Below are 112,798 nucleotides of genomic sequence, written 5' to 3'. Positions count from 1 at the left end.
TCGGCCCACACGGACCCGGCGCCCGTGACGGTGCGCGTCCCCGCGAAGGTCAACCTCGAGCTCCTCGTCGGCCCCCTGCGCGACGACGGCTTCCACACGCTGTCGACGGTCTACCAGGCCGTCAACCTCCACGACGACGTCACGGTCGCCCTCGACGACGAGTGGGGGTGCAGCGTGAGCGGCCAGTACGCCGACGTCGTGCCGACCGGCTCCTCGAACCTCGCCCTGCGCGCCGCCCGGCTCCTCGCCGAGGAGACCGCGGTCGACACACCCGTCCACGTGACGATCGCCAAGACGATCCCCGTCGCCGGCGGCATGGCCGGCGGCTCCGCCGACGCCGCCGCGACCCTCGTCGCGTGCGACCGGCTCTGGGGCCTCGGGCTGTCGACCGAGGAGCTGGAGGAGTATGCCGCGGAGCTCGGTTCCGACGTCCCCTTCCTCATCCGGGGTGGCACGGCGATGGGCAGCGGTCGCGGCGAGCGGTTGGCGCCGGTCCTCGCTCGCGGCAGCTACCACTGGGTCTTCGCGATCAGCGACATCGGCCTGTCGACCCCCGAGGTCTATGCCGAGTGCGACCGGCTGCGCGGCGACACCTCGCCCCGGGCGGCCACACCCGAGCCCAACTCCCAGCTCATGAGCGCCCTGCGCACCGGTGACCCGCACGCCCTCGCGCCACAGCTCACCAACGACCTCCAGGAGGCCGCCGTCTCGCTGCGCCCCGAGCTCGGGGAGCTGCTGTCGAGCGGCATGGAGTTCGGCGCCCTCGGCGGCATCGTGTCCGGGTCCGGCCCGACCGTGGCCTTCCTCGTCGAGGACGTCGAGGCCGCGATCGACCTCACCGTCGCCCTCACCGCCACCGGCGCGGCTCGCGAGGTCCGCAAGGCCATCGGGCCCGTGCACGGCGCCCACGTCATCCCTGCCCGGGTCGACTAGTGGCCGTCCTCATCTCGGTCGAGCGCGCTGCCCTCGCGCTCGGCACCGCCCAGGTGCTCGACGGCGTCTCGCTCGGCGTCTCCGGCGGCGACCGGATCGGCATCGTCGGCCGCAACGGTGGTGGCAAGACCACCCTGCTCCGCGTCCTCGCCGGTGAGCGCGAGGTCGACAGCGGCCGGGTGGCCCGCCTCGGCGGCGCGACCGTCGGCGTCCTCACGCAGGACGACTCGCTCGACCCGTCGGCGACGATCCGTGAGGTCGTCCTCGGCGACCGGGCCGAGCACGTCTGGGCCGGTGACCCGCGGATCCGTGACGTCCTCACCGGTCTGCTCGGCGGCATCGAGGCGCCGGCCGTCGGCGGACTGGACTCGACCGTCGCCGGCAAGTCCGGTGGCGAGCGTCGCCGACTCGGCCTCGCCACGCTCCTCGTCGACGACCCCGACGTCCTCCTGCTCGACGAGCCCACGAACCACCTCGACGTCGAGGGCGTGGCCTGGCTCGCCGAGCACCTCGTGCAGCACCGCTCACGACCCGACAATGCGCTCGTCGCCATCACCCACGACCGCTGGTTCCTCGACGCCGTCGCCACCCGCACGTGGGAGGTCGTCGACGGCCAGGTGGGCGGGTTCGACGGGGGCTACGCGGCATACGTCCTCGCCAAGGCCGAGCGCGAGCGGATGGCGCGCGTCACCGCCGAACGCCGCAACAACCTGCTCCGCAAGGAGCTCGCCTGGCTGCGTCGCGGCGCGCCTGCCCGCACCTCGAAGCCGAAGTTCCGGATCGACGCCGCCAACGCCCTCATCGAGGACGTGCCACCGCTGCGCGACGACGTCGAGCTCATGGCGTTCGCGACGACGCGGCTCGGCAAGGACGTCATCGACCTGCTCGACGCGTCGGTGTCGGCGGGCGACCGGGTGCTCCTCGACCACATCACGTGGCACCTCGCACCCGGCGCGCGCATCGGCATCGTCGGTGTCAACGGCTCCGGCAAGTCCACGCTCCTGCGCGCGCTCGCGGGCGAGGTCCCGCTCTCCGCGGGCAAGCGCAAGCAGGGCGTCACCGTCCGCATCGGCCACCTCACCCAGGAGGTCCGCGAGCTCGACCGGCTCGCCGACGCCCGCGTCATCGAGGCCGTCGAGGAGGTCCGCAAGGTCACGGTCCTCGCCGGCAAGGAGGTCACCGCCTCGTCGCTGGCCAAGCGGCTCGGCTTCCCCGGCCCACGCCAGCAGACCCGCGTCCGCGACCTCTCGGGTGGTGAGCGGCGCCGGCTCCAGGTGCTGCGGATCCTCATGGACGAGCCCAACGTCCTCCTCCTCGACGAGCCCACCAACGACCTCGACATCGAGACCCTCACCTCGCTCGAGGACGTCCTCGACGGCTGGGCCGGCACGCTGCTCGTCGTCTCGCACGACCGCTACCTGCTCGAGCGCATCGCCGACCAGCAGGTCGCGCTCCTCGGCGACGGGCGGGTGCGCCAGCTGCCCGGCGGTGTCGAGGAGTACCTCCGCCTGCGCGCCACCGTCACCCCGTCGTATGCCGTGTCCGCACCTCCCGCGTCCGGGTCGGGTTCCGGCTCGGGTGCGACGGAGCCGTCATCGGCGTCGGCGCCGAAGGCGGAGCCGGCGGCGAGCCCGGCCGAGCAGCGCGAGGCCCGCAAGGTCATGGCCCGCGTCGAGAAGCAGCTCACCCGGCTCGCGCAGCGCGAGGACCGGATCCACGCGGCGATGGCCGAGCACGTGGCCGACCACGCCAAGGTGCTCGAGCTCAACCAGGAGCTGCGCGAGGTCGTCGACGAGCGTGAGGTCCTCGAGCTCGAGTGGCTCGAGGCCGGCGACGTCCTCGAGCCCTGAGAGGCGACTCCCCGGCATACCGGTCTCAACATTCCCGCCCGGAGTGGGTTGTGGTCACTGGGCACGGCCGCGGACGCCGGGCGCAGTGCACGCAACCCACTTCAGGCGGGAAAGGTGAGGCGCGCGGGTCGAGTCAGGCGGTGGGGCGCTCGAACGGCGTGAGCAGGACGCGCAGCTGGTCGGCGAGCGCGGTGCGCTGGCCGTTCGGCAGGTCCGCGAGCAGCTCGCGCTCGTGGGTGAGGAGGTCATCGAGGGCGGCGTCGACGGTCCGCATGCCGTCGGGGGTGAGGCGCACGATGACGCCACGGCGGTCGCGCGGGTCGGGCCGGCGCTCGACGAAGCCCCGCGCGAGCAGCCGGTCGACCCGGTTCGTCATGGTCCCGCTCGTCACCAGCGTCTGCGCGACGAGCTGCCCGGGGGAGAGCTCGTAGGGCTTGCCGGCCCGGCGCAGCGCCGACAGGACGTCGAACTCCCAGCCGTCGAGGCCGTGCTCGCTGAACGCGGCGCCGCGGGCGAGGTCGAGCCGTCGCGCCAGCCGGGAGACGCGGCTGAGGATCTCCAGTGGCGTGACGTCGAGCTCGGGACGCTCACGACGCCAGGCCGAGACGATACGGTCGACGTCATCCTCGGGCATGAGGGCGACTGTACTCCCGTCAAGTATCTTGACATCAAGATATGAGCGGGGAAGAGTTGGGGACGAGGGCCGGACCGGTCGCTCGGGACAGCAGGAGGAGCAACGATGCGCACACAACCGAGCTGGGACCCCACGGCATACGCCCGCTTCGGGAAGCAGCGCAGCCGTCCGTTCGCCGACCTCGTCGCCCAGGTCCAGGTGGACGCGCCGTCGCTCGTCGTCGACCTCGGCTGCGGCAACGGACCGGCGACGCTCACGCTCGCCGAGCTGTGGCCGGACGCGCGCATCGTCGGTGTCGACGCCGCCGAGTCGATGCTCGAGGCGGCCCGCGCACTCGACACGGACAACCGCGTCGAGTGGGTCCAGTCCGACCTCAAGGACTGGGACCCTGCCTCGCTCGGCGAGACCCCCGACGTCATCATCACGAACTCGACGCTGCAGTGGGTGCCGGGTCACCTCGACCTGCTGCCGACCTGGGTCGACGCGCTCGCCCCCGGTGGCTGGCTCGCCCTCCAGGTCCCCAACAACTTCGACGCCCCGAGCCACGCCCTGATGCGCGAGACCGCGGCCACGCACCCTCGCGCCAACGAGCTGCTCGCCGCGCTCGACCTGCCGGCCGTGGGCGAGCCCAAGACCTACCTCACGTTCCTCAGCCGCCACGGCACGACGGTCGACGCGTGGGAGACGGTGTACTCGCACGTCCTCGACCCCGATCAGGAGTCCGACAACCCCGTCCTCGACTGGGTGAGCAGCACGGGCCTGCGCCCGGTCCTCGACATCCTCCCGGAGGGCGAGGAGCGTGAGGCGTTCCTCGAGCCGTATGCCGCGGCGCTGCGCGAGGCCTATCCGCGCAGCGAGGTCGGCGTCGTCTTCCCGTTCCGACGCGTCTTCGCGGTCGCCCGGAAGAACGACTGATGGCCGTCGTCGGCCTGCACCACGTCCAGCTCGCCTGCCCGGCCGGCACCGAGGACCTGCTGCGCCACTTCTACGGCGTCGTCTGCGGCCTGCCCGAGCTCCCGAAGCCGCCGGTGCTCGCCGCGCGTGGTGGGGTGTGGTTCGCCGCCGGTGAGCAGGAGCTGCACTGCGGCGTCGAGGAGGGATTCGTCCCGGCCCGCAAGGCCCACCCGTGCTTCGGCGTCGACGACGTCGCGTCGCTGGCCGCGGCGATCGCGGGTGCCGGAGGAGAGGTGCGCTGGAACAACGAGGTGCCCGGCGTCCAGCGGTTCCACACGGACGACCCCGTCGGCAACCGTGTCGAGTTCCAGCAGGTCGCACCGCCCAAGCTCGACTTCACCGTCTGACCCGACGGGGCAAGCAGTCGCGGTCGGGCGCGGGTCAGGTGTGGGTGATCGTCGGCTTCGACTCGAGCCCGGTGAGCCCGTTCCACGCGAGGTTGACCAGCGCCGCGGCGACGTCGCGCTTCTTGGCCTTGGGGTTCTCGAGCCACCACTGGCCGGTGAGGGCCACCATGCCGACGAGCATCTGCGCGTACATCGGTGCCTGCTTGGGGTCGAGCCCACGGTTGGTGAACTGCGCCGCGAGCAGGTGCTCGACCTGCGAAGCGACGTCGGACATGAGCGAGGCGAAGTTGCCGGTCTGCTGCCCGGGCGGCGAGTCACGCACGAGGATCCGGAAGCCGTCGGTCGAGGTCTCGATGTAGTCCAGCAGCGCCGTCGCGGCCCGCTCGAGCAGGGCCCGCGAACCACCCTCGGACGTCAGCGCCCCGGCGATCGCCCCGAGCAGCGCCTGGATCTCGCGGTCGACGACGACGGCGTACAGGCCCTCCTTGCCGCCGAAGTGCTCGTAGACGACGGGCTTCGAGACACCCGCGACACTCGCGATCTCCTCGACGGTCGTCGCCTCGTAGCCGCGGTGGGCGAAGAGCTGCCGGCCGATGCCGATGAGCTGCTCACGCCGCTGGGCCCCGGTCATCCGCCCCCGCGGAGTGCGTACCTTGGTCGCTGCCTGGTCTCGACTCACTCGCCCCATTGTGCCCTGCGTGGCAAGCGGCCGCTGGCGCGACGTGGGTGAGGTCCCCCACGGGGTCAACTACCCTGTGCGTCGTATGCCGCGGCTCGCCCCGCGCGCATCGTTCCCCGGTTGGTCTGCCGGCAGGGCCCGCCTGACTTTGAATCAGGACTAGCGACGTAGGTTCGACTCCTACCCGGGGAGCAGCGGTGAGCTGCTCAGGCGTCGCGCACCACGGAGTAGCGGCCGCACATGAAGTCGCGGTTGCGGGCCACCTCCTCGAGCCGGAGCTCGACGTGGCGCGGCAGGACCGGGGCGCCGGCGCCGAGGGTCACCGGGGCGTACTGCACCCACACCTCGTCGAGCAGCCCGGCGTCGTGGAACTGGCCGGCGAGGTCGCCACCGCCGACGACCCACACGTCCTTGCCGGCGGCCTTGTCGACCATCTCGGCATGCACCTGGGCCACGTCGGCCGTCGTGTAGGTCACCTGCTCGGAGGGGGCGAAGTCGCGGTGGGTGAACACCCACGTCGGCTTGGGTGTCCAGCCCTCGGGGTCGTGGTCGAGCAGCCACTGCCAGGTGCTCGCCCCCATCGCGCAGGCGCCGACGCGGGGCGCGAACGTGTCGTAGCCCATGTCGGCGTCACCCGCGACGTCCCGCGAGAGCAGCCACTCGAGCGAGTGGTCGGTCGTCGCGATGAAGCCGTCGAGGGTCGATGCCGTGTAGTAGATCGTCGCCATCGCCCCACCATGGCACCACCCGCCGACAGCCCGCGCCGCGCGGATGGCCGGGCCCGCGGAGCGAGGATCGCGGCTCAGGACCTCAGCGCCACCGACGCGTCGACGAAGTCGAGGAAACGGGCCGCCGGCGGCGCCAGCAGCCGGTCGGTCCGCCACGTGAGCCCGATGGTGCGACGGGCCGCGGCGGTGGCCAGCGGGATGCCGACCGTGCCCGTCTGTCCGGCGAACTGCTCGGGCAGCACGGCGACACCGAGCCCGGCGGACACCAGTCCCTCGATGGTCGCCAGGTCCGCGCTCTCGAAGGACACCGTCGGGGTGACACCCGCCTCGGCCAGCAGGTCGTCGACGAGCGCGCGGTAGCCGAAGCCCTGCGGGGTCGTCACGAGCTCCTCGCCCCGCAAGGACGCGAGCGAGATCCGTCGTCGGGACCGCCACCGGTGGCCCGGCCCGACGACGAGGACGAGCCGCTCCCGCTGCAGCGGCAGCCACCCGAACGGGCCCTCGGGCAGCCACGACGTGATCGCCAGCTCGACGGCGCCGGAGTCGAGGTCGCGAGTGATGTGGTGGTGCGGCTCCTGCGTGAGCAGGACGCGGACGGCCGGTGCCGACGCGTGGAACTCGCGCAGCACCCGCGGCACGAGCGAGGTCGACATCGAGTCGAGGAAGGCGAGACGCACCGTGCCGCTCTCGGGGTCGAGCCGCCCGGCGAGGTCGGCGAGCACCTGCGCGTGCCGGGCGCCGATGTCGCGCGCCGCGTCGAGGACGAGCTCGCCGTCGGGGGTCGGCACGACACCGCTCGGCAGCCGCTCGAACAGCCGTGTCCCCATTGCGCCCTCCACCCGGGCGAGCGCCCGCGACAGCGTCGGCTGGCTCACCCCCAGCGCCGACGCCGCCTCGGTCACGTGCCCGTGCTCGGCGAGGGTGACGAGCCAGTCGAGGTCACGCAGGTCCATGGCCCCATCATGCGCCTGACGTATGGGATTCGGCCATGGACGACATTGGACGTATGCAGCGCGCAGGCGCACCCTCGAGGAGTGACGTCCCCGACCCCCCTCGCCGCCGCGCGGCAGACGGCCTCGACCGCCGAGTCGGGCCACCGCCCCGGCACCCCCGGCTACCGCCGGGTCGTCCTGTCGCTCTTCGCCGCCGGCGTCGCCACGTTCACGCTCATCTACGGGTCGCAGTCGCTCTTCCCCGCACTCGCCGCCGACTTCGAGGTCTCCGCCGCCGACAGCACGCTGTCGTTGTCGCTCACCACCGGCGCGCTCGCGCTCACCCTCCTGCTCGCCGGGCCGCTGTCGGACCGCATCGGCCGTACCCGGCTCATCCACGCGAGCCTCGTCACCTCCGTCGTCGTCGCGGCGGCCTCGGCCGTCGCACCGACCTGGCCCACGTTCCTCGGTCTGCGACTCGTCCTCGGCGTGACGATCGCCGGGCTGCCCGCGGTGGCCACGGCATACCTGCGTGAGGAGCTGCACCGGGGGCGCAGGCCCGGGCCGCCGGCCTCTACATCGGCGGCAACGCGATCGGCGGCATGACCGGGCGGCTCGCGACCGGCCCCGTGGCGGACCTGTGGGGGTGGCGGTGGGCCCTCGGCGCCGTGGCCGCGCTCGCGCTCGTGTGTGCCATCGTCGTGTGGTTCGCCCTGCCTGCCTCGCGCCACTTCGTGCCCCGTCCGGCCGGGCGACGCACTGCCCTCGCGATGACCCGACGGGCCCTGTCCGACCCCGTCCTGCTCGCGCTCTACGGCATCGGGATGCTCGGTTGCGGCGGCTTCGTCGCGGTCTTCAACGCCCTCGGCTTCCGGCTCACGAGCCCGCAGTTCGGGCTGAGCCTGGGCGCCGCGAGCCTCGTCTTCCTCGTCTACGCGTGCGGGTCGTTCGGGTCCGCCGTCGCCGGGCGGCTCGCGGACCGCTTCGGGCGCCGGGCCGTCGCACCGGCCGGTGCCGTCCTCGCCCTCGCCGGACTCACCGTCACCCTCTCGGGCGCCCTCGTCGCGGTCGTCGCCGGCATCGCGCTCATGACGGCCGGCTTCTTCGTCGTCCACGGCGTCGCCAGCGGCTGGGTGCCGGTGCGGGCCCACGCCGGGGGAGTGGCCGCCGGGCAGGCCGCCTCGCTCTACCTCTTCGCCTACTACCTCGGCTCCTCCCTCTTCGGCACCGCCGGCGGACATGCCTGGTCGTATGCCGGGTGGCCCGGTGTCGTGACCCTGTCCGCCGTGCTCTTCGGCGGGGCCGGGGTGCTCAGCCTGCTCGTGCGACGCACCCCCGTGCTGCCCACCTGAGCGGCCCGGGAAAGGGCGTGGACGGCATACGGCCAACTCGTCGGTACAGTGGCGCGGTACGCCGCCACGAACCTCGGGAGCACCGCTCGTGACCAATGCCCGGCCCGCCGCAGTCATCATCCTCGCCGCAGGCGAGGGAACCCGGATGAAGTCAGCCACCCCCAAGGTGCTGCACCGGATCGGGGGCCGCAGCCTCGTCGGGCACGCCATCGCGGCCGCCCGCGTCACCGGTCCGCAGCACCTCGCCGTCGTCGTCCGGCACGAGCGCGACCTCGTCGCCGCGCACATCGCCGAGGTCGATGCCGAGGCCACGATCGCCGACCAGGACGAGGTCAAGGGCACCGGTCGCGCGACCGAGTGCGCCCTCGACGCCCTGCCGGCCGACCTCAGCGGCACCGTGCTCGTGACCTACGGCGACGTCCCCCTGCTCACCGGCGAGACGCTCGTCGAGCTCGTGGCCCGCCACGACGCGTCCGGCAGCGCCGCGACCGTCATCACGGCGCACCTCGACAACCCGCAGGGCTACGGCCGGATCGTGCGCGACGCCGACGGCCACGTCGCCGGCATCGTCGAGCAGAAGGACGCCACCGACGATCAGCGCGCGATCACCGAGATCAACTCGGGCATCTACGCGTTCGACGTCGAGGTGCTGCGCGAGGCCCTGGCGCAGGTCGGCACCGACAACGCCCAGGGCGAGAAGTACCTCACCGACGTGCTGAGGATCGCCCGTGACGGCGGCCGGACCGTCGACGCCCACGTCATCGACGACCTCTGGCAGACCGAGGGCGTCAACGACCGCGTCCAGCTCGCGGCGCTCGGCAAGGAGCTCAACCGGCGCAACAACGAGCGCTGGATGCGCGAGGGCGTCACCATCGTCGACCCCGCCACCACGTGGATCGACAGCGACGTGAGCATCGGCCGCGACGCGACGATCCTGCCCGGCACCCAGCTGCTCGGCGCGACGTCGATCGGGTCCGGGGCGCGGATTGGCCCGGACACGACCCTCACCGACACCGAGGTCCACGACGGCGCCGAGGTCAAGCGCACCGAGGCCGTCCTCGCCGTCATCGGCGAGCGCGCCACCGTCGGGCCGTTCTCCTACCTGCGCCCCGGCACCGTCCTCGGGGTCAAGGGCAAGATCGGCGGCTTCGTGGAGACCAAGAACGCCCGCATCGGCGACGGCGCCAAGGTGCCGCACCTCACCTACTGCGGCGACGCGACGATCGGCGAGGGCGCCAACGTCGGCGCCGGCACGATCTTCGCCAACTACGACGGCGTGGCCAAGCACCACACGACGATCGGTGCGCACTCGTTCATCGGCTCCGACACCGTCATCGTCGCGCCGGTCGACATCGCCGACGGCGCCTACGTCGCGGCCGGCAGCGCCATCACGGCGGACATCGAGCCCGGACAGATCGCCGTGGCCCGTGGACGTCAGAAGAACGTCGACGGCTGGGTCGCCCGGGCCCGTGCAGGCAGCAAGACCGAGGCGGCGGCCGTCGCGGCCACGGAGGCGGGCACCCGGCATACCGGGAAGAGCGCGGAACCTGCGTCACGAGAAGGAAAGGCCTGAGCATGACGAAGGAAGACCGCCCCAAGTCCGCCAACATCCGCAAGAAGCCCAAGAAGAAGCTCATGGTCTTCTCGGGGCGCTCGCACCCCGGGCTCGCCCAGGAGATCGCCGCGCTGCTCGGCACCGAGCTCGTGCCGACCAGCGCCTACAACTTCGCCAACGGTGAGATCTACGTCCGCTACGAGGAGTCCGTGCGCGGCTCCGACGCGTTCGTCATCCAGAGCCACGCCGCCCCGCTCAACGAGGCGATCATGGAGCACCTGCTCATGATCGACGCGCTCAAGCGGGCCAGCGCCAAGCGGATCACCGTCGTCATGCCGTTCTACGGCTACGCCCGCCAGGACAAGAAGCACCGCGGTCGCGAGCCGATCTCGGCCCGCCTCATCGCCGACCTCTTCCGCACCGCCGGCGCCGACCGCCTCATCGCCGTCGACCTGCACACCGACCAGATCCAGGGCTTCTTCGACGGCCCCGTCGACCACCTCATGGCCCAGCCGGTGCTGTCGGACTACGTGTCGGCCAAGTACGGCCACGAGGACCTCGCCGTCGTCTCGCCCGACGCCGGCCGCATCAAGGTCGCCGAGCAGTGGTCCAAGCGTCTCGGTGGTGCGCCGCTGGCCTTCATCCACAAGACGCGCGACATCAACCAGCCCAACCAGGCCGTCGCCAACCGCGTCGTCGGTGAGGTCAAGGGCCGCGTGTGCGTGCTCGTCGACGACATGATCGACACCGGCGGCACGATCACCAAGGCCGCCGACGCGCTCATGGCCGACGGTGCCAAGGACGTCATCATCGCGGCGACGCACGCGATCCTCTCGGCGCCGGCCACCGACCGGCTGCGCGACTGCGCCGCCCGCGAGGTCATCGTCACCAACACCCTCCCGATCGCGCCCGAGCTCGAGTTCGAGGGGCTCACCGTGCTGTCGATCGCGCCGCTCATCAGCGCCGCGATCAAGGAGGTCTTCGAGGACGGCTCGGTGACGAGCCTCTTCGGCGGCCGCGCCTAGGTCCGCCTCGGGCCCCCAGCATGATCGGGTCACCTGATCATGCTGCGCTCGACCCGAGTTGGCATGTCGGGTCGAGCGGGCCTTGATCGGGTCACCCGAGAATGCTGCGTGGCGAAACGCGTCAGGACTGCTGACGAGCGCGGTATGCCGCGACGTGCGCCTTGTTGGCGCACGTCCCGTCGCAGTAGCGCCGGCTCCGGTTCTTGCTGAGGTCGATGACGACGTCGCCGCAGTCGTCGGCGGCGCAGATGCGCAGGCGCTCGGTCTCGCCGGCGCGGATGAGGTCGATGATCGCCATCGCGGCCTCGACGGCCATCCGCTTGGCGATCGGGTCGTCGTCCTGCGTGGCGTGGATGTGCCAGTCGAGGTCGTCGTGGCGCACGAGCCGGGGAAGGGCCCGGTGCTCGGCGAGCAGCTCGTTGACACCCTCGACGAGCCCCTCGACGTCGCGGCCCCAGAGCTCACGCAGGCGGGGGCGCAGGGCGTGCACGTCGTCGAGCTCGGCGCGCGTGCGGGGACGCCCGCCGCTCCAGTCCCAGGCGTCGAGGTGGGCCACGAGGGCGGCGACCGTCGGCAGCTCCTCGTCGGTGTCGTCGCCGAAGCCGGGCGCGGAGTTCATCAGCACGACCGCGTGCTGGAGCGTCAGCTCCGTGTCATATGCAAAGACCATCTTGACTCCTGACATCCGGGAGGTCTAGCGTCGCCCACGTAAGGACCAACATCACACATTACTCCTGACGAGGCGGCATCGTGAACGCTGGCATCCAGACCCGTACGCCACGCGCGATGCTCATCGGCTTCCTGCTCGTGCTCCTCGCCTCGGCGACCTTCGGCTCGTCCGGCGCGTTCGCCAAGTCCCTCCTCCAGGCAGGGTGGACGCCGGGCGGGGTCGTCACCTGGCGGGTTGGGTTCGCCGCGCTCCTCATGGCGCCCGTCGCGCTCTGGGAGGTCCGCGGCCGGTGGCACCTCCTGCGCCGCAACGCCGCCCAGGTCCTCGCCTTCGGTGCGGTGGCCGTGGCGGGCTGCCAGTTCGCCTACTTCAACGCCGTCGAGTCGCTGTCGGTCGCGGTCGCCCTGCTCCTCGAGTACCTCGGCGTCGTCTTCGTCGTCGGCTGGATGTGGGCTGCGCACGGCCGCCGTCCCTCGCGGCTCACCCTCGCCGGCGTCGTCCTGTCGATCGCCGGGCTCGTCCTCGTGCTCGACGTCTTCTCCGGCGTCGAGATCTCGTGGAGCGGTGTCGTCTGGGGCCTGCTCGCCGCCGTGGGCCTCGCGACCTTCTACGTGACCTCGGGCCACGAGCACGAGGAGTCGCTGCCGCCGCTGGCCCTCGCCGGCTTCGGTCTCGGTGTCGGCGCCGTGCTCCTCGTCGCCGCCAGTGCGACGGGGCTCATCGACTACGGGACGTCGCGCGAGAGCGTCGAGATCGCCGGGGCGACCGTCGCGTGGTGGGTGCCCGTCGCCGAGCTCGCGGTCGTCGCCGCCGCCATCGCCTACGGCGTCGGCGTCATCGGCACGCGCCTCGTCGGCGCGACCATCGCGAGCTTCGTCGGGCTGTCCGAGGTCCTCTTCGCGGTGCTCATCGCGTGGGCCCTGCTCGGGGAGCTGCCCGGGCTCATCCAGCTCGCGGGCGGCGCGCTCATCCTCGCCGGTGTCGTGGCCGTGAGGCTGGGTGAGGGCTCGGACGAGCAGCCCGACCTGCCCGCCGACGACGCGCTCGCCGTCCCCACCAGCGAGTCCGTCCTCACCCCCACCGCCGCGAAGCCCCGCTGACCCGGGACGTGGGCGGACGGCATACGCCGATTGGCCTGCCACGCACCGCTGGCCTAGACTCTCGGGGTTGCCTCGGCGAGGGACGCTGCACCGGCCAGAGCTGTTCGGGCCATGCGCGTCCGTGATCGACGCGGTGGCCGCAGATCCTGAGGTCGCAGAGACCGGATGATCCGCGGGCCAGCGCGCCTGTCCGTGCCGTGTCCCGCGTCGAGGCCGCCGCAGACGTCGACCCCCCCACCGCCGTCACCCGACCGATTCGCCTCAAGTCACCAGGAGACACCGTGTCCAACGACACCATCAAGCTGCAGGCCGAGACCCGCACCCAGTTCGGCAAGGGCGCCGCCCGCCAGATCCGCCGCGACCACAAGATCCCCGCGGTCATGTACGGCCACGGCGCGGCCCCCGTCCACATCACGCTCGTCGGCCACGACGCGATGATGGCGCTGAAGAACCCGAACGCGCTCCTCACGATCGTCCTCGACGGTGACGAGCAGATGGCTCTCGCCAAGGACGTCCAGCGCGACCCGATCAAGCCGGTCATCGAGCACATCGACCTCGTCATCGTCCGCAAGGGCGAGAAGGTCACCGTCGACGTCCCCGTGCACCTCGAGGGCGAGGCCGCCCCCGAGACGGTCGTCAGCCTGGACCACTCGAGCCTGCAGGTCGAGGCCGAGGCAACCAACATCCCCGAGTCGGTCACCGTCTCCGTCGAGGGCCTCGAGGCCGGCACCCAGATCCTCGCCGGCGCCGTCGAGCTGCCCGCCGGTGCGACGCTCGTCACCGACGCCGAGGCGCTCGTCGTCAACGTCACCCAGCAGATCTCCGCCGAGGCCCTCGAGGCCGAGCTCGCCGAGGCCGAGGCCGAGGCCGGCATCGAGCACGAAGAGTCCGACGAGGACGCCGAGGCGACCGAGGGCGAGGCTGCCGAGGGCGAGGCGACCGAGGGCGACGAGGCGAAGTCCGAGGACGCCTGAGTCCCCACGCCGTTGCGTGACTGACGCGCATCCCGAACGGGCCCGGTCCACTGCGGACCGGGCCCGTTCGCGTGCCACGACACCTCTCGCGTCCGCAGGAGTGGTCGCGAAGGTGACCACCACTGCGGACGCAACCAGTGCGGCACCCTGCGTCTGCAGCAGTGCTGGGGAAGGCGACCGCCGCTGCGGACGCGGGCACCCGGCATACTCGTGCGGTGTGAGTGAGACGTGGATGGTCATCGGTCTGGGCAACCCGGGACCGACGTATGCCGGCAACCGCCACAACGTCGGAGCGATGGTGGTCGACGAGCTGGCCTCGCGGACGAGGAGCGCGCTGCGCGCGCACAAGGCGCGGGCGTCGGCTGCCCAGGTGCGGATCGGCACCGGGCCCGGGGGAGTGCCCGGCCCGAGCGCGGTCATCGCCGTGCCCCACAGCTACATGAACGAGTCCGGTGGGCCGGTCAAGGCGCTCATGGGCTTCTTCTCGGTGGGCCCGGAGCGGCTCGTCGTCGTCCACGACGAGCTCGACATCCCCGCCGGTGACGTCCGCCTCAAGCTCGGCGGCGGCGAGGGTGGCCACAACGGCCTGCGCTCGATCTCGAAGTCGCTCGGCACCCGCGACTATTTGCGGGTGCGGGTCGGCATCGGCCGCCCGCCCGGCCGCCAGGAGGCCGCGGACTACGTGCTCAAGGACTTCTCGCCGACCGAGCGCAAGGAGCTGCCCTTCCTCCTCGGGGACGCCGCCGACGCGGTCGAGATGCTCGTCACGCAGGGCCTGCTCGACACCCAGCAGCGGTTCCACGCCCCTGCCGCCGGGAGCTGACTGTCACCGCGCCCCGTTAGGCTGAGGGGCGATGCCCACGCTGCAACCCCTCGTCGACCAGCTCGGCGCGGCACCCCAGATCTCCTCCCTCCTCGACACCGCCACCGACCGTGGCACGGTGACGCTCGACGTCTCCGTGAGCGCCGGCGCGAGGCCCACCCTCATCGCCGCGGCGGTCGAGCGGCTGCGCGCCACCGCGCCCGACCGGCTGCCGCTGCTCGTCGTCACCGCGACGAGCCGCGAGGCCGAGGACCTCACGGCGGCGCTCGGCTGCGTCCTCGACCCCGACGTCGTCGCCGACTTCCCCTCGTGGGAGACGCTGCCGCACGAGCGCCTCAGCCCGCGCTCGGACACCGTCGGCCGCCGCCTCGCGGTCCTCCGGCGTCTCGCCCACCCGGCGACGGTCGCCGACGACGACGTCGCCCACGGCCCCCTCTCGGTGGTCGTCGCCCCCGTGCGCGCCGTCCTCCAGCCGATCTCCACGGGCCTGGGCGACCTCGAGCCGGTCGCCCTGCGCGCCGGTGAGGAGCACGACCCCGACTCCGTGGTCGAAGGGCTCGTCAACGCCGCCTACAGCCGCACCGACCTCGTCGAGCGCCGGGGCGAGTTCGCCGTCCGGGGTGGCATCCTCGACGTCTTCCCGCCGACCGAGGAGCACCCGCTCCGCGTCGAGTTCTGGGGCGACACCGTCGAGGAGATCCGCTGGTTCAAGGTCGCCGACCAGCGCTCCCTCGAGGTGGCCGAGCACGGCCTGTGGGCCCCGCCCTGCCGCGAGGTGCTGCTCACCGACACCGTGCGCGACCGTGCCGCCGCGCTCGCCGACCAGCTGCCCGGCGCCGCAGACCTCCTCCACAAGCTCGCCGCCGGCATCGCCGTCGAGGGCATGGAGTCGCTCGCCCCCGCGCTCGTCGACGGCATGGAGTCGATGCTCGACAGCTTCCCCGCCGGCTCCCCGGTCGTGACCTGCGACCCCGAGCGCGTCCGCACCCGCGCCCACGACCTCGTCGCGACGAGCCAGGAGTTCCTCGAGGCAGGCTGGGCCAACGCGGCCGCCGGCAACGCCGTCCCCATCGACCTCGAGAAGATCCTGGGGTCGGCGTCGTTCTGGACGGTCGCCGACCTGCGCGACCACGCCCGCGACACCGAGCACCCGTGGTGGGACCTCACGCCGTTCGCCCTCGACACCGAGACCGTCGACACGACCGACGGCGAGGTGGCCGAGACCGGAACCGAGGACGCCACGGCATACCGCGGTGACATCGAGTCGGCGGCGGCCGACCTCCGGCGCTGGACCGACGACGGCTGGCGCGTCCTCGTCGCCACCGACGGGCAGGGTTCGGCCAAGCGCATCGTCGAGGTCCTCGGCGAGGCCGAGGTGCCGGCGCGGCTCGACGCGACCCCCGAGGCGCTCGGCGACTTCGACCCGGGGGTCGTCCACGTGACGACCGCCCAGCTCGGTCGGGGGTTCGTCCACCCGGGCAGCCGCCTCGTCGTCCTCACCGAGACCGACCTCACCGGCACCCCGACGAGCGGCCCGTCCACCAAGGACATGCGACGGATGCCGTCGCGCCGCCGCAACCAGGTCGACCCGCTCCAGCTCAAGCCGGGTGACTTCGTCGTCCACGAGCAGCACGGCGTCGGCAGGTTCGTCGAGATGATGCAGCGCACCGTGCAGGGCGCGACCCGCGAGTACCTCGTCATCGAGTACGCCGCGTCCAAGCGCGGGCAGCCCGGCGACCGGCTCTTCGTCCCGACCGACCAGCTCGACCAGGTCACGCGCTACGTCGGCGGCGAGCAGCCCACCCTCAACAAGATGGGCGGGTCGGACTGGAAGCAGACCAAGACCAAGGCCCGTCGCTACGTCAAGCAGATCGCGGCCGAGCTCATCCAGCTCTACTCCGCGCGCATGGCGACCAAGGGTCACGCGTTCTCCCCGGACACCCCGTGGCAGCGCGAGCTCGAGGACGCCTTCGCCTACGTCGAGACGCCCGACCAGCTGAGCTCGATCGACGAGGTCAAGGCCGACATGGAGCGCGAGGTGCCGATGGACCGGCTGCTCGCGGGCGACGTCGGCTACGGCAAGACCGAGATCGCCGTCCGCGCCGCGTTCAAGGCCATCCAGGACGGCAAGCAGGTGGCCGTCCTCGTTCCGACGACGCTGCTCGTCCAGCAGCACCTCCAGACCTTCACCGAGCGCTACGCGCCCTACCCCGTGACGGTCAAGGCGCTGAGCCGGTTCGTGTCCAAGAAGGAGTCCGACGCCGTCATCGCGGGTCTGGCCGACGGCACGGTCGACCTCGTCATCGGCACCCACCGCCTGCTCTCGGACTCGGTCCGCTTCAAGGACCTCGGGCTCGTCGTCGTCGACGAGGAGCAGCGCTTCGGTGTCGAGCACAAGGAGCAGCTCAAGTCGCTGCGCACGGCGGTCGACGTGCTGGCGATGTCCGCGACACCGATCCCGCGCACGCTCGAGATGGCCGTGACCGGCATACGCGAGATGTCCACTCTCGCAACGCCTCCGGAGGAGCGGCACCCCGTCCTCACCTACGTGGGCGCCTACGAGGAGAAGCAGATCACCGCCGCGATCCGTCGCGAGCTGCTCCGCGAGGGCCAGGTCTTCTACATCCACAACAAGGTGTCGACGATCGAGCGCGCCGCCGCGCGCATCCGTGAGCTCGTGCCCGAGGCCCGGATCGCCGTCGCCCACGGCAAGATGGGCGAGCACCGGCTCGAGGAGGTCGTCGTCGACTTCTGGGAGAAGCGTTTCGACGTCCTCGTCTGCACGACGATCGTCGAGACCGGACTCGACATCTCCAACGCCAACACGCTCGTCGTCGAGCGGGCCGACCGTCTCGGCCTGAGCCAGCTGCACCAGCTGCGTGGCCGGGTCGGCCGTGGACGTGAGCGCGCCTACTCGTACTTCCTCTACCCGCCCGAGGCGCCGCTCACCGAGACCGCCCACGACCGGCTCCAGACCATCGCGAGCCACACCGATCTCGGCGCCGGCATGCAGGTCGCGATGAAGGACCTCGAGATCCGGGGCGCGGGCAACCTCCTTGGCGGCGAGCAGTCCGGGCACATCGCCGGTGTCGGCTTCGACCTCTACGTCCGGCTCGTCGGTGAGGCCGTCGCGAGCTTCCGCGGCGACGTCGACGAGGAGATCGGCGAGATCAAGATCGAGCTGCCGGTCGACGCACACCTGCCCCACGACTACGTGCCGGGGGAGCGGCTGCGGCTCGAGGCCTACAAGAAGCTCGCCACCGTCGCCGACGAGAGCGCCCTCGCCGAGATCGAGGCCGAGCTCGTCGACCGCTACGGCAAGCTGCCCGAGCCGGTGCTCAACCTCCTCGAGGTCGCGCGCCTGCGCACCGTGGCCCGGGCCGCCGGCATCCGCGACATCTCGGTGCAGGGCACCACGGTCCGGTTCGGTCCGGTCGAGCTGCGCGAGAGCCAGGAGCTGCGCCTGCAGCGCCTCTACCCGGGCTCGATCATCAAGTCCGCACTCGGCACGATCCTCGTGCCCAAGCCCATGACGGCGCGCATCGGTGGCCAGCCGCTGCGCAACCGCGACGTCCTCGAGTGGGCGGGTGCGGTGATCCGCAGCGTCGTCATGGACAATGTCGGGGTAGCAGCCGCGGTGGCCACCACCGGACCCAGCACCGGGTCCCGGGCCACCCGTTGACGAAGGGACACCTTGTGAAGGCCGTGAAGGCTCGCACCACTGCCATTGCCCTCGCGGGCGTTCTCGCCCTCTCCGCCTGCTCGGGCACGAGCTCGGCCGAGACCGCCGCGGTCGTCGACGGGCGCGTCATCACCGAGCAGCAGGTGCGCGAGGCGACCGCCCAGATCAACAAGGCGTTCAAGCCCGAGCAGCCGCTCACCGCCGCCCAGACGCTCACCCTGCTCATCCGGGCGCCCTACATCAACGAGGCCGCGGCCGCCGCGGGCCGGGCCCAGAGCCAGTCCGCCGCCAAGGCAGCGCTCAAGGACTTCCCCGAGACCCCGGCCGAGTCGACCGTCGAGATCCTCCAGGCCGAGGCCAGCCTCCAGCAGGTCGACGACGCCGGCCGCCAGGCGCTCACCCAGAAGTTCGCGAAGCTCGACATGAAGATCAACCCGCGCTACGGCACGTTCGACCCGCAGCAGGCCTCGCTCGTCGCCGCCCAGCCCAACTGGATGGTCCCGGTCGCTCCCACCGCTCCGGCGCAGTGACGTCGTGGGGCGGCTGAGCCTCCTCGTCACGAGCCCGCGCGTCGCGCCGGGCCTGATGTCCCGCAGTGCCTGGTACGCCGTGGAGTCGGCGTCCGCGCGCCTGTGCCGCGACCTGACCGAGCCGGTCGTCGACGCCGTCGTCGAGTCGGGGCTGTCGGTCGACGCCGTGGGTGAGGAGCTGTCGCCGCCCGAGCTGGCGCGCCTGCTCGTCGACCGGTCGCGCGAGTCCGACGTCGTCTGGCTCGGCTCGTCCGACGCCGACCCGGGGCTCACCGACGCCATCGCGTCCGAGGTGTCCCGGCTCGAGACCCCGCCCGAGGTCGAGATGGTCGTCGGCTCGTGGGACGTGCCCGGCTCGCGCCTGCTCGACGCTGTCGCCGTCATGGACCGGCTGCGGTCGCCCGGTGGCTGCCCCTGGGACGCGAAGCAGACCCACGAGTCGCTCGCGAAGTACCTCACCGAGGAGGCCGCGGAGACCGTCGAGGCGATCGAGTCGGGCGACCGCGAGCACCTCGCCGAGGAGCTCGGGGACGTGCTGCTCCAGGTGCTCTTCCACGCCCGTGTGGCCGAGGACGCGGGTGACGACGCCGACCGCTTCGACATCGACGACGTGGCCGGTGGTCTCGTCGCCAAGCTCGTCCGGCGGCACCCGCACGTCTTCGCCGACGGCGACGCCTCCTCACCCGAGGAGGTCGAGGAGGCCTGGGCGCGGATCAAGGCGGAGGAGAAGGCCGAGAGGTCGGCTCGCTGAACCGGCTCCGCCGGGCGCGACGCTGTGCGAACGTGGGGGTGCCCACAGGAGGTGCCCGATGACCGCGCAGCCGTCTCCGCCGCCACTCCAGCCCGTGCCGTCGCGCCCTGCCCCGTCCTCGGGGCTGCCCCTCGGGCTCGCGCTCGCCGCGCTGGCCGTGTCGCTGTGCGTGGGGGCGTTCGTGGCCGTCCAGGTGTTTTTCGGGTCGCCGATGGGTCGTGTCGGCTGGTTCGCCTACGCGCCGTCCTCGACCGAGCTCGAGATGGGGGAGCCGATGCCGATGCTCGCCGAGGAGAGGGTGGCCGTGGACCCGTCCGGAGGTGTGAGGGGGGAGGCGCTGGTTGCGGCGCTGTCCGGCTCGCTCGATCCTGACGGAGGTCGGCTTCGTTGTCAGGACGTCCGACAGGTGGTCGCCGACGCCACGTCCGTGTGCACCCACGAGGGCCTCCCGGCCGAGAAGGTCGTCGTCCTCTTCCTCGACGGGTCGGGCCGGTTCACGTGGACCCAGGTGCAGGTCGACGCCGGGAGCTAGGACGACCCGCCACCGAGCCACCGTCGGGTCACGAATCGGTCGTTCCACCGACCACGCCGCCGCCGGCGTGCGACCCTGTGCTCCCCGCACCCAGGAGCCCACGTTGTCGCAGCAGTACCCGCCGCCCACCGGACCGTTCCACGGGGCGTACCCGGGCACCCCCGGACCCGGGGCTCCCGTGCCGGGCCACCCGGGTCCACAGAGCCCGTATGCCGGTCCGCACGCCGCTGCGTATGCCGGCCCGCCGGCATACCTCGGAATGCCGGCACCGGCACCGCAGCCCAACGGGCTCAACCCGTGGGTCGCCGGGCTCATCGGGGCCGGGGTGGGGGCCGTGCTCACGGTGATCGCCATGACCGTGCTGCCGATGCTCCTGTTCGGGTTCGCCTTCGGGGCGATGGGTGGGGAGGACGGCTTCCTCGGCGGCCCGCCGTCGGGGCGCGTCGCCGTGCAGCCGGACGGCACCGTGTCGGGGGAGGCGCTCGCGGCCGCACTCGAGGACGGCGACGGGGACTTCCTCTACGAGGACGTCACCTGTCCTGCCACACCGAAGGTCGCCACCGACGAGACGACGATCTGCGAGGGCAACGACGGCTTCACCGACATGCGGATCGTCGTCGTGTTCGACGGCTCGAACGGGCGGTTCTCGACGGCCGACCTCTGGTGAGCCCCGGTGGGGGTGAGCCCACCTCGATCGGCGGGGCTTGCTTGTAGTTCCAAGTTCTGCTTAACTTCACAATGTGAAACTCACCCCCCAGGAGCAGGCGATCCTCGTCCAGCTCCGCGCCGACCCGCTGCTCGACGCGGCGGCTCTCGCCGACCGGCTCGGGACGACCCGGGCGTCCGTCTCGGTGGCGCTGTCCAACCTCACCCGCAAGGGCGCGATCCTCGGGCGCGGCTACCTCGTGCGGGGCGAGGCGGGTGTGGTCGTCGTCGGGGGAGCGATCATGGACGTCAAGGCCCGCTCGTCGGCGCGGCTCGACCCGGCGACGAGCAACCCGGGCGAGGTCACGACCAACCCCGGTGGAGTCGGCCGCAACATCGCCGAGAACCTCGCGCGACTCGGCACCCCCACCCACCTCGTCGCGGCCGTCGGGAGCGACTCGTTCGGCGAGGAGCTCCTCGGCCACACCCGCAGCGCCGGCGTGAGCCTCGACCACGTCGTCGTGGGCACGCGCCCGACCGGCACCTACCTCGCCGTGCTCGACCACGAGGGGGACCTCGCCGTCGCCGTGTCCGACATGAGCGCCACCGACAGCCTCACCGTCGCGGACGTCGAGCCGGCCAAGGCGCTCGTGCAGCACTGCGACCTCCTCGTCATCGACGGCAACGTCCCACTCGTCGTCGCGACCTGGCTGGCCGACATCGCGGGCTCGGCGGGCGTGCCGGTCGTCCTCGAGCCCGTGTCCGTCGTCAAGGCCGGCCGACTGCGCCCGCTGCTCGCCCCGACCCGGCCGGTCCTCGCCGTCACGCCCAACATCGCCGAGCTCGCCGCGCTCGTCGACCGCGAGGTGGCCGACACCGTGCCCGCGATCAGCCGGGCCGCCGCCGACCTGCACGCGCTCGGTGTCCGTCACGTCTGGGTGCGCCGGGGTGCCCGCGGCAGCCTGCTGTCGTCGGCCCCCGACGACGGTGCCGGCGCTCCCACCGTGAGCACCGACGGCACCATCAGCTCGCACGTCGTCGACGTCACCGGCGCCGGCGACTCGATGACCGCCGGGTTCGTCCACGCCCTGCTGCGTGACGACGACCCCGTTGCCGCCGCCGCCTTCGGCCAGGCCACTGCCGCCCTCACGACCGAGTCCGTCCACACCGTCCGTCCCGACCTCACCAGCGCGCTCGTCACCGGGCGCCTCACGTCACAAGGAACCCGATGAGCACCGCCACCCCTGTCACCCCTGTCACCCCTGTCACCCCTGCCACCCCGCACCCCGCTCTCGCCCTCGCACCCGAGGTCGCCGAGGCCCTCGCCGCCGGGCGCCCCGTCGTCGCGCTCGAGTCGACGATCATCAGCCACGGCATGCCCTACCCGCGCAACGTCGAGATGGCGCGTGAGGTCGAGCAGATCGTCCGCGACGGCGGCGCCACGCCCGCCACGATCGCCGTCCTCGACGGTGTCGCCCGGATCGGCCTGTCCGCCGACGAGCTCGAGCTCCTCGCCACCCACGAGGACGTCGCCAAGGTCAGCCTGCGCGACCTGCCCCACGTCATGGCGACAAAGCGCCACGGCGCCACGACCGTCGCCTCGACGATGCGCCTCGCCGCCCTCGCGGGCATCCGCGTCTTCGTCACCGGTGGCCTGGGAGGTGTGCACCGCGGCGCCGAGGACTCCATGGACGTCTCGGCCGACCTCACCGAGCTGAGCCAGACCGACGTCGCCGTCGTCTCGGCCGGCGTGAAGTCGATCCTCGACATCGGCCGCACCCTCGAGGTCCTCGAGACGCTGGGCGTGCCGGTCGTCACGGTGGGCTCGGACGAGTTCCCGTCCTTCTACTCGCGCTCGTCGGGCTTCACCTCCCCGATGCGCAGCGACACCGTCGAGGAGCTCGCCGAGATGATGCGGATCAAGTGGGACCTCGGCCTGCGTGGCGGCATCGCGGTGACCAACCCCGTGCCCGCCGAGGACGAGATGACGCCCGACGAGATCTCCGAGCTCATCGACCGGGCCGTCGCCGAGTGCGACGAGCGCGGCATCATCGGCAAGGACATCACGCCGTTCCTGCTCGGCCGCATCGTCGAGCTCTCCGACGGCCGCAGCCTCGACACCAACATCGCGCTCGTGCGCCACAACGCCCGCCTCGGCGCCGCCCTCGCCGTGGCCTTCGCCGCCCGCTGACCCCGGGCGTCGCCACCGCGCCCACGAAGCGACCAGTTCTTCGTGAGACGAGCACCGGTGAGTGGTCGTCTCGCGAAGAACTGCTCGTCTCACGGTCCTGACCCGAGCCGGTATGCCGGGGGCGCGGGTCGGTCGGTCGGCCTGCGGCGGGCACGGGCTAGGCTCGGGACGACACCCCTCCGTCCCACCTCAGGAGCACCAGTGGCCAGCATCGACGCCGTCGGCGCACGCGAGATCCTCGACTCGCGAGGCAACCCCACCGTCGAGGTCGAGGTCGCCCTCGATGACGGGACCATCACCCGCGCAGCCGTGCCCAGCGGCGCCTCCACCGGCGCCTTCGAGGCCGCAGAGCGCCGTGACGGTGACAAGAACCGCTACCTCGGCAAGGGCGTGGAGAAGGCCGTCGACGCGGTCATCGACGAGCTCGGCCCCAAGCTCCTCGGCTTCGAGGCTCACGACCAGCGCCTCATCGACGCCGAGATGATCGCCATCGACGGCTCCAAGAACAAGGAGAAGGTCGGCGCCAACGCGATCCTCGGCGTGAGCCTGGCCGTCGCCAAGGCCGCCGCCGAGTCCGCCGGTCTGCCGTTGTTCCGCTACCTCGGTGGACCGAACGCGCGCGTCCTGCCGGTGCCGATGCTCAACATCCTCAACGGTGGCTCCCACGCCGACTCCAACGTCGACATCCAGGAGTTCATGATCGCGCCGATCGGCGCCGAGACCTTCCGCGAGGCCCTGCGCTGGGGCGCCGAGGTCTACCACTCGCTCAAGGCCGTCCTCAAGGAGAAGGGCCTGTCGACCGGCCTCGGCGACGAGGGTGGCTTCGCGCCCAACCTCGAGAGCAACCGCGCCGCGCTCGACCTCATCCTCGAGGCCATCGAGAAGGCCGGCTACACCCCCGGCGAGCAGATCGCCCTCGCGCTCGACGTCGCCGCCAGCGAGTTCTACGACGACGCCGACGGCGGGTCCTACTCCTTCGAGGGTGGCAAGAAGTCCGCCGCCGAGATGGTCGACTACTACGCCGACCTCGTCGCGTCGTACCCGCTCGTGTCCATCGAGGACCCGCTCAACGAGGACGACTGGGACGGCTGGAAGGCCATGACCGACCGCCTCGGCACCCAGGTCCAGCTCGTCGGCGACGACCTCTTCGTCACCAACCCCGAGCGCCTCGCCCGCGGCATCGAGACCGGCACCGCCAACGCGCTGCTCGTCAAGGTCAACCAGATCGGCACGCTCACCGAGACCCTCGACGCGGTCGAGATGGCCCAGCGCGCCGGGTTCCGCTGCATGATGAGCCACCGCTCCGGCGAGACCGAGGACACGACGATCGCCGACCTCGCCGTCGCCACGAACTGCGGCCAGATCAAGACCGGTGCCCCGGCCCGCTCCGAGCGCGTCGCCAAGTACAACCAGCTGCTCCGCATCGAGGAGGAGCTCGACGACGCCGCCGAGTACGCCGGAGCCGCGGCCTTCCCGCGCTTCACCGCCGGCAAGGCCTGAGGCGGGAGCGCATGGCACGCGGGAGCAGTCGCGGACCCGGATCGTCACCTCGACGTCCGGCGTCCTCGCGACCCACCGCGCGTGCCCGCGCCACCCGGGCAGGCGGGCCGTCGAGCCCGAGCCGGGCCTCCGAGATCGCGGCGGCGAGCTGGCGGGGCCGGCTCACCGCCGCGCGGAGCAACCGTCGCACCCTGCGCCGGATCGCGCTCGGGGCCGTCCTGCTCTTCCTCGTCGTCCTCGTCGCGCCGACACTGCGCGCCTACGTGCAGCAGAAGTCCGACATCAGCGCGATGCGTGACCAGGTCACCCAGCAGAAGCTCACCGTCGAGGAGCTCCAGGCCGAGCAGGCCCGCTGGGAGGACCCCGCCTACGTCGAGCAGCAGGCACGCACCCGGCTCAAGTTCGTCAAGGTCGGCGAGAAGTCCTACACCGTGCTCGACCCCGAGGTGCGCCAGCCCAGCGGGACGATCGCCCACAGCACCAAGGTCGCCGGCCCCTGGTACGACACCGTCTGGTCCTCGATGAAGGCGGCCGACGTGCCCGCCAACCGTCGGTGAACGCCCCGGTGAGCGCGACCCCCGACCCCACGCCGGTCGCCCAGGAGGACCTCGACGCCGTCGAGCGCCAGCTCGGGCGCATCCCGCGCGGTGTCGTCGAGGTCTCGCACCGCTGCCCGTGCGGCGAGCCTGACGTCCTGCGCACCCTGCCGCGCCTGCCCGACGGCACGCCGTTCCCGACGTCCTTCTACGCCACCTGCCCCCGGCTCACCGGCGCGATCAGCACGCTCGAGTCGCAGGGCGTGATGCGTGACATGACCGAGCGTCTCTGCGAGGACGACGAGCTCGCCGAGCGCTACGCCGCTGCGCACGACGACTACCTCGCCCGCCGCTCCGAGCTCGGCCAGGTCGACGAGATCGACGGCATCAGTGCCGGCGGCATGCCCGACCGCGTCAAGTGCCTCCACGTCCTCGTCGCGCACTCGCTGTCGGTCGGTGAGGGCGTCAACCCCCTCGGCGACGAGGCCCTGGCCATGCTCCCCGACTGGTGGGTGACGCACCCGTGCACCGAGCTGAACGCTTCGACGCCGTCGTGACGAGGGTCGCCGCCGTCGACTGCGGCACGAACTCGATCCGCCTGCTCGTCGCCGACGTCGACCTCGCCCGTGGGGTGCACGACGTCGTCCGTCGCACCGAGGTCGTCCGGCTGGGCTACGGCGTCGACCGCACCGGTGTCATCGATCCGGTCGCCATGGAGCGCACGCTCGCCCAGACCCGCGAGTATGCCGTCCTGTGCCGCGAGCACGACGTCGAACGTATCCGTTTCGTCGCCACCTCGGCCTCGCGCGACGCCCGCAACGCCGACGAGTTCGTCACCGGCGTCGAGAAGGCCTTCGCCGCAGCGGGATTCGACGTCTCACCCGAGGTCGTGACTGGTGACGCGGAGGCCAACCTCTCCTTCACCGGCGCGACCGGCGACCTCGTCGCGCTCGACATCCCCGGTCCCTACCTCGTCGTCGATCTCGGGGGCGGCTCGACCGAGCTCGTGCGCGGCACGACCTCAGTCGAGGGCGCCCTCTCGGTCGACGTCGGGTGCGTCCGGCTCACCGAGCGACACCTCGTGAGCGACCCGCCCACCGAGGCCGAGATCAGGGCCGCGGCATGGGACGTCTCGCGCGCGCTGGACCGGGCGCAGGAGGTCGTCGACCTCGACGGCATCGCCACCGTCGTCGGTCTGGCCGGGAGCATCACGACGATCACGGCCCACGTCCTGGGGCTCACGGCATACGACCCGGAACGGATCCACCTCGCGAAGGCGAGCGTGGAGCGGCACCGGGAGGCGTCGCTCGGCCTGCTCCACATGACGAGGGCGCGGCGGGCCGAGCTCGGCTTCATGCACCCGGGCCGCGTCGACGTCATCGGTGCCGGGGCGCTCGTGTGGCACGAGGTGTTGGGGCGCGTCCTCGAGCACTCGCCCGGGGCGCGGGTCGTGACCTCCGAGCACGACATCCTCGACGGGATCGCGCTGAGCTGCGTCAGCTGAGCCGCGTCGGCTGAGCCGCGTCAGCTGAGGTCGACGTCCGGCACGGTCTCGGAGGTGTAGGAGCGGAAGCCGTTCCACAGCACCGCCATGACGATCTCGACCGCCATGTCGAGGGTGATCTCGGGGTTGCGCAGCCGCCAGCCGGCGACCCGCTCGTTGGTGGCGATCATGATCTCGGCCATCGCCTCGCGGTAGGGCAGGGGGTAGGCCGCGATCTGCGGGATGTCGCCGAACCGCTCGGCGATGTCGCGGGCCTGGGCCTGGCGCACCATCTCGATGTCCTGACCGGCGACGACGGCGACCGCGGACTCCTGCATGTAGACCCGGAAGCTGCCGCGACGCCGCTCGAAGAACTCCATGAACGAGCGCACGCCGGCCCGGAAGTAGTCCTCGACGGGGGAGTGTGCGGGGATCGCGTCGAGGGCGGTCTTCGTCGACGAGAGCAGGTCCTCGCGGGCGCGGGCGACGACGGCGACGAGGAGGTTCTCCTTGGAGCCGAAGTGGTCGTAGATCACCGGCTTGGTGATGCCCGCCTCGGCCGCGATGAGCTCCATCGTCGTGTCCTGGTAGCCGTGGTCGGCGAACACGGCCTCGGCGACGTCGAGCAGCTGGCGCTCGCGGTCCTCACGGCTCATCCGGGGCGCGCGCGGCGTCCCCTTCGCCGGACCGCGGCGGCGAGCGGGGGTTGACGGGCTGTCCGTGGAGGTCATGCGGGGAGTTCGTCCGATCTGGATGCTGCGACGAGGGTTCTCCGAGCCTACCGGGAGGCACGGGAGCGCTTCGGAGGTTGGTCGATCGGAGGCCCGACACGCGGTCGCATGTGTGGTTGGCGCACTAATGCGGAATGCGTAGTACTGTGCACCGTGCGCCATCAGGTCGGTGGCCGTGCAGAGAAGCAGGGGGTGCCCGGACCATGGACGCCACACAGCTCGTCAAGGGAGTGCTCGACCTCGCCGTGCTCGCCGTGGTCGCCCGCGAGGACGGCTACGGCTACGACGTCGTGCGCCGGCTGCGCGCCGCCGGCCTCGAGGACGTCGGCGACGCCTCGGTCTACGGGACGCTGCGGCGCCTCTACAGCGCAGGGGCGCTCACGTCCTACGTCGTGCCGAGCGACGAGGGACCGCACCGCAAGTACTACGGGATCAACGCGCAGGGCCGTGACGCCCTCGCCAGCCAGGGCAAGACGTGGGCCGCCTTCGCAGGGACGATGGCCGGCCTCCTCGACGAGGCAGGAGTGAAGGCATGAACGACACCGTGTCGATGGCGACGGGGCCCGCGGCCGCCGAGGTGCGCGACTACGTCGCCCGGGTGCGGGCTGCGCTGGCCGACCTCCCGGTCGAGGACGTCGAGGAGTTCACGACCGGGATGGAGGCCGACCTCGCGGAGCGGCTGGCCGAGCCGGGAGAGGGCACCTTGCGTGACCGCGTCGGTGACCCGGACGCGTATGCCGCAGAGCTGCGTTCCGCTGCCGGCCTGCCTCCGCGCGTGGCAGGCGACCCGGCCCGGGTGCCGGCGGGGGAGCGGATCTCGGCGCGCTGGTCGCGTCTGAGCGCCCAGGTCCTCGAGGCGGCGCCGTGGCTCAGCGACCTGCGACCGGTGTGGTGGTTCGTGCGTGGCGTCGCGCTCGCCGCACTCCCGGCCGTCCTCGTCGGCGCGAGCATTGTGTGGCTCGGGGCGATCGGCGCCGTCGTCTCCGTCGCGCTCGGGCTGCTGGCGCGGCACGGCCACCTCAACGGCGGCTGGGTGGGGCCAGTGCGGGTCGTCGGCAACCTGCTCGCGGTGCTGCTCCTTCCCGTGGCCTTCCTCCTGCTCGTCGACGGTCATGACCCCTACGCGAACGAGGTCTACGGCGACGAGCCCGTGTCCAGCGGTTCGGGGGTGACGAGCAACGGCGAGCAGGTGACGAACCTCTACGCCTACGACGAGACCGGTCGCCGCCTCGACAAGGTCCGGCTGCTCGACCAGAACGGACGGGCCCTCGAGGTCGGTGAGGACTTCGTCTGGTCGACCGACGACCCCGGGGCACTCGACGCCCTGCGCGACCCCCGGACCGGCGAGCTGACGATCCCGCGCGACGTCTTCCCGCTCCGGTGGGACGACCGCACGGGCTGGGAGCGGATGGGTGACGGCACCTGGGAGCCGCCGCTCGCGATCACCCCGCTGCCCGGTCCGGTCCCGGTCGTCGAGAACGACGGGACGCCGACGCCGACGCCCACCACCTCGCCCACGGTCCTCCCCACGCCGTCACCGACGGCCCCGCAGACGTCGCCGAGCACAGGGGTCTCGGCGACACCCACCCCGACGCCGAGCGCGAGCCCGAGCGCGTCGCGGTGAGTGCTTGCGTCCGCACCTCTGGTCGCAGGGGTGACCAGAGGTGCGGACGCAAGCAGAACGATGGGCGGCATACAGTGAGCCCGCCCCCGTGGCCCAACTGGCAGAGGCAGGCGACTTAAAATCGCTCCGGGTGCGGGTTCGAGTCCCGTCGGGGGCACTCGCAGGCTCGTTCCCCCGTCAGGACCCGCCGTCGGGGGCTGTCGCAGGCATGGCCGGGACGCCCGACACGACGTGCGCCCTTCGGCCCTGATCGTTGTCCACAGGTGACCGTGCCACGGGAACTGTGGAGGCCCCGACACGGTTGAATGGTGTGACGACGCCGCGCCAACGCCGTGGCGCCAGACCTACGGAGGACTCGATGGCCAGCAACCCGGCCTTCAACCGACTCGAGAAGGACGCGCAGTCCGGCTACGCCGGCTTCGGGGGCCGCGGCTCCGCGAACCCGGGCAACGTCTCGTACGCGCAGCAGGGGACGACCGACCAGTGGGGCTCGCAGCAGCAGCTCCAGGACATGTACAACTCGCCGTCCGCCGGCCCGACCGACACCGGTCGCGTGACGATGGACGACGTCATCATGAAGACGATGGGCCTGTTCGCCCTCGTCCTCGTGTTCGGCGCAGCCGGCTGGATCTTCGCCGCGCAGAGCCAGGGCCTCGGCTACATGCTCGCCATGGGCGGCATGATCGGCACGCTGGTCCTCGGCCTCGTCATCGCGTTCAAGAAGACGCTGAGCGTCCCCCTCATCGTGGGCTACGCCGTCCTCGAGGGCCTCTTCGTCGGCGCGATCAGCCAGATCTTCGAGCAGCGCTGGGAGGGCGTCGTCCCCACCGCCGCGCTGGCCACCGCGGCGACGTTCACCGGCATGTTCCTCGCCTACAAGAGCGGGCTCATCAAGGTCACCGACAAGTTCCGCCGGATCGTCACGATGATGCTCTTCGGCTACGCGATCTTCGCCGTGGTCAACTTCCTCTTCGCGATGTTCACCAACACGAACTTCGGCATCGGTGGCAGCGGACCGCTCGGCATCGGCATCTCGCTCTTCGCCGTCGGTCTGGCCTCGGTCACGCTCGCGCTCGACTTCGACATGATCGACCGCGCCATCGCGACGGGTGCGCCGCAGAAGTACAGCTGGCTGCTCGCCCACGGCCTCATCGTCACGGTGGTCTGGCTCTACATCGAGTTCCTGCGCCTCTTCGCGCGGATGCGCGACTGACCAGGCGCTGATGCACCGCCTCCCCGACGACGTCTCGCGGGAGCTCGAGCGCGTGGTCCGCAGGTGGCGTGAGCTGCCCGCGGACCGCGCGCTCGCCGCGTCCCCGGCGGTGCGCGACGTCGTCCAGGACCTCGCCGACGCCACGGCAGGTCAACCCGTGCCGGACCTCGGTCCGGGCGTGCTCATCGACCAGCTGCGCGTCCTCGTGTGGGACGCAGCGTCAGCGGGGGTCCCCGAGCTCACCGAGCGGCTGGCCGACCTGCGCCGCAGCCTGCCCTGAGGCCGTCGCTCCGCTCGCGGCCGCAGCCGTCCCAGGGGTCGCCGACGTGCCCGACGTCGCCGCCTCGGCGGCACCCGACGCGTCGGGCTGGGGGTCGCGCGCCGACGGCACGGCGTCGTGTCGACGCCGCAGCAGCACGGCCCACCGGCCGCGCGGCCCTCGCGCCTGGCCACCGACCTCGGTCGGCGAGACCTCGGTCCCTGCGTCCTTGACCGCCTGTCCTGCGGCCACCGCCACCGGTCCGACGCCCTCGCCGCGACGTGCCTCGGGCGCGCGGTCGGCGGTGTCGTGGCCCCACACACCGAGGGCGGCGCAGACCGACGGCAGCAGCGCCGCCGCGGCCCGCGCATAGCCGGCAGGCGAGGGGTGGAAGCGGTCCTCGCTGAACATCGTCTTGGGAGAGGCGGCGAACTCGTGGCCGAGCAGGTCACCCAGCGACACCGTGCGACCGCCTGCCTCGACGACCGCGATCGTCTGGGCCGCCGCCAGGTCACGGCTCCACCGCCGGGCGAGGAGGCGCAGCGGCTGCGCCAGCGGCTCGATGGTGCCGAGGTCGGGGCAGGTGCCCACGACGACCTCGGCGCCGAGGGCCCTGATCCGCCGCACGGTCAGCTCGAGGTGGCGCACGGCCGTCGCCCGGTCGACGCGGTGGGTGACGTCGTTGGCGCCGACCATGACGACGACGACGTCGGGGGTGATCGACTCCAGCCCCTCGGCGAGCTGTCGCTCGAGGTCGCTGGACTCGGCGCCGACGACGGCGCAGTTGGTGAGGTGGACGCGGCGCCCCATGAGGGCGCTCACGCCGCTGGCGACGATCGCGCCGACGGTCTCGTGGGGGTTGTGCGCGCCCATGCCGGCGGCGCTCGAGTCGCCAAGGACGAGGATCTCGATCGGCTCGCCGGGGCCCGCGCCGTAGGTGCCGTCGTCGTCGGGGGAGGAGTCGAAGGGAGTGCCGACGATCCGCCGTGCGAGCAGCGCCTCACCCTTGATCACGGCATAGCCGACCGCACCGAGTGCGGCGCTGGCCGCGGCCAGGCCACCGCCCCCGTATGCCGCTGTCGCTGCGATCTTGCGTGCTCGCCGTGCGCGTCCCATGCCGTCGTGCCACCCTCTCGAAAAGCGTCCCTCCACGCTAACCGACGCCGACGACGCAGGGGCGCGGACCCGGCATACCGAGGCCGTGACGTCACCGTCCGGCAACCGGCGGCGGGGATGGGAGGATGGGGGCATGAAGTATGCCGAGCACATCGTCGACCTCGTGGGCAACACCCCGCTCGTGAAGCTGAACTCCGTCACCGACGGGATCGCCGCGACCGTCCTCGCCAAGGTCGAGTACATGAACCCGGGCGGCTCCGTGAAGGACCGCATCGCCCTCAAGATGGTCGAGGCCGCCGAGGCCTCGGGCGCCCTCAAGCCGGGCGGGACCATCGTCGAGCCGACGAGCGGCAACACCGGCGTCGGCCTCGCGCTCGTGGCGCAGCGCAAGGGCTACAAGTGCATCTTCGTGTGCCCCGACAAGGTGAGCGAGGACAAGCGCAACGTCCTCAAGGCCTACGGCGCCGAGGTCGTCGTCTGCCCCACCGCCGTCGCGCCGGACCACCCCGACTCGTACTACGAGACCTCGGACCGCCTCGTGCGCGAGACCGAGGGTGCGTGGAAGCCCGACCAGTACTCCAACCCCAACGGCCCGGCCTCGCACTACGAGAGCACCGGCCCCGAGATCTGGCGTGACACCGACGGCCGTCTCACCCACTTCGTCGCGGGTGTCGGCACCGGCGGCACGATCACCGGCACCGGCCGCTACCTGCTCGAGATGAGCGCCGACCGCGAGGGTGGCCGGGTCGAGATCATCGGCGCCGACCCCGAGGGCTCGGTCTACTCCGGCGGCTCCGGTCGCCCCTACCTCGTCGAGGGCGTGGGTGAGGACTTCTGGCCGAGCGCCTACGACCCCGAGGTCGTCGACCGCATCGTCGCCGTGTCCGACGCGGACTCGTTCGACATGACCCGTCGCCTCGCCCGTGAGGAGGGCCTGCTCGTCGGTGGCTCCTGCGGTATGGCCGTCGTCGCCGCGCTCGAGGTCGCCAAGGACCTGCCGGCCGAGGCCGTCGTCGTCGTGCTGCTGCCCGACTCGGGGCGCGGCTACATGTCCAAGATCTTCAGCGACGACTGGATGAGCTCCTACGGCTTCATGGACTCCGACGCCGACGCCACCGTCGGCCAGGTGCTGCGCGCCAAGAGCGGCGACCTGCCCGCCCTGGTCCACACCCACCCCAACGAGACGATCCGCGACGCCATCGAGATCCTGCGCGAGTACGGCGTCTCGCAGATGCCCGTCGTCAAGGCCGAGCCGCCCGTCATGACCGGTGAGGTCGCCGGTTCGGTGAGCGAGCGCGAGCTGCTCGAGCTGCTCTTCGTCGGCAAGGCCACGCTGCACGACTCTGTCGAGAAGCACATGGGCAAGGGCCTGCCGCTCGTCGGCGCCGGTGAGCCGGTCGCGACCGCGCGCCACGAGCTCGAGACCGCCGACGCCGTGCTCGTCATCGACGACGGCAAGCCGGTCGGTGTCCTCACCCGCGCCGACCTGCTGGGTCACCTCGTCGACTGACGTCTCCACCCAGCCACGCTGACGAGGCGGGGTATGCCGGGAGCGCGCGCTCCCGGCATACCCCGCCTTTCGTCCATCGAGAGCAACGACACAGCCCAGGGCGGTAGGCCCGGTGCGAGCGGTTCCCTACTCTCGAGTAGTGAACGCGTACCCGCACCTGCTCGCACCGCTCGACCTCGGTCACGTCACCCTGCCCAACCGGGTCGTCATGGGGTCGATGCACACCGGCCTCGAGGACCGGGCGCGCGACTTCCCCAAGCTCGCGGCGTTCTTCGCCGAGCGGGCGCGCGGGGGAGCCTCGCTCATCATCACCGGCGGGTTCGCGCCGAACATCGAGGGCACGCTGCTCCCGCTGGCGTCGAAGCTCACGACGAGGCGCGAGGCCCGGCAGCACCGCGTGCTCACCGAGGCGGTCCACGCGGAGGGTGGCCGGATCGCCCTCCAGCTGCTCCACGCCGGGCGCTACTCGTACACCCCCTGGTGCGTGGCGCCCTCGGCGGTCAAGAGCCCGATCTCGAAGTTCCGGCCCCGCGCCCTGTCGGCCCGCGGCGTGGAGCGCACGATCTCGGCGTTCGTCCGGTCGGCGCGGCTCGCGCGCGAGGCCGGCTACGACGGTGTCGAGGTCATGGGGTCCGAGGGCTACCTCATCAACCAGTTCCTCGCGCCCCGCACCAACCAGCGCACCGACGCCTGGGGCGGGACGCCCGAGAAGCGTCGCCGCTTCGCCGTCGAGATCGTGCGACGCATCCGTGAGGAGGTGGGCGAGGACTTCCTCGTCATCTACCGGATCTCGGCGGTCGACCTCGTGCCCGACGGCCAGACCTGGGACGAGGTCGCCGCGCTCGCCCGCGAGGTCGAGGCCGCCGGTGCCTCGGTGCTCAACCTCGGGATCGGCTGGCACGAGGCGCGCGTCCCGACGATCGTCACCTCCGTCCCCCGCGCGGCCTTCGCCTCGTATGCCGGCCGCCTCAAGTCCGAGACGTCGCTGCCGGTCATCGCGACGAACCGGATCAACATGCCCGAGGTGGCCGAGGGGATCCTCGGTGCGGGTGACGCCGACCTCGTCTCGCTGGCCCGGCCCTTCCTCGCCGACCCCGAGTGGGTGCGCAAGGCGGCGGAGTCGCGCGTCGACGAGATCAACACCTGCATCGCCTGCAACCAGGCCTGCCTCGACCACACCTTCAGGAAGCAGCGCGCGACCTGCCTGCTCAACCCGCGCGCCGTCCACGAGACCGAGCTGGTGCTGGGGCCGACGCGTGCCGCGAAGCGGGTGGCGGTCGTCGGGGCCGGGCCAGCGGGTCTGGCGTGTGCGACGGCGCTGGCCGAGCGCGGGCACACCGTCGACCTCTTCGAGGGGCGCGACGACATCGGTGGGCAGTTCGCCATCGCGCAGCGCATCCCCGGCAAGGAGGAGTTCTCGGAGTCGATCCGCTACTTCCGCCGTCGGCTCGAGGTGACCGGTGTCCGGGTGCACCTCGGCCGGGTGGTGGGTGCGGACGAGCTGCGTGGCGGCGGGTTCGACGAGGTCGTCGTGGCGACGGGCGTGGAGCCGCGCGTGCCGTCGATCCCGGGCGTGGACCACCCGTCGGTGATGACCTATGCCGAGCTCGTCCGCGGGGAGCGCACGCCCGGCGCGCGGGTCGCCGTCGTCGGGGCCGGCGGGATCGGCGTCGACGTGAGCGAGTACCTCACGGCCCAGCCGTCGGCGACGCTCGACCTCGACCTGTGGCGCGCCGAGTGGGGTGTCGGCGACCCCGCGGCGTCGCGCGGCGGCCTGGCCGCGCCCGTCGTCGAGGCGCCGAAGCACGAGGTGGTCCTGCTGCAGCGCAAGGCCTCCGGCATCGGCAAGGGTCTGGGCAAGACCACCGGCTGGGTGCACCGGGCCTCGCTCAGGGCCAAGGGTGTCGAGCAGGTAACCGGCGTGTCCTACGACCGCATCGACGACGACGGCCTGCACGTGTCCTTCGCGCCCGAGGACGGCTCCGACGGTCCGCGCACCTCACGCGTCATCGCCGTCGACAGCATCGTGCTCTGTGCCGGGCAGGAGTCGGTCCGGACCCTTGCCGACGAGCTGGGCGACAGCGGCATCCCCGTGCACCTCATCGGCGGCGCCGACGTCGCCGCAGAGGTCGACGCCAAGCGCGCCATCCGCCAGGGCACCGAGCTCGCCGCCCGCCTCTGACGCGCCGGGGTCCGCGGGCCCCTCACCATCTGCCCGCCCGGGAGGTGTCTTTGCTCCACGTGCTGACGCAAGGCCGCGCCCTCACCACCTGCCTGCCTGAGAGGTGTCTTTGCTCCCCGAGATGACGCGAGGCCCCGTCCTCACCACCTGCCCGCACTCACCCATCTGCCCACCCGGGACGTGTCTTTGCTCCGCGTGAGGATGCAAAGACACCCCCATTCGCACCAGGAGGTGACGCAACGGGCCTGTGCGTCATGAGCCGGAGCATATGGGGGTGTCTTTGCATCACCTGCGGGAGCAAAGACACGTCTCCGACAAGCACGTCGTCGGCGAGGGCCGCTGCCCGATCGACCGGTTCCTGACGGCCCGACGGAGTGCGCCGCCGTGGCACGCTGCCCCCATGACTGGATGGTGGTGGGTCGTCCTCGTCGTCGCCGTGCTCGGCGTCGTCCTCCTGGCCGTGGGCTTCGTCCAGATGCGCGCTGCCCGACCCACGCCGGGCATCAAGGGCGGTTTCGGTGGACCGGCCGGCAGCTCCGACGTCGGGTCGCACCCGGGCTTCGAGGCGCCGGGTCCGCGCGAGCACTGGAAGGTCGGTGCGCCGCTGCGCATCGCCGGCTTCGCGGCCCTCGCCACCGCGGCCGTCCTCGGTGTGGCCCTCACCATCGCCCGCGCCTTCTGATCCCGGCCGGGGGACCACGCGGTCGCTGCCCGTGGGACCTTCGAGTCAGCTGCCGAGCGCCGGCGACCAGTCGGACTCGAGCACGGCCATGAAGTGCACGTCCACCCACTCGCCGTCGAAGAGCAGCGCCTCGCGCCCCGTCCCCTCGTGGACGAACCCGACCTTCTCGTAGACGTGGCGAGCCCGCGGGTTGAAGTCGTAGACCTCGAGCGTGATGCGGTGCAGCCCGAGCACGCGGAACCCGTGGTCGACGACGAGACGGGTCGCCTCGGTCCCGAGACCCCGCCCCCGGCCCGCCGCACCGATGAGCGTGCGGAACCAGCACGACCGGTTGGCTTCGTCCCAGCCGGCGAGGACGACCTCGCCGACCAGCTCACCGCTCGCGTTGTCGACCACGCCGAGGACGAGCCGGTCGTCCGCCTCCGCCCAGCCCGCATAGACCTCGCGGAGCCTCTCGATCGGCATCCCCGGCGGATCCTCGGTGCTCGAGCCCACCGACCCGGTCAGCCGGGCGATCTCGCCGTCGCTGCGGATGATCGCGTCGACGAGGTCCGCGTCCTCGGCCCTTATCGGGCGCAGGGTCACCAGCTCACCGACGAGCGTCGGCTTGTCCGTGAAGTCGGTCGTCACGGACGGCACTGTGCCACGCGAGGGGCGGGACGGCATACCGGATTTCGCGTCCGGCGACGACAGCGTCAGGCGGGCGGGACGACGTCCGTCTGGGCGGGGAGGTTCGCGACGCCGACGGGGCAGGTGAGCCCGTTGGGACCGTGGTTGCAGTAGCCGTTCGGGTTCTTGTGGAGGTACTGCTGGTGGTAGTCCTCGGCGTACCAGAACGTCCCGGCGTCCTGCGCCGACGCGAGCTGGGTCGTGATGTCGCCGGCCCGGACGCGGGTCAGCTCACCCTGGAACGCCTCACGCGTCGTGCGCGCAGCGGCCTCCTGCTCCGGCGTGGTCCAGAAGATCGCGGACCGGTATGCCGTGCCGATGTCGTTGCCCTGCCGGTTCGCCGTCGTGGGGTCGTGGTTCTCCCAGAAGGCCTTGAGGAGCAGCTCGGGCGTGGTCCGCGTCGGGTCGTAGGCGACGAGGACGGACTCGGCGTGGCCCGTGCGGCCGGTGCAGGTCTCCTCGTAGGTCGGGTTCGGCGTGAACCCGCCCATGTAGCCGGCCGCGGTCGTCACGACGCCGGGCAGCTGCCAGAAGATGCGCTCGGCGCCCCAGAAGCAGCCCATCGCGACGTAGAGGACCTCGGTGCCCTCGGGCCAGGGGCCCTCGAGCGGGGTGCCCAGCACCTCGTGCGTCGTCGGCACCGTGAAGGGCCGGGTGTCACGACCGGGCAGGGCCTCGGCGGCGGTGGGCATCGTGGTCTTGGCGCGCGATCCGAACATGGGGCACTCCTCGAGGGGGTGGAGAGGGGTCTGTGGGGTTCAACGTGCTGGGACCGGTGTTGTTCCCGGCAGGGGCTCGTGACGACATGGCACGGGCCCGCCCTCACGAGGAGGACGGGCCCGTTGGCGTTCGGTCGCGGGTCAGACGCGCGAGCGGTTGCCGGTCAGGGCCTTGACGCCGAAGAGCAGGAGGCAGGCTCCGGCGATGGCCGTGATGAACGTGAAGATGAGGCCGGCGCCATCGGTGTCGACACCGAGCAGGCTGAGCAGCAGGCCGCCGAGGAAGGCGCCAACGATCCCGACGACGATGTTGAGCAGGATGCCCTGCTGCGCGTCCGTCTTCATGATCTTGCTGGCGATCCAGCCGGCCAGGCCACCGATGATGATCCAGCCGATGATTCCGAGAGTTCCGGGCATGTTGCGTACCTCCGTGGTTGTGCATGGTGTTCTTTGCAGAACGGTCCACAGTAGGGTCGCCGGACGACGGGATGGGCCGTAGGGGTTGCGGGGATGCAGGCGTTACCGGAACGTGTCAATAGCCCGGGGCGTCCGGAATCCGGTGGCTCTGCTCGCCGCTCCGGAGGACCATGGCGCCATGACCGTCAGGATCGTGCCCGTCACGACGCTCGACCCCGCGCCGGATGCGGCGGCACTCGCGCAGGCCTGGAACGACGTCCTCGTCGCGACGACCGTTGCCACGATGGGGGACGACCACGACGCGTGGTCGCTGGCGAGCCGCCGCGCCCGCGAGGCCTCGACGAGCTGGAGCCACCGCTACTTCGCGGCGGTCGCGGAGGTCGATGGCGCCGACCGCGTCGTCGCGGCCGCCGAGCTCATGCTCCCGCTGCACGACAACGAGGAGCTGGCGCTCCTCGACGTCTGCGTCGCCCCCGAGCACCGACGCCGCGGCATCGGCACGCTCGTCCACGACCATCTCACCGCCCTGGCGCGCGAGGCGGGCCGGACGACGTTCGTCGCGGAGACGGCATACCTTAAGGACGGCACCGACCCCGGCGAGGGGTTCCTCGAGAGGCAGGGGTTCGCCCTCGCCCAGACGATGCTGCGCAACGACCTCGACCTCACGGACCTCGACCGCACCGCCCTCACGCCCCGGAACGGTTCTGCGACAGCCGGATACGTCATCGAGACCTCGACCGACGACACCCTCGACGAGTGGCTCGAGGACCGGGCCCACCTCCAGCGGCGGATGAGCACCGACTCCCCGGTGGGTGACCTCGAGTTCCACGAGGAGGGGTGGGACGCCGACCGGCTGCGGGCCCAGCGCGAGACGACCCGGCAGAGCGGCCGGCGCGCGTTCGAGTCGGTGGCGCGCCACTCGGGCAGCGGGCGGCTCGTCGCGTTCACTCAGCTCCAGGTGCCGACGGCCGAGCCGGTGCTCGCCTACCAGCAGGACACGCTCGTCCTGCGCGAGCACCGCGGCCACGGGCTGGGGGCGGCGGTCAAGGCGGCGAACCTCGCGGCCCTGCGGCGCGAGCTCCCGCAGGCGCGCACCGTCCGGACCTGGAACGCGCAGGAGAACGGCCCGATGATCCTCGTCAACGAGGCGATCGGGTTCCGGACGACGGCGACCCTTCGGGAGTGGCAGCGACGGCGCGGCTGATGCGGACGGGAGGGCCCGGCATACCCTGTCCCCATGTCCGACTCGAGCAGCGACCAGACCCTCGGCTTCTCCACCCGTGCCCTGCACGCCGGACAGGATCCGGACCCCACGACCGGCGCGGTCGTCACCCCGATCTACCAGACCTCGACCTACAAGCAGGACGGGATCGGCGGCTTCCGGGGCGGCTACGAGTACAGCCGCAGCGCGAACCCGACCCGCACCGCGCTGGAGACCGGGTTCGCCGCGCTCGAGGGTGGTGAGCGCGGGTTCGCGTTCGCCTCGGGGCTCGCCGCCGAGGACACCGTCCTGCGCGCGCTGCTCAGCCCCGGCGACCACGTCGTCGTGCCCTCCGACGCCTACGGCGGCACCTACCGGCTCTTCAACAAGGTCCTCAAGCACTGGGGAGTCGAGCACTCCATCGCCGCGATCGCCGACAACGACGCCGTGCGCGCCGCGATCCAGCCCGGCCGCACCCGCGTCGTGTGGGTCGAGACCCCGACCAACCCGATGCTCGGCATCGCCGACATCGCCGCCCTCGCCGAGATCGCCCACGAGGCCGGCGCGCTGCTCGTCGTCGACAACACCTTCGCCTCGCCCTACCTCCAGCAGCCGCTAGCGGACGGCGCCGACATCGTCCTGCACTCGACGACGAAGTACTGCGGCGGCCACTCCGACGTCGTCGGCGGCGCTGTCGTCGTGGCGCACGGTGTGACCGTGCCGTGGTTCGACGGCGAGTCCGCGAGCGATCGGGTCGCGTTCCACCAGAACTCGATGGGCGCCGTCGCCGGGCCCTTCGACTCGTGGGTGGTCCAGCGCGGTCTCAAGACCCTCGCGGTCCGCATGGAGCGCCACTGCGACAACGCCGAGAAGATCGTCGAGTTCCTCCAGGGCCACGACGGCGTCACCGCCGTGCACTACCCGGGCCTGCCCGAGCACCCCGGCCACGAGGTCGCCAAGCGCCAGATGAAGCGCTTCGGTGGCATGGTCGCGTTCCGCGTCAAGGGTGGCGAGGACGTCGCGGTCAAGGTGTGCGCCGAGACCCAGATCTGGACCCTGGGCGAGTCCCTCGGTGGCGTCGAGTCGCTCATCGAGCACCCGGGCCGGATGACGCACGCGTCGGTCGCCGGCACCGAGCTCGAGGTCCCGTCCGACCTCATCCGCCTCTCCGTGGGCATCGAGGACGTCGAGGACCTCATCGCCGACCTCAAGCAGGCTCTCGACCGGCTGACCTGAGCCGCAGACGTGTCGCTCGTCCTCTGCGTCGACGTCGGGTCGACGTTCACCAAGGCGGTTCTCGTCGACGTGACGTCCGGTGCGCTCGTGGGTGCCGCGTCGTCGCCGACGACCGTCTCGACCGACGTCATGGACGGCGTCGATGCCGTGTGCCGTGAGCTCGCCTCCCACGGTCCCGTCACCGAGACGCTCGTCTGCTCGTCCGCGGGTGGCGGCCTGCGGATCGCCGTCGTCGGCTACGAGCGCGAGGTGACGGCCGAGGCCGGGCACCGCGTCGCCCTGTCGGCCGGGGGGCGCGTGGTGCACGTGTCGGCGGGGCGGCTGTCGGGGGAGGGGGTGCGCGAGCTGCGTGCCTCGGCTCCGGACCTCGTCCTGCTCGTGGGCGGCACGGACGGCGGCAATGCGGATGTGCTGCGGCACAACGCTTCTCGCCTCGCGAACGCCCGCATCACCATGCCGGTCGTCGTCGCCGGCAACGCCGACGTCGCTGATGAGGTTGCCGCCGAGCTGGAGCGCACCGGTCGGCGGCACGTCGTCACGAGCAACGTGCTGCCGCGGATCGGGGTCATCGCACCCGACGCCGCGCGGGCGGCGATCCGCGCGGCGTTCCTCGAGCACGTCATCGGCGGCAAGGGGCTCTCGCGCGGTCGCGGCTTCACCGAGCTCGTCCGGGCGGCGACCCCCGACGCGGTCCTGCGCGGTGTCGAGCTGCTCGCCGACGTGCGCGGTGAGGACGTCGTGGTCGTCGACATCGGCGGCGCCACGACCGACGTCTACTCGGTGCTGCGTCCGCAGGGGGAGGACGCCGAGATCGAGCGCGACGTCGCCGGCTCGATGTGGCACGAGCGGACCGTCGAGGCCGACCTCGGCATGCGCTGGAACGCCCTCGGCATCGTCGAGGCCGCGCAGCGCGAGCACCTCCCGCTGTCGCCCGGGGCGATCGCGTATGCCGGACACGTCGCCTCCGCGACCGGGCACCGGGCCTCGACGCCCGACGAGTGGCAGCAGGAGGGCGACCTCGCCCGGACGGCGGCCCTGGTCGCGGCCCGGCGCCACGGCCGACCGAGGGCCGCGGGCGACCGGCCCCGGCCCCTGGCCGACGTGGGGCTCGTTCTCGGCTCCGGCGGGGTGTTCCGCCACGGGCCGCGAGAGCTCGGCGACGGCGTCCTGACGGCGGTCACCGCCGACCACGCCGGCGGCTGGACGGTCCCAGCGGCGGCAGCGACAGGCATCGACACGGCATACGTGCTCTTCGCGTGCGGGCTCCTCGCGGACGCGTACCCAGAGGCGGCGCGCGCGCTCGCCCTCACCGTGCGCTGAGTCCACCCCGCAGGCCCCGGCTCCGGAAAAGCGGTGGGCGATGTCGGTGGTCCCACCTACGCTCGTGGCCATGAGTGAAGACACCGCTCAACCGAGCGTCCGACCGATCCTCGACCTCGTGGTCCTCGACTGCCCCGACGCACTGGCGCTCGCGCACTTCTACGGCGAGGTCCTCGGCTGGGGCCTCGAGACCGACTCCGACCGCGACTGGGCGACGCTCGAGCCGCCCGGCGGTGGGGTCTCGGCGCAACGCCCCGACGGTCGCACGACGCTGGCGTTCCAGCGCATCGACGACTGGGTGGCGCCGACCTGGCCCGGGGGCTCGCACCCGCAGCAGTTCCACCTCGACCTCGCGGTGCCCGTCATCGCCGACGCCGAGCCGGCGGTGCTCGCCGCGGGGGCGACGGTGCACGAGCACCAGCCGAGCGAGAACGGCGGCTTCAAGGTCTACCTCGACCCGGCCGGTCACCCGTTCTGCCTCGTCGGGGAGCCGTCATGAGCCGCGAACCCGTCATCGAGGCCGTGGGCCTGGTCAAGCGGTTCGGCGACTTCACCGCCGTCGACGACGTGAGCTTCGAGGTGCCGCGGGGCTCGGTCTTCGGGCTGCTCGGCCCCAACGGCGCGGGCAAGACGACGACGGTGCGGATGATGACGACGCTGGCGATCCCGACGAGCGGGTCCGCCCGGGTCGCCGGCCACGACGTCGTCAAGGAGCCCGAGGCCGTGCGCGCGTCGATGGGGCTCACCGCGCAGAGCGCGACCGTCGACGACCTGCTCACCGGTCGCGAGAACCTCCGCCTCATCGGCGACCTCTACGGCCTCGACCGCAGCTTCGTCCGCAAGCGCACCGACGAGCTCCTCGAGCAGTTCTCGCTCACCGAGGCCGGAGACAAGGTCGTCAAGGACTACTCCGGCGGCATGCGGCGCCGCATCGACCTCGCGGTGAGCCTCATCGCGCACCCGTCGGTGCTCTTCCTCGACGAGCCGACGACGGGTCTCGACCCCCGCAGCCGGGTCGAGCTCTGGGACGTGCTGCGTGAGCTCGTGCGTGACGGCACCACGCTCCTGCTCACGACCCAGTACCTCGACGAGGCCGACCAGCTCGCCGACGACATCGTCGTCATCGACCACGGCCGGATCATCGCCCAGGGCACGCCGCTCGAGCTCAAGAACCAGTCGGGGGCCGCGAGCCTCGTCGTCACGGTGTCCCGTCACGACCAGGTCCGGCAGGCCGCCGAGCTGCTCCGCGGCGTCGTCGGAGACGTCCACGTCGACGAGGACGCCCGCAAGCTCACGGCGCCCGGCGGCGACGTCGGCGCCCTCTCGCAGGTGGCGACCCGTCTCGACGACGCCTCGATCGACGTCGACGACCTCGGCATGCAGCGGCCCAGCCTCGACGACGTCTTCCTCGCTCTCACCGGGCACAAGGCCGAAGAGACCAGCAACCAGGAGGTGTCGGCATGAACACCGCACACAGTCCTTCCTCCACGTCGTTCCCCCAGATCCTTTGCGAGGTCCCCGCATGAGTGCCGCCACGGACGCCGTAGCCCTCGACCGTCCCGCTCCCCGTGCGAGCGGTGCCGGGCGGGTGCGTCAGGTCGTCGCCCTCGTGCGACGCAACCTCACCCACATCAAGCGCCAGCCCGAGATGCTCACCGACGTGACGATCCAGCCGATCATGTTCGTGCTGCTCTTCGCCTTCGTCTTCGGTGGCTCGATCAAGATCCCCGGCGTCGACTACAAGCCCTGGCTGCTGCCCGGGATCATGGCGCAGACCATCGCGTTCAGCGCCTTCATCGTCGCCATCGGGCTCAACACCGACATCGGCAAGGGCATGGTCGACCGGTTGCGGTCGCTGCCGATCCAGCGCTCCTCGATCCTCATCGCGCGTGCGATCGGGGCGCTCATCCACTCGAGCATCGGTGTGGCCGTGATGTCGGTGACCGGTCTCTTCATCGGGTGGCGGATCCATGAAGGCGTGGTCAAGGGGCTCCTCGGCTACGGCCTGCTGCTGCTCTTCGGGTTCGCGATGATCTGGGTCGGCATCCTCGTCGGCTCGGCCATGCGGTCCGTCGAGGCGGTCAACGGGCTGATGTTCACGACGATCTTCCCCGTCACCTTCCTCTCCAACGCCTTCGCGCGCACCGACGTCATGCCCTCGTGGTTGCGCACCATCGCCGAGTGGAACCCGATCAGCTCGCTGAGCCAGGCCCTGCGAGACAACTGGGGGATCGCGGGCATCCCCGTGCGGGCCGATGCCCCGTGGCCGCTGCACCACCCCGAGCTGGCCACGCTCATCTGGTCGCTCGCGATCACGGCCGTCGTCGCCCCGCTCGCCCTGCGCGCCTTCAACGCCCGCACGACCGACTGACCTCCGGAGTCTGCCCTGCGGGACGCGACTAACCTCGGCCCCATGACACCCACATCGTCGTCGGTGACGGTGGCCGAGATCCGTGCCGCCGCTGACCTGCTCTCCACCGTCATCGCTCCGACACCCATGGAGTTCAACCGAGGCCTGTCCGAGCGCGTCGGCGCCGACGTCTTCCTCAAGTGCGAGAACCTCCAGCGCGCCGGGTCGTTCAAGATCCGCGGCGCCTACACCCGCATGTCCAAGCTCACCGACGACGAGAAGGCCCGCGGCGTCGTCGCCGCCAGCGCGGGCAACCACGCGCAGGGCGTGGCGCTCGCCGGCCAGATGCTCGGGATCGACGTCAAGGTCTACATGCCCGTGCGGGCCCCGATGCCCAAGGTCCAGGCGACCAAGGCCTACGGCGCCACCATCGAGCAGGTCGGCGCGACCCTCGACGAGAGCCTCGTGCACGCGCGTGCCTGGGCCGAGGAGACCGGCGCGATCCTCATCCATCCCTTCGACCACGACGACATCGTCACGGGTCAGGGCACCTGTGGGCTCGAGATCCTCGAGCAGTGCCCCGACGTCAAGACGGTCGTCGTGGGTCTGGGCGGCGGCGGGCTGCTCGCCGGCATCGCCCTCGTCATGCGCGAGCTCAAGCCCGACGTCCGGATCGTCGGCGTCCAGGCCGAGCAGGCCGCGGCCTACCCGGGGTCGCTCGCAGCCGGGCACCCGATTGCGGCGGCCGCGATGTCGACCATGGCCGACGGCATCGCCGTGGGCCTGCCCGGGGACGTGACCTTCCCGATCGTGCGCGACCTCGTCGACTCCGTCGAGACGGTGAGCGAAGAGGGCATCTCGCGCGCCCTGCTCTTCCTCCTCGAGCGCGCCAAGCTCGTCGTCGAGCCCGCCGGTGCCTCCGCCGCAGGCTGGCTGCTCGAGAACGCCGGCACGTCCGACATCGAGGGGCCGGTCGTCTGCGTCCTCTCGGGGGGCAACATCGACCCGCTGCTCATGATGCGGATCATCCGTCACGGCATGGTCGCCGCCGGCCGCTACCTCCAGTTCGCCGTGCGCGTCCCCGACACCCCCGGGTCCCTCGCCGCGATCCTCGCCGACTGCGCCGGCGTGGACGCCAACATCCTCGAGATCGAGCACATCCGCACCGGACCGCACATCAACGTCGACGAGGTCGAGATCGCGCTGCGGCTCGAGACGCGCGGCCCCGAGCACTGCGAGCGGGTGCTGCGCGCGATGAGCGCCAAGGGCTACACGATCGTCCGCGAGCTCGAGCAGGCCTGACCGGACACAGCGAGAGGGCGCCCACCCCGAGCGGGGTGGGCGCCCTCTGGCGTCCCGGGGGACGACTCAGCCGGTGTAGGGCTTCGCGTCGAGGATCTTGACCTCGATCTGCTTGCCGTTGGGGGCCTCGTAGCTCACGGTGTCGCCGGCCTTGTGGCCGTTGACCGCGGAGCCGATCGGGGACTGCTCGCTGTAGACCTGCAGGGTGCCGTCGGCGATCTCGCGCGAACCGAGGAGGAAGGTCTCCTCGTCGCCGAAGATCTCGGCCGTGACGACCATGCCCGGCTCGACGATGCCGTCGTCGGGAGGGGTCTCACCGATGATGGCGTTCTCGAGGAGCTGGGTGAGCTGACGGATGCGGGCCTCGTTCTTGCCCTGCTCCTCGCGGGCGGCGTGGTAGCCGCCGTTCTCCTTGAGGTCGCCCTCCTCACGCGCCGCCTCGATCTTGGCGACGATGTCGGCGCGGCCGGCGCCGGAGAGCTGCTCGAGCTCCGCCTTGAGGCGGTCGTACGCCTCCTGGGTCAGGTAGCTCGTCTTGACGACGGTCTCGCTCACTGAGATTCACTCCTCGGGTGCCCGTGACCCGGCGACGGACGTCGCCTGCGTCAGGGTGGTGGTGGTCCTACGTGAAAGGGCCCGGGGCCTGAACCTCTGCTTGGTCCAGCGGGCCCCAGACCCGTGCTGTGCAAACAACAAGGATAACAACGCCGGGGCGCAAAAGCACGTCCGTCGTGAACGCCGCGCCTGAGGAGTCCCCGACCGAGCCGATGGCGGGCTCGAGCCGACAACCTCTCGCTCCACCCGGGGTGCCAACCCGGGTCGAGCCCAGCATTATCGGGTCACCCGATAATGCTGACCCCGGCTCAGCCCACCCGGACGCAGGACGCGACGACCCCAGTGACGGCGCGGGCGCTCGTCCTCACGGTGACCTTGCGGTGGACCGACCGGGCACCCGCCGGCACCTCGTCGGCCACGGTCCCCACCCGGCCGTGGCGCACGTCCTGCGCCTCGACCGTGCACCGCACCGCGGCACCGTCGGGCCGGTGGACGTCGTAGGCAACCTTGACCTCCGAGTCCGACACCACCTCGTAGGTCGTGACGTCCGCGCTCAGCGCGTTGGCCGAGGCCAGCCCGAACCACACGATCGCCGCGACCATGGCGGAGATGCCGACGGCGCCGACGACCCACCAGCGGGTGGTGCCGGGAGCGGGTCGGGGGAGCGGCATGAGGTGTCCTGGTCCTGTCGACGGGGCACGCACGACGCGTGCGGCCGGAGTGCGAAGATGGGGCGAGTCCATTGTCGCCTGTGCGACCCCACGAACCCGAAGGACCCTCGACGTGTCAGACCGCCTCCGTCTCATGTGCGTCCACGCGCACCCCGACGACGAGTCGAGCAAGGGCGCCGCGGTGATGGCGAAGTACGTCGACGAGGGCCACGACGTCCTCGTCGTCTCGTGCACCGGCGGTGAGCGCGGCGACATCCTCAACCCCCAGCTCGCCGACGACCCGCACATCCTGCGCGACCTCGCCCAGGTCCGCCGCGACGAGATGAAGCGCGCCCAGGAGATCCTCGGCGTCGACCACACGTGGCTCGGCTTCGTCGACTCGGGCCTGCCCGAGGGCGACCCGCTGCCGCCGCTGCCCGACGGCTGCTTCGCGCTCGAGCCCCTCGAGGTGACGACCGAGGCCCTCGTGCGCGAGATCCGTCGCTTCCGTCCGCACGTCATGACGACCTACGACGAGAACGGCGGCTACCCCCACCCCGACCACATCATGTGCCACGAGGTCTCGATGGCGGCCTTCGAGGCGGCGGGCGACCCCACGGCATACCCGGGAGCGGGTGAGCCGTGGCAGCCGCTCAAGATCTACTACAACCAGACCTTCAGCCGCGGACGCGTCGTCGCCTTCCACGAGGCCCTCACCGCGCTCGGCGAGGAGAGCCCGTATGCCGCGTGGCTCGAGAACTGGGACCCCGCCCGCGAGCGGACGGTCACGACGCGCGTCGTCTGCGACGCGTGGTTCGAGCGGCGCGACGCCGCGCTGCTCGCGCACGCCACGCAGATCGACCCGGACGGCACCTTCTTCAAGGTCTCGCGCGAGGAGCAGGCCCGGGTCTGGCCGTGGGAGGACTACGAGGCCGGGCTGTCCTACGTGCCGATCGTCGAGGGCGAGGACGACCTCTTCGCGGGGCTGCCCACCGACGTCGCCGAGGCCGACGCGCTCGCGACCTCCGGCTCGCTCACCCTCGCGCACGACGGACGGAAGGTTCGCACCGCATGACCCTCGACACCCTGATGCTCGCCGCCGCCCCGTTCGCTCCGTCGCCGACGCCGAGCCCCAGCCCGACGGAGGACCTCACGCCGAGCCAGGCCGCGGCCCCGGGCGTCTGGGCCTTCGTGGCGTTCCTCTTCCTCGTCGTGGCGCTGTGGCTGCTCATGCGCAACATGAACGCCCGGCTGCGCCGGATGTCCTACAAGCAGAAGGCCGCCGAGCGGGACGCGGCCGGGATCCCGGCCACCACCGAGGTCGACTCGGGTCACGGCTCCGGGACCGGCTCAGACGCGGTCGTAGAGCGCGATCGAGGCGGCGATGTAGTGGGTGACGAACGCGAGGATCGTTAGCGCGTGGAAGATCTCGTGGAAGCCGAACCAGCGCGGTGAGGGGTTCGGGCGCTTGATCCCGTAGACGACCGCGCCGAGCGTATAGAGCACGCCGCCGGCGAGCACGAGGCTCACGACAGCGGTGCCCGCGTGCTGCAGCAGGGGCCCGAGGAAGAAGACCGCGACCGAGCCGAGCGCGACGTAGACCGGGACGTAGAGCCACCGGGGGGCGTTGATCCACACGAGCCGGAAGACGACCCCGAGCAGCGCGCCGGTCCACACGATCGCGAGCAGCGTCCGGCCCTGGTTGAGGGGGAGCAGCAACGCGAACGGCGTGTAGCTGCCGGCGATGATGAGGAAGATGTTGGAGTGGTCGATCCGCTTGAGGGCGGTGCCCCAGCGGGGTGACCACGTGCCGCGGTGGTAGACGGCCGACATCGAGAAGAGGAACACGGCCGTCACCGTGAAGATCGCCGCCGCCGCGCGGGCCTGGACGGTGTCACCGAGGACGACGAGCACGAGGCCGCCGATGAAGGCGATCGGTGCCATCGCGAGGTGCAGCCAGCCGCGCAGCTTGGGCTTGACGGCCTCGAGCACGGCGTCGACGCGCTCCTCGAGGGCGTCGAGCGTGCGGGGCTCACGTGGGGTACTCATGATCTCCACAACGATACCTACGTTTCCGTAGGTTCCGGACCGGGAGCCACGTGCCCTCTGTCTCCTTCGGGCCCGGCGGTACGGTGACGACATGGCGCTCAGCGATGTCCTCTATGCGGCATACGGGCGTCGTCTGGCCAAGGGGCTGGGTCCCGAGAGCATCCCCCGCCACGTCGGCGTCATGCTCGACGGGAACCGCCGCTGGGCGCGGGCCCGCGGAGCCGGGACGAGCGAGGGGCACCAGGCCGGTGCCGACAACATCGCCAACCTGCTCGGGTGGTGCGAGGAGGTCGGGGTCGAGGTCGTCACGCTCTGGCTGCTCTCGACCGACAACCTCAACCGTCCGGAGTCCGAGCTGCGACCGCTGCTCGGGATCATCGAGCGCGCCGTCGACACGCTCGCCGACGAGGGGCGCTGGCGGCTCCACGTCGTCGGCGCGCTCACCCTGCTGCCGGCGGTGACCCGCGAGCGGCTCGAGGCGGCCGCTGCCCGCACCGCGGGGGTCGACGGGATGCTCGTCAACGTCGCGGTCGGCTACGGCGGGCGGCGCGAGATCGCCGACGCGGTGCGCTCGCTGCTGCTCGAGCACGCCGACCTCGGCACGACGATCGAGGAGCTCGCCGAGATCCTCGACGTCGAGCACATCGCCGAGCACCTCTACACCAAGGGGCAGCCCGACCCCGACCTCGTCATCCGGACGTCGGGGGAGCAGCGCCTCGGCGGCTTCCTGCTGTGGCAGAGCGCGCACTCGGAGTTCTACTTCTGCGAGGCGTACTGGCCCGACTTCCGCAAGGTCGACTTCCTGCGCGCGCTGCGCGCGTTCGGCGAGCGCCACCGGCGTTTCGGCTCCTGACACTGGTCACCACAGGCGCCACTGCAGCCCCACCGGTCACGTCCTTCACACCTGCCACCGCGTCGAACGTGTCACGGAAATGAACAGGTCGCGACACGCCGCGAGCGTCCGTATGCCGGAAGTCACGCAGTCGTAGCGTCACGTCTGACGCACCACCTTGGTGCGTTCGGGAGGCCCAACGCATGGAGCACACCACGCTCCGGAGGAGGGACCACTCTCGGCTCCCTGCTCGTGGCAGAGGGTCGACCGGGTTCCACACCTTCGAGCCGGCGCACGACGTCAGCGTGCGCGCCTAGGAGCCCTGCCGTGGCCACGACCTCGCCTTCGCCCGTTTCCTCCCCGACGACCAGCGCCGGGAGTCCCCGGCGCAAGCGCGCGGCCGCCACCGCCACGGTCGCCGAACCGGCCCTGCGGACCTACGTCCTCGACACCTCGGTCCTCCTCTCCGACCCGCGGGCGATCCTGCGGTTCAAGGAGCACGAGGTCGTCCTGCCGGTCGTCGTCGTCACCGAGCTCGAGGCCAAGCGCCACCACCCGGAGCTGGGGTTCTTCGCCCGCACCGCCCTGCGGCTCCTCGACGACCTGCGGATCCAGGCCGGTCGCCTCGACGCCCCCGTCCCCGTCGGTGACGTGGGTGGCACCCTGCGGGTCGAGCTCAACCACACGGACCCCTCCTCGCTTCCCGCCGGCTTCCGCCTGGGTGACAACGACACCCGGATCCTCGCGGTCGCCAGGAACCTCGCCAACGAGGGTCGCGCGGTGACGATCGTCAGCAAGGACCTGCCGATGCGGGTCAAGGCGTCGGCCTGCGGCATGGAGGCGCAGGAGTACCGCGCCGAGCTCGCCGTCGACTCGGGCTGGACCGGCATGGACGAGGTCGAGGTCACCACCGAGGAGATGGACCACCTCTACGAGTACGGCCGGCTCGAGCACCTCGGTGCCGCCGAGCTGCCGTGCCACACCGGGCTCAAGCTGCTGTCCCCCCGGGGCAGCGGTCTCGGCCGGGTCGGCGCCGACAAGCAGGTGCGCCTCGTCAAGGGCGACCGCGACGCCTTCGGCCTCCACGGTCGCAGCGCCGAGCAGCGCATCGCGCTCGACATCCTCCTCGACCCCGACATCGGCATCGTCAGCCTCGGTGGCCGCGCCGGCACCGGCAAGTCGGCGCTCGCGCTCTGTGCGGGACTCGAGGCGGTCATGGAGCGCCGCCAGCAGCGCAAGGTCGTCGTCTTCCGCCCGCTCTACGCCGTCGGCGGCCAGGAGCTCGGCTACCTCCCCGGCTCCGAGTCCGAGAAGATGAACCCGTGGGGCCAGGCGGTCTTCGACACGCTCTCCGCGCTCGTCTCGCGCGAGGTCGTCGAGGAGGTCCTCGACCGGGGGATGCTCGAGGTCCTGCCACTCACCCACATCCGCGGCCGCTCGCTCCACGACGCCTTCGTCATCGTCGACGAGGCCCAGTCGCTCGAGCGCAACGTCCTGCTCACCGTCCTGTCGCGCATCGGCCAGAACTCCAAGGTCGTCATGACCCACGACGTCGCCCAGCGCGACAACCTCCGGGTCGGCCGCCACGACGGGGTCGCCGCCGTCATCGAGAAGCTCAAGGGCCACCCCCTCTTCGCCCACGTCACCCTGACCCGCAGCGAGCGCAGCCCGATCGCGGCCCTCGTGACCGACCTCCTGGAGTCCGAGGACAGCCTCTGACCCCTCCCGCGGGACCGCACGACCCGGTATGCCGTCCGCTCGCCCGAGCGGACGGCATACCGCTGTCGGAACGCACACGGCCGTGTGGGATCGTGACCGCTGTCACCCGCACCTGGCCCGTTCGCGCCGGGCGCGGATGAGCACGACGGGACCTCCCGTTTTGCCCATCCGGGGGGTCATCGCGTACGTTGGTCTCGATTTGGTAACGCAGCCCGACTGGATCCTCAGCCGGGCTGTTCTGCGTAGTGAGAGGAAAACCCTTCGATGAACAGCCGGTACCGCGGTCGTCACCGCGGACGCCACGCGCGTCCATCCGAAGCACCCCTGACGGTCGCGCTGGGCGTCGCCCGCCGACCCGCCGTCACCGCCGCGATGGCCCTGGCCCTCGTGGGCACCGGCGCCGTCGGCGTGAGCGCCAACGACGCCGTGGCGGACTCCGAGCCCTTCACCCTGAGCTCGTCGGCCATGACCCAGGCCGCACTCTCGGCCCGCGAGAGCGCGACCGACAGCGCCCGCATCTCCCGTGACCGCGCCGGTGTCAACACCCAGCGCGCCGCCGCCAGCGCCAAGGCGCAGGCTGCCGCGGACGCCAGGGCCGCCGCCGACGCCGCGGCCGCCAAGGCCAAGGCCGAGGCGCTCGCCAAGGCCCGTGCTGCCGCCGCCCAGAAGGTCGCCCGCGAGAAGGCCCGCGCGTCCGCGATCGCCAACGCGCAGAAGGACCCGCGCTCGGCTGCTCGCGCCCTCATGTCCGACCAGGGCTGGGGCGACGGCCAGTGGCGCTGCCTCAACCTCCTCTGGGAGGGCGAGAGCTCGTGGGACCACACCGCCGAGAACTCCTCCTCGGGCGCCTACGGCATCCCGCAGAGCCTGCCCGCCAGCAAGATGGCGAAGTTCGGCTCGGACTACCGCACCAACCCGATCACCCAGATCACGTGGGGCCTCTGGTACATCAAGCAGTCCTACGGCACCCCGTGCAACGCGTGGGACCAGTGGCAGGCCCGCTCGCCGCACTGGTACTGAGCACGGCCGAGCAGCACCCCAGCAGCACCCTGAGACGAGCAGACGCCGGGCCCCACGGGCCCGGCGTCTCGCACGTCCGGCGGCACCGGCCGCACCGGCCGCCGCGCGCCGATCAGAGCCGGCGGAGCCGGATGTGGGTCACCGCGTGGTCGGCGCCCTTGGAGAGCACGAGCGTGGCGCGGTCGCGGGTGGGCTCGACGTTGCGCAGCAGGTTGGGCTCGTTGATCCGCTCCCAGATGCCCGACGCCGTCTCGCGGGCCTCGGAGTCGGTGAGCGCGGCATACCGGTGGAAATAGGACTCCGGGTCCGCGAAGGCCGTCTCGCGCAGGCGGAGGAACCGCTCGACGTACCAGGTGCGCAGCTGCGCGACCGGGGCGTCGACGTAGACCGAGAAGTCGAAGTAGTCGGAGAGGACCTGCCGGGTCCGCTGGTCCGAGCGCACGGTCGCCGGCTGGAGGACGTTGAGGCCCTCGACGATGAGGACGTCCGGCTGGTCGACGACGATCTCGGCGTCCGGGACGATGTCGTAGGTGAGGTGCGAGTACACCGGAGCGGCCACACGCGGCATACCGGACTTCACGTCGGCGACGAAGCGGAGGAGGGCCCGGCGGTCGTAGGACTCCGGGAAGCCCTTGCGCTGGAGCAGTCCTCGCGCCTCGAGCTCGGCGTTGGGGCGCAGGAACCCGTCGGTGGTGATGAGGTCCACGCGGGGCGTCTGGGGCCAGCGGCGGAGCAGCTCGCGCAGCACCCGGGCGGTCGTGGACTTGCCGACGGCCACCGACCCGGCGATCCCGATGACGAACGGCACCTTGGCCGGGCGCTCACCGAGGAAGTCCGTCGTCACGCGGTGCAGGCCCGCGGTCGCGTTGACGTAGAAGGCGAGGAGCCGGGAGAGGGGGAGGTAGACCTGCTCGACCTCGCGCATGTCGACCCGGTCACCGAGACCGCGCACCCGGGCGATGTCGTCGGGGGTGAGGCTCAGCGGGTGGTTGTCGCGCCGGGCGGCCCAGTCGTCGCGGGTGAAGTCGAGGTAGGGCGAGGGCAGCGGCGCGCGGGGCGCCGGAGGCTCCGTCGACGCCACCGGGTGCGGCCCGGGCAGGGGGACGGCGGGTGTGGCAGACACGCGGGCCATTGTGGCCCACTCCGCGCGTTCGAGGGTGGGGGAGCGAGCCATTACGCTTGCGACCATGTGTGGAATCGTCGGATATGTCGGCAGGGCCATGGATGACCGCGCCGAGAGCGTCGTCATGGAGGGCCTCGCCCGACTCGAGTACCGCGGCTACGACTCGGCCGGCATCGCCCTCGTCACCGACGACGGCGTCGCCTCCGAGAAGCGCGCGGGCAAGCTCGAGAACCTGCGTGGTGCCCTCGAGGCGCACCCGCTCGCCGCGGGTCGCACGGCCATCGGCCACACCCGCTGGGCCACCCACGGCGGTCCCACAGACGGCAACGCCCACCCGCACCGCGGCGGCGACGAGGACAAGCTCGCGCTGATCCACAACGGCATCATCGAGAACTTCCACTCGCTCAAGAAGGAGCTGCTCGCCGAGGGCGTCACCTTCGACAGCGAGACCGACACCGAGGTCGCCGCCAAGCTCGTGGGCCGCGCCTTCGACCAGACCGGTGACCTCACGTCGGCGATGCAGCAGGTCGTGAACCGGCTCGAGGGTGCCTTCACCCTCCTCGCCGTGCACGCCGACCAGCCCGGCGTCGTCGTCGGCGCCCGTCGCAACAGCCCGCTCGTCGTGGGTCTCGGCGACGGCGAGAACTTCCTCGGCTCCGACGTCGCCGCGTTCATCGGCTACACCCGTCACGCGCTCGAGCTCGGCCAGGACCAGATCGTCACGATCACCCCCGAGGGCCACGAGGTCGTCAACTTCGACGGCTCGCCGGCGACGGGCAAGGCCTACGAGGTCACGTGGGACGCCGCGGCTGCCGAGAAGGGTGGCTACGACACGTTCATGGAGAAGGAGATCTTCGACCAGCCGCACGCGGTCGGCGACACCCTCCTCGGTCGCACCGACGAGGCCGGGCACCTCGTCCTCGACGAGCTGCGGATCAGCGAGGAGCAGCTCAAGAACGTCGACCGGATCACCGTCGTCGCGTGTGGCACGGCCGCCTACGCCGGCATGGTCGCCAAGTACGCCATCGAGCACTGGACCCGCATCCCCGTCGAGGTCTCGCTCGCCCACGAGTTCCGCTACAGCGACCCGATCGTCAACGAGCGCTCGCTCGTCGTGAGCATCAGCCAGTCCGGCGAGACCATGGACACGCTCATGGCGGTCAAGCACGCCCGCGAGCTGGGCGCCCTCACCATCTCGGTGTGCAACACCCACGGCTCGACCATCCCGCGCGAGTCCGACGCCGTCCTCTACACCCACGCCGGACCCGAGATCGCGGTCGCCTCGACCAAGGCCTTCCTCGCCCAGATCACGGCCTGCTACGTCCTCGGCCTCTACCTCTCCCAGCTGCGTGGCGGCACCTTCGCCGACGACGCCCAGGCCGTGATGAAGGAGCTGCACGAGGTCCCCGCCAAGATCGAGGAGCTCCTCGGCACCATGGGCCGGGTCCAGGAGATCGCCCGCTTCATGGCCGACACCCGCTCGGTGCTCTTCCTCGGCCGCAACGTCGGCTTCCCCATCGCCATGGAGGGCGCGCTCAAGCTCAAGGAGCTCGCCTACATCCACGCCGAGGGCTTCGCCGCCGGCGAGCTCAAGCACGGCCCCATCGCCCTCATCGAGCCCGGCCAGCCGGTCTTCGTCGTCGTGCCCGGCCCCGACACCCCGCACGAGCTCCACAAGAAGGTCGTCTCCAACATCCAGGAGATCCGCGCCCGCGGCGCCCGCACCATCGTCATCGCGCAGGAGGGCGACGAGGACGTCGTGCCCTTCGCCGACGAGGTCATCCGCGTGCCGCGCACGTCGCCGCTGCTGCAGCCGCTGCTCACCGTCGTGCCGCTCCAGATGTTCGCCCTGCACCTCTCGACCGCCAAGGGCCTCGACGTCGACCAGCCGAGGAACCTCGCCAAGAGCGTCACGGTCGAGTGACCCGGTGCCGGTGACGGGCAGGGCGCAGCGATGATCGTCGGCACCGGGATCGACGTCGTCGACATCCCGCGGTTCGCCGAGACCCTCGAGCGCACGCCGGGTCTGCGGACGCGCCTGTTCACGCAGGCCGAGCGCGACCTGCCCATGCGCTCGCTGGCGGCCCGGTTCGCCGCCAAGGAGGCGCTGGCCAAGGCCCTCGGCGCACCCGTGGGGCTGGCCTGGACCGACGTCACCGTCGAGCGCGGTGAGGACGGGCGACCGCACATCGTCATGCAGGGCACCGTGCAGGCCCGCGCCGACGAGCTCGGTGTCGTGCACGTGCACGTGTCGCTGTCGCACGACGCCGGGATCGCCTCGGCCGTCGTCATCGCAGAGAGCTGAGCCACCGTGATCGAGGCGTGGAGCCCCCAGGACGTGTATGCCGCCGAGGCGGCCCTCGAGGACGAGCTCGCCTCCGGTGAGCTCATGGCGCGAGCGGTCGAGGGGCTCGCCGAGCTCGTCGCGGCCCGCGTCGCGCAGCTCGGCGCCGAGACCGTCGTGGCGCTGGTCGGGGCCGGCAACAACGGCGCGGACGCGCTGTATGCCGTGGCGCACCTCGCCGAGGCCGGCGTCACGTGCGCTGCCGCCCATGATCCCGACCGCGTCCACCAGGGTGCGCTGGAGGCGGCGCGTGCCGCCGGCGTCGTGCTCGTCACGGGCGCCGAGGCGCTCGAGGACGTCGCGGAGGCCGACGTCGTCGTCGACGGCATCCTCGGGCTCGGCGGCCGGCCCGGTCTGCCCGCCGAGGCGGCGGCGTGGGTCGCGGCCATCTCCGACGACGCCCACGTCATCGCCGTCGACCTCCCCTCGGGGCAGGCCGCCGACGGCAGCGCGTTCGACCCCGACGGCGTGCTCGCCGACGAGACGGTGACCTTCTCGGTCGCCAAGCCCGTCCACCTGCTGCCCCCCACCGAACAGGCCTGCGGTTCGCTCACCGTCGTCGACATCGGGCTGGCCTTCGACACCGCCCCGGCCGTCGTACGGCTGGGCTTCGACGACGCAGCCGACCTGTGGCCGGTGCCCGGGCCCGACGACGACAAGTACTCGCGTGGCGTCCTCGGCGTCGTCGCCGGGGGTGAGCGCTACTCGGGTGCAGCCGTGCTCTCGGTGACCGCGGCGGTCGAGGCCGGGGCCGGGATGGTCCGGTACGTCGGCACGCCGACGCCCGAAGGGCTCGTCCGTGCCGCCGTGCCCGAGGCCGTGCACGGCGAGGGCCGCGTCCAGGCGTGGGTGCTCGGACCCGGGCTCGACACCACGTCGACCCGTCGCGAGGCCACGAACCAGCTCGACGTGGCGCGGGCGGCGCTCGCGGGCGAGGAGCCGGTGCTCGTCGATGCCGGTGGGCTCGACCTCGTCGACGACGCCGTCATCGAGGCGCGCCGCGACCGCCCCACGCTCCTCACGCCGCACGCGGGGGAGCTCGCGACGATGCTCACCCGGCTCGGCTCCGGGCCGCGGGCGCGCTCGCGCACCGAGGTCGAGCGGGCCGCGGTCGAGGCCGAGCCGCTGCGCCACGCCCGTGCCCTGGCGGACCGGACCGGGATGACGGTGCTGCTCAAGGGAGCGACCACCCTCGTCGTGCCGACCGACCCCTCCGAGCCGGTGCGCTCGCAGGCCGACGCGCCGGCCTGGCTCGGCACCGCCGGGGCCGGGGACGTCCTCGCCGGGCTCGTGGGCACCCTGCTCGCCGCCGGGCTCGCACCTGCCGACGCCGGGGCCCTCGGAGCCCTCGTCCACGGGGTGGCCGCGGACCGGGCCAGCGGCGGAGGTCCGGTGCGGGCACTCTCGGTGGCACACGGCATACCGGCTGCCGTGGCGCACCTGCTCACCCGCCGCTGAGGGGCGCCCCCTCTGCAGCGTCTGCGGATACGGCGGCTAGAGCGACCTCTTCCGCAGACGCAGGCGGTCCCCACCTAGACTTGTCGGTCTCATGACTTCGCCAGCCGCCCCCGTCTCCGCCGTGCCGCCCGAGGGCGCTGCGGCCTGGGTGACGATCGACCTCGACGCGATCTCCGACAACGTGCGTGAGCTCGCCCGCCGCTCCCCGGGAGCCGAGGTCATGGCCGTCGTCAAGGCCGACGCCTACGGCCACGGCCTCGCCCACAGCGCCCGCGCCGCCGTCGCCGGGGGTGCGAGCTGGCTCGGGGTGGCCCAGCTCAGCGAGGCTCTCGAGCTGCGCGCTGCCGGTGTGACGACGAGGGCGCTCACCTGGCTCTATGCCCCCGGTGCCGACTTCGGCGCCGCCATCGACGCCGACCTCGACCTGTCCGTCGCGGCCCCCTGGGCGCTCGACGCCGTCGCCGCAGCGGCCCGCGAGCGCGGACGCACCGCACGCATCCACGTCAAGGTCGACACCGGTCTCGGCCGCAACGGCGCGCTGGGTCAGGGCTGGACCGACCTCGTCGCCGCCCTCGGGCCGGTCGTCGCCGAGGGTGCCGTCGACGTGGTCGGCGTCTGGTCCCACTTCGCCCTCGCGGACGCCCCCCAGCACCCCACCGTCCTCGCGCAGCGCGACCGCTTCGTCGAGGCCGCTGCGGAGCTCGAGAGGGCCGGCATACGACCGCAGGTCCGGCACCTCGCCAACTCCGCGGCCACGCTCACCAACCCGGACGCGCACTTCGACATCGTCCGCCCCGGACTTGCGGTCTACGGCCTGTCGCCGGTGCCCGACCTCGGCGCCCCCGAGGACTTCGGCCTGCGCGAGGCCATGCGTGTCACCGCTCGCCTGGCGCTCGTCAAGCGCGCCCCCGCCGGCCAGGGTGTGAGCTACGGCCACGCCTACACGACGACCGAGGACACCGTGCTGGGCCTCGTCCCACTCGGCTACGCCGACGGGATCCCGCGCCACGCCGGGTCGGTCGGCCCGGTCCAGGTCGACGGTCGGCGCCTCACCGTGGCCGGCCGCGTCTGCATGGACCAGTTCGTCCTCGACCTCGGACCCTCGTACGCCGGCGGTGCCGGTGACGAGGTCGTCATCCTCGGGCGTGGGGCCGACGGCGAGCCGACCGCGCAGGACTGGGCGGCGGCGATCGGGACCATCAACTACGAGATCGTCACGAGGATGAGCGGGCGGCTGCCCCGGGTGCTCGTCGGGGGCGGTGCGTGATGGCCGGCGTCGGCAAGGCGATCGGTCTCGGGGCGGCTGCTGCCGCGGCCGCCGGAGCTGCCGCCGCGGGCGTGGCCGCCGACCGCGCTGCCGCCGAGCGGCGCCGCCTCAACGCCCTCGACCCCGTCGCCGGGTTCGCCCACGTCGCCGACGAGGAGCTCAAGGTCATCGCGACCGACGGGCTCAACCTCCACGTCGAGATCGACAGTCCGCGTGACCTCGACCCCGAGCTGCCGACGATCGTGCTCTCCCACGGCTTCTGCCTCAGCCTGCGCAGCTGGGTGCTCCAGCGCCGGGCGTTCGTCGAGGCCGGCTACCGCGTGGTCCTGTGGGACCAGCGCAGCCACGGCGAGTCCGAGATCTCCGACCTCGAGCACTGCTCGATCGAGCAGCTGGGCCACGACCTGCGCGCCGTCATCGACGCGACCTGCCCGCAGGGGCCGATCGCGCTCGTCGGCCACTCCATGGGTGGCATGACGACGATGGCGCTCGCCCGCCACCACCCCGACCTCGTGCGCGACCGGGTCATGGCGGTGGCGTTCATCTCGACCGCCGCCGGTGGCCAGGGCCTCACCGACCTCGGCATGGGCCCGCTCGTCGGCCGAGCGATCGGCCAGGTCGGTCCGCGCCTGCTGTCGCGCCTGGCCCCCCACCAGCGCTGGCTCGCGCCCGTGCGCCGCTTCGGCCGCAACGTCGAGGGCTCGATCGTCGACCGCTTCTCCTACGACTCGCCCGTGAGCGAGGGGCTGATCCGCTTCACGTCCGACCTCATCCTCGCGACGAGGTTCGAGGTCATGGCGGCGTTCATCCCCGCGATCCAGAGCCACGACGAGCTCGACACCCTCGCCACGCTCGTCGACAAGGAGGTCCTCGTCGTCAACGGCGAGGGCGACCTGCTCACGCCCCCGGCGCACAGCGAGAAGATCGTCGAGCGCCTCCCCGGCTCCGAGCACGTCGTCGTCCGCGACGCCGGCCACCTCATCATGCTCGAGCACCCCGAGGTCGTCACCGGCCAGATCCTCTCGCTGCTCCACCGGGCCGAGGTCGACGCCGCTGCCGCGGTCTCCGTGGTCGACAAGCCGCGGGTCCGGCGCGTCCTCGTCGACATCGCCAAGGGCCGACGGGTCAAGAAGGCCCGCTCCGGTCAGGGGGCCTCCGACTCACGCCCGCGCACCAGGGCGACGTCGTGACCCCGAGGGTGCTCGAGACCGCCGAGGACACGCGGGGCTTCGGCGCGGCGCTGGCGCGTGACCTGCGCGCCGGTGACCTCGTCATCCTCACGGGCGGCCTGGGAGCCGGCAAGACCACGCTCACCCAGGGGCTCGCCGAGGGTCTCGGTGTCCGCGGCCCGATCACCTCACCGACGTTCGTCATCGCCCGGGTGCACCCCTCGCTCGTCGAGGGTCCGGCGCTCGTCCACGTCGACGCCTACCGGCTCGGCGGGTTCGCCGAGCTCGACGACCTCGACCTCGACGCCGACCTCGAGGCCTGCGTCACCATCGTCGAGTGGGGTCACGGGCTCGCCGAGGACCTCTCCGACGACCGCCTCGAGATCGTGCTGGAGGCCGACCCCGAGACCGAGCGGCGCACCGTCGTCGTCACCGGTCACGGCGACCGCTGGAAGGATGGGGTCCCGTGCTGATCCTCGCCATCGACACCTCGACGTCCGCCATCACCGTGGCGCTCCACGACGAGGCCAGGGTCCTCGCGCAGGAGTCGCACCTCGACCCCCGCGCCCACACCGAGTGGGTCACCCCGCTCATCGCCTCGTGCCTCTCCGCGGCCTCGGTCACCCCCGGTGACCTCACCGCCATCGCGGTCGGCAACGGCCCCGGACCGTTCACGGGGCTGCGCGTCGGCATCGTCACCGGCCTGACGATGGGCCACGCTCTGGGTGTGCCGGTCCTCGGCATCTGCAGCCTCGACGTCCTCGCCGAGCAGTCCGCCGCCCTCACCGAGGGTGAGCTGCTCGTCGCGACCGACGCCCGGCGCAAGGAGGTCTACTGGGCCCGGTATGCCGTCCGCCCCGGTTCCGTGCAGGCCCTCACCTCGCCCGCGGTGGACCGCCCCGCGGACCTGCCCGACGAGGTGCGCGCCCTGCCGACGGCCGGTCGTGGCCCGGCCCTGTATCCCGAGCTGTTCGCCCACGCGCTGCCCGTGCTCGACGTCGACGCGGCGATGCTCGCGCGGGTCGCCGTCGAGCGGACGCTGGCCGGCACCCCGATGCCCGTGGAGCCGCTCTACCTGCGGCGCCCCGACGCCCTCACCACCGCCGAGCGGGCCGCCCGATGACGGCCGTCCGCGAGCTCACCTGGACCGACATCCCGGAGCTCGTCCGGCTCGAGACCGAGGCCTTCCCCGACGACGCCTGGAGCGAGGGGTCCTGGTGGGGCGAGCTGGCCGGCCGGCCGCGCCGCGACTACCTGGCCGTGGAGCGCGAGGGTGAGCTCGCGGCATACGGAGGCATCGACCACGGCGGACAGGTCGCGGACCTCATGACGATCGCCGTGGCCCCCGGGCACCGGGGGAGCGGCATCGGTGGCGACCTGCTCACCGAGCTCGAGACGCGGGCCGCGACCGGTGGTGCCGAGGCGCTCATGCTCGAGGTGCGGGCCGACAACGAGCCGGCGCGCACGCTCTACGACCGACGCGGCTACGACGTGCTCACGGTGCGCCGCGGCTACTACCAGCCCGGCAACGTCGACGCTCTCGTGATGCGAAAGATGTTGGGCGAGAGGGGAACTCAGTCATGACCGCGGAGCAGCCACTGGTCCTGGGGATCGAGACGTCCTGCGACGAGACAGGCGTCGGCATCGTCCGCGGCGAGACCCTGCTCGTCGACGCGGTCGCGAGCAGCGTCGACGACCACGCGCGGTTCGGCGGGGTCGTGCCCGAGGTCGCCAGCCGGGCGCACCTCGAGGAGATGGTGCCCACGATCGAGCGCGCCTGCCGCGAGGCGGGCGTCACGCTGGGCGACCTCGACGCCATCTCGGTGACGGCCGGCCCGGGCCTCGCCGGTTCGCTCATGGTCGGTGTCGCGTCGGCCAAGGCGCTGGCGCTGTCGCTGGGCGTGCCGCTCTACGGCGTCAACCACCTGGCCTCCCACGTCGCCGTGGACATCGTCGAGCACGGTCCGCTGCCCGAGCCGACGATGGCGCTGCTCGTCTCCGGCGGGCACTCCTCGCTGCTGCTCGTCCCCGACGTCACGAGCGACATCCGCAGCCTGGGTTCGACCATCGACGACGCCGCGGGGGAGGCCTTCGACAAGGTCGCGCGGGTGCTCGGCCTGCCGTTCCCCGGCGGCCCCTACATCGACCGCGCGGCGCGTGAGGGGCAGGTCGTCATCGACTTCCCCCGCGGGCTGACGACCGGCCGTGACATGGAGCGGCACCGCTTCGACTTCTCGTTCTCGGGGCTCAAGACCGCCGTGTCGCGGTGGGTCCAGGCGCGCGAGGCCGCCGGTGAGCCGGTGCCCGTCAACGACGTCGCCGCGTCCTTCCAGGAGGCCGTCGTCGACGTGCTCACCCGCAAGGCCGTCCTCGCCTGCCGCGAGCAGGGTGCCCAGCACCTCCAGATCGGTGGCGGCGTCGCGGCGAACTCGCGGCTGCGGGCCATGGCCCAGTCCCGGTGCGACGACGCCGGGATCGAGCTGCGGGTGCCGCGCCCGGGCCTGTGCACCGACAACGGCGCCATGGTCGCCGCTCTCGGTGCACAGATGGTGCTCAAGGGCCGCGACGCCTCGCGGCTCGACCTGCCCGCCGACTCGTCGATGCCCGTCACCCAGATCTCCGCCTGAGCGGCACCTCGGGTGCGGCTCACCGGAAGGCGGGGACGGTCTTCCGGTCGGGGCTGGGCGCCGCAGCCACGACGCGCGGCCAGGTCACGGCATACCTCACGATGAGGGCGAGGACGACGAGCTCGAAAACGACACCGAGGCCGTAGAACCACAGGTAGTACCCGCCCGCCACGTTGAAGACCGTGGCGGGGACGTAGACCGCGGCGACGACGAGGTTCGTGAGGCGGTTCGCCCTTGCGGGCAGGGTCATCGAGAGCACGATCATGAAGATCGGGATCGACACGAGGGTCAGGGCCGACGCCGAGAAGGTCTGGGAGAGCCCGAACTCGAAGACCCTGTTGTCGAGGATGTCCGAGATGGTGCCGGGTGTGTAGAACCCGAGGATGTCGACGTAGGCGTAGAGGAGTACGAAGCTCGTCCAGGCCGCCGCGAGCTTGGCCTTCACCGGCATCGGCCGGTCGTCGAAGGTGGTGGGTTGCCGAGTGCTCATCGTGGGCTCCTTGGGTCGTGGGGATGAACTGGTGCGTCCACGGTGGCCCGGCCCGGGTGGTCGGCGCCTCGGCCCCGAGGCCGGGGTTCGGTGGCCGATGGCACGGTTCTGCTCTCGTCCTTTCGGTGGAGACGACGTCGTGTGCCGATCCCTAGGCTGGGGCCGTGGTCACCGTCCGGCCCTCCCTCTGGCCCGAGCGCTCCCTCTGGCAGGAGCCGCGGCCCGTCGGCGTGCCGCCCGCGAGCCGGCTCGACCGGGTGCTCGCCGGGGTGTTCGCGGTGGCAGCAGCTCTCGAGGGCGCTGTGCGGCCGGACGTGGCCTGGCGGCCGTGGGTGACGGTGCTCGCCCTCGCGCTGGTGCCTGCCCTGCTCTGGCGGCGTGCTCGCCCACTCGTGGCCGTGATGCTCGGGTGGGGTGTCGTGCTGGTGCTGTCCGTCCTCCAGCTCGTCACCGGGGCCCGGGACGTCGGGCTCTTCTGCATGATGGTCGTCCTGGTCCTGCTGTGGTCCGTGGTGCGATGGGGGTCGGGGCGGGAGATCGTCACGGGGGTGGCGTTCGTGGCCGTCATCGTCGTGCTGGGGATGACGGCCTCCGCCACGGGCTGGGCCGACGTCTTCGGCGGGAGCGTCCTCCTCCTGCTGGTCGTCGCCCTCGCGGCGGTGTTCCGCTACCGCGCGGACCTCGTGCGTCGCCAGCTGTCCGAGATCCGCAACGAGGAGCGGGCGGCGTTGGCGCGCGAGCTGCACGACACCGTGGCCCACCACGTCTCGGCCATCGCGGTGCAGGCCCAGGCCGGTGGCGTCGTCGCCGGTGCACAGCCCGAGAAGGCCGCCGAGGTGCTGGCCGCGATCGAGTCCGAGGCGTCGCGAACCCTCGCCGAGATGAGGTCGATGGTGCGGGTGCTGCGTGAGGACGACACGGTCGACTACGCGCCGCAGCCCGGGGTGGCGGACCTGCCCGCCCTGGCCCGGCCTGCCGGGAACCCTGTGGTCGAGGTGTCCCTGGAGGGTTCGCTGACCGGGCTGGCTCGACCTGTGGACGCCGCGCTCTACCGGCTCGCCCAGGAGTCGCTCACCAACGCCGTCCGGCACGCCCGGAGCGCGTCGCGCGTCACCATCGACGTGTGCCGCGAGGGCGACTGCGTGAGGTTGCGCGTCGTCGACGACGGCCGGACCGAGGCGCGGGCGACCCCTGAGCCCGGGTTCGGCCTGCGGGGGATGGCCGAGCGTGCCCAGCTCCTCGGCGGGTCCTTCTCCGCGGGCCCGACGCCGCACGGTGGCTGGGTGGTCGAGGCCGTGCTGCCGGTGGGGGCGGGCGCATGAGCATCCGGGTCGTCGTCGCCGACGACCAGGACCTCGTCCGCGCCGGGCTCGTGATGATCCTCGGCGCCCAGGCCGGCATCGAGGTCGTCGGCGAGGCCGCCGACGGGATCGCCGCGCTCGAGGTGGCGCAGCGCCTGCGCCCCGACGTCCTCCTCGTCGACATCCGGATGCCCGGGCTCGACGGCGTCGAGGTGACGCGGCAGCTGGCGGGACCGGACGTGACGGACCCGATGGCGGTCGTCGTCATCACGACCTTCGACCTCGACGAGTACGTCCTGGGTGCCCTGCGTGCCGGTGCCCGCGGCTTCCTGCTCAAGGACGCCGGCCCCGAGCTGCTCGTCCAGGCCATCCACGCGGCGGCCTCCGGAGACGCACTCATCGCGCCCAACGTCACCCGCCGGCTGCTCGCGACGTTCGCCAAGCAGTCACCGGCTCGCCCGGTGCAGCCCGTCGAGCCGATCACCGAACGCGAGGAGGAGGTGCTCGCGCTCGTGGCACGCGGCCGGACCAACGCCGAGATCGCTGGCGAGCTCTACGTCGGGTTGAGCACGGTCAAGACCCACGTCGCCTCGTTGATGACCAAGATCGGCGCCCGCAACCGGGTCGAGATCGCGATGTGGGCCCACGACACCCGACGCGTGAGATCCGACCACTAGGCACGCGGGTCGCGGTCGCCGGCTGCGATGATCGGTCGATGTGCCCGGACAGCGAGCCCGAGGACCCGGCGGCGGCCCGTCGTCGCCAGGCCCGGGAGAACGCCGAGTACCACGAGGCGGCTGCGGCGCGGGTCGCGCAGGCCGAGGCGCGCAGGACGGCGGCGATGGTGTCGGCGTTCGCCGAGGCGATGCGCGCGGCGGGCGTCGAACCAGCCCGGCTGCGGGCACGCGCCTACAGCGGCAGCGGGAGCCTGCGCACCGACGTCGTCGGCTGGTACGTGCGGCGGGATCGCAGCGCTGCGGTCGGCACGGACGGTCTCTGGTACGTGCTCGTCGTGGCACCCAGCCTGCGCGGACGACTCACCGGCGTCCACCTCGATCCCACCGATGCACCGCTCAACGTCGGGGCCGGTGGCCGGGACGGTGACTCGATCGCGCTGGACGTCCTGCTCCGCCTGCGCCTGGAGGCCGGGCACGACTTCCCTTCGTAGGACGGCGGCGAAGTCCACCAGAGCCTGCACGTGGTCCAGGCCCACGCCCACGTCAGCCGCAGCTGATGAGGCCCATCCGCTCCTTGAGCGCGACGACACGCAGCACGGACGTCTCGAGCTGGTTGGCGAACTCCTCGTCGGCGCGCGCCTTGGCGCCGAGCGCGTCGATCATGCCGGGAACCGACGCCGCGTCTCCGGTGAGCAGGATGTCGCCGCCGGCCTCGATGTAGCGAGTGGCCCTCTCCGCAGCCGGGATCGAGCGCACCGCCTTGGCGTTGATGTCGTCGGTGATGACGACGCCCTCGTATCCCAGGCGGCCACGCAGCAGGTCGGTGATGATCGGCTTGCTGAACATCGCCTGCGTCTTGGTCGCGTCGAGCCCGGGGTAGCGCGCCGACGAGACCATGACGAGCCCGGCCCCGGCCTTGACCCCGGCGGAGAACGGCGCGAGGAACGGGTCCTTCGGGGTCGCCACCGAGTCGGTGATGCCGGAGGTGTTGAAGTCGGTGTTCTTCTCGACGCGGCCGAGGCCGGGGAAGTGCTTGACCGTCCCCATGACGCCGCCCTCGATCATGCCCTTGAGGAAGGCCGTCGACGCCTTGGTCACCGTCGCCGGGTCGGAGCCGTACTGGCGGGCGTACTTGCCGATCGGCTCGTTGTTGCGACCGATGTCGGTGGGGACCGTGTCGGTGACGGGCGCGAGGTTGACGTTGATCCCGACGGCCTTGAGCTCGCCGGCCCAGCCCTTGGCCGCCGCGGTGAGCGCGCTCGGGGACATCTGCGCCTGGGCCTTGGCCGAGGGCACCTTGGTGAAGCCCTCACCACGCAGCTGGCGGACCTCGCCACCCTCCTGGTCGGCGGCGAGGAGCAGCGGTATGCCGGCCGTCGCGGCCTGCGTGGCCTGGTCCTGGAGGTGGGCACTCGTCTCCTTGACCCGGGCGGCGCCGTCCCAGCCACCGAGGTAGATGACGTTGCCGACGTGCTCGTCCGCGATGAGCCCGTCGAGGGCCGTGCGGGACGCCGCCGTGTCGAACGCGACCATGACGAGCTGCCCGATGGCCTGCTCCTCCGAGAGCGAGTCCGCCTTCTGGCGCACGCAGGCGCTCACGTCGATCTGCGGGCCGCCGTCCGAGGACGGGGTTGTGGCGCTCCCCGACGGTGACGTCGACGGCGACGCACTCGCCCCGGTGCTCGACGAGCCGGATGTCGACGGCGACGGCGAGGTCGACGCCGTGTCGTCGGAGGCCGAGCCGCCACCGCAGCCGGCGGCGAGGGCCCCGGCGAGGGCGAGGGCGACGGTCGCACCCAGGCGGGGGCGAAGGACGGTCGTGGAGCGGGAAGTCACCCCCCGACGCTACGCGACCCACGGCATACGCTCGGTCCATGCCTCTGCCCGTGATCCTCGATGTCGACACCGGAGTCGACGACGCCTGCGCCCTGATCCTCGCTGCGCTCCACCCCGAGGTGGACCTGCGGGCCGTCACCTGCGTGGGCGGCAACGCGCCGCTGGCCGACGTCGTCCGCAACACCCTCACCGTGCTCGAGGCGTGCGACTCCACGCACGTCCCGGTCGCCGCCGGTGCCTCGCGACCCCTGCTCGAGAACGCCGTGGACGCCCGGCACGTGCACGGGGACGACGGCATGGCCGACCTCGGGTGGGCCCCTCCGACGACGAGCCCGGACCCACGCCACGCCGTCGACGTGCTGCGCGAGGGCATCGACGAGGCGCATGCCTCCGGAGGGCCGGTGACCCTCGTGCCGCTCGCCCCGATGACCAACGTCGCGCTGCTCGCCCGGATGTATCCCGAGTCCTTCGCCCGGATCGGCCGCATCGTCTTCATGGGCGGCGGCGCGATGGTGAGCAACGCGACGGCAGCCGCCGAGTTCAACGTCTTCCACGACCCGGAGGCCACCGCTGTCGTGCTCGACGCCACGGCCGAGCACGGGGTCCCGGTGACGATGTACGGGCTCGACGTGTTCTACGAGCCGCGGATCAGCCTCGCGCAGTGCGACGAGCTCGCCTCGCTCGACGAGCGCGGCCCCGGCGCCCTGGCGGCCGGGCTCATGCGCTTCATGAGCCACCGCTTCGACGCCGACAGCGCGACGATCGGTGACGCCGGAGCCCTGGCGATGCTGCTCGACCCCGGCGCCGTGCAGACCAGGCGGCTGCCCGTCCGGGTCGAGCTCGCCGGCACCTGGACGCGCGGCCGCACCATCGTCGACACCCGCGACTGGAGCGGGGACATGGACCACGACCCCCACGGTCTCGCCGAGGCCCAGGTCGACGTCGCCCTCGAGATCGACGGCCCGCGGATCGCGCGGCTGTGGCTCGACACGATCCGCGGGGCGCAGCGCTGATGGGCCGGGTCATGGTCCTCGGGTCGCTCAACGTCGACCTCGTCACCCGCGTCGAGCGCCACCCCCAGCCGGGCGAGACCCTCCTCGGCGAGGGGCTGCTGCAGCTCGCCGGCGGCAAGGGCGCCAACCAGGCGGTCGCCGCCGCGGCGGCCGGCGCCGAGGTGCTCATGGTCGGTTGCGTCGGCAGCGACGCCGGAGGCGCGGCATACGTGAAGCGGTTGCGGGACAGGGGGATCGACGTCTCCCGCGTCCGCGTCGTCGAGTCCGGGGCGAGCGGCCACGCCATCGTCGCGGTCGACGAGCGGGGCGAGAACACGATCATCGTCGTGCCCGGCGCCAACGACCTCCTCGACGACACCGAGATCGACGCGGTCGACCTCCTCGGCCCGGGGGACGTCCTGCTGCTCCAGCTCGAGGTCCCGCTCCCCGTCGTCTGCGCCGCCGCGAGACGCGCCTCGCACCGCGGCGCGCGGGTCATCGTCAACACCGCGCCGTATGCCGCCCTCCCGCACGACGTCGTCGCGCTCGCCGACCCGGTGGTCGCCAACGAGCACGAGATGGTCGCGCTCGCGGAGTCCGGCACCGAGCCGGGGTCGCTGCTCGTGACGTTCGGCGCCAACGGTGCGTCGTGGGACGGGGTGAGCGTGCCGGCCCACGCTGTCGCGGCCGTCGACGTCCTCGACACGACGGGAGCCGGGGACGCGTTCTGCGGAGCGCTCGCGGCGGCTCTCGCGTCGGGCGCCGACCGCGAAGCCGCTCTCGACCGGGCACTCGCGGCCGGGGCCGCGGCCGTGCGGCACTCGGGTGCCCAGCGCGACCCCGAGCTCTGAGGCAGGCGTCAGGCGGGTGAGACGACCAGCGCCGTGGGGGAACCCCCGACGCGGGTCAGCACGACCGTCGCCTGCTCGCCGCTGCCGGCCTTGGTGCCGATCCTGAGGTCGCGGCGCAGCTGCTCGTCGTCGAGCCGGACGCCGCGCTTCTTGATGGTCAGGCCGGTCACGCCGTTCGTGCGGAGCCAGGCACGCAGGGTCTTGACGTGGAACGGCATTGCCTCGTGCACGGCATACCGGCGCGTGTAGGGGAGCGACACGTCGCGCGAGGCGAGGACGTAGCCGGTGCCCTCGTCGGACTCCACGCCGCCGGTCGCGCGGGTGGCGGCACCGACGAGGCCGGCGCGGATGACGGCCTTGTCGACGTCGTGCAACCACGGCCCGATGTCGGCGAGCGACCCGGCGAGGCGGGCGACGTCGTCGGCCATCGACTCGTCGACGACGACCGGCGCCGTGTCCGCCCCCATGACGCGGGCGGTGCGGCCCCGTCGCATGACGAGCGGGCCCCACCAGAGCGCGCACTCGACGACGTCGCCCGCCCACGACGTCCACTGGGCCTCGGTGCCGGCAGGGATGGCGGCGTGGTCGAAGCCGGGGCTGAGCTTGACGCCGGTGGCGGGCACGGCGGCAGCGACCTGCTGGACGAAGTCCCACGACGGCGAGATGTCGTCGAGACGGAACGTCCGGCGCGTGCGGCCGCTGATGTCGGCGACCCCACGGGTCCGGCGGGCGGGGTCGAGCCAGGCGCCCACGCGGTTGCGGCCCGGGTCGACGCCGAAGCGCACGTCCTCGGCGCGACCGAGACGGGCCCGCGAGTCCGGCCAGGGGCGCAGGTTGGCGTCGGCGACGGCGGCCGTGACCGGGTCGGAGTCGACACCGCGGACCGTGACGCCGAGCGAGGACAGGGTGACGGCATCGGCGCCGATGCCGCAGCCGAGGTCGTGCACGGTGGCCAGGCTGGCCCGGCTGAAGCGGTGGGCGTGCGCGACGGCCACCTCGAGGCGGGTCGCCTGCTCGAGGCCGTCGGGCGTGAAGAGCATGTCGGCGGCGAACTCACCGAACTTCGCCGTCGCGCGGGCGCGCAGGCGCTGTTGGGTGAGCGCGGCGGCGGCGAGCTCGGGTGTGTGGCCGGCGCTGCGCAGCTGGTCCTGGAGGGTGAGGACGGAGCCCTCGCTGTAGGGCGGGAGGGACCTCAGCAGCTCCTGGCCATCGGGGGCCGCCAGGGCCCGCACCACGCTCACGTCCACCGGCCAACCTTCTCATCTCGCGGCCGTGAACCCCGAGTCGGCCCGGCGCCGTGCGAGGCGCGCGGGCCGACCCGGGTGCGTCGTTCTCAGCTGCCGAAGGTCAGCGTCTTCCAGCCGGAGCCGATGGAGCGACGGGTGGTGAAGGTCCCCGTGCCGGTGCCGCGGTAGGCCCACAGCACGCCGGTCGAGTCCCGCGCGACGAGGTCGACGGCACCGTCGCCGTCGACGTCGCCCATGCCGGTGAACCCGGAGTAGGAGCCGAAGCCCGTCCCGATCGCCTTGGCACCGAGGTAGGCGCCGGTGGGGGAGAAGCGCAGCAGGTAGAGGGCGCCGGTCGCGCTCTTGCCCATGAGGTCGGTGCCACCGTCGCCGTCGAAGTCGCCCACGGCCTCGAGCTCCTGGAGGCCGCCCCAGCCACCGCCCTTGCTGACGCGCGACTTCCAGGTCCCGGTGCCGGTGCTCGGGTAGAGCCACATCGTGCCGGAGGCGTCGCGGCCGAGCAGGTCGACAGCCCCGTCGCCGTCGAGGTCGCCCGGGGCGATGACGGCGGTGAAGCTGGCCCAGCCCGAGCCGATCGAGGTCCCGGGGGCGAGGGTGCCGGCGGCCGTGCCCTTGTGCAGGGTCAGCACGCCGGTCGACGCCGAACGCGTCATGAGATCGGGTATGCCGTCACCCGAGAAGTCTCCGGGCGCGAGGATCTCGGGGGTCGCGGGGAAGCTCGACGAGAGCAGGACCTTGGCGAGCCAGCCGCCGCGCCCGTCGCCGGGGTAGTTCAAGAGCTTGCCGGTGGAGTCGCGGGCGATGAGGTCCGAGAAGGCGTTGCCGGCGAGGTCCGTGCCGACCGACGAGCCGAGCGGGATGAAGTACGTCGAGCGGAGGTTCATCGCCGTGCGGAAGCTCTCGGCCCCGACCGTCTGCGTTCCCTTGGTGCCGGTGAGGAGGAGAGACGTCGCCCGCCCCCCGAAGTACGCGCCCTTGCCGTCGCGCGAGATGGACATCGAGCGGAACGTGCCGACCGCGGGCCAGGCGTTCTCGATCGCTGTCACGGGCATCGTGAGGTAGGTCCACGTGTCGGGTGCGTCGGCGTAGACGCCGTCGTAGGGGTCGGCCTTGGCGACCTGGTAGGGCAGTGAGGAGGCCACGGTCTGGCCGCCGTTGGTCGAGCTGAACTCGGTGACCGCGATCGACGAGCCGTACTTGCGGACCTGGCCGGACGTCGCGGTGACCGCGGCGTCGGAGTTCGGGTGCTCGGGGTTGGAGCTCGTGAGGCCGGGATAGACCTGGCAGGCCGTCGTGTCGCAGATGTCGAACCCGTCGGCACTGCCGAGACGCGCGGCGGTGTAGGAGCGGGCCGCGACCGCCTGGGACTTCACGGCCTCGAGCCCCCACGACGCGGGCATCTCGGCCGGGACGACGGAGCGGAGGTAGCTGTCCATGGCCAGCACGTTGACGGTGCCGACGGTGTAGACGGTGGCCCCCGAGCCGCGCAGGACGACCGGGGTGGCGCGCAGGGCGCCGCGGTACTGCTTCGCCCCCGAGGGGGTGCGCAGGGTGAGGACCGAGTTCGCCACGGAGCCGTCCCCGACGAAGGTGAGGTCCTTGGCGGTCGTGAAGCCGGTGCAGGACGTCACGAGCGGGAACCACCCGGTGAAGCCGTTGACGTTGGTGTAGTAGCCCTCGACCTTCCAGTCGGTGACGTTGACCCGGCTCACCCGCCACGAGGTGGCGTTCGCGGGTGTCAACGCCTGGGTGCAGGTGCCGTCGGTCAGGGTGAGGCCCGCCTCGCCCGCGACGACGGTCGGCGAGCTGCCCATGGCGGTGAGACGCACCCGCACGTCGGGGTTGCCGACGCTCGCCGAGACCGTGCCGGGGTAGTAGAAGGCGAGGATCTGCTCCGCGGTGAGGCCCTGCTGCGCGGCGCCCCGGGCTCCCCACTGCGACATGCCGCGCCCGTGACCGAAGCCGCGGCCCCGCAGCCCGATGACGGGTCCGGCCGCGGCCGCCCCGATCTTGCCCGCGGCCGGCGTGGCGTCGCCCCGCTCGGGGTCCGTCGCCAGCGAGTCCGATGCGGGTGCGCTCGTCTCCACGGGGACGGAGGTGGCGGCGGGAGCCCGTGCGGGCGTCGGCGCGGCGGACGCGGTGGACGCCACGGACAGCAGGGGGGCCGACAGGATCACGGCTGCGGCAACGAGGGGGAACTTTTTCACACCCACAGGATGCCTCCTCGTGGGCGTCGGGGAACAGATCCCCGAAAATGAGATCAGGCTGTGTCCTGACCGGTCCGCGCCCAGATGTAGGGAGTCGTCGTCGAGACCTTGACGAGACCGCTGCGCTCGAGGATCGGGCGGGAGAACTCGGTGGAGTCGCTGTTGATCCAGCGCTTGCCGTGGGCGATCGCCGAGCGGGCCCGGGCGGCCGTCAGGGCCCGGTAGATCCCGCGCCCGCGAAACTCGGGCAGGGTCGAGCCTCCCCAGATGCCGGCGAACTCGGTGCCCTCCACCGGCTCGAGCCGTCCGGTGGTGACGACCTGCCCGTCGGTCTCGGCGAACCACACCTCGAACAGGGGATCGCGCCGGAAGCGGGCGACGACCTCGGCCACCTGGGCTGCGATGCGGTCGGGCTCGTCGCCGAAGATCTCGCCGGCCACGTGCTCGACCCGCGCGACCTCGTCCTCGCCGGTGGCCCGCCGGATCTCGACGCCGCTCGGCAGCTCGACGTCGACGGCGAGCAGACCGGCCTCGCCGATCATCACCGACTCGGGCTCCTCGGCCTCGAACCCGGCGGCGACGAGCGCCTCGTGCAGACCGGGGGCGTGGTCGTGCCCCCGGGTCTTCCACTCGACTCTGGTGATCTCGGGGTCGCTGCGGTAGTGCTCGAGCGCCCCTGCGACGAGGGCGCGCACCGACTCCTCGGTGGCCGGGCCGGCCTCGGTGGCGAGGTCGCGGTAGGTGATGAAGCCTCGCCCGCCCTGGTAGGTCGCGAGGATGAGCGGCCCGAGCTCGGTGGCCGACAGCGCCGACGGCACCTCGGCCTCGCGCCGGAGCTGGGTGTCGTAGGCGGCGAGAAGGGCGGAGCGGTCGACGTCGGTCATGCGGCGAAGCCTCGCGGCCCGCCCCACCCGGTGCAACCGAATTGCGCGCAGGGACCGCGGGGAGGTGCGCCTACGAGTGCGCCCTCGGCGAACACCGTGCCCGACCTTTGGCACTCAGGTTGACCGAGTGCCAGCGCGAGCCTAGATTTGGGTCATTGGCACTCGCCCCCGGTGAGTGCCAGCGCAGGCCGACCGACTCGACCCCCGCGACGGCGAGCTCGACCACCGGCCACACCGCGCACGAAACGCATTTGTCCACCTTCGACTCATCCCAAAGGGGAGGTCACACAGTGTCGGTTTCCATCAAGCCGCTCGAGGACCGCATCGTCATCAAGTCGCTCGAGGCCGAGCAGACCACGGCGTCCGGTCTCGTCATCCCGGACACCGCGAAGGAGAAGCCCCAGGAGGGCGAGGTCCTCGCGGTCGGCCCCGGTCGCATCGACGACAACGGCAACCGCGTCCCGCTCGACGTCAACGTCGGCGACCGCGTCATCTACAGCAAGTACGGCGGCACCGAGGTCAAGCACGGCGGCCAGGAGTACCTCATCCTGAGCGCCCGCGACATCCTCGCCGTCGTCGGCTGACCGAGGCCCTACGGCTTCGCAGCACCTGAACCACCACGTATGCCGTGGGCGCACCTCCCATGGTGAGCCCACGGCATACGCGCATCACACCCTGCTTGCGTCTGCGTGAACGGCTGCTAGAGCCACCGCTGACGCAGACGCAACGACAACAGAAGGACATTCATGGCCAAGGAACTGGAGTTCAACGACTCCGCCCGCAAGGCGCTCGAGCGGGGCGTCGACGCCCTCGCCAACGCCGTCAAGGTGACGCTCGGCCCCAAGGGCCGCAACGTCGTCATCGACAAGAAGTGGGGCGCGCCGACGATCACCAACGACGGTGTGACCATCGCCCGCGAGATCGAGCTCGAGGACTCCTACGAGAACCTCGGCGCCCAGCTCGCCAAGGAGGTCGCGACCAAGACCAACGACGTCGCCGGTGACGGCACGACGACCGCGACCGTGCTCGCCCAGGCCATGGTCCGCGAGGGCCTGCGCAACGTCACCGCCGGTGCGGCCCCGGCCGGCCTCAAGCGCGGCATGGACAAGGCCGTCGAGGCCGTGTCCGCCCGGCTGCTCGAGACCGCTCGCGACGTCGACGGCAAGGACGAGATCGCCTCCGTCGCCTCCCTGTCCGCGCAGGACAAGGAGATCGGCGCCACGATCGCCGAGGCGTTCGACAAGGTCGGCAAGGACGGCGTCATCACCGTCGAGGAGTCCTCGACCGCCGCCACCGAGCTCGAGTTCACCGAGGGCATGCAGTTCGACAAGGGCTACATCTCGCCCTACTTCGTCAGCGACCCCGAGCGCATGGAGGCCGTCCTCGAGGACGCCTACATCCTCATCAACCAGGGCAAGATCTCGGCCATCGCCGACGTCCTGCCGGTGCTCGAGAAGGTCGTCCAGTCGGGCAAGCCGCTCCTCATCATCGCCGAGGACATCGACGGCGAGGCCCTCTCGACGCTCGTCGTCAACAAGATCCGCGGCACCTTCAACGTCGTCGCGGTCAAGGCTCCCGGCTTCGGTGACCGCCGCAAGGCGATGCTCCAGGACATGGCCGTCCTCACCGGCGCCCAGGTCATCTCCGAGGAGGTCGGGCTCAAGCTCGACCAGGCCGACCTCACGGTGCTGGGCCAGGCCCGTCGCGTCGTCGTCACCAAGGACAACACGACGATCATCGACGGCTCGGGCGACGCGTCCGAGGTCGACGGCCGGGTCAACCAGATCAAGGCCGAGATCGAGCGCACCGACTCCGACTGGGACCGCGAGAAGCTCCAGGAGCGCCTCGCCAAGCTCGCCGGTGGCGTCTGCGTCATCAAGGTCGGCGCCCACACCGAGGTCGAGCTCAAGGAGAAGAAGCACCGCATCGAGGACGCCATCTCGGCGACCCGCGCGGCCATCGAGGAGGGCATCGTCGCCGGTGGCGGCTCGGCCCTCATCCAGGCCGTCAAGGTCATCGACACGCTCGGCCTCGAGGGTGACGAGAAGGTCGGCGCCGCCATCGTGCAGAAGGCCGCGGCCGAGCCGCTGCGCTGGATCGCCGAGAACGCCGGGCTCCAGGGCTACGTCGCCGTCGCCAAGGTCTCCGAGCTCGAGCCCGGCATGGGCCTCAACGCCGCCACGGGCGAGTACGAGGACCTCGTCAAGGCCGGCGTCATCGACCCGGTCAAGGTCACCCGCTCCGCCCTGCGCAACGCCGCCTCGATCGCGTCGATGGTCCTCACCACCGACACGCTCGTCGTCGACAAGAAGGAGGAGGAGCACGACGCCGCCGGGCACAGCCACGGCGGTCACGGCCACTCGCACTGAGCCGGTCGCTCCTCCCGCACCAAACGCGTATGCCGCGTGCTCCCCTCCGGGGGACCACGCGGCATACGCGTCCCTGCTCGTCCGAGCGCTCGCTCGACCCGAGTTCCTCGCGCTCGACCCCCTCTGCCAACCGGGGTCGAGCTCAGCATGATCGGGTGACCCGATCATGCTGAGCCCGACCAGACCGGGTCAGGTGACGGTGACGCCCACCGACGCGAGGACGTCGTTGCGGCTGTCGCCGACGAGGAACCTCACGGTGTAGGTCCCGGCGGTGCCCCAGGTGTGGCTCCCGCTGAGCGTCGCCGTGCCGTCGGCTGCCACGGTGACCTTGGCATCGGTGGTGGCCGTGCCGTCACCCCACGCCACGCGGGCGGTGTAGCCACCGGCGGCGGGGACGCCACCCGAGACCTTGCCCAGCGTCACGGTCGACGCCGCACCGGACTTCGCGGTGACGCCCTCGGCCGGGGTGACCGTGAGCGGCGTCCCGTTGTCGGCCACGGCGAACACGTGGATCCGGCCGTTGGCGTGCGGGTCTCCCGTCTGGGTCGGCAGGGTCACCGACTTCACGGTCTTGCCCGCGGGGATGGTCAGCGGCGCGGTGGCGAACAGCTTGAGGTGGCAGCCGTCCGTGCCCGTGCCGTTGAGCCGCGAGGTCATCTCGACCGCGACGGTGTTGCCGAACTTCGCCGAGCCGCACCAGTCTCCGTACTGGATCTTGTATGCCGTGCTCGTCCCGTCCGTGAACGTCACCGTCCCGGTCGTGTCCTGGTCCTTCTGGGTCGCCGTGCCGATGAGGCTCAGCTTCGTGGCGCCCGGGGCGAGGGTGACGGGCAGGGTCTGTCCGGCACCGGTGGCGTTGTCGTTCTCACCGGCGGGGATCGCCGGCATCGAGAACCGCAGGTCCGTGCCGGGCACGGTGAGGAGCTTGCCGGGGGAGGCCCCGGCGGCCGCGAGGGCAGGACGCGAGACGCCGGCCTGGTCACCGGCGCAGACGCTCTCCTCACCGGGGTTGCCGATGCAGACGAGGTCGAAGCCGGCGGCGTACGACGGGACGACCGCCTGGTGCACGGTCACGCCTCCGACCGCCGAGACCTCACCCTTCCTGTCCGTCACGGTGACGACCGGCTCGTAGTAGCCCGGCTCGGCGTAGGTGTGCTGGCCGCGCACCGTGTAGGAGCCGAGCTCGCCGGCCTTGATCTGGCCCGCGCTCGTCGTGCCGTCGCCCCAGTCGATGGAGGCGGTGTAGTCGGCAGCGGTCGAGCCCTTGCCACCGGAGAAGGTGGCCACGACACCGGAGACCGGCTGGCCCTCGAGGGCCTCGACGTCCGAGCTCGCGAGGAGCTTGACGTCGGTGCGCTCGGCCTTGGAGCCGTCGGTGAGGAACTCCACCTCGGTGAGCGTCGGTGTGCCCGAGCTCCGCGTCACGACGAGCCGGTAGGAGGTGAAGGTCCCGGGCTTGTCGATCTTGAACGGACGGGTCTGCGTCCGCCAGGTGAAGGCCTCGTTCGTGCGGGTGTCGAGGGTCTTCCACTTCACCCCGTCGTTGCTGCCCTCGATGCGCCAGGCGGACGGGTCGCCCGCCTGGGCACCGTTGGTGAGCGTGTAGAACGTCGCCCGCTGACCGACGCCGTTGAGGCCGTAGGTCACGGTGGGCGTCGGGATGGTGAACGTCGTCCCGGTGGTCGACGAGTTGTCGAACAGCGCCTGCGCGTCGCTCGAGGTCTTCGTCCCGAACGCCGAGGCGGTGCCCCGGCGGGGGCCGGTGGCGTCGCGCAGCGGCGCCGGCAGGTCGTCGCCCTGGGTCAGGGACGGGGGAGCGTCCTTGGCCTTGGACCCGAAGTCGGACGGCTTGGCGCCCATGGCGAAGTCGACCGTCGTCGGTCCGGTGAGGTCGCTGTGCGCGATCGAGACACCCGAGTGCTTCTTGCCGCCGACCTTGAGGTCCTGGACGTAGATGTTGTCGTCGGAGTTGTTCGGGGCGTTGATGACGAGGTCACCCTGGGTGCGGTGGACGGTCGCCTTGGTGAACGCCGGTGACCCGACGGCCCACTGGGCGGAGCCGACCTGGAGCGGGTAGATGCCGAGCGAGGAGAGGGTGTTCCAGGCCGACTGCTCTCCGTTGTCCTCGTCGCCGGGGTAGCCCTGGCCGATCTCGCTGCCGACGTAGAGGCGACGCAGGATCTCGCGCACCTTCTCGGCGGTCCGGAACTGCTTGCCCGTGTAGTTGTACATGTACGGGATGTGGTGCGAGACCTGGTTGCTCATCCCGAACATGCCCATCCGGACGTCACGCGCCTCGATGATCTCGTGGATGATGCCGCCGTAGCTGCCCGGCTTCGTGCCCGTCTCCGGGGTGGTGAAGAAGGTGTCGAGCTTCTTGGCCATCGCCTCACGGCCACCGAGGAGGTTGGCCAGGCCGTTGCCGTCCTGTGGTGCGTGGAAGGCGAAGTTCCAGCCGTTGGTCTCGGTGTAGCCGTTGCCCCAGACCTCGGGGTCGAAGCTCTCGGCGAAGTCGCCGTTCGCGTCCCGGACCTGCAGGAACCCGGTCTCGGGGTTGAAGTGGTTGACGTAGTCGGTCGCCCGCTTGAGGAAGTACTCGGACTCCTCCGTGAGGGTCGCCTTGCGCGCCGCGGGGACCGACGGGTCGGTCGCGAGCTTGGCGGCCTGGTTGCCGATGCCGAAGTCGTTGACCATGCCCTCGAGACCCCACGAGACGCTCTCATGGGTGCTCTCCGGCGTGTAGCCGAGGAAGATCGACGACGCGAGGCCCTTGCGGCCGACGCCCGAGGACGGCGGGAGCACGGTGGCGTTCTTGAGACCGGCCTCGTAGGTGCCCATCTTGTCCGGCAGTGGCACGCCCTTGACGAACGCGTCGGCGAACGAGACGTCCGAGCTCGTGCCGGTCATGAGGTCGGCGTAGCCCGGCGAGGACCACCGTGCGACCCAGCCTCCGTCGCGGTACTGCTGGACGAAGCCGTCGGCGATCTCGGCCGCGATCTCGGGGTAGAGCAGGGAGTAGGCCGGCCACACGGTGCGGTAGGTGTCCCAGAAGCCGTTGTTGACGTAGATCTTGCCGTCCTTGACCGCGGCGTTGGTGGTGGTCGCCGTGGCGGTGCCGGTCTTGCCCGACACCGGGCTGGCGTACTGGTAGCGCGGCGCCGAGGCGGTGCCGGTGTTCTCGAACTGGCTGTTCGGGTAGAGGTTGAGCCGGTAGAGGTTCGAGTAGAGCGTGCGGATCTCGGACTCGTTGGCCCCCTCGACCTCGACGACGTTGAGCCGCCTGTCCCACATGGCCTTGGCCGCGCCCTGGACGTCGCTGAACGTGCGTCCGGCGAGCTCGAGGCCGTGGTTGGCCTTCGCTTGGTCGAGGGAGATGAACGAGGTCGCGATGCGGAGCTCGACGTCACGGTCGGTGGTCGTGTCGAACGTCGCGTAGCGCGTGCCGGTGTGGCCGGACGGCGCGGTGCCGGTGGCCTTGGCCGTACGGTCGAACACGCCGTAGACGAACATCCGGCTGCGCCCGACGGACAGGCCACTGCCGTTGTCGACCCAGCCGGTCATCGTGCCGGTCGCCGGGTCGACGGTGAAGGTCCCGTTGTTGTCGACGGTGTCCACGACCAGGCTGCCGGTCGGTGCTGACTGCGGGAACGTGAAGCGCCAGACGCCACCGTGGTCCGCCGGGGCCGTCTCGGCGATGATGCCGCCGTCGAGGTGGACCCGGTAGTGGTCCGGTCGGGCGACCTCGTCCTTGTGGTCGAAGGCCAGGGCCCGGCCGCTCGCGCTGCCGGTGGGGACGCCCTGCGTGATCGAGGGCATGACCGACATCTGGTTGCGGTCACCCATCCACGGCGAGGGCTCGTGCGAGATGCCCAGGCCCTGCAGGGTCGGGCGGTTCTGCGCGTTGTTGCCGGCCTGGTAGTCGTACTGCCAGGTCTGCGAGTTCGCGTTGGTCACGGGGGTGAAGAACGTGAAGCCGTTGGGCACGGCGCTGATCGGGAGGTTGTTGCCGCGTGAGAAGGAGCCGGAGGAGTTGGTCCCGCGACGGATGTCGACGGCATACGTCGGGCTCGACCGGTCCAGGGTGGCGGGGGCCGGGTCGACCTTGACGTCGTCGACCCACCCACCGAACCTCGTCTCGGCGGTCGGCTTCGCGGTGTTGTCGTAGCCGAGGAGGATCGCGTCGATGGTCTTGCCCGCGGCCTTGGGGCCGAGGTCGATCTCGACCGAGTTCCACTGGTTGGCGTAGAGGATCTTGCCGACGCCCTGACCGGCGGGCGAGGCGGGAGTGGCGTGCATGTCCTTCGCGCCGAGGCTCGACAGGAACGTCCCGTCGGTGAAGCGCAGGTCGACGGCGGTGTAGGTCGACGGGTAGCTGAGGTCGCCCGAGACCATGTCCGGGAAGATCTTGTAGCTGAGGCGCGAGCGGTCGCCGACCGGCACGTCCACGTCGAAGAGCCGGTTCCAGGCGAAGCCGCGCCCGGCAGCGGTGTGCGAGCCGCCGTAGCGCAGCGACTTCACGCCGGTCCAGCCGACGAGCGACTTGATGTTGAAGCCGGCGCGCGGGCCGGAGCCCACGGTGGAGACCATCGGGGAGGCCGTGGGCTCGCTCGGGTCGATCTCGCCGAAGAGGTTCCAGTCGGCGAGCTGGACGATCGGCCCGCCGTTGTTGGCGGTGACGTCGAGCCGGTAGAAGCTGTAGTCACCCGGCGTCGTCACGGTGAAGGTCTGCTTCTGGCCGCGCGTGGCGAAGGCCAGGCCCGTGCGGCGGTCGATGTCGGTCCACGTCGTGCCGTCGGTGGACCCGCGGAGCGTGACGTCCTTGGGGTCGCGCTCGGGGGCGTCGTTGCCGGAGGTGAGCGACCACGTGAGGGCGCGCTTGGCGCCCGAGAGCTGGTAGCGGACCCAGCCGGTCGTCGCGAACGCGAGCCACTTGGTGTCCGGGTTGGCGTCGGTGAGGTTGGACGCGACCTCGCCCGGCGGGTTCTCGGCGCTCGCGGTGATGCCCGTGACCGACCCGAGCAGGCTGCCGTCGGCGGCGACGCCGCCGGTGACGTTCTGCTGGCGCGGGCCCGAGCCGTCGACCTCCACGGTCGAGACGAGGGGCTGCGGCTGCCCGTCCTCGAACGAGGTGGACCACGCGCCTCCCTCGGCTGCTGCGGTCGGCGCGCCCGGCGCGGCTGGCGCGGCAGGCGCTCCCGCTGGTGGTGCGGCGTAGGCACCGGCGGCGGTCGCTCCGCCCAGTGCGAGGGCGAGGGCTCCGGCTGTCAGCCCTCTGGGGACGGCGGTCGTCAGGCGCATGTTTCCTCCGGGCTCTTCGCCCACGCAGGGTCGGTCACCCTTGACCGACGTCCTTCACGACCCTGTCGGTATGCCGTCCGCCCCGCAATCCGAGATCCCGTCCTTGTCCGGTGGAGACAGACGATCGGACAAAACGCGTGCCGCGACAGGCGTGCAGCACGCGCCACGTTGCCCCGCCCCATGGTTTTTGGTGAGATCGTCCTTGTGACAGCGTTGTCAGGGAAGCGGACATCGGCGCGGCCGACCATGGCCGACGTCGCGGCGGAGGCGCACGTCTCCGTCAAGACGGTGTCGCGCGTGGTCAACCGCGAGCCGGGGGTGCGCCGCGACACCGAGCAGCGCGTGCGCGGGGTCATCGACCGGATCGGCTTCATGCGTCACGACGGCGCGCGGATCCTGCGCCAGGGCCGCACCCAGACCATCGCCCTCGTCGTCGAGGACCTCGCGAACCCCTTCTACTCGCAGATCGGCGCCGCGGTCGAGCGTGAGGCCCGGATCCGCCAGCACCAGCTCATCACCGCGTCCGCGGAGGGCTCGCCCACCCGCGAGCGCGTCGTCCTCGAGGGACTCATCAACCGGCGGGTCGACGGGCTCGTCGTCGTCCCCGCCGGAGAGCGCCCGGCCACCGACCCGACCGTCTCGGCCAGCGGCACCCCGATCGTCTACGTCGACCGGCCGGTGCGCGGCGAGCCCTGCGACACCGTCATCAGCGACAACCCGGGCGGGGTCCGCAGCGCCGTCGAGCACCTCGTCGCCAACGGTCACCGGCGGATCGCCTTCCTCGGTGACGACGCCGAGTTCTGGACAGCCCGCCAGCGGCGCGAGGCCTTCGTCGCCATCCACGACGCCCTCGGGCTGCCCGGCGACACCCGGATCGCGATGGGCCCGCACACCGTCGAGAGCCTCGCGCCACGCCTCGACGCCTGGTCCCGCGAGCGCACTCCCATCACCGCGGTGATCACGGGCAACAACCGGGTCACCCTCAACGCGCTGCACGCGATGCGCCAGGTCGGCATCGAGATGGGCCTCGTCGGCTACGACGACTTCGAGCTCGCCGACCTCATCGAGCCGGCCGTCACCGTCGTCCACCAGGACCCCACCTCGATCGGGCAGAAGGCCGTCCTCCAGCTGTTTGCACGGCTGCTCGGCGACGAGTCACCCGCCCAGACCGTCGTCATGCCGACCCGGCTCATCGTCCGCGAGTCCGGTCGGCTCCCCGCATCGCTTCGTGCACGGAAGGCTCTCCCATGACCGACACCTCGACCGCCGCGGCGCAGGCCGTCACCGCCACGCTCGCGCCGAACACGCCCCGCCGCTTCTACCGCGGCGGCGAGCGCGTCCTGGCCTTCCGTGGCCTCGCCGTCCCCGACGGGTTCGACGGCCACCGGCCCGAGGACTGGGTGGGCTCCACCGCCCGCCTCTTCGCCGAGGGCGGTGGGGGAGTGACCACCCTCGACGACGGTGTCGAGCTCCCCGACGCACTCGCCTCCGACCCCGAGGGGTGGTTCGGCGCCGACCACGTCGCCCGCTTCGGTGGTGACCCCAACCTGCTCACCAAGCTGCTCGACAGCGGTGAGCGCCTGCCGGTGCACTCGCACCCGAGCCGCGAGTTCGCTGCCGCCCACCTCGACTGCGACCACGGCAAGACCGAGGCCTGGATCGTCCTCGTCGCCGACCCCGGCGCCACCGTGTGGGTCGGGTTCCGTGACGAGCTGTCCGACGACGACCTCGCCGGACTGGTCGACGCGCAGGACGAGCAGCTCCTCGCAGCCCTCAACCCGATCCACGTCTCCGCCGGTGACGCCGTGCTCGTCCCTGCCGGCCAGCCGCACGCCATCGGCGAGGGCGTCCTCATCCTCGAGCTCCAGGAGCCCACCGACTTCTCGGTCATGCTCGAGCACGCGCGCTTCGGCCTCGAGCTCGACCACGCCTTCCTCGGCCTCGACCGCCCGCTCGCGCTGCGCAGCGTCGACCACGGGCCCGTCGACGCGGCGCGCCTCGCGTCGCTGCGCAGCCGCTGGAGCGACGTCGAGGGCTCGGGCCCGGCCCTGCCCGACGAGGCGAGCGCCTACTTCCGCGCCGAGGTCGTGCGGCCGGTGACGGGCGACGTGACGGTCGACGCGGCATACGCGGCCGTGGTCGTGGTCCGCGGGGCCGGCACGCTCACGACGCGGCACGGCGCGCGCGAGGTGCGCGAGGGCGACGTCCTGCTCGTGCCGCACGGTGCGGGGGAGGTCACCGTGGGCGGTGACGTCACCCTGATCCGCTGTATGCCGCCCGCCCCCTGACCGGGGTCAGCCCTCCGCGACGACGGCGAGGGTCTCGCCGGCGTAGGTGACCGTGTCGCCGGGCCGGACCTGACGGCCCCGGCGGGTGTCGATCTCACCGTTGACCTCGACCTCGCCCGCCTCGATGACCGCACGCGCGTCGGCGCCGTCCTCGACGACCGAGGCGAACTTGAGGAGCTGGCCGAGCCGGATGCTCTCGCCGGCGATGGGGATCTCGATGGGGGTCACGCTGCCAAGGATAGGTCGAGCGCGTGGCCTAGGCTCCGAGCCATGCGCATGCTGGGAGTCCTCGGCGGGATGAGCTGGACGAGCACCGAGAGCTACTACCGCATGCTCAACCGCTGCGTGGCCGAGCGGCTCGGCGGGCTGCACTCGGCCCGGCTCCTTCTCCACAGCGTCGACTTCGCCCCGGTGGCCCAGGCCCAGCACGACGGCGACTGGGACGCCACCGTCGCCGTCCTCGCCGACGCAGCGCGGGGGCTCGAGCGCGGCGGTGCCGAGGCGCTGCTGCTCGCCACGAACACGATGCACAAGGTGGCCGACGAGCTCGAGCAGGCGTGCGGCCTCCCGCTGCTCCACATCGCCGACGCCACGGCCGACGCGGTCCTCGCCGACGGCATCGAGCGGGTCGGTCTGCTGGCGACGGCGTTCACGATGGAGCAGGACTTCTACACCGGCCGGCTGGCCGGACGTGGCATCGACGTCCTCGTCCCCGACGCGGGTCAGCGTGCGGAGGTCCACCGGGTGATCTACGACGAGCTGTGCCTCGACGTCGTGCGTGACGAGTCGCGCGACGCCTACCGCGAGGTCATCGCCTCGCTCGTGCAACGGGGGGTGCAGGCGGTCATCCTCGGGTGCACCGAGGTCTCACTGCTCGTCTCGCAGGCGGACAGCAGCGTCCCCCTCTACGACACCACCCGCATCCATGCGGATGCGGGTGTGTCGTTCATGCTCGGGTGACCGGGACATCACACCCTGATCCGTCCCAGCCACCCGGCACGTTGTGCCGGCTGGCTGGGAATGTCCCTGGTCACTCCCAGCCAGCCGGCGGTTCGATCACTCGCGGCGAGGGCAGTCAGCTCGCGAGCTCACGTCTGTTGATGACTCGGACGCGCTCGTCCTCCGTCATCCCGCCCCACACCCCGTAGGGCTCGCGGGACGCAAGGGCGTGCTCACGGCAACGGCGGAGCACCGGGCAGGAGTCGCACACGGCCTTGGCGCGGTCGTCGCGGCTGCGGCGCTGGTTGCCGCGCTCGCCCTCGGGGTGGAAGAAGACCTCGGGGCTCACCTGACGGCAGTGTCCCTCGAACTGCCACTCCCAGACGTCGAGCGTCGGCTTGGGCAGTCGTGCGATGTCGGTCATGTCCCCTCCTGTCCGCTGCTGGCCGAGTCCTCGGCAAGCTCTCTCGTCGGCTCATCCCTCGTGGGCAGTGTCAGGCTAGGAACCGCATGGCAAGATCTGGGTCAGTGCGGGGTAAGAACTTGGCAAAGTCCTGCGGCGCGACCGGGAACCGCAGGTCAGCGGGGTGGGGGACCGGCGGTTGGGCGCCGGTTCGGTGCCTCGTGGCCGCTGCTCTAGAATCGGCAGATGAGCCTTGGTGTCGACCGCCCCACCCACCTCGAGGCCGAAGCCGCCGCTCCGGCGCCGCTGACCACCCCGCCTCCGGCCCCCGGCCCGGCCGCTGCCGAGCTGGGCGCGTCCGGCCTCCCCGCGCCGTTCGCGGAGCTCGGCCTCACCTATGACGACGTGCTCCTCCAGCCGGGTGAGACCGACGTCATCCCCAGCGAGGTCGACACGACGTCGCGACTCACCCGCGAGATCAGCCTGCGCGTGCCTCTCGTCTCGGCCGCGATGGACACCGTGACCGAGGCCCGGATGGCGATCGCCATGGCCCGTCAGGGTGGGCTCGGCATCCTGCACCGCAACCTCTCGATCGAGGACCAGGCCTACCAGGTCGACCTCGTCAAGCGCACCCAGACGGGCCGCATCTCGAACCCCGTGACGATCGGTCCGGACGCGACCCTCGAGGAGCTCGACGAGGAGTGCGGCCGCTACCGCGTTTCCGGCCTCCCGGTCGTCGACCCCGGCATGCACCTCCTCGGCATCGTCACCAACCGCGACCTGCGCTTCACGCCGGTCGCCGAGTGGGGCACGACCCTCGTGCGTGACGTCATGACCCACTCGCCGCTCATCACCGGTCGTGAGGACATCAGCCACGACGAGGCCACGAGCCTGCTGCGCCAGCACAAGCGCGAGCGCCTGCCGCTCGTCGACGGCGAGGGCCGCCTCACCGGGCTCATCACCGTCAAGGACTTCGTCAAGTCCGAGCAGTTCCCCCACGCGAGCAAGGACGGCTCCGGCCGGCTGCTCGTCGGTGCTGCCGTCGGCTACTTCGGCGAGGCCTGGCAGCGCGCCACGACCCTCATCGAGGCCGGTGTCGACGTGCTCGTCGTCGACACGGCCCACGGCCACGCCCGCCTCCTGCTCGAGATGATCGAGCGGCTCAAGAAGGACCCGGCCACCCGCCACGTCCAGATCATCGGCGGCAACATCGCCACCCGCAGCGGCGCCCAGGCGCTCATCGACGCCGGCGTCGACGGCGTCAAGGTCGGGGTCGGCCCCGGCTCGATCTGCACGACCCGCGTCGTCGCCGGTGTCGGCGTCCCGCAGGTCACCGCGATCCACAACGCCGCGCAGGCCTGTGGCCCGGCTGGCATCCCGCTCATCGGCGACGGTGGCCTGCAGTACTCCGGCGACATCGCCAAGGCGCTCGTCGCCGGTGCCGACTCGGTGATGATCGGCTCGCTGTTCGCGGGCTGCGAGGAGTCGCCCGGTGAGCTCGTCTTCATCAACGGCAAGCAGTTCAAGGCCTACCGCGGCATGGGCTCGCTCGGCGCCATGAGCTCGCGCGGCAAGAAGTCGTACTCCAAGGACCGCTACTTCCAGGCCGACGTCACGAGCGACGACCAGATCGTGCCCGAGGGCATCGAGGGCCAGGTCGCCTACCGCGGCCCGGTCGGTGCCGTCGCGCACCAGCTCATCGGCGGTCTGCACCAGTCGATGTTCTACGTGGGCGCCCGCACCGTCCCGGACCTCAAGGCCAAGGGCCGCTTCGTCCGGATCACGACCGCGGGTCTCAAGGAGAGCCACCCCCACGACATCTCCGGCATCGTCGAGGCGCCGAACTACTCCTCGCGCTGAGGTCCGTGCGTCACACTGGGTGCACCAGCGGACGCAGGAGGGCGCAGATGGCCGACACCGGGACCCCCAGGGACCTCGAGCAGCGAGTCCACGTCGACCTGCCGCGCATCACGGTGGACGAGATGACGACCTCGCAGGACGTCACGCCGCCGCCGGACCCCACCGGTGGCCACGACGTCGACACCGAGTTCATGATCCGGCACTTCGGCTGAGTCTCAGCCGAGCGTGAGGCGGTCGCGCCACGACGACAGGGCGACTCCGCCGTCGGCCGTGCGGTCGACCGAGGTCGCGGCGAGCATCGCGTGACCGATGGCGCGCGTGACGCAGTCCGCGGCGGCCTGCTGGACCCGGACGAGGTCGAGCTCGGTCGGCGCTGCGACGTCACCCGTCGCGAGGGTGAAGATCGCGTCTCCGTCGTATGCCGTGTGCACCGGTGACAGCGCTCGGGCCAGCCCGTCGTGGCTCACCTCGGCGAGCTTGCGGCACTGGACCTTGGTGAGCGCCGCGTCGGTCGCGACGACGCCGATCGTCGTGGCCGTCCCTGCACGCAGGGCCTGCAACGCCGCCTCCTGCTCGTCCCAGTAGGACTGGGCCGAGGCAGGGTCGGGCGTGGGCACGTCGGCGAACTCGTCCGCGAGACCGGAGCGGACGGCATACAGGCTGCCGTCGGCAGCGCAGGGAGAGCCCATCGCGTTGACGACGACGATCGCACCCACGGTGACGCCGTCGACGACGGCGCTCGCCGTGCCGACCCCGCCGCGCAGCCCGCCGGCCCGAGCCCCCGTGCCGGCGCCCACCGACCCCTGGGCCACGGCACCGTCGCGGGCCTCGCGCCAGGCCCGGGCTCCGTCGTCGGCGGTCGGGACGTGGGCGAACGCGCCACCGCGACCGAGGTCGAAGACGACCGCCGCGGGCACGATCGGGACGACCTCGCCCGGCTCGCCGACCGGCCAGCCGAGCCCGGCGGCATACGCCGCCTGCATGACGCCGTCGGCCGTCGCGAGACCGAAGGCACTGCCACCGGACAGGACCACCGCGTCGACCCGGTCGACCGAGCAGGTGGGGGAGAGCAGGTCGGTCTCGCGGGTGCCGGGCGCCCCGCCGCGCACGTCCACACCGCCGACCGTGCCCTCGGGTGGGACGACGACCGTGGTGCCGGTGAGCCAGCCCGGCTCGTCGCGGGTCACGTGGCCGACGCGGACTCCCGCCACGTCAGTGATGGCGTCGAACGGTCCGGGGCGTGGTGCCTGCATGCCCCCAGCATGCCGAAGGCCGGCCCACCGCGAACGGTGGACCGGCCTTCAGGACGGGTGCGAGGGCGTCAGTGCAGGATGACCGGAGGGGCGACGTCGGCCGCGTCCGCGTCGTCGAGCAGGTGGCTCTCCTCGTGCTTGCGCGGCAGGAAGGCCGCCGTGACCAGCGTGAACGAGACCATGATCGCGGCGACGAGGAAGGTGCTGCCGAAGACCTCGCCCATGGCGTTGTGGACCGCGTCCTGCAGCGCCGCCTGGCCCGCGGCCGCGTCGTTGCCGAAGCGGCCGAGGATCTCGCCCACGAGCGGGAACTCGCGCAGCAGCGACGCGGTGTTGGCCGGGTCGGCCTTGGAGGCCTCGGCGAAGGCGCCGGCCTGCGACACGAGCGGGTCCTTGGTGAGGCCGTTGGTGAGGACGACCGAGATGATCGCGACACCGATCGAGCTCGCGACCTGCTGGCTGATGTTGAGCAGCGTCGAGCCGCGCGCCACCTGGTGCGACGTCAGGGTCTTGATGGCCGACGTCATGAGCGGCATCATCGTCGCGCCCATGCCGAGACCCATGACGAAGAGCACGGGGATGAGGTAGCCCCAGTAGGACGTGGTGCCGTCGACCCGGGTGAGCGCGAACATGCCGGCGGTGATCGTCGCGAGACCGAAGGGCACGATGCGGCCGACCGGGAACTTGTCGGCGAGGGCGCCGGCGATCGGCATGGTGAGCATGGCGCCGATGCCCTGCGGGGCGACGAGGAGACCGGCGTCGAGGGCACCCTCGCCGCGCACCTGCTGGAGGTAGGTCGGGACGAGGAGCAGACCACCGAAGAACGCACCGGCGAAGATGAACATCGTGACGATGGACCACGTGAGGTTCTTGTTCTTGAACAGGCGCAGGTCGAGCAGCGGGTGCTCGGGCTTGAAGCTGTAGAAGACGAACGCGATGATCAGCGCGAGCCCCACGCCGGCGAAGCCGAGCACCTTGGCCGAGAAGAACGTGCCCTCCTCGGGGATCGAGGAGATGCCGTAGAGGAAGGCCGCGAGGCCCGGGCTCATCATGAGCATGCCGACGAAGTCGAAGGACTCGGTGGGCTCGGGGGCGTCCTTGGCCAGGGCCCACCACGCGTAGACGAGGGCGCCGACGCCGAGCGGCAGGTTGATGAGGAAGATCCAGTGCCAGGACACCTTGTCGATGAGCCAGCCGCCGAGGATGGGGCCACCGATCGGGCCGAGCAGCATCGGGATGCCGAGGATGGCCATGAGGCGACCCATGCGGGCCGGGCCCGCGGCGCGCGTCATGATCGTCATGCCGAGCGGCATGAGGAGGCCACCACCGAGGCCCTGGATGACGCGGAAGAGGATGAGCATGTTGATGCTCGTCGCCGCGGCGCAGAGGACGGACCCGAGGGTGAAGAGGAGCAGGGCCAGCATGTAGAGGCGCTTGGTGCCGAACCGGTCGGCGGCCCAGCCCGTGAGCGGGATGACCGTGGCGAGCGCGAGGGTGTAGGCCGTGACAGTCCAGGCGACCGTGGAGTAGGGCAGCGGGTTGTCGACCCCGGTGAACGTCACCTGGAGATCCGGCAGCGCGACGTTGACCACGGTGATGTCGAGGATCGACATGATGGCGCCGAGGACGACGACACCTGCGACCTTGAGGACGGCACCGTCGATCTTGTCGGGGTACTCGATGGGGGCAGAGCTGGACACGGGCGAGGACTCCTCAGAGCAATGGGTGTGGGTGGTCGGCTCCATTGCCGGCGCGCGGGAACACCCGCACCGAGCATTGTGCTCCGCTCCCAACCCCCGGCGCCAGTCCGTTGTTCCCCGGGCGCCCCGTTAGTCTTCCGGGGTGAACGAGATCGAGATCGGACGTGGCAAGCGGGCCAGGCGCGCGTACTCCTTCGACGACATCGCCGTGGTGCCGTCGCGCCGAACGCGCGACCCCGAAGAGGTGTCCGTGGGGTGGCAGATCGACGCCTACCACTTCGACCTCCCGGTGATCGGTGCGCCGATGGACTCGGTGATGTCGCCCGAGACGGCGGTCGCCTTCGGCAAGCACGGCGGGCTGCCCGTCCTCGACCTCGAGGGCCTGTGGACCCGCTACGAGGACCCGGCGCCGCTGCTCGCCGAGATCGCGACGCTCGAGCCGGCGCTCGCGACCGCGCGGATGCAGGAGATCTACCAGGCCGAGATCGTCCCCGAGCTCATCGTCGAGCGGCTGCGCGCCATCCGTGAGGCCGGGGTCACGGTCGCCGGTGCCCTCACGCCGCAGCGCACCCAGCAGCTCTGGAAGACCGTCGTCGACGCGGGCGTCGACCTCTTCGTCATCCGTGGCACGACCGTCTCGGCCGAGCACGTCTCGAGCCGCGCCGAGCCCCTCAACCTCAAGCGCTTCATCTACGAGCTCGACGTGCCGGTCATCGTCGGTGGCGCCGCGTCCTACTCCGCCGCGCTGCACCTCATGCGCACCGGCGCCGCTGGCGTGCTCGTCGGCTTCGGTGGCGGGGCCGCCCACACGACCCGTCGCACGCTCGGGATCCACGCGCCGATGGCGTCGGCGATCGCCGACGTCGCCGCCGCCCGCCGCGACTACCTCGACGAGAGCGGTGGCCGCTACGTCCACGTCATCGCCGACGGCGGTGTCGGCACGAGCGGCGACATCGTCAAGGCGGTCGCCTGCGGTGCCGACGCCGTGATGCTCGGCGCCGCCCTGGCCCGCGCCACCGAGGCGCCCGGCCGTGGCTTCCACTGGGGACCCGAGGCCCACCACTCCGAGCTGCCGCGTGGCGAGCGCGTCGAGGTCGGCGCCGTGGCCTCGCTCGAGGAGGTGCTGTTCGGTCCGAGCAGGGTCGCCGACGGCACAACGAACCTCGTCGGTGCCCTGCGCCGCGCCATGGCGACCACCGGCTACACCGAGCTCAAGGACTTCCAGCGGGTCGAGGTCGTCGTCGCGCCCTACGAAGGCGGCTGACCCCTCGCCCGTCGGGCCGGTGGTGGGTCGCAGGTCTCACTCTCGCCCCTGTCCTGCGGGGCGCGCGGAGGTTACTCTGGGGTAATGGCCGACGTCATCGCAGACCCGGAGCTCGACCCCACCGCCACGTATGCCGTGGACCCGAGCCGCGCACGCAGGCTCGCCTCCCGCGTCGTCGCGAGCCCCGGGGCGGAGCAGCACGTGAGCCACACGCCGATGACCGGTGCGCCGCTTGCCTCGCTGCCCGTCTCGTCGCCGCAGGACGTCTCGGTCGCCGTGGCCACGGCCCGCACCGCCCAGCGCGCATGGGCCCGCACGAGCCTGGCCGGGCGCGCCGCCGTCCTCCTGCGGTTCCACGACCTCGTCCTCACCCGCCAGATGGAGCTGCTCGACCTCATCCAGCTCGAGAGCGGCAAGACCCGCCACGACGCCTTCGCCGAGATCGCCGACACCGCCAACACCGCGCGGCACTACGCCCGCCGTGCGCCGTCCTACCTCAGGGACGAGCACCCCATGGGGGTCTTCCCGATCGTCACCCAGACGGTCGTGAGCCACCTGCCCAAGGGTGTCGTCGGCATCGTCTCGCCGTGGAACTTCCCGCTCATCCTCGCGATCACCGACGCGCTGCCGGCCCTCATGGCGGGCAACGCCGTCGTGCTGCGCCCCGACCAGCAGACCTCGCTCACGGCGCTCGCGGCCCACGAGCTGCTCATCGATGCCGGGCTGCCCGAGGGTGTGCTCCAGGTCGTGCTCGGACCGGGGTCCACCACCGGACAGGCGGTCGTCGACCAGGCCGACTACGTCTGCTACACCGGCTCCACGCCCACCGGCCGCACCGTCGGCGTCGCCGCCGCGCAGCGGCTCGTCGGCTTCAGCCTCGAGCTCGGCGGCAAGAACTCGATGTACGTCGCCGCCGACGCGGACGTCCCCAAGGCCGTGGCGGGTGCGCTGCGCGCCTGCTTCAACGGCGCCGGGCAGGTCTGCATCAGCGCCGAGCGGCTGCTCGTCCACCGTGACGTCTACGGCGAGTTCGTCACCTCGTTCGTCGAGGCGGTGGAGGCGATGCGCCTCGGCACGTCGCTCGAGTACGGCCCCGAGATGGGCTCGCTCGTCGGACAGGCCCAGCTCGACACCGTGACCCGGCACGTCGACGACGCGCGGGCCAAGGGCGCCATCGTGCTCGCCGGTGGTCGCGCGCGGCCCGACATCGGTCCGTTCGTCTACGAGCCGACGGTGCTGTCCGGCGTCACCCCCGACATGGAGTGCCGGGACGGCGAGACCTTCGGACCGGTCGTGTCGCTCTACGAGGTCGACTCCGACGACCGGGCCGTCGAGCTGGCCAACGACACCGAGTACGGCCTCAACGCCTCGGTCTGGAGCCGCGACGTCCGCCGCGCCCGCCGGATCGCCTCGCGGATCCGCACGGGGACGGTCAACATCAACGACGGCTTCATCCCCGCCTGGGCGAGCACCGGCGCGCCGATGGGTGGCATGAAGGCCTCGGGCATCGGCCGCCGCCACGGACGCGAGGGCATCCTCAAGTACACCGAGAGCCAGAACGTCACGGCGCAGCACGTCATCGCGCCCCTCGCCACGCTGCCCGGTGTCTCGCAGGAGACCTACACCAAGGGGCTCACCCTCGCCCTGCGGGCCATGAAGGGGCTGGGGCTGCGGTGAGCGGTGGTGACTCGGCCGTGGATGTGAACGACGACGTGAACGTCGACGTGGACGTCGTCGTCATCGGGACCGGCTTCGGCGGGTCGGTGGCCGCGCTGCGCCTGGCCGAGAAGGGCTACTCGGTGCACATGCTCGAGGCCGGCCGGCGCTTCGAGGACGAGGACCACGCCGCGACCTCGTGGGACCTGCGCAACTACCTCTGGGCGCCGCAGCTCGGCTGCTACGGCATCCAGCGGGTGCACCGGCTGCCCGACGTCATGATCCTCGCCGGTGCGGGAGTGGGGGGCGGCTCGCTCAACTACGCCAACACGCTCTACGTCCCGCCGGAGGCGTTCTTCCGCGACCAGCAGTGGGGCCACATCACCGACTGGTCGAGCGAGCTGGAGCCGCACTACGCGACGGCGTCGGCGATGCTCGGTGTCGTCGAGAACCCGTGCGAGGGCCCGGTCGAGCAGATCTGGCGCGACGCCGCCACCGAGATGGGCGTGCCCGAGACCTTCCGCAAGACCCCCGTCGGCGTCTTCTTCGGACAGCCCGGCGTCGAGGTCGAGGACCCCTACTTCGGCGGGGCCGGGCCGCGCCGCACCGGGTGCGTCGAGTGCGGCAACTGCATGGTCGGCTGCCGTCACGGCGCCAAGAACACGCTGCGCAAGAACTACCTCCACCTCGCCGAGGCCCTCGGTGTCGTCATCGAGCCGATGCGCACCGTGACCCGGCTGGGAGTCGTGCCGGGCAGTGAAGGAGCGGACCCGGCATACGGGACCGGCGGAGCCGTCCACCGTGTCCTGCACGAGCGGACCGGACCCGTCCACGGCCGCGACCCACGCGTCATCACGGCACGCCACGTCGTCGTCGCCGCCGGGACCTGGGGCACCCAGACGCTGCTGCACGCGATGCGTGACGAGGGCGAGCTGCCGCGCATCTCCGACCGGCTCGGTCACCTCACCCGCACCAACAGCGAGGCGCTGCTCGGCGCGATGACCCAGCACCCGCACCCCGAGGCGGGCCTCGCCGAGGGCGTCGCCATCACGGCGTCGTTCCACCCCACCGAGGACACGCACGTCGAGAACGTCCGCTACGGCCCCGGCTCCAACGCGATGGGGCTGCTCACGACGCTCATGGTCCCCGGTGACACGCGGTGGCCGCGACCGGTCCAGTTCCTCATCGAGCTCGCGAAGCAGCCCCAGGCGTTGCTCAGGCAGTTCCCGATGACGACGCGGTGGAGCGAGCGCACCGTCATCGGGCTCGTCATGCAGACGCACGACAACTCGCTGCGGGTGTCGGGTCGCCGTGGCCTCTTCGGGCGGCGCCGGCTCACCTCGCAGCAGGGGCACGGGCTGCCCAACCCGAGCTTCATCAAGGAGGGGCACGACTCGATGCACGCCGTCGCGCGCCGGCTCCAGGAGGTGACCGGCGACTACACCGTGGCCGGTGGCACCTGGGGCGAGGTGTTCGACGTGCCGCTCACCGCGCACTTCCTCGGTGGCGTGGCGATCGGCGAGAGCCCGACGAGCGGTGTCATCGACCCCTACCACCGCCTCTGGGGCCACCCGGGCATCTCCGTGGTCGACGGGTCCGCGGTCTCGGCGAACCTCGGGGTCAACCCGTCGCTGACGATCACCGCGCAGGCGGAGCGCGCGATGTCGTTGTGGCCCAACAAGGGCGACGTCGACGAGCGTCCCGTGCAGGGCGAGGACTACCGCCGCCTCGACCCCGTGCCGGCGGCACACCCGGCCGTGCCCGAGGTGCGTCGGGTCGATCTCGGTATGCCGGCGCTGCAGACGGTCTGAGCGCTGCGGTCCCGCAGACTGTGACGGTGCGACTCTCCGGCAGACATGTCCTCCTCACCGGCGCGACCGGCTCCCTCGGTCGGCCCCTGGCCCGTGAGCTGGCCCGCCGCGGAGCCCGGGTCACCGTGGTCGCCCGGGGGCTCGGGCCACTGCTCGAGCTCGCCGACGAGGTGAGGGGGCATGCCGTCCCGGCGGACCTCACCGACCTCGCGTCGCTCCCCGACGTCGTGGCCTCCGCCGTGGCGGAGCACGGCCCCGTGGACGTCCTCGTGCACAACGCCGGGGTCGAGGCAGTCGGGCCCTTCGCGCACGCCGGCCCGGGCGACGTCAAGCGGACGGTCGCCCTCAACATCGCCGCTCCGCTCGAGCTGACGCGGCTGGTCCTGCCCGCCATGATCGCCCGCGACAGCGGGTCCGTCGTGGCGATGTCGTCCCTGTCCGCGGTCGCCACCTTCCCCGGGCTGTCGCTCTACGGCGCCACGAAGGCCGCCCTGTCGGCGTCGATGGCCGGGCTGCGGCTCGAGCTGCGCGGCACGCGAGTGCGGACGCTCACCGTCGAGATCGGCCCGGTGGCCTCGTCGATGATGGACCGGATCGTCGAGGACCCGACGTCGGCAGCGGCCTTCGCAAGGGCCCGCCGCACCCGGCTCCTGCGTGACCTCGAGCCTGCCGACGTGGCCCGGTCCGTCGTCGCGGCGATCGAGGCGGGACGCCCGCGTCTCACCCTGCCGCGGCGGGCGGCACCGCTGGCCGGGCTGTCGCACGCACCACGGGCCGTCGTGCGCGCGGCCCTCACCGGGGTCGCGCACGTCACCCACGCCGCGCCCGCCGTCTCCGTGGCGCCGGCCGCCTCTGTGGCGCCGGCCGCCTCTATGGCGCCGGCCGCCTCCGTCGCCCGGCCCGCGGCCGACGGGACGACGGGATGAGCCCGCGCAGCGTGCGCCGCAAGATCGCCGTCGCGACCTGGCGCGCGCCCTCGGAGGGCCGGATCTCGGCGCGGGTCGAGGTCGACGTGTCGGCCGTGCTCGACCACGTCGACCGGCTGCGGTCCGAGCACGGCGTCCGGGTGACCCTGACCCACGTCGTCGGCGCCGCCCTCGGACGGGCCATGCGCGAGGTGCCCGAGGCCAGGGCGCGGGTGGTGTTCGGGCGGATCGTCCCGATCGAGGACTGCACCGTCGCCTTCGCGGTCGACATCGACGACGGCGCGGACCTGGCACCCGTGCGCGTCCACGGCGTCGACCGGCTCACCACCGTGGAGGTCGCTCGGGCGGTGGAGGCGGGTGCGCGTGACCTTCGTGCCGGTGAGGACCGATCGTTCCGTCGGTCGAGCTCGATCCTGCGCGCGCTCCCGGTCGCGGCCATGCGCCCGGCCGTGGGGCTGGCGAGCGTGGTCACCGGCGGCCTGGGCCGTGGCTTCGTCGGGCAGCCGGGACGGCCCCTCGGGACCGCCTTCGTCTCCAACGTCGGAAGTCTCGGGCTCGACGAGGCACACCTCGCCGCGGTGCCCTTCGCGCGCGTGCCGGTCTATCTCGCGGTCGGCGCGGTGCGGGACCGCCCCGTGGTCGTCGACGGCGAGGTCGTCGTCCGCCCCACCGTCGTCCTCGTGGCCACCGCCGACCACCGGATCGTCGACGGCGTCCACGCCGGGATGCTGCAGCGTGCGCTGCTGCGTCACCTGTCGGACCCGGCCGGCATGGACGTGCCCGCGCGTCCCTGAGGTTTGCCTGCCCTCCCAGAGCGTGGGACCCGGTCCCTCAGTCCGCCCACGCAGAGCATGGGACCCGGTCCCTCAGTCCTCGTCTCGCCAGGCGCGCCACAGCGCGGCGTACGCGCCGTCCCGCGCGATGAGCTCGTCGTGCGTGCCGAGCTCGGTGATCCGACCGTCCTCGACGACACAGACCCGGTCGGCGTCGTATGCCGTGTGCAGCCGGTGCGCGATCGCGACGACGGTGCGGCCCTGCGTCACCGCCGCGAGCGAGCGCTCGAGGTGGCGCGCGGCGCGAGGGTCGAGCAGCGAGGTCGCCTCGTCGAGGACGAGGGTGTGCGGGTCGGCCAGGACGAGACGGGCGAGGGCGAGCTGCTGCGCCTGGGCCTCGGTGAGGACGTGCCCACCCGAGCCCACGGTGGTGTCGAGACCGTCGGGCAGCGCCCGGACCCATCCGGCCGCGTCGACCGCGTCGAGCGCGGCATACACGTCGTCGTCGGAGGCGGACGGGCGCGGGAGGCGGAGGTTCTCGCCGACGGTGCCGACGAAGACGTGGTGCTCCTGGGTCACGAGCGCGACCTCCCCGCGCAGCGTGGGCAGGGTGAGGTCGACGAGCGGGACGCCACCGACGGTGACGCGGCCCGTGCGAGGGCCGTCGATGCCGGCCATGAGGCGCCCGAGCGTTGACTTGCCGGCGCCGGACGGCCCGACGATCGCGAGCCGCTCACCGGGTCGCAGGGTCAGCGAGACACCGTGCAGGACGTCGCGCCCCTCGCGGTAGGAGTAGCGGACGTCCTCGACCTCGATCGTCTCGCCGAGCGGCTGCTCACCGGTGGCGACGCGGTCGGGTGGCACCTCGCCGACACCGAGGACACGCGACAGGGAGGTCGCAGCGAACTGGATCTCGTCGAGCCAGCTGATGAGGTCGCCCAGAGGGTCGAGCATCTGCTGGATGTAGAGCGTCACCGCGGTGGCGGCGCCGATCGAGACGTGGCCGTTCCAGGCGAGCCAGCCGCCCCAGAGGACGGACACGGCGATGGGCAGGAAGAAGCCGATCTCCAGCCACGGGAACCAGCGCAACCGCAGGCCGACGCCGACCCGCTCGGCACGCCCGGCCTCGTCGAGCGCCTCGTCGAACCGGGCGCCGCGCTCGGCGGACAGTCCGAGGTTGTCCATCGTGCGCAGACCGTCGATGGTCTCGGCGCCGACGGAGTTGAGCCGGGCATAGCTCGCGTGCTCCCAGAGATAGACCTGTCCGGCGCGCTTGAGGTACCAGCGGCTCGAGGGCACGTGGACGAGCAGGGGAGTGAGCAGCGCCAGCGCGGCCAGCGGTGAGGTGAGGACCGCGGCGACGACGGTCGCGGTCACGGTCATGACGGACACGACGATCGCGGGGATGCCGAAGCGGATGACGTGGGTCATCGCGTCGATGTCGTTGGTCGTGCGCGCCACGAGGTCGCCGGTGCCGGCGCGCTCGAGTGTCGACAGCGGGAGCCGCACGGCGTCGCGCACGAAGTCCTCACGCAGCCGCGCGAAGACGTGCTCGGACAGGATGAACGCCGCCCTGCGGGCGAACCACGTGAGGACGGTCTGGGTGAGGATCGCGGCGACGAGGAGGGCGATGAGGACGTCGATCCGGCGCAGGCTCGCGGCCTGCGCACCCGACCGTGTGACCTCCTCGACGACCTGCCCGACGACCCACGGCCCGACGAGGCCGACGAGCGCGGCGAGGCCGTGCAGCGCGAGCACGACGAGCAGCGGCCGGCGGTGGTCGCGCAGGAGGACCCGCGTGTGCGCGACGACGGTCTGGCGGCTCGCGATGGGCAGCGAGCGCTTCGCGTGGTCGGTGTCGCCGATCTGGGTGAGGATCGGTGTCATCGGTCAGTCCTCCTCTCCGCGCAGCACGACGCGTCGGTATGCCGGGTGGTTGCGCACGAGGTCGCGGTGCGTCCCCTCGGTGGTCACGGTGCCGTCCTCGACGAGGAGGACGCGGTCGGCCCGGTCGAGCACGAGCGGGCTCGCCGTGACGATGACGGTCGTGGATCCGTTGCGGTGCTTGGGGATCCGCTCGGCGATGCGGGCCTCGGTGTGCGCGTCGACCGCGCTCGTGGGCTCGACGAGGACGAGGACCTCGGGGTCGCGCAGGAGCGCGCGGGCGAGGGCGAGCCGTTGGCGCTGCCCGCCCGAGAGCGAGCGGCCGCGCTCCTCGAGCTCACCGTCGAGGCCGCCGTCGATCGACTCGATCGCATCCATCGCGTCGGCGGTGTGGAGGGCGGCCAGCAGCGCGTCGTCGTCGGGGGACCCCTGGGGGTCGGTCGTCTCGGCGCCGAGCTCGCGGCGGACGGGCCCGCTGAACAGGTGCGGGTCCGACTGCGACACGACGATGGTGCGGCGCACGAGCTCGATCGGCAGGTCGTCGATCGCGACACCGCCCAGGGTGACGCCGTGGCGCCCCGCGACGGTGCGACCCAGGCGGGCGGCGATGGCCGCGGAGTCCTCGGGGTTCGCCGACACGATCGCGGTGAGCTCGCCGGGCAGCACGCGCACGCCCGACGCCGGGTCCACGAGCTCGCTTCTTGCCGGAACGTCCGACTTATTGCCCCATTGGGACCGGTCCGCGGGAGGCGAACCTGGGTCGGAAGCGTCCCAATGGGGCAATAAGTCGGCCCCTTGGCCCGTCGGGTGGTCGGGCTCGGCGACGAGGATCGCGACGAGGCGGCGCGCCATGACCCGTGAGGTGATGAGCTTGTTGACGAACTCGGTCGCCGTGCGCAGCGGCATCGTGAGGAACGCCGTGTAGCCGTAGAACGCGACGAGCTGCCCCGGCGTGATGTCACCGGCGACCGCGAGGTGGGCGCCGAGCCCGGTGACGACGACGACGAACACCCCGGGCAGCAGCACCTGCGAGGCGTCGAGCAGCGCCTGGACCCCCGACAGCCGCACACCGGCGGCACGGACGCGACCGGACTGACCGGCATACCGGCTCAGGAAGGTCTCCTCACCACCGACGCCACGGAGCACGCGAAGGCCCGACACGGTGTCGGCCCCGAGCGCGGTGAGGGCGCCGGACTCGGTCCGCTGCGCCTCCTGGCGCTTCTGGAGCGGGCGCATGACGAACGCGAGCGAGGCGAGCAGCAGCGGTCCGCCGACGAGCATGACGAGCCCGAGCAGCACCGAGCCCTTGAGCAGGATGACCGAGACGACGACGAAGCTCGCGATCGCCCCGGTGAACCGCGCCGACACGTCGAAGACCTGGCCGACCTTCCAGAAGTCGTTGGCGAAGGCGGTGAGCACCTCGCCGGCCGGCTTGTCGCGGGTCAGGGCCGGGCCGGCGCGACGGACCGCGCGCTCGGTGACGATCGCCGATCGGAACGCCGCGAAGAGCCAGTTGCGCACCGCGAACCAGTGCCGCAGGTTGGTCGTGGCGGCGCTGACGAGACCCATGCCCATGATGACGCCGGACCAGAGCAACAGCGCCCGACCGTCGCGCGCGACGAGCCCGTCGTCGATGGCCTTGCCGATGGCGGCGGGCACGAGGGCGATCGACAACATCCACGGGATGCCGAACGCGGCACCGCCGACGACGGTGCGCCACTGCCGCCGCACCAGCCAGAGCAGGAGGCGGTCGGCGTCGGTCGGGGGAGTGGCATCGGCCTCGAGGGCATAGGGCCAGGGTTTCGTCGGCATCTCGTCCCCAAAGGTAGGAGTCGGCACCGACGTCGAGCCACCGAGTTTCCCCTCAGGTCACCGGTTTAGGCTCGGCTGCGTGCTCCGGACCGCGCTCAAGCCCCGCAACCTCGCGCTGCTCGCGGTCGCCGTGCTCGTCGTCATCGCCTTCGTCCAGCTCGGGCGGTGGCAGCTCGGGGTCGCCGAGGACGAGGCCCTGCGTGAGTCGCTGGACAGGGCGCGGTCGCAGCAACCGGTGCCGGTCCAGACCGTCCTGCGACCCCACTCCGACTTCCCCGGGGAGCTCGGCACGCGCCCGGTGACAGCGACGGGCGAGTTCGGGACCGACCAGGTCGTCGTCGCGAACCGCCGCCTCGACGGACGCACCGGCTTCTGGGTCGTGGCGCCGCTGCGGGTCGCGTCCAGCGGGGCGACCCTGCCGGTGCTGCGCGGCTTCGTCACCTCGCCCTCGGACCTGCCGCCGGTCCCGACCGGAACCGTCACCGTCACGGGTGGGCTGGCTCCACCCGAGTCCCCGTATGCCGGTGACGCACCTCCGCAGGGTCAGCTCGCCTCGGTCGACACCTCGGTCCTCGTCGGACGCTGGCCCGGCGACCTCTACAACGCCTTCGTCTTCCAGCAGGAGGAGGAGCCCGCCGCCGCACCCGCGTCGCTCGGGTCGATGCAGCGGGTCCCCACCCCGTCGGGGGAGACGGGGTTCAAGTGGCGCAACGCGGCATACGCACTGCAGTGGTGGGCCTTCGCGGCGTTCGCGCTCTACATGTGGTGGCGGATCGTGCGGGACGAGGGGCGGCAGGAGGCGGCTGGGCGGGCCGCTGCCGACCAGGTCGACGCGAGCGGTGACAATGGGAGACGTGAGTGACATGAGCGATGTGGACCAGCGCACCTCGGGCGTCATCCGGGACGAGACCGCCGCACGCAAGGCGCTGACCTTCTTCAAGGTCATGGCGTTCGTCGTCGGCATCGGGCTGCTCGTGCTCGTCGTCGAGATGGTCCTCGAGTACGGCACGTCGATGAAGGGCGCCCAGAACCCGCTGCACTGGTGGCCCCAGCCGCACGGCTTCATCTACATGGTCTACCTCGTCGCCACGGCCAACCTCGGCTTCAAGGTGGGGTGGTCGCTGCCCAGGATGGTCGGCGTCATGCTCGCCGGCTGCGTGCCGTTCCTGTCGTTCTGGGTCGAGCGCCAGGTCGCCCGCGAGGTCGAGGGCCGTTTGGGGTCGCGTTGACCAACTTGACCGACCGCAGACCCGGCTGACCGACTCTTGACCCCGCGCTGAGGGGCTGTTGGCGGACCGACGCCTAGACAGGAAGGGTGCCCCGACCACGACGGGCACGGACCAGTCAAGGAATGAGGAACCGTTCATGGCACGCCTCCGCCGATCCCTCGCCGCTGCACTCGTCACCGCCGCAGGTGCCGCTGCGCTGACCAGCGCCCCCACCGGGGCCGTCGCCGCACCCGACCACGGCGACAGCCGCGGCGTCGCGGCATACACGAAGGGCTCGCTCGACCCCAAGATCCAGGCGGCCCTCGGGAAGCAGCTCGCCGAGGCCAAGAAGGAGGTCGCCCGCGAGGACGCCTCCGGCGCGAAGCAGAGCCGGGCCGCGGCCTACGTCGTCTACTACGACGACTCGCAGGCACCGAGCTTCGACGCGCTCATCGACCAGAACGCGGCCATCTGGAACTCCCGGGTGAGCAACGTCCAGCTCGTCGAGCGCGACGGCGCGGCCGGCGCCCTCAAGTACTACGAGGGCAACGACTCGCGCGGCTCGTACTACTACGGCAGCGGCAACGGCGACGGCTACGTCTTCATGGACTACTCGCAGGCCAACACGTACGCGCCGCTGCGGATCGTCACGCACGAGACCGGGCACGCGCTCGGCCTCCCGGACCGCTACACGCAGCCGTGCAGCAAGCTCATGTCCGGTGGTGGCCCCGGCCCGTCGTGCACCAACCCGTACCCGGACTCGGTCGAGGCCTCCGAGGTCAACACCCTCTGGCGCTGATCCCGTCCACGACTCATTGCCCATTCGGGCGCCGTGCGCGGTGCGGTCAGCACCCGCCCGGCGGCCCGAATGGGCAATAAGTCGTCCTCGGGGGGCCGCCGGTAGCCTGTGCGTGTGAGCGAGACCCCCCACCTGTCCGACCGTCCGGTGCTCGTCGTCGACTTCGGCGCCCAGTACGCCCAGCTCATCGCACGGCGCGTGCGTGAGGCCCACGTCTTCAGCGAGGTCGTCCCGTCGACGATGCCGGCGAGCGAGATGCTCGCCAAGGAGCCGGCCGCGATCATCCTGTCCGGCGGGCCGAGCTCGGTCTATGCCGAGGGTGCGCCCAGCCTCGACCCCGCGCTGCTCGACGCGGGGGTGCCGGTGTTCGGCATGTGCTACGGCTTCCAGGCGATGGTCCAGGCCCTCGGTGGCACGGTCGAGCACACTGGGCTGGGGGAGTACGGCTCGACGCCGGCCCAGATCTCCGACACCGACTCGACGCTGTTCAACGGCCAGCCCTCCGACCAGTCGGTGTGGATGAGCCACGGTGACGCAGCCACGGCCGCCCCGGAGGGCATGCGGGTCACCGCGGCCACCTCCGGCGCCCCCGTCGCGGCGTTCGAGGACGACGAGCGTCGCCTCTACGGCGTGCAGTGGCACCCGGAGGTCATGCACTCGACCTTCGGCCAACGGGTCCTCGAGAACTTCCTCCTGCGCGGCGCCGGCCTGTCGGGCGACTGGACGGCGCACAACGTCGTCGAGGCGCTCGTCGAGCAGGTCAAGGAGACCGTCGGCGACAAGCGCGTGCTCTGCGCCCTCTCCGGCGGGGTCGACTCCTCCGTCGCCGCCGCGCTCGTGCAGCGCGCCGTGGGCGACCAGCTCACCTGCGTCTTCGTCGATCACGGCCTCCTGCGCTCCGGCGAGGCCGAGCAGGTCGAGAAGGAGTTCGTCGCCGCGACCGGCGTCGACCTCGTCGTCGTCGACGCCCGGGAGCAGTTCCTCGGTGCCCTCGCGGGTGTCTCGGACCCCGAGGAGAAGCGCAAGATCATCGGCCGCGAGTTCATCCGCGTCTTCGAGCAGGCGGCGCGCGACGTCGTCGGCTCGGCCGAGCGTGACGGCCACCCCGTCGAGTTCCTCGTCCAGGGCACCCTCTACCCGGACGTCGTCGAGTCCGGCGGGGGCACCGGCACCGCCAACATCAAGTCGCACCACAACGTCGGCGGGCTCCCCGACGACCTCCAGTTCACGCTCATCGAGCCGCTGCGCCTCCTCTTCAAGGACGAGGTGCGCCAGGTCGGCCTCGAGCTCGGCGTGCCCGAGGGCATCGTCTGGCGCCAGCCCTTCCCGGGCCCGGGCCTGGGCATCCGCATCGTCGGGGAGGTCACCGCCGAGCGCCTCGAGATCCTGCGCGCCGCCGACCAGATCGCCCGTCACGAGCTCTCCGCCGCCGGCCTCGACCGCGAGATCTGGCAGTGCCCCGTCGTGCTCCTCGCCGACGTCCGCTCCGTGGGCGTGCAGGGCGACGGCCGCACCTACGGCCACCCCGTCGTGCTCCGGCCCGTCTCGTCCGAGGACGCCATGACGGCCGACTGGACGCGGGTGCCCTACGAGGTGCTCGCGAAGATCTCGACCCGCATCACCAACGAGGTGCGCGAGGTCAACCGGGTCGTGCTCGACGTCACGAGCAAGCCGCCGGGCACCATCGAGTGGGAGTGAGGCGCCCGGCCCGACTCGTGGCAGGCTTGACCGGAACCCCTGAGCAGAACTGAGGTCCCCAACGCATGTGTGGCATTGCCGGTTACCACGGCCTGAGCGCCGACGAGGCGCTCCTGAGCACGATGAACGACGTCCAGCAGCACCGTGGACCCGACGGCGAGGGCATCTTCGTCGACGGCCCCTGCGGCCTCGCGCACCGGCGCCTGTCCATCATCGACGTCGCTCACGGCCAGCAGCCGATGGCCACGGCGGACGGCCGCTACTCGATCGCCTACAACGGCGAGGTCTACAACTACCTCGACCTGCGGGCCGAGCTCGAGGGCCTCGGCCGCACGTTCGAGACCGACAGCGACACCGAGGTCGTCCTCCAGTCGTTCGCGCAGTGGGGCAGCGAGGCGTTCGACCGCTTCAACGGCATGTTCGGGCTCGCCATCTGGGACCGCGACGAGCAGCGGCTCACCCTCGCGCGCGACCACTTCGGGATCAAGCCCGTCTACGTATGCCGTGTGCCGGCTCCCGCTGCTCCTCTTGCGTCTGCGGATGGGGTCGCTGGAACCACCGAATCCGCAGACGCTGGGGGTGGGGCGTCGCAGGGCGAGGTGCTGCTCTTCGCGAGCGAGATCCGCCCGATCCTCGCCAGTGGCCTCTACGAGAAGAAGCCCAACGAGCGCTCGATCTACCGCTACCTGAGGTTCCGCGCCCACGAGGACGGCACCGAGACGTTCTTCGACGGCATCGAGCGGCTCCAGCCGGGAGAGATGCTCGAGGCGGATGCGGACGGCATACGGCGGTCGATGTTCACACGCCTGCGCGAGGAGCTCGCCGAGCTGGCCCAGGAGCAGCGCCCCTACGACGAGGCGGCCGCCGCCGAGTACAAGGAGCGCTTCATCGAGGCCGTGCGCCTGCGGCTGCAGTCCGAGGTGCCGGTCGGGACCTCGCTCTCGGGCGGGCTCGACAGCTCTGCCGTGGCCGTCGTCATCAACCAGCTCATCAACGAGGGCGACGAGCGGACCGAGTCGGTCGGCGTGCAGCAGAACACCTTCAGCGCCGTCTTCCCGAACTCGATCAACGACGAGGAGAAGTACGTCGACGAGGTCCTCGACATCTGCGAGGGGCACGTCGACGGCCACAAGATCCTGCCCAAGCCCGAGGACTTCAAGGCCGACCTGCGCGACTTCGTCCGCACGCAGGAGGAGCCGCTCATCTCGAGTGGGCCGTACGCGCAGTTCCAGGTGATGCGTGAGGCGACCAAGCACGTCACCGTCCTCCTCGACGGCCAGGGCGCCGACGAGATGATGGCCGGCTACATCCCCTACTACGCGGTCTACCTCCGTCAGCTGCGCGCGCAGGGTGCCAAGGCCGCCGCCGCCGAGCTGAGCAAGTCGCTCGACGTCCTCTTCCGGCTCGGCCGCTTCCGGGTCAAGGCCAAGCTCAAGGGCCGCAAGGACGTGCCGGTGACCTCGCTGCTCAACCGCGACTTCACCTCGCGCTTCACCGACGAGCGCTTCCCCGTCGAGCAGTCCAACCTCAAGAAGCGCCTCATCGAGGACCTGTTCCACAACAGCCTCCCGAGCCTGCTGCGCTACGAGGACAAGAACACGATGCGGTTCAGCCTCGAGGGGCGCGTGCCGTTCCTCGACAAGGAGGTCGTGAAGTTCATCTTCAGCCTCACCGACGAGGCGATCATCAAGGACGGCTGGAACAAGCGCATCCTGCGTGACGCCACCCGTGGCCTGCTGCCGGAGTCGATCAACCGTCGCCGCAACAAGATCGGGTTCACGACGCCGCAGTCCGAGTGGTTCATGCGGCTCAAGAACCACTTCTACTCGATCTTCCTCAGCGAGGAGTTCGCGAACCGACCCTACTTCGACCAGACCGAGGTGCTGCACGCCTTCGAGGGCTGGATCAAGGGCAGCAACAACGCCGACACGATGATGTTCTGGCGCCTCATCAACCTCGAGCTGTGGCTCCAGGAGTACTTCGACGAGGCGCCGCAGGTCGACAAGGCCGTGGCCCAGGCCGCGCCCAAGGCCGACGTCGAGCCCAATGCGGGCAAGTCCCTCGACATCACGACGGCGCGGGGCGAGACGGTCCGTCGCTACCCGCTGCGCACCGAGCTCTTCGCCGCCGACGACGACCTCGACGCCAAGGTGCTGCCGCGCATCGACGAGTTCTTCGAGGCCCTGCCCGCCGGTGGCCCGGAGCACGGCGCTGCCACCCAGGGTCGGTGGTACCTCTTCATCTCCGAGAAGATCATCGCCATCACCCAGGGCCGGTCCTACTTCATCTGGGACATCAAGGTCGGCAAGCCGGCGCGGGTGCTGTCCAAGTACGTCACGCGCACCCCTGCCGGCATCGGTCTCGGGTCGCCCTTCACGATGCAGCTCGCCATCGAGGAGGCCGGGCTTCCCCGCGTCCTGTATGCCGCTGCCGGCGGTGCCGTGGGCAAGGTCCTGGGTCGCAAGGGGCTCTTCTACGAGCTCGTCGGCAACGACATCGCGGCCATCGACGGCCCGACCGAGTACAGCGCGTACCCGTCCAACGTCTCCGCCAAGCTCGCGCCCAAGGACCCCGACCGGGTGGCCGCACGTCTCTCGGCCGCGATCCGCGACCGGGTGCCCGCGGCATACCGGGAGACGTTCGCCGGCACGATCGTCATGGATGCCAACGACATCGGTCGCAACGTCCTCGGCAGCGACGTCCCCGGCGACACGTCGCGGTTCGAGGAGATGTTCGCCGACAACCCGCTGGGTCAGGGCAGCGAGCAGACCCCGATGGCGCTCGTCTTCCTCCAGGACTGAGCCCCACACCGCACAACTGTCAGCGGGTGCTGGCGGTGGCGACGGCGTCGTCGTCTCCGGAGGCGCCCTTGACGCGGGGGCTGAGCGACCACGCGAGCCAGCCGATGGCGCCGAGGGGCACCTCCATGAGGTGCGTGAAGATCGAGAAGAGGATGACACCGGTGGCGGCCGCGGCGGGCGGAGCGCCCCACCCGACCAGTGCGACGACCGTCGCGGTCTCGGTCACGCCGACGCCGCCCGGGGTGATGCCGACGGCGGTGAGCAGGCGGCCGATCGCGAACGCGGCGAAGAGGATCCCCAGCGGGAGAACGACGTCGAGCGAGTGCATGATGAGCACGAAGAGCAGGTAGTAGAACCCGAAGAAGCCGATCATGCCGAAGGTCATCTGGACCCATCCGGTGCGCACGACCTCGTTGATCCGCCCGCGCATGTCGTGGACGAGCGCGTCGATGCTCATGGTCCGCCGGCGACGCCGGAACAGCGGCCCGAGCACCCGGTCGAAGCCGCGGCCGATCGTCTGGGCGGCCTTCTCGCTCGAGAGGATCGCGACGAACACCACGAAGATCGCGAGACCCGAGAGCGTCGCCGCGATGGCGGCACTCGTGAGCGACGGGGGGAGCCCGTCGTTGCCGAACCAGAGCATGAGGATGGCGATGATCGGCAGGGCGATGCGCGCCAGCGTGTTCCAGACCCCGGTGACGATGGCCGAGGTCGACACGTCGCGGTTCGAGAAGCCCCACGACCGCAGGATCGTGTAGGTCGCGGCGAGCCCGACGGCGCCGCCACCGGGGAGCAGGTTGCTCACCGACGACCCGCAGATGTTGACGATGAACGCGCGCCACTGGCTCAGCCCGGGCAGCGACCCGGTGAACGTGAACGTGTAGCAGCCGAGCCCCACGAGGACGAGCCCGAGGAAGGTGCTCGCCTCCCACCACGAGACGGCCTGGAGGTGCCCGAAGACGTCGGACCACGTCGTCTTGGCGAACCGGGGGAACCCCCAGCCGAGCAGGGCGACGGCCAGGGCCAGCCCCACCACGGCCCGGAGGACCTGCTTGCTGCGCCTGCTCATGCCAACCCCTCGAAGATGTCGGTGCGTATGCCGTCCGCGCCCCCGCGCGGCAGGCTCGGGTCGCGGAACCACTCGCGACCGAAGACGAGGTCGTAGACCGGTCGCGGGATCCGCAGGAACGCGGCGAGGGTGCGGTCGCCGCTCTGTGACCCGTCGTTGGAGGCCTGCGAGGCGTGGGCGCGCATGGAGGCGCGCTTCGCGGCGATGTGCCCGCGGACGCTGACCCGGTGGGTGATGTCGGCGCGGGCGGTGAAGGCCCGCTCGAAGCTCGTCGGGTCGAACTCCTCCGGGAACGGGTAGACCCTCGCGGCGAGCCGCACGGCCCGGGCGATGGTGTCGCGCGGGACGGTGGCCTCGAGGACGCGCGGCGTCCCGGCGATCTCGGCGGCGCGAGCCCCCACCTCGTGCACGCGGACGTGGTCGCGGTGGCCGTATCCACCGTGGGCGTCGTAGGTGAGGAGGACGTCGGCCCCCTCGTCGGTGAGCACCTCGGCCAGCCGCGCGGCGGCCTCCTCGACGGGGGCACGGCAGAACCGCACCTGGCCGGGAGGGTCCTGCGGGAGCGGGCCGTCGTGGCCCGAGTCGGCGTAGCCCAGCCACTCCACGCGCGCGACCCCGAGGACGTCGGCCGACCGCTGGGCCTCGGCGAGCCGGACGGCGGAGAGGTCGCCGTCGGCGCGGAAGTCGTCGGACGCGAGCCCCAGGGCCCCGTCGGTGGCGACCACGAGGATGACGCGGTGGCCCTGCGCTGCAGCCTTGGCCATGGTGCCGGAGGTGAGGAGGGCCTCGTCGTCGGGATGGGCGTGGAAGGCCACGAGCGTGCGAGTCATCGCGTCCATCCTGACGCATGGCAGGCTGGTCGCTCGTGAGGATCGCCCTTTTGTCCGACTGCTACCTGCCGCGCCTCGGCGGGATCGAGGTCCAGGTGCACGACCTCGCCCACCGGCTGGCGGCCGCCGGGCACGAGGTCGAGGTCGTCACGGCCACCGCGGGCGGGACCCGCAGGCACACGCGGACCTCCTCCGACGGCGTCACCGTCCACCGCCTGCCGCTGCCGGTCCCCGGGTCGCCGCCGGTCAACCCCTTCGTCAAGGACGAGGTGCGCGACCTCCTCACCCGGGGCGGGTTCGACGTGGCGCACGCCCACATGGGGGTCGTCAGCCCGTTCGCGACCGACATGGTCGGCGTGGCGCTGGAGGCCCACGTCCCGACTGCGGCGACCTGGCACTGCGTCATCGACCGCAGCGGGCCGGTCTTCCGGCTGCTCGGCCATGCCCGCCGCTGGCACGAGGCCGGGGTGGCGCTGTCCGCCGTGTCGGCGATGGCCGCCGAGAAGGTGGGTCGGATCGCCGGCGGCGCACCGGTGGAGGTGCTGGGCAACGGCATCGACGTCGAGCACTGGCAGCCGCCGGCAGCGCTCGGTGCCGGCCGTCCGGACGACGGCGTGGTGCGGGTCGTCAGCGCGATGCGCTTCGTGAGGCGCAAGCGACCCGGCGCGATGGTCGAGGTGCTGCGAGACGCCCGCGCGCGGCTCGACACGCTCGCGCCGGGCGTGCGTCTCGAGGCGCACCTCGTCGGTGAGGGTCCCCAGCGCCGGCTCGTTCGGGCACAGCTCGACCGCCACGACCTCGACTGGGTGCACACCCCCGGCCGCCTGACCCGCGACGCCCTGCGCGACCTGCACTGGCGCAGCGACGTCTATCTCACGACCGCACGGCTCGAGGCCTTCGGCATCGCCGCGCTCGAGGCCCGCACCGCCGGTCTCGCGGTCCTGGCCCGCGCCGGCACAGGCGTCGACGACTTCGTGCGGGACGGGCGCGACGGCATACTCCGGTCCTCCGACGAGGGGCTCGCCACGGGACTGGCCGCGCTCGCGTCGCGCCCCGAGGAGCTCGCGCGCATCCGCACGCACAACCTCACCACCGCGCCGGAGCAGTCGTGGGAGCGCGTCGTCGACGCGACCCTCGGCGAGTACGCCCGCGCGCAGCGTCTCCACGGCGGCGCCGCATGATCGCGGTCGTCGCGCTGAGCGAGGGCCGCGAGGTCGAGCGGTTCGAGCTCGGGCACGGTCACGACCCCGCGGCCGAGCTCGCCGCCCGCGGCTGGTCGGGCTCACCGCTGTCCGCCGTGCGGAGCTCGCCCGAGGACCTCGAGATCCGGTATGCCGTGCTCGCCCTCGCGGTGCCGACCCCTCCCGGACGCGGGGGACACGTCACCCGGGACGAGGGCCTGTCCGACGGTGATGTCGCCGATGCCGTTCCGTACCAACGCATTGCGGCGTATGCCGTCGTGCGCAGCTCGCGCGGTGTGCTCATGACCGAGCTGTCCGACCGCACCAACGCCGCCGGGATGTGGAACCTGCCCGGCGGTGGGCTCGACCCGGGGGAGGAGCCCCTCGACGCCGTCGTCCGCGAGGTCCACGAGGAGACCGGTCAGCGGGTGGCCGACGTGCGGCTGCTCACCGTGATGACGCGTCACTGGGTGGGTCGGGCGCCGAGTGGGAGGGTCGAGGACTTCCACGCCGTCCGGCTGTTCCACACCGCGGTGTGCGCCGAGCCGAGCGACCCCGTCGTCCTCGACGTGGGCGGCTCCACGTCGGCCGCGAGGTGGGTCGACGAGACCGAGCTCGCAAGCCTGCCGCTCGCGAGCTCGGTCCCGGACGCACTCGCCGTCGCCGGCGGCGCCGCGTGAGTCATCGGCCCCTGTACCGCTGACCACGCAAACCCGCCAGTCCGAGGACGACGAGCAGGACTCCGCTGCCGACGACGGCGACGGGTCCGACGACACCCCAGGGGATGTCGAGATCGGTGGCCTGCGCGAGGAGGACCGCGATGACCGTGAGGAGGCCGAGGAGGCCGACGACGGAGGTCATCGGGGCCGGGCCGGACTTGTACTCGGGGACGACGGTCGTGCCCTGGTAGGGCATCGTGGAGGCCGTCGTGAAGGGCGTGGCTGGGGCAGCCTGCTCCGGTGCCTCGTCCGGCTGTGGTGCCGACTCGGGCTGCGGGGCCCTGTCCGACTCGTCGAGGAGGGTCTCGATGCGGGTGGTGTCGTCGTGCTGCTGGCTCATCGCTCAGCCCTCCTGGATGGTGATCTGGCCGACGGTGATGTCGGCACGGACGATGACGGCGGGAGCGCCGGTCCCGAGGTCGAGGCTGAGCGTCTCGCTCGGCCCGTCGTTGCTGCCGTCGTCCCGGTCCGAGATGCCCTCGGGCAGGTTGCCGACGACGCGGACCTCGCCGAACTCGGCCTTGGCTCGGATCTGGGCGCTGGCGCCGGCGGGGACGATGATCGTCATCTCTCCGGCGCCCTGCTCGATGTCGAGGTCCTGCGGGGCGACCGGCTGGCCGGGCGGCGTGAGCGCAGGTCCACCGCTCGGGGCGGGCGTGGCGGGCACGGCCAGCGAGGCGAACAGCGGCCGCAGGTCGATCGTCGCCCGGCCCACGCTGTGGTCGAAGTGCTGGGTCGTCGTCGTGGCCGACGGCGTCCAGGTGCGGACCCCGCGGTCGCCCTCCCAGTTGCCCTCGACGATGCCGGCGGCGCCGACACCGAGGCCGAGGATCGTCACGAGGGCCGCCGAGAGGAGGCTGCGACGTCCGGTGAGGCCGATGATCATCGTGGCCAGCGAGGCCGCGCCGAGGGCGAGGACGCCGCCGAACAGCTCACGTGAGCCGGGGAAGCCGACCGGGCCGTCGAGCATGAGCCCGGCGCCGTAGCCCACGACCGCGAGGCCGAGGACGAGGGCGAACCCGGCGATGCCTGCGGTCCGGCGCCGCGGACGCGGCGGGGGAGGAGGGGCGAGAGGGAGGTGGGCCCGCGGCGGCACGGGAGGTGCCGGCGGCGGCTGCCACCCGTGAGACGCCGGGGCGTCTGCCCACGTGGTCGGTGCCGGTGGCGCAGGCGGGGCGGTGGTCGGTGAGGTCATGGACATGTTTCCCATCGGAGGTGCGGAGGCAGCGGCGGGTGCGGTCGCGGCATACGGGTTTGAGGCGTACGGGCTCCCGGCGTACGGAGCCGTCGGGTGTCCCTGCGCGGGTGCACCCGGAGCGCCTGCGGACTGCCAGGCCGCTGACGAGCTCTTGCCCTGCTCGTGGCGCCAGAAGAGCCAGCCGACGACCGCGAGCGGGATGATGCCCCAGCCGATGAGGAAGCCGTTGTCGCCGAAGACCATCGCGGCGATGACGAGGACGGCGATGACGGTGAGGACGATCGCGCCGCTGGCGTCGCCGCCGTTGTTGCGGTCCAGCGCGTCACGCGCCATGATCCGGCCGCCCTCGTCGGGCATGAGCAGCCAGGCGACGAGGTAGGCGACGATCCCGAACCCGCCGAAGAGGGTGAGCGCGATGAACGCGGCGCGGATGAGCACCGGGTCGACGTCCACGCGGCGGGCGATGCCGGAGCAGACGCCCGCGAACCACTGGCGGGAGCGGTCGCGGCGGAGTCCGGTGGAGGAGATGTCGTCCCAGAACTTGCTGCCCTGTGGGCGGCCCTGGGACTCGGCGCCGGTCTGCGCCTGGTGAGGTGTCTGCGTCATGTCACCAACAGTGGCCGACCGCGGGGCGTCCTGCCATGAGGGTCGACCCTGACGACTCCCTGAGGGGACCCCCACGACACCCTTGCGACCGTCACCCACATCGCGATCGTGCGTCAGGATGGGGGTGTGCCCACACCGTACGAGCGCGTCGCGTCGCCCGCGGACCTCCCCGCCCCGGGGCGTCCGCCGCTGACGCGACCCGTCGCGGGCCGCTGGGTGGGCGGGGTGTGCGCGGGGATCGCCGAGCACCTCGACGTCAGCCTCCGCCGGGTCCACCTGCTCTTCGTCGTGCTCGCCATCCTCGGCCCCGGCATCCCGATCTACCTGTTCCTCTGGGCGGTGACGCCGTCGAGCGACACGGGCGGCGAGCGCCGCGACCCCGGTGCCCTGCGTGCGGTGACCGGGCTGGGTGAGTCGCGCTGGGGGATGTTCGTCGCGGCGGGTGGGCTGCTCGTCCTCGTCGGTGCCGTCGTCGGGCTCCAGCTCGCCGGCGTCGACGTACGGGCGGGCGTGCTCCTGCCGCTGCTCCTCATCGCCGTCGGTGTCACGGTGGCCTGGTCGCACCTCGACGACGCCGAGCGCACCAAGTGGCTCGGCACCCAGCAGCAGGACCGCGGGATGCTCTGGCTGCGGCTGGGCCTCGGCACGGTCGTCGCGGTCATCGGCATCCTCGTCCTGACGATCCGCGGCGGGTCGCTCGCCGAGATGGGTGACGCGCTGCTCGCCACGCTCGCCGTCCTCATGGGGGCCGCCCTCATCGCCGCGCCGTGGGTCGTCCGGCTGTGGCGCGACTACCGAGAGGAGCAGGAGGTCGCCGCCCGGGCCAACGAGCGCGCCGACATCGCCGCGCACCTCCACGACTCGGTGCTCCAGACCCTCGCGCTCATCCAGCGCCGTTCGCACGACCCCGCGTCGGTGACGCAGCTCGCGCGTGCCCAGGAGCGCGAGCTCCGCTCGTGGCTGTATGCCGGCCCGGCCGGCTCCGACGAGACCCTCGCCTCCGCGGTCACGGCCGCCGCCCACGACGTCGAGGACCACAGCGGGATCGTCATCGACCTCGTCGTCACCGGCGACCGGCCGCTCGAGGAGCACGGCACCGCCCTGGCCCGGGCCCTGCGCGAGGCCATGCTCAACGCGACGCGGCACGGGAGGCCGCCGGTGACGGCATACGTCGAGATCGGCCCGACCGGCGTCGAGGCCTACGTGCGCGACAGGGGCGAAGGATTCGAGCTGGACGACATCCCCGAGGACCGCCTCGGGGTGCGCGCCTCGATCCTCGGAAGGATGGAACGACACGGTGGGACCGCACGGGTCCGCCGCCGTGAGGACGGAACCGAGGTGGAGCTCACGCTGCCACCCCTCGAAGGAGACGACTGATGTCCACGCAGCCGAAGCAGGTGAGGGGTCCCGTCCGGATCGTCCTCGTCGACGACCACCGGATGTTCCGCACGGGGGTCCGCAGCGAGCTGGCCGAGGAGGCGGGCGCCGCGATCGAGATCGTCGGTGAGGCGCCGGACGTCGAGGCCGCCGTCAAGGTCATCCGCGAGACGCGTCCCGACGTCGTCCTGCTCGACGTGCACCTCCCCGGTGGCACGGGCAAGGGCGGCGCCGACGTCATCAACGGCTGCTACGGCGTCGAGACCGAGGCGGGTGCGCCGGTGCGCTTCCTCGCCCTGTCCGTCTCGGACGCCGCCGAGGACGTCATCGCGGTCATCCGCGCCGGCGCTCGCGGCTACGTCACCAAGACGATCACGGCGCGCGACCTCGGCACGGCGGTGCGTCGGGTGGCCGACGGCGACGCGGTGTTCTCGCCGCGTCTGGCCGGGTTCGTCCTCGACGCGTTCGGTGCGGCCGCGGGTGAGATCGCCGAGGTCGACGAGGAGCTCGACCGGCTGTCCGCGCGAGAGCGCGAGGTGATGCGGCTCATCGCGCGTGGCTACCAGTACAAGGAGGTCGCCAAGGAGCTCTTCATCTCGGTCAAGACGGTCGAGACCCACGTGTCGTCGGTGCTGCGCAAGCTCCAGCTGTCGTCACGGCACGAGCTCACGGCGTGGGCGATGGGGCGGCGTCTCGTCTGACCGGGGCGCCCGGATAGCCTCGCCGCATGGAGCTGCTCACCCACGTCTTCGTCGTCCTGCACCTGCTCGGCCTCGCTGCGATCGTCGGCAGCGCCGTCTTCGTCGCCCGTGGCGTCCCGACGCCGGCGCTGGTCTGGGGC

105 protein-coding genes, 2 tRNA genes and 1 pseudogene (2 of these 108 cut by a window edge) are annotated in these 112,798 nt (G+C 72.0%); 78 read left to right on the top strand and 30 right to left on the bottom strand.

Features of this window, described 5'->3' with window-relative positions; all coding sequences use genetic code 11:
- Together KLO01_RS03095 and KLO01_RS03090 are read left to right on the top strand one after the other, a co-directional pair.
- Positions 1-933: the 3' portion of a 4-(cytidine 5'-diphospho)-2-C-methyl-D-erythritol kinase gene (locus KLO01_RS03095; RefSeq protein WP_147062075.1), read on the top strand. The gene continues 6 nt to the left of window position 1, outside the view; the window shows 933 of its 939 coding nt (coding positions 7-939); its start codon lies off the left edge, out of view; its stop codon occupies positions 931-933.
- Entirely contained in the window at positions 933-2,783 is a 1,851-nt protein-coding gene (locus KLO01_RS03090) for an ABC-F family ATP-binding cassette domain-containing protein (RefSeq protein ID WP_147062074.1), read from the top strand. Before KLO01_RS03095 ends, KLO01_RS03090 begins: the two co-directional genes overlap by 1 nt.
- Positions 2,784-2,916: 133 nt before the next feature.
- Here the strand turns inward: KLO01_RS03090 and KLO01_RS03085 are convergent, their stop codons facing one another.
- Positions 2,917-3,417, bottom strand: a complete 501-nt coding sequence (locus KLO01_RS03085) for a MarR family winged helix-turn-helix transcriptional regulator (protein WP_147062073.1) — start codon at positions 3,415-3,417, stop codon at positions 2,917-2,919.
- 105 nt (positions 3,418-3,522) lie between these two features.
- Between KLO01_RS03085 and KLO01_RS03080 the strand changes: the two genes are divergently transcribed.
- Entirely contained in the window at positions 3,523-4,332 is an 810-nt protein-coding gene (locus tag KLO01_RS03080) for a methyltransferase domain-containing protein (protein ID WP_147062072.1), read from the top strand.
- Positions 4,332-4,718, top strand: coding sequence for a VOC family protein (locus KLO01_RS03075; RefSeq protein ID WP_147062071.1), 387 nt, complete (start codon positions 4,332-4,334; stop codon positions 4,716-4,718). Before KLO01_RS03080 ends, KLO01_RS03075 begins: the two co-directional genes overlap by 1 nt.
- Positions 4,719-4,752: 34 nt before the next feature.
- Here KLO01_RS03075 and KLO01_RS03070 read toward each other — a convergent pair whose 3' ends face one another.
- On the bottom strand, positions 4,753-5,349 hold the full coding sequence (locus tag KLO01_RS03070) for a TetR/AcrR family transcriptional regulator (RefSeq protein ID WP_222611930.1): 597 nt from the start codon (positions 5,347-5,349) through the stop codon (positions 4,753-4,755).
- A 161-nt stretch (positions 5,350-5,510) separates the two neighbouring features.
- Here KLO01_RS03070 and KLO01_RS03065 point away from each other — a divergent pair.
- Positions 5,511-5,589, top strand: a tRNA-Gln gene (locus KLO01_RS03065).
- A gap of 14 nt (positions 5,590-5,603) precedes the next feature.
- On the opposite strand, the gene KLO01_RS03060 is transcribed toward KLO01_RS03065, so the two are convergent.
- Positions 5,604-6,125 (bottom strand): dihydrofolate reductase family protein, encoded by a 522-nt coding sequence (locus KLO01_RS03060; RefSeq protein WP_147062069.1) that lies wholly within the window; start codon positions 6,123-6,125, stop codon positions 5,604-5,606.
- A 74-nt stretch (positions 6,126-6,199) separates the two neighbouring features.
- On the bottom strand, positions 6,200-7,078 hold the full coding sequence (locus KLO01_RS03055; RefSeq protein ID WP_147062068.1) for a LysR family transcriptional regulator: 879 nt from the start codon (positions 7,076-7,078) through the stop codon (positions 6,200-6,202).
- A gap of 9 nt (positions 7,079-7,087) precedes the next feature.
- On the opposite strand from KLO01_RS03055, the pseudogene KLO01_RS17560 reads away from it, so the two are divergent.
- From KLO01_RS17560 to KLO01_RS03040, 3 genes and pseudogenes are all read left to right on the top strand, one after another.
- A pseudogene (locus KLO01_RS17560) lies at positions 7,088-8,409 on the top strand (MFS transporter).
- Between the two features lie 88 nt (positions 8,410-8,497).
- Positions 8,498-9,982 (top strand): bifunctional UDP-N-acetylglucosamine diphosphorylase/glucosamine-1-phosphate N-acetyltransferase GlmU, encoded by a 1,485-nt coding sequence (gene glmU, locus KLO01_RS03045; protein ID WP_147062067.1) that lies wholly within the window; start codon positions 8,498-8,500, stop codon positions 9,980-9,982.
- Positions 9,983-9,984: 2 nt separating this feature from the next.
- A complete protein-coding gene (locus KLO01_RS03040) occupies positions 9,985-10,989 on the top strand; it encodes a ribose-phosphate diphosphokinase (protein WP_147062066.1) in 1,005 nt (334 codons plus the stop codon).
- A gap of 121 nt (positions 10,990-11,110) precedes the next feature.
- On the opposite strand, the gene KLO01_RS03035 is transcribed toward KLO01_RS03040, so the two are convergent.
- Positions 11,111-11,659 carry a CGNR zinc finger domain-containing protein gene (locus KLO01_RS03035; RefSeq protein WP_147062065.1) on the bottom strand — a complete coding sequence of 183 codons (549 nt, stop codon included), beginning with the start codon at positions 11,657-11,659 and terminating at the stop codon, positions 11,111-11,113.
- 80 nt (positions 11,660-11,739) lie between these two features.
- On the opposite strand from KLO01_RS03035, the gene KLO01_RS03030 reads away from it, so the two are divergent.
- The 14 genes from KLO01_RS03030 (at position 11,740) to KLO01_RS02965 (ending at position 26,427) form a co-directional block, all read left to right on the top strand.
- Entirely contained in the window at positions 11,740-12,759 is a 1,020-nt protein-coding gene (locus KLO01_RS03030; RefSeq protein ID WP_246136025.1) for an EamA family transporter, read from the top strand.
- A gap of 281 nt (positions 12,760-13,040) precedes the next feature.
- Entirely contained in the window at positions 13,041-13,733 is a 693-nt protein-coding gene (locus KLO01_RS03025) for a 50S ribosomal protein L25/general stress protein Ctc (RefSeq protein WP_147062064.1), read from the top strand.
- A gap of 232 nt (positions 13,734-13,965) precedes the next feature.
- Positions 13,966-14,556, top strand: coding sequence for an aminoacyl-tRNA hydrolase (gene pth / locus KLO01_RS03020; protein WP_147063074.1), 591 nt, complete (start codon positions 13,966-13,968; stop codon positions 14,554-14,556).
- A gap of 31 nt (positions 14,557-14,587) precedes the next feature.
- Positions 14,588-18,238, top strand: a complete 3,651-nt coding sequence (gene mfd / locus KLO01_RS03015) for a transcription-repair coupling factor (RefSeq protein ID WP_147062063.1) — start codon at positions 14,588-14,590, stop codon at positions 18,236-18,238.
- Between the two features lie 14 nt (positions 18,239-18,252).
- Positions 18,253-18,768: a hypothetical protein gene (locus tag KLO01_RS03010; protein WP_147062062.1), complete on the top strand. Its 516-nt coding sequence runs from the start codon at positions 18,253-18,255 to the stop codon at positions 18,766-18,768.
- Between the two features lie 4 nt (positions 18,769-18,772).
- Positions 18,773-19,519, top strand: a complete 747-nt coding sequence (locus KLO01_RS03005; RefSeq protein WP_147062061.1) for a MazG family protein — start codon at positions 18,773-18,775, stop codon at positions 19,517-19,519.
- A gap of 58 nt (positions 19,520-19,577) precedes the next feature.
- On the top strand, positions 19,578-20,051 hold the full coding sequence (locus KLO01_RS03000; protein ID WP_147062060.1) for a hypothetical protein: 474 nt from the start codon (positions 19,578-19,580) through the stop codon (positions 20,049-20,051).
- Between the two features lie 103 nt (positions 20,052-20,154).
- A complete protein-coding gene (locus KLO01_RS02995) occupies positions 20,155-20,718 on the top strand; it encodes a hypothetical protein (RefSeq protein WP_147062059.1) in 564 nt (187 codons plus the stop codon).
- A 73-nt stretch (positions 20,719-20,791) separates the two neighbouring features.
- Positions 20,792-21,928 carry a PfkB family carbohydrate kinase gene (locus KLO01_RS02990; RefSeq protein WP_147062058.1) on the top strand — a complete coding sequence of 379 codons (1,137 nt, stop codon included), beginning with the start codon at positions 20,792-20,794 and terminating at the stop codon, positions 21,926-21,928.
- Positions 21,925-22,887 (top strand): pseudouridine-5'-phosphate glycosidase, encoded by a 963-nt coding sequence (locus KLO01_RS02985; RefSeq protein WP_147062057.1) that lies wholly within the window; start codon positions 21,925-21,927, stop codon positions 22,885-22,887. The genes KLO01_RS02990 and KLO01_RS02985 overlap by 4 nt, the downstream gene beginning before the upstream one ends.
- 201 nt (positions 22,888-23,088) lie before the next feature.
- A complete protein-coding gene (gene eno / locus KLO01_RS02980; RefSeq protein WP_147062056.1) occupies positions 23,089-24,387 on the top strand; it encodes a phosphopyruvate hydratase in 1,299 nt (432 codons plus the stop codon).
- Between the two features lie 11 nt (positions 24,388-24,398).
- Complete coding sequence (locus KLO01_RS02975) at positions 24,399-24,944, top strand: FtsB family cell division protein (RefSeq protein ID WP_147062055.1); 546 nt, start codon at positions 24,399-24,401, stop codon at positions 24,942-24,944.
- A gap of 8 nt (positions 24,945-24,952) precedes the next feature.
- Positions 24,953-25,480, top strand: coding sequence for a DUF501 domain-containing protein (locus KLO01_RS02970; RefSeq protein WP_147062054.1), 528 nt, complete (start codon positions 24,953-24,955; stop codon positions 25,478-25,480).
- A complete protein-coding gene (locus tag KLO01_RS02965) occupies positions 25,477-26,427 on the top strand; it encodes a Ppx/GppA phosphatase family protein (protein WP_147063072.1) in 951 nt (316 codons plus the stop codon). Before KLO01_RS02970 ends, KLO01_RS02965 begins: the two co-directional genes overlap by 4 nt.
- 20 nt (positions 26,428-26,447) lie before the next feature.
- Here the strand turns inward: KLO01_RS02965 and KLO01_RS02960 are convergent, their stop codons facing one another.
- Positions 26,448-27,137 carry a TetR/AcrR family transcriptional regulator gene (locus KLO01_RS02960; RefSeq protein ID WP_186827890.1) on the bottom strand — a complete coding sequence of 230 codons (690 nt, stop codon included), beginning with the start codon at positions 27,135-27,137 and terminating at the stop codon, positions 26,448-26,450.
- A gap of 203 nt (positions 27,138-27,340) precedes the next feature.
- On the opposite strand from KLO01_RS02960, the gene KLO01_RS02955 reads away from it, so the two are divergent.
- The 5 genes from KLO01_RS02955 to KLO01_RS02935 all read left to right on the top strand — a co-directional run bounded on the left by KLO01_RS02955 (position 27,341) and on the right by KLO01_RS02935 (position 30,254).
- Positions 27,341-27,673 carry a PadR family transcriptional regulator gene (locus tag KLO01_RS02955; protein ID WP_147062052.1) on the top strand — a complete coding sequence of 111 codons (333 nt, stop codon included), beginning with the start codon at positions 27,341-27,343 and terminating at the stop codon, positions 27,671-27,673.
- Complete coding sequence (locus KLO01_RS02950; protein ID WP_147062051.1) at positions 27,670-28,761, top strand: HAAS signaling domain-containing protein; 1,092 nt, start codon at positions 27,670-27,672, stop codon at positions 28,759-28,761. The genes KLO01_RS02955 and KLO01_RS02950 overlap by 4 nt, the downstream gene beginning before the upstream one ends.
- A gap of 82 nt (positions 28,762-28,843) precedes the next feature.
- Positions 28,844-28,918 (top strand) — tRNA-Leu (locus KLO01_RS02945).
- A gap of 201 nt (positions 28,919-29,119) precedes the next feature.
- On the top strand, positions 29,120-29,974 hold the full coding sequence (locus KLO01_RS02940; protein WP_147062050.1) for a Bax inhibitor-1/YccA family protein: 855 nt from the start codon (positions 29,120-29,122) through the stop codon (positions 29,972-29,974).
- A gap of 10 nt (positions 29,975-29,984) precedes the next feature.
- On the top strand, positions 29,985-30,254 hold the full coding sequence (locus KLO01_RS02935) for a hypothetical protein (RefSeq protein ID WP_147062049.1): 270 nt from the start codon (positions 29,985-29,987) through the stop codon (positions 30,252-30,254).
- On the opposite strand, the gene KLO01_RS02930 is transcribed toward KLO01_RS02935, so the two are convergent.
- Positions 30,195-31,349, bottom strand: a complete 1,155-nt coding sequence (locus tag KLO01_RS02930; RefSeq protein ID WP_147062048.1) for an SGNH/GDSL hydrolase family protein — start codon at positions 31,347-31,349, stop codon at positions 30,195-30,197. The two genes, KLO01_RS02935 and KLO01_RS02930, sit on opposite strands and share 60 nt — an antisense overlap.
- A 133-nt stretch (positions 31,350-31,482) precedes the next feature.
- Here KLO01_RS02930 and KLO01_RS02925 point away from each other — a divergent pair, with 133 nt between their 5' ends.
- The 3 genes from KLO01_RS02925 (at position 31,483) to KLO01_RS02915 (ending at position 35,723) form a co-directional block, all read left to right on the top strand.
- Positions 31,483-32,859: a cystathionine beta-synthase gene (locus KLO01_RS02925; RefSeq protein ID WP_147062047.1), complete on the top strand. Its 1,377-nt coding sequence runs from the start codon at positions 31,483-31,485 to the stop codon at positions 32,857-32,859.
- A gap of 139 nt (positions 32,860-32,998) precedes the next feature.
- Positions 32,999-35,041 (top strand): NADPH-dependent 2,4-dienoyl-CoA reductase, encoded by a 2,043-nt coding sequence (locus KLO01_RS02920; RefSeq protein WP_147062046.1) that lies wholly within the window; start codon positions 32,999-33,001, stop codon positions 35,039-35,041.
- A 400-nt stretch (positions 35,042-35,441) separates the two neighbouring features.
- On the top strand, positions 35,442-35,723 hold the full coding sequence (locus tag KLO01_RS02915) for a hypothetical protein (protein ID WP_147062045.1): 282 nt from the start codon (positions 35,442-35,444) through the stop codon (positions 35,721-35,723).
- Between the two features lie 45 nt (positions 35,724-35,768).
- Here KLO01_RS02915 and KLO01_RS02910 read toward each other — a convergent pair whose 3' ends face one another.
- The 3 genes from KLO01_RS02910 to KLO01_RS02900 all read right to left on the bottom strand — a co-directional run bounded on the left by KLO01_RS02910 (position 35,769) and on the right by KLO01_RS02900 (position 37,528).
- Positions 35,769-36,353: a GNAT family N-acetyltransferase gene (locus KLO01_RS02910; protein WP_246136024.1), complete on the bottom strand. Its 585-nt coding sequence runs from the start codon at positions 36,351-36,353 to the stop codon at positions 35,769-35,771.
- A 65-nt stretch (positions 36,354-36,418) separates the two neighbouring features.
- A complete protein-coding gene (msrA, locus tag KLO01_RS02905; RefSeq protein ID WP_147062043.1) occupies positions 36,419-37,111 on the bottom strand; it encodes a peptide-methionine (S)-S-oxide reductase MsrA in 693 nt (230 codons plus the stop codon).
- Positions 37,112-37,252: 141 nt separating this feature from the next.
- On the bottom strand, positions 37,253-37,528 hold the full coding sequence (locus KLO01_RS02900; protein WP_147062042.1) for a GlsB/YeaQ/YmgE family stress response membrane protein: 276 nt from the start codon (positions 37,526-37,528) through the stop codon (positions 37,253-37,255).
- A gap of 178 nt (positions 37,529-37,706) precedes the next feature.
- Between KLO01_RS02900 and KLO01_RS02895 the strand changes: the two genes are divergently transcribed.
- The 7 genes from KLO01_RS02895 (at position 37,707) to ilvA (ending at position 44,937) form a co-directional block, all read left to right on the top strand.
- On the top strand, positions 37,707-38,732 hold the full coding sequence (locus KLO01_RS02895) for a GNAT family N-acetyltransferase (RefSeq protein ID WP_147062041.1): 1,026 nt from the start codon (positions 37,707-37,709) through the stop codon (positions 38,730-38,732).
- Positions 38,733-38,765: 33 nt separating this feature from the next.
- Complete coding sequence (locus tag KLO01_RS02890; protein ID WP_147062040.1) at positions 38,766-39,965, top strand: cystathionine gamma-synthase; 1,200 nt, start codon at positions 38,766-38,768, stop codon at positions 39,963-39,965.
- Between the two features lie 9 nt (positions 39,966-39,974).
- Entirely contained in the window at positions 39,975-41,285 is a 1,311-nt protein-coding gene (locus tag KLO01_RS02885) for a glutamate mutase L (protein WP_147062039.1), read from the top strand.
- A 70-nt stretch (positions 41,286-41,355) separates the two neighbouring features.
- Positions 41,356-41,784: a VOC family protein gene (locus KLO01_RS02880; protein WP_147062038.1), complete on the top strand. Its 429-nt coding sequence runs from the start codon at positions 41,356-41,358 to the stop codon at positions 41,782-41,784.
- Entirely contained in the window at positions 41,781-42,749 is a 969-nt protein-coding gene (locus tag KLO01_RS02875; RefSeq protein ID WP_147062037.1) for an ATP-binding cassette domain-containing protein, read from the top strand. Before KLO01_RS02880 ends, KLO01_RS02875 begins: the two co-directional genes overlap by 4 nt.
- A gap of 58 nt (positions 42,750-42,807) precedes the next feature.
- The gene (locus tag KLO01_RS02870; protein WP_147062036.1) at positions 42,808-43,656 is read left to right on the top strand and encodes an ABC transporter permease; all 849 of its coding nucleotides are present in this window, start codon (positions 42,808-42,810) and stop codon (positions 43,654-43,656) included.
- A 42-nt stretch (positions 43,657-43,698) separates the two neighbouring features.
- Positions 43,699-44,937 carry a threonine ammonia-lyase gene (gene ilvA / locus KLO01_RS02865; RefSeq protein ID WP_147062035.1) on the top strand — a complete coding sequence of 413 codons (1,239 nt, stop codon included), beginning with the start codon at positions 43,699-43,701 and terminating at the stop codon, positions 44,935-44,937.
- A gap of 66 nt (positions 44,938-45,003) precedes the next feature.
- Here the strand turns inward: ilvA and greA are convergent, their stop codons facing one another.
- Entirely contained in the window at positions 45,004-45,492 is a 489-nt protein-coding gene (gene greA, locus KLO01_RS02860) for a transcription elongation factor GreA (RefSeq protein WP_147062034.1), read from the bottom strand.
- 308 nt (positions 45,493-45,800) lie between these two features.
- Complete coding sequence (locus KLO01_RS02855) at positions 45,801-46,163, bottom strand: DUF4307 domain-containing protein (RefSeq protein ID WP_147062033.1); 363 nt, start codon at positions 46,161-46,163, stop codon at positions 45,801-45,803.
- Between the two features lie 112 nt (positions 46,164-46,275).
- Here KLO01_RS02855 and mca point away from each other — a divergent pair, with 112 nt between their 5' ends.
- On the top strand, positions 46,276-47,217 hold the full coding sequence (mca, locus tag KLO01_RS02850; protein WP_147062032.1) for a mycothiol conjugate amidase Mca: 942 nt from the start codon (positions 46,276-46,278) through the stop codon (positions 47,215-47,217).
- The gene (locus KLO01_RS02845) at positions 47,214-47,558 is read left to right on the top strand and encodes a hypothetical protein (RefSeq protein ID WP_147062031.1); all 345 of its coding nucleotides are present in this window, start codon (positions 47,214-47,216) and stop codon (positions 47,556-47,558) included. The genes mca and KLO01_RS02845 overlap by 4 nt, the downstream gene beginning before the upstream one ends.
- Here KLO01_RS02845 and trhA read toward each other — a convergent pair.
- Positions 47,493-48,191: a PAQR family membrane homeostasis protein TrhA gene (gene trhA, locus KLO01_RS02840; protein WP_147062030.1), complete on the bottom strand. Its 699-nt coding sequence runs from the start codon at positions 48,189-48,191 to the stop codon at positions 47,493-47,495. The genes KLO01_RS02845 and trhA overlap by 66 nt on opposite strands.
- 91 nt (positions 48,192-48,282) lie before the next feature.
- Here trhA and KLO01_RS02835 point away from each other — a divergent pair, with 91 nt between their 5' ends.
- The 3 genes from KLO01_RS02835 (at position 48,283) to KLO01_RS02825 (ending at position 51,762) form a co-directional block, all read left to right on the top strand.
- Positions 48,283-49,044, top strand: coding sequence for an isoprenyl transferase (locus KLO01_RS02835; RefSeq protein ID WP_147062029.1), 762 nt, complete (start codon positions 48,283-48,285; stop codon positions 49,042-49,044).
- A gap of 408 nt (positions 49,045-49,452) precedes the next feature.
- Positions 49,453-50,742, top strand: coding sequence for an RNA 5'-3' helicase PhoH2 (gene phoH2, locus KLO01_RS02830; protein WP_147063070.1), 1,290 nt, complete (start codon positions 49,453-49,455; stop codon positions 50,740-50,742).
- A 264-nt stretch (positions 50,743-51,006) separates the two neighbouring features.
- Positions 51,007-51,762 carry an aggregation-promoting factor C-terminal-like domain-containing protein gene (locus tag KLO01_RS02825; RefSeq protein ID WP_246136023.1) on the top strand — a complete coding sequence of 252 codons (756 nt, stop codon included), beginning with the start codon at positions 51,007-51,009 and terminating at the stop codon, positions 51,760-51,762.
- Between the two features lie 112 nt (positions 51,763-51,874).
- On the opposite strand, the gene coaA is transcribed toward KLO01_RS02825, so the two are convergent.
- The gene (gene coaA / locus KLO01_RS02820) at positions 51,875-52,894 is read right to left on the bottom strand and encodes a type I pantothenate kinase (RefSeq protein ID WP_371860205.1); all 1,020 of its coding nucleotides are present in this window, start codon (positions 52,892-52,894) and stop codon (positions 51,875-51,877) included.
- A gap of 55 nt (positions 52,895-52,949) precedes the next feature.
- Between coaA and glmS the strand changes: the two genes are divergently transcribed.
- The 9 genes from glmS (at position 52,950) to tsaD (ending at position 61,750) form a co-directional block, all read left to right on the top strand.
- On the top strand, positions 52,950-54,809 hold the full coding sequence (glmS, locus tag KLO01_RS02815) for a glutamine--fructose-6-phosphate transaminase (isomerizing) (protein WP_147062028.1): 1,860 nt from the start codon (positions 52,950-52,952) through the stop codon (positions 54,807-54,809).
- Between the two features lie 30 nt (positions 54,810-54,839).
- Positions 54,840-55,190, top strand: coding sequence for a holo-ACP synthase (locus KLO01_RS02810; RefSeq protein WP_147062027.1), 351 nt, complete (start codon positions 54,840-54,842; stop codon positions 55,188-55,190).
- A gap of 6 nt (positions 55,191-55,196) precedes the next feature.
- A complete protein-coding gene (locus KLO01_RS02805; RefSeq protein WP_147062026.1) occupies positions 55,197-56,687 on the top strand; it encodes a bifunctional ADP-dependent NAD(P)H-hydrate dehydratase/NAD(P)H-hydrate epimerase in 1,491 nt (496 codons plus the stop codon).
- Between the two features lie 91 nt (positions 56,688-56,778).
- Positions 56,779-57,954: an alanine racemase gene (gene alr / locus KLO01_RS02800; RefSeq protein WP_147062025.1), complete on the top strand. Its 1,176-nt coding sequence runs from the start codon at positions 56,779-56,781 to the stop codon at positions 57,952-57,954.
- Positions 57,954-59,144 (top strand): alpha/beta fold hydrolase, encoded by a 1,191-nt coding sequence (locus KLO01_RS02795; RefSeq protein ID WP_147063064.1) that lies wholly within the window; start codon positions 57,954-57,956, stop codon positions 59,142-59,144. The genes alr and KLO01_RS02795 overlap by 1 nt, the downstream gene beginning before the upstream one ends.
- Positions 59,141-59,596 (top strand): tRNA (adenosine(37)-N6)-threonylcarbamoyltransferase complex ATPase subunit type 1 TsaE, encoded by a 456-nt coding sequence (gene tsaE / locus KLO01_RS02790; protein WP_147062024.1) that lies wholly within the window; start codon positions 59,141-59,143, stop codon positions 59,594-59,596. Before KLO01_RS02795 ends, tsaE begins: the two co-directional genes overlap by 4 nt.
- Positions 59,590-60,246: a tRNA (adenosine(37)-N6)-threonylcarbamoyltransferase complex dimerization subunit type 1 TsaB gene (tsaB, locus tag KLO01_RS02785; RefSeq protein ID WP_147062023.1), complete on the top strand. Its 657-nt coding sequence runs from the start codon at positions 59,590-59,592 to the stop codon at positions 60,244-60,246. Before tsaE ends, tsaB begins: the two co-directional genes overlap by 7 nt.
- Positions 60,243-60,707: a ribosomal protein S18-alanine N-acetyltransferase gene (rimI, locus tag KLO01_RS02780; protein WP_147062022.1), complete on the top strand. Its 465-nt coding sequence runs from the start codon at positions 60,243-60,245 to the stop codon at positions 60,705-60,707. Before tsaB ends, rimI begins: the two co-directional genes overlap by 4 nt.
- The gene (gene tsaD / locus KLO01_RS02775; RefSeq protein ID WP_147062021.1) at positions 60,704-61,750 is read left to right on the top strand and encodes a tRNA (adenosine(37)-N6)-threonylcarbamoyltransferase complex transferase subunit TsaD; all 1,047 of its coding nucleotides are present in this window, start codon (positions 60,704-60,706) and stop codon (positions 61,748-61,750) included. Before rimI ends, tsaD begins: the two co-directional genes overlap by 4 nt.
- Before the next feature lie 19 nt (positions 61,751-61,769).
- Here tsaD and KLO01_RS02770 read toward each other — a convergent pair whose 3' ends face one another.
- Positions 61,770-62,240, bottom strand: coding sequence for a DUF6326 family protein (locus KLO01_RS02770; protein WP_147062020.1), 471 nt, complete (start codon positions 62,238-62,240; stop codon positions 61,770-61,772).
- Positions 62,241-62,404: 164 nt separating this feature from the next.
- Here KLO01_RS02770 and KLO01_RS02765 point away from each other — a divergent pair, with 164 nt between their 5' ends.
- From KLO01_RS02765 to KLO01_RS02755, 3 genes are read left to right on the top strand one after another with little or no spacing between them, the layout of a single operon-like run.
- The gene (locus KLO01_RS02765; protein ID WP_147062019.1) at positions 62,405-63,562 is read left to right on the top strand and encodes a sensor histidine kinase; all 1,158 of its coding nucleotides are present in this window, start codon (positions 62,405-62,407) and stop codon (positions 63,560-63,562) included.
- The gene (locus KLO01_RS02760; protein WP_147062018.1) at positions 63,559-64,218 is read left to right on the top strand and encodes a response regulator; all 660 of its coding nucleotides are present in this window, start codon (positions 63,559-63,561) and stop codon (positions 64,216-64,218) included. The genes KLO01_RS02765 and KLO01_RS02760 overlap by 4 nt, the downstream gene beginning before the upstream one ends.
- A gap of 38 nt (positions 64,219-64,256) precedes the next feature.
- Positions 64,257-64,709 (top strand): hypothetical protein, encoded by a 453-nt coding sequence (locus KLO01_RS02755; protein ID WP_147062017.1) that lies wholly within the window; start codon positions 64,257-64,259, stop codon positions 64,707-64,709.
- A gap of 52 nt (positions 64,710-64,761) precedes the next feature.
- Here the strand turns inward: KLO01_RS02755 and KLO01_RS02750 are convergent, their stop codons facing one another.
- On the bottom strand, positions 64,762-66,054 hold the full coding sequence (locus tag KLO01_RS02750; RefSeq protein WP_246136022.1) for a glycoside hydrolase family 3 N-terminal domain-containing protein: 1,293 nt from the start codon (positions 66,052-66,054) through the stop codon (positions 64,762-64,764).
- 38 nt (positions 66,055-66,092) lie between these two features.
- Here KLO01_RS02750 and KLO01_RS02745 point away from each other — a divergent pair, with 38 nt between their 5' ends.
- Together KLO01_RS02745 and KLO01_RS02740 are read left to right on the top strand one after the other, a co-directional pair.
- Entirely contained in the window at positions 66,093-67,067 is a 975-nt protein-coding gene (locus tag KLO01_RS02745) for a nucleoside hydrolase (RefSeq protein WP_186827889.1), read from the top strand.
- On the top strand, positions 67,067-67,897 hold the full coding sequence (locus tag KLO01_RS02740; RefSeq protein ID WP_147063059.1) for a ribokinase: 831 nt from the start codon (positions 67,067-67,069) through the stop codon (positions 67,895-67,897). The genes KLO01_RS02745 and KLO01_RS02740 overlap by 1 nt, the downstream gene beginning before the upstream one ends.
- 8 nt (positions 67,898-67,905) lie before the next feature.
- On the opposite strand, the gene KLO01_RS02735 is transcribed toward KLO01_RS02740, so the two are convergent.
- The 3 genes from KLO01_RS02735 to KLO01_RS02725 all read right to left on the bottom strand — a co-directional run bounded on the left by KLO01_RS02735 (position 67,906) and on the right by KLO01_RS02725 (position 72,235).
- Positions 67,906-69,144, bottom strand: coding sequence for a class I SAM-dependent methyltransferase (locus tag KLO01_RS02735; protein WP_147062016.1), 1,239 nt, complete (start codon positions 69,142-69,144; stop codon positions 67,906-67,908).
- An 86-nt stretch (positions 69,145-69,230) separates the two neighbouring features.
- The gene (locus tag KLO01_RS02730) at positions 69,231-71,351 is read right to left on the bottom strand and encodes a SpoIID/LytB domain-containing protein (protein WP_147062015.1); all 2,121 of its coding nucleotides are present in this window, start codon (positions 71,349-71,351) and stop codon (positions 69,231-69,233) included.
- Positions 71,352-71,404: 53 nt separating this feature from the next.
- Positions 71,405-72,235 (bottom strand): GNAT family N-acetyltransferase, encoded by an 831-nt coding sequence (locus KLO01_RS02725; RefSeq protein ID WP_147062014.1) that lies wholly within the window; start codon positions 72,233-72,235, stop codon positions 71,405-71,407.
- 290 nt (positions 72,236-72,525) lie between these two features.
- On the opposite strand from KLO01_RS02725, the gene groES reads away from it, so the two are divergent.
- Entirely contained in the window at positions 72,526-72,819 is a 294-nt protein-coding gene (groES, locus tag KLO01_RS02720; RefSeq protein ID WP_147062013.1) for a co-chaperone GroES, read from the top strand.
- A gap of 162 nt (positions 72,820-72,981) precedes the next feature.
- Complete coding sequence (groL, locus tag KLO01_RS02715; protein ID WP_147062012.1) at positions 72,982-74,604, top strand: chaperonin GroEL; 1,623 nt, start codon at positions 72,982-72,984, stop codon at positions 74,602-74,604.
- Positions 74,605-74,793: 189 nt separating this feature from the next.
- Here groL and KLO01_RS02710 read toward each other — a convergent pair whose 3' ends face one another.
- Positions 74,794-79,902: a GH92 family glycosyl hydrolase gene (locus tag KLO01_RS02710; RefSeq protein WP_147062011.1), complete on the bottom strand. Its 5,109-nt coding sequence runs from the start codon at positions 79,900-79,902 to the stop codon at positions 74,794-74,796.
- Positions 79,903-80,148: 246 nt separating this feature from the next.
- Between KLO01_RS02710 and KLO01_RS02705 the strand changes: the two genes are divergently transcribed.
- Together KLO01_RS02705 and KLO01_RS02700 are read left to right on the top strand one after the other, a co-directional pair.
- The gene (locus KLO01_RS02705) at positions 80,149-81,153 is read left to right on the top strand and encodes a LacI family DNA-binding transcriptional regulator (RefSeq protein ID WP_147062010.1); all 1,005 of its coding nucleotides are present in this window, start codon (positions 80,149-80,151) and stop codon (positions 81,151-81,153) included.
- Positions 81,150-82,190 (top strand): class I mannose-6-phosphate isomerase, encoded by a 1,041-nt coding sequence (locus tag KLO01_RS02700; protein WP_147062009.1) that lies wholly within the window; start codon positions 81,150-81,152, stop codon positions 82,188-82,190. Before KLO01_RS02705 ends, KLO01_RS02700 begins: the two co-directional genes overlap by 4 nt.
- Positions 82,191-82,196: 6 nt before the next feature.
- Here the strand turns inward: KLO01_RS02700 and KLO01_RS02695 are convergent, their stop codons facing one another.
- Positions 82,197-82,418: an RNA-binding S4 domain-containing protein gene (locus KLO01_RS02695; RefSeq protein WP_147062008.1), complete on the bottom strand. Its 222-nt coding sequence runs from the start codon at positions 82,416-82,418 to the stop codon at positions 82,197-82,199.
- Positions 82,419-82,460: 42 nt separating this feature from the next.
- Here KLO01_RS02695 and KLO01_RS02690 point away from each other — a divergent pair, with 42 nt between their 5' ends.
- Entirely contained in the window at positions 82,461-83,150 is a 690-nt protein-coding gene (locus tag KLO01_RS02690; protein ID WP_147062007.1) for an aspartate/glutamate racemase family protein, read from the top strand.
- 115 nt (positions 83,151-83,265) lie between these two features.
- Here the strand turns inward: KLO01_RS02690 and KLO01_RS02685 are convergent, their stop codons facing one another.
- A complete protein-coding gene (locus KLO01_RS02685; protein ID WP_147062006.1) occupies positions 83,266-83,553 on the bottom strand; it encodes a WhiB family transcriptional regulator in 288 nt (95 codons plus the stop codon).
- Positions 83,554-83,778: 225 nt separating this feature from the next.
- Between KLO01_RS02685 and guaB the strand changes: the two genes are divergently transcribed.
- Complete coding sequence (gene guaB, locus KLO01_RS02680; protein ID WP_246136021.1) at positions 83,779-85,392, top strand: IMP dehydrogenase; 1,614 nt, start codon at positions 83,779-83,781, stop codon at positions 85,390-85,392.
- A 47-nt stretch (positions 85,393-85,439) separates the two neighbouring features.
- On the top strand, positions 85,440-85,604 hold the full coding sequence (locus KLO01_RS17030) for a hypothetical protein (protein WP_186827888.1): 165 nt from the start codon (positions 85,440-85,442) through the stop codon (positions 85,602-85,604).
- Between the two features lie 3 nt (positions 85,605-85,607).
- Here KLO01_RS17030 and KLO01_RS02675 read toward each other — a convergent pair whose 3' ends face one another.
- Together KLO01_RS02675 and KLO01_RS02670 are read right to left on the bottom strand one after the other, a co-directional pair.
- Entirely contained in the window at positions 85,608-86,645 is a 1,038-nt protein-coding gene (locus tag KLO01_RS02675; RefSeq protein WP_147062005.1) for a P1 family peptidase, read from the bottom strand.
- A 68-nt stretch (positions 86,646-86,713) separates the two neighbouring features.
- Complete coding sequence (locus tag KLO01_RS02670; protein ID WP_307725651.1) at positions 86,714-88,345, bottom strand: DHA2 family efflux MFS transporter permease subunit; 1,632 nt, start codon at positions 88,343-88,345, stop codon at positions 86,714-86,716.
- A gap of 142 nt (positions 88,346-88,487) precedes the next feature.
- On the opposite strand from KLO01_RS02670, the gene KLO01_RS02665 reads away from it, so the two are divergent.
- The 5 genes from KLO01_RS02665 (at position 88,488) to KLO01_RS02645 (ending at position 94,796) form a co-directional block, all read left to right on the top strand.
- A complete protein-coding gene (locus KLO01_RS02665; RefSeq protein WP_147062003.1) occupies positions 88,488-89,609 on the top strand; it encodes a GuaB3 family IMP dehydrogenase-related protein in 1,122 nt (373 codons plus the stop codon).
- Positions 89,610-89,693: 84 nt separating this feature from the next.
- On the top strand, positions 89,694-91,286 hold the full coding sequence (locus KLO01_RS02660; protein ID WP_147062002.1) for a succinic semialdehyde dehydrogenase: 1,593 nt from the start codon (positions 89,694-89,696) through the stop codon (positions 91,284-91,286).
- Positions 91,287-91,321: 35 nt separating this feature from the next.
- The gene (locus tag KLO01_RS02655) at positions 91,322-93,076 is read left to right on the top strand and encodes a GMC oxidoreductase (protein WP_147062001.1); all 1,755 of its coding nucleotides are present in this window, start codon (positions 91,322-91,324) and stop codon (positions 93,074-93,076) included.
- A gap of 26 nt (positions 93,077-93,102) precedes the next feature.
- Positions 93,103-94,002 carry an SDR family NAD(P)-dependent oxidoreductase gene (locus KLO01_RS02650; RefSeq protein WP_186827887.1) on the top strand — a complete coding sequence of 300 codons (900 nt, stop codon included), beginning with the start codon at positions 93,103-93,105 and terminating at the stop codon, positions 94,000-94,002.
- Positions 93,999-94,796 (top strand): 2-oxo acid dehydrogenase subunit E2, encoded by a 798-nt coding sequence (locus KLO01_RS02645; RefSeq protein ID WP_147061999.1) that lies wholly within the window; start codon positions 93,999-94,001, stop codon positions 94,794-94,796. The genes KLO01_RS02650 and KLO01_RS02645 overlap by 4 nt, the downstream gene beginning before the upstream one ends.
- Before the next feature lie 72 nt (positions 94,797-94,868).
- On the opposite strand, the gene KLO01_RS02640 is transcribed toward KLO01_RS02645, so the two are convergent.
- Both KLO01_RS02640 and KLO01_RS02635 read right to left on the bottom strand, forming a co-directional pair.
- The gene (locus KLO01_RS02640) at positions 94,869-96,662 is read right to left on the bottom strand and encodes an ABC transporter ATP-binding protein (protein WP_147061998.1); all 1,794 of its coding nucleotides are present in this window, start codon (positions 96,660-96,662) and stop codon (positions 94,869-94,871) included.
- Positions 96,663-96,665: 3 nt separating this feature from the next.
- On the bottom strand, positions 96,666-98,471 hold the full coding sequence (locus tag KLO01_RS02635; protein WP_147061997.1) for an ABC transporter transmembrane domain-containing protein: 1,806 nt from the start codon (positions 98,469-98,471) through the stop codon (positions 96,666-96,668).
- Positions 98,472-98,550: 79 nt separating this feature from the next.
- On the opposite strand from KLO01_RS02635, the gene KLO01_RS02630 reads away from it, so the two are divergent.
- The 5 genes from KLO01_RS02630 to KLO01_RS02610 all read left to right on the top strand — a co-directional run bounded on the left by KLO01_RS02630 (position 98,551) and on the right by KLO01_RS02610 (position 104,977).
- Positions 98,551-99,333, top strand: coding sequence for an SURF1 family protein (locus tag KLO01_RS02630; protein ID WP_147061996.1), 783 nt, complete (start codon positions 98,551-98,553; stop codon positions 99,331-99,333).
- Position 99,334: 1 nt separating this feature from the next.
- Positions 99,335-99,700 carry a DUF3817 domain-containing protein gene (locus KLO01_RS02625; RefSeq protein ID WP_147061995.1) on the top strand — a complete coding sequence of 122 codons (366 nt, stop codon included), beginning with the start codon at positions 99,335-99,337 and terminating at the stop codon, positions 99,698-99,700.
- Positions 99,701-99,836: 136 nt separating this feature from the next.
- Positions 99,837-100,478 carry a snapalysin family zinc-dependent metalloprotease gene (locus KLO01_RS02620; protein WP_147061994.1) on the top strand — a complete coding sequence of 214 codons (642 nt, stop codon included), beginning with the start codon at positions 99,837-99,839 and terminating at the stop codon, positions 100,476-100,478.
- 108 nt (positions 100,479-100,586) lie between these two features.
- Positions 100,587-102,176, top strand: coding sequence for a glutamine-hydrolyzing GMP synthase (gene guaA, locus KLO01_RS02615; RefSeq protein ID WP_222611913.1), 1,590 nt, complete (start codon positions 100,587-100,589; stop codon positions 102,174-102,176).
- Between the two features lie 65 nt (positions 102,177-102,241).
- Positions 102,242-104,977 (top strand): asparagine synthase-related protein, encoded by a 2,736-nt coding sequence (locus tag KLO01_RS02610; RefSeq protein ID WP_147061992.1) that lies wholly within the window; start codon positions 102,242-102,244, stop codon positions 104,975-104,977.
- 19 nt (positions 104,978-104,996) lie between these two features.
- Here KLO01_RS02610 and KLO01_RS02605 read toward each other — a convergent pair whose 3' ends face one another.
- Together KLO01_RS02605 and KLO01_RS02600 are read right to left on the bottom strand one after the other, a co-directional pair.
- Entirely contained in the window at positions 104,997-106,046 is a 1,050-nt protein-coding gene (locus KLO01_RS02605; RefSeq protein ID WP_147061991.1) for a lysylphosphatidylglycerol synthase transmembrane domain-containing protein, read from the bottom strand.
- Positions 106,043-106,885, bottom strand: a complete 843-nt coding sequence (locus KLO01_RS02600) for a PIG-L deacetylase family protein (protein WP_147061990.1) — start codon at positions 106,883-106,885, stop codon at positions 106,043-106,045. Before KLO01_RS02600 ends, KLO01_RS02605 begins: the two co-directional genes overlap by 4 nt.
- Positions 106,886-106,893: 8 nt before the next feature.
- Between KLO01_RS02600 and KLO01_RS02595 the strand changes: the two genes are divergently transcribed.
- Together KLO01_RS02595 and KLO01_RS02590 are read left to right on the top strand one after the other, a co-directional pair.
- On the top strand, positions 106,894-108,057 hold the full coding sequence (locus KLO01_RS02595) for a glycosyltransferase family 4 protein (RefSeq protein ID WP_147061989.1): 1,164 nt from the start codon (positions 106,894-106,896) through the stop codon (positions 108,055-108,057).
- Positions 108,054-108,737 (top strand): NUDIX hydrolase, encoded by a 684-nt coding sequence (locus tag KLO01_RS02590; RefSeq protein ID WP_147061988.1) that lies wholly within the window; start codon positions 108,054-108,056, stop codon positions 108,735-108,737. Before KLO01_RS02595 ends, KLO01_RS02590 begins: the two co-directional genes overlap by 4 nt.
- Position 108,738: 1 nt before the next feature.
- On the opposite strand, the gene KLO01_RS02585 is transcribed toward KLO01_RS02590, so the two are convergent.
- Together KLO01_RS02585 and KLO01_RS02580 are read right to left on the bottom strand one after the other, a co-directional pair.
- A complete protein-coding gene (locus KLO01_RS02585; protein ID WP_147061987.1) occupies positions 108,739-109,116 on the bottom strand; it encodes a hypothetical protein in 378 nt (125 codons plus the stop codon).
- Between the two features lie 3 nt (positions 109,117-109,119).
- The gene (locus tag KLO01_RS02580) at positions 109,120-110,580 is read right to left on the bottom strand and encodes a PspC domain-containing protein (RefSeq protein WP_147061986.1); all 1,461 of its coding nucleotides are present in this window, start codon (positions 110,578-110,580) and stop codon (positions 109,120-109,122) included.
- A gap of 126 nt (positions 110,581-110,706) precedes the next feature.
- On the opposite strand from KLO01_RS02580, the gene KLO01_RS02575 reads away from it, so the two are divergent.
- The 3 genes in view from KLO01_RS02575 to KLO01_RS02565 are tightly spaced (at most 26 nt apart) and all read left to right on the top strand, a layout consistent with a single transcriptional unit that may run on beyond the window.
- Positions 110,707-111,957 carry an ATP-binding protein gene (locus KLO01_RS02575; protein ID WP_246136020.1) on the top strand — a complete coding sequence of 417 codons (1,251 nt, stop codon included), beginning with the start codon at positions 110,707-110,709 and terminating at the stop codon, positions 111,955-111,957.
- Positions 111,957-112,658 (top strand): LuxR C-terminal-related transcriptional regulator, encoded by a 702-nt coding sequence (locus tag KLO01_RS02570; protein WP_147061985.1) that lies wholly within the window; start codon positions 111,957-111,959, stop codon positions 112,656-112,658. Before KLO01_RS02575 ends, KLO01_RS02570 begins: the two co-directional genes overlap by 1 nt.
- Positions 112,659-112,684: 26 nt before the next feature.
- Positions 112,685-112,798: the 5' end (the start) of a hypothetical protein gene (locus KLO01_RS02565; protein WP_147061984.1), read on the top strand. It continues 231 nt past the right edge of the window; only the first 114 of its 345 coding nucleotides appear in the window; it begins with the start codon at positions 112,685-112,687; its stop codon lies beyond the right edge, outside the window.

Source organism: Knoellia locipacati, from assembly GCF_007992835.1.
Taxonomy (GTDB): Bacteria; Actinomycetota; Actinomycetes; order Actinomycetales; family Dermatophilaceae; genus Knoellia; species Knoellia locipacati.
The sequence above is the reverse complement of the archived record's forward strand: the minus strand, read 5'-3'. Positions and strand labels throughout refer to the sequence as shown.

Coding starts and splice junctions, on each gene's coding strand:
- KLO01_RS02685 (WP_147062006.1), bottom strand. CDS start 83,553: ATGACCGACATCGCACGACTGCCCAAGCCGACGCTCGACGTCTGGGAG.
- KLO01_RS02590 (WP_147061988.1), top strand. CDS start 108,054: ATGATCGCGGTCGTCGCGCTGAGCGAGGGCCGCGAGGTCGAGCGGTTC.
- KLO01_RS02745 (WP_186827889.1), top strand. CDS start 66,093: ATGCCTCTGCCCGTGATCCTCGATGTCGACACCGGAGTCGACGACGCC.
- KLO01_RS02620 (WP_147061994.1), top strand. CDS start 99,837: ATGGCACGCCTCCGCCGATCCCTCGCCGCTGCACTCGTCACCGCCGCA.
- KLO01_RS03000 (WP_147062060.1), top strand. CDS start 19,578: ATGACCGCGCAGCCGTCTCCGCCGCCACTCCAGCCCGTGCCGTCGCGC.
- KLO01_RS02960 (WP_186827890.1), bottom strand. CDS start 27,137: ATGACCTCCACGGACAGCCCGTCAACCCCCGCTCGCCGCCGCGGTCCG.
- KLO01_RS02600 (WP_147061990.1), bottom strand. CDS start 106,885: ATGGACGCGATGACTCGCACGCTCGTGGCCTTCCACGCCCATCCCGAC.
- KLO01_RS02595 (WP_147061989.1), top strand. CDS start 106,894: ATGGCAGGCTGGTCGCTCGTGAGGATCGCCCTTTTGTCCGACTGCTAC.
- KLO01_RS02570 (WP_147061985.1), top strand. CDS start 111,957: ATGTCCACGCAGCCGAAGCAGGTGAGGGGTCCCGTCCGGATCGTCCTC.
- KLO01_RS02580 (WP_147061986.1), bottom strand. CDS start 110,580: ATGACGCAGACACCTCACCAGGCGCAGACCGGCGCCGAGTCCCAGGGC.
- KLO01_RS02710 (WP_147062011.1), bottom strand. CDS start 79,902: ATGCGCCTGACGACCGCCGTCCCCAGAGGGCTGACAGCCGGAGCCCTC.
- KLO01_RS03075 (WP_147062071.1), top strand. CDS start 4,332: ATGGCCGTCGTCGGCCTGCACCACGTCCAGCTCGCCTGCCCGGCCGGC.
- KLO01_RS02935 (WP_147062049.1), top strand. CDS start 29,985: ATGCACCGCCTCCCCGACGACGTCTCGCGGGAGCTCGAGCGCGTGGTC.
- KLO01_RS02950 (WP_147062051.1), top strand. CDS start 27,670: ATGAACGACACCGTGTCGATGGCGACGGGGCCCGCGGCCGCCGAGGTG.
- KLO01_RS02825 (WP_246136023.1), top strand. CDS start 51,007: ATGAACAGCCGGTACCGCGGTCGTCACCGCGGACGCCACGCGCGTCCA.
- KLO01_RS03035 (WP_147062065.1), bottom strand. CDS start 11,659: ATGGTCTTTGCATATGACACGGAGCTGACGCTCCAGCACGCGGTCGTG.
- KLO01_RS02870 (WP_147062036.1), top strand. CDS start 42,808: ATGAGTGCCGCCACGGACGCCGTAGCCCTCGACCGTCCCGCTCCCCGT.
- mfd (WP_147062063.1), top strand. CDS start 14,588: ATGCCCACGCTGCAACCCCTCGTCGACCAGCTCGGCGCGGCACCCCAG.
- KLO01_RS03080 (WP_147062072.1), top strand. CDS start 3,523: ATGCGCACACAACCGAGCTGGGACCCCACGGCATACGCCCGCTTCGGG.
- KLO01_RS02975 (WP_147062055.1), top strand. CDS start 24,399: ATGGCACGCGGGAGCAGTCGCGGACCCGGATCGTCACCTCGACGTCCG.
- KLO01_RS02705 (WP_147062010.1), top strand. CDS start 80,149: ATGGCCGACGTCGCGGCGGAGGCGCACGTCTCCGTCAAGACGGTGTCG.
- coaA (WP_371860205.1), bottom strand. CDS start 52,894: ATGGCCCGCGTGTCTGCCACACCCGCCGTCCCCCTGCCCGGGCCGCAC.
- KLO01_RS02640 (WP_147061998.1), bottom strand. CDS start 96,662: ATGACACCGATCCTCACCCAGATCGGCGACACCGACCACGCGAAGCGC.
- glmS (WP_147062028.1), top strand. CDS start 52,950: ATGTGTGGAATCGTCGGATATGTCGGCAGGGCCATGGATGACCGCGCC.
- KLO01_RS03040 (WP_147062066.1), top strand. CDS start 9,985: ATGACGAAGGAAGACCGCCCCAAGTCCGCCAACATCCGCAAGAAGCCC.
- KLO01_RS02900 (WP_147062042.1), bottom strand. CDS start 37,528: ATGCCCGGAACTCTCGGAATCATCGGCTGGATCATCATCGGTGGCCTG.
- tsaD (WP_147062021.1), top strand. CDS start 60,704: ATGACCGCGGAGCAGCCACTGGTCCTGGGGATCGAGACGTCCTGCGAC.
- KLO01_RS02795 (WP_147063064.1), top strand. CDS start 57,954: ATGGCCGGCGTCGGCAAGGCGATCGGTCTCGGGGCGGCTGCTGCCGCG.
- KLO01_RS03085 (WP_147062073.1), bottom strand. CDS start 3,417: ATGCCCGAGGATGACGTCGACCGTATCGTCTCGGCCTGGCGTCGTGAG.
- KLO01_RS02725 (WP_147062014.1), bottom strand. CDS start 72,235: ATGACCGACGTCGACCGCTCCGCCCTTCTCGCCGCCTACGACACCCAG.
- KLO01_RS02690 (WP_147062007.1), top strand. CDS start 82,461: ATGCGCATGCTGGGAGTCCTCGGCGGGATGAGCTGGACGAGCACCGAG.
- alr (WP_147062025.1), top strand. CDS start 56,779: ATGACTTCGCCAGCCGCCCCCGTCTCCGCCGTGCCGCCCGAGGGCGCT.
- KLO01_RS02915 (WP_147062045.1), top strand. CDS start 35,442: ATGACTGGATGGTGGTGGGTCGTCCTCGTCGTCGCCGTGCTCGGCGTC.
- KLO01_RS02660 (WP_147062002.1), top strand. CDS start 89,694: ATGGCCGACGTCATCGCAGACCCGGAGCTCGACCCCACCGCCACGTAT.
- KLO01_RS02880 (WP_147062038.1), top strand. CDS start 41,356: ATGAGTGAAGACACCGCTCAACCGAGCGTCCGACCGATCCTCGACCTC.
- KLO01_RS02700 (WP_147062009.1), top strand. CDS start 81,150: ATGACCGACACCTCGACCGCCGCGGCGCAGGCCGTCACCGCCACGCTC.
- msrA (WP_147062043.1), bottom strand. CDS start 37,111: ATGTTCGGATCGCGCGCCAAGACCACGATGCCCACCGCCGCCGAGGCC.
- KLO01_RS02645 (WP_147061999.1), top strand. CDS start 93,999: ATGAGCCCGCGCAGCGTGCGCCGCAAGATCGCCGTCGCGACCTGGCGC.
- KLO01_RS02625 (WP_147061995.1), top strand. CDS start 99,335: ATGAGCGATGTGGACCAGCGCACCTCGGGCGTCATCCGGGACGAGACC.
- KLO01_RS03055 (WP_147062068.1), bottom strand. CDS start 7,078: ATGGACCTGCGTGACCTCGACTGGCTCGTCACCCTCGCCGAGCACGGG.
- groL (WP_147062012.1), top strand. CDS start 72,982: ATGGCCAAGGAACTGGAGTTCAACGACTCCGCCCGCAAGGCGCTCGAG.
- KLO01_RS02605 (WP_147061991.1), bottom strand. CDS start 106,046: ATGAGCAGGCGCAGCAAGCAGGTCCTCCGGGCCGTGGTGGGGCTGGCC.
- KLO01_RS02835 (WP_147062029.1), top strand. CDS start 48,283: ATGGCGCTCAGCGATGTCCTCTATGCGGCATACGGGCGTCGTCTGGCC.
- KLO01_RS02585 (WP_147061987.1), bottom strand. CDS start 109,116: ATGAGCCAGCAGCACGACGACACCACCCGCATCGAGACCCTCCTCGAC.
- KLO01_RS02925 (WP_147062047.1), top strand. CDS start 31,483: ATGAAGTATGCCGAGCACATCGTCGACCTCGTGGGCAACACCCCGCTC.
- KLO01_RS02740 (WP_147063059.1), top strand. CDS start 67,067: ATGGGCCGGGTCATGGTCCTCGGGTCGCTCAACGTCGACCTCGTCACC.
- KLO01_RS02985 (WP_147062057.1), top strand. CDS start 21,925: ATGAGCACCGCCACCCCTGTCACCCCTGTCACCCCTGTCACCCCTGCC.
- KLO01_RS03070 (WP_222611930.1), bottom strand. CDS start 5,349: ATGACCGGGGCCCAGCGGCGTGAGCAGCTCATCGGCATCGGCCGGCAG.
- KLO01_RS03060 (WP_147062069.1), bottom strand. CDS start 6,125: ATGGCGACGATCTACTACACGGCATCGACCCTCGACGGCTTCATCGCG.
- KLO01_RS02810 (WP_147062027.1), top strand. CDS start 54,840: ATGATCGTCGGCACCGGGATCGACGTCGTCGACATCCCGCGGTTCGCC.
- KLO01_RS02855 (WP_147062033.1), bottom strand. CDS start 46,163: ATGCCGCTCCCCCGACCCGCTCCCGGCACCACCCGCTGGTGGGTCGTC.
- KLO01_RS02635 (WP_147061997.1), bottom strand. CDS start 98,471: ATGCCGACGAAACCCTGGCCCTATGCCCTCGAGGCCGATGCCACTCCC.
- KLO01_RS02845 (WP_147062031.1), top strand. CDS start 47,214: ATGACCCTCGACACCCTGATGCTCGCCGCCGCCCCGTTCGCTCCGTCG.
- trhA (WP_147062030.1), bottom strand. CDS start 48,191: ATGAGTACCCCACGTGAGCCCCGCACGCTCGACGCCCTCGAGGAGCGC.
- KLO01_RS02755 (WP_147062017.1), top strand. CDS start 64,257: ATGTGCCCGGACAGCGAGCCCGAGGACCCGGCGGCGGCCCGTCGTCGC.
- KLO01_RS02610 (WP_147061992.1), top strand. CDS start 102,242: ATGTGTGGCATTGCCGGTTACCACGGCCTGAGCGCCGACGAGGCGCTC.
- KLO01_RS02760 (WP_147062018.1), top strand. CDS start 63,559: ATGAGCATCCGGGTCGTCGTCGCCGACGACCAGGACCTCGTCCGCGCC.
- KLO01_RS02930 (WP_147062048.1), bottom strand. CDS start 31,349: ATGGGACGCGCACGGCGAGCACGCAAGATCGCAGCGACAGCGGCATAC.
- KLO01_RS02895 (WP_147062041.1), top strand. CDS start 37,707: ATGACCGTCAGGATCGTGCCCGTCACGACGCTCGACCCCGCGCCGGAT.
- KLO01_RS02955 (WP_147062052.1), top strand. CDS start 27,341: ATGGACGCCACACAGCTCGTCAAGGGAGTGCTCGACCTCGCCGTGCTC.
- KLO01_RS02890 (WP_147062040.1), top strand. CDS start 38,766: ATGTCCGACTCGAGCAGCGACCAGACCCTCGGCTTCTCCACCCGTGCC.
- rimI (WP_147062022.1), top strand. CDS start 60,243: ATGACGGCCGTCCGCGAGCTCACCTGGACCGACATCCCGGAGCTCGTC.
- KLO01_RS02675 (WP_147062005.1), bottom strand. CDS start 86,645: ATGCAGGCACCACGCCCCGGACCGTTCGACGCCATCACTGACGTGGCG.
- ilvA (WP_147062035.1), top strand. CDS start 43,699: ATGACACCCACATCGTCGTCGGTGACGGTGGCCGAGATCCGTGCCGCC.
- pth (WP_147063074.1), top strand. CDS start 13,966: ATGGTCATCGGTCTGGGCAACCCGGGACCGACGTATGCCGGCAACCGC.
- KLO01_RS02770 (WP_147062020.1), bottom strand. CDS start 62,240: ATGAGCACTCGGCAACCCACCACCTTCGACGACCGGCCGATGCCGGTG.
- KLO01_RS02875 (WP_147062037.1), top strand. CDS start 41,781: ATGAGCCGCGAACCCGTCATCGAGGCCGTGGGCCTGGTCAAGCGGTTC.
- KLO01_RS02940 (WP_147062050.1), top strand. CDS start 29,120: ATGGCCAGCAACCCGGCCTTCAACCGACTCGAGAAGGACGCGCAGTCC.
- guaB (WP_246136021.1), top strand. CDS start 83,779: ATGAGCCTTGGTGTCGACCGCCCCACCCACCTCGAGGCCGAAGCCGCC.
- KLO01_RS17030 (WP_186827888.1), top strand. CDS start 85,440: ATGGCCGACACCGGGACCCCCAGGGACCTCGAGCAGCGAGTCCACGTC.